Below are 115,343 nucleotides of genomic sequence, written 5' to 3' on the forward strand. Positions count from 1 at the left end.
AACAATCATGAAGACGACCTGCATTGCCTTCGCTCTATTTGCGACGGCTATCTCAGCCCACGCACAGGAATTGCCAACGACCGGCACGCTCGATTCCCGACTTGGGAAACTCGAGGTCGAGCGAGGGTTTCCGAGCCAAGACACCGTCAAAAAACTGTACGACGCCATCGACTTCCAGCGCGCTTGCCAGACCTATCTGTGGGCGCTTCCGTACACGTCGATGGGCGAGTGGCAGCGCGAACAAAGAGAAACCTTTGACGCTGGCAACCTCGATTTCGTCGATTACATCGACTACAAGGACAAACTCGGCCTGCTGACTGCCAATGCAACCACGCCGTATTCGATGGCTTTCCCCAACATCGAAAAGACTGGCCCGATCGTCGTCGAGGTGCCCGCTGGCGCCATGGCTGGTGGCATCCTCGATTTCTGGGAGCGTCCCCTGACCGACGTCGGCCAGACCGGACCGGAGAAAGGCGCTGGAGCCAAGTTCCTGATCCTCGGCCCCAACGACAAGGAAATCGTTCCCGCCCCGGAAGGCTATTACGTTTTCCGCTCCCAGACCAACAACGTCTGGGTTGCCATGCGCGGCCTCGATTCCGACCTGAACAAGGCTCGTGCTCTCTGTGAGAAGTTGACGATCTACCCTTACAGCGAACGCGAGAACCCGACGCACTCCGAACACATCCGCCCCGAGGGCAGGCCGTGGACCGGTGAACAACCTCGCGGAATCAAATACTGGGAAATGCTGGCCAAGCTCGTCAACGAAGAGCCCCCGATCGAGCGCGACCGCATCATGCTCGCGACCCTCGTGCCTCTGGGGATCCAGAAAGGCAAAGCGTTCCAGCCCGATGCCCGATTAAAAGAGATCCTCATCGACGCCGCCAACGTGGGCGAACTGATGGCCCGCTGCAACGGTTACGCCAAGCGTTTCCCGGGCTCGAAAGTCTGGCCCGACAAGAAGTGGGAATATTCGCTCTTCCTCAAAGCGGTCAACCAGGAGGTGCCCAACTATACCGAACTGGATGAACGCGCTAGTTGGCTCTACGAAGCCGTCGGCGTTTCCGAAGGCATGATGGGCAAGATCCACGGCGCCGGCCAGGTCTATCTCGAATCGCAAAAAGACGCAAATGGCGAGTGGCTCGATGGCGGCAAAAACTACACGCTTCATGTTCCCGCCGACGTCCCGGTAAAACAGTTCTGGTCGTTCACCGTCTACGACAATGAAAGCCGTTGCCTGATCGATAGCGGCAGCTACCCAGACCGTTCATCGCGAAACGACATCGTCACCAATAACGACGGCACCGTCGACCTCTACTTCGGCCCCGAGCCACCTGCGGGCAAACCGGAAAAGAACTGGATCAAAACGCTCCCGGGGAAAGGCTGGTTCACGTACTTCCGCCTCTACGCTCCCACCGAACCCTACTTCGACAAGAGCTGGGTGCTGCCAGATATCAAAGTGATGAAATAGTTCGATGGTCAATTGTCCAAAGTAGCGGCATGGCGTTGAGACAAACGGTTAACATCCGACTCTTTTTCCCCATCGACGCCATTGCCACTATCGAAAACCTAAATCGATTCGCTCCTCAACAGCCCACGAACAATAAAATGAAACGATCTAAACTAAACACGTTCATTCTCGGCATCCTTCTGATAACGTCGCTGGCGAGCTCCGGAGCGACTGCTCAGGAAGGTCGACCAGGCGTGACCGCGCCTCAACTGAGCCTGCCCTATGCCGAACAAAAATATCGAGGCAACGTCGGCACGACTTACTTGAATTCCGATGCGGCGCAATTTCCCAAGCAAGTGGCCGCCCCCGAAGACGCACCCAACGTGCTGGTGATCCTGCTTGATGACGTGGGGTTTGGTCAGTTCTCGGTCTCTGGCGGCGGCGTCCCGGCGCCAAACATGGAGTCGCTGGCAAAGCAGGGTGTTTTCTTCAATCGCTTTCATACCACAGCGGTCTGTTCCTCGACGCGTGCAGCCCTATTAACCGGTCGGAACCATCACGTCGCAGGCTCCGGCAACATCACCGAGGTGGCGACCGGCTTTGACGGCTATACCGGGATCATCCCCAAAGACACCGCGACCTTCGCCGAGATTATGCGGTTGAACGGTTACATCACTTCGTGGATTGGAAAAAACCACAATACCCCCACCTACGAAACCAGCGCGATGGGCCCGTTCGATCACTGGCCGAACAATCTGGGGTTCGATTACTTCTATGGCTTCATGGCGGGCGACAGCAACCAGATGAGACCGAATCTGTATGAGAACCAAACCCCGCTGCCACAGCAAACCGCCGACGATTATTACTTGAGCGTCGATTTGGCGGACCATTCGATCGAGTGGCTGCAACAGGCCGAGGCGATCCAACCGGACAAGCCATGGATGATGTATCTGGCGCCCGCAGCCACCCACGCACCTCACCAGGCGCCAAAGGAACTGATCGAGGAATTCAAAGGCAAATTCGATGGCGGTTGGGATAAGTATCGCGAAGACGTTCTCGCCCGCCAGATCGCCCAGGGGATTGTTCCCGAGGGGACCAAGCTGACCAAGCGCCACGACAGTCTACCCGCTTGGGATAGCCTTTCGGCAGATGAGAAAAAACTCTCGGCACGAATGATGGAGGTTTTTGCTGCCTATGGCAAACATGTCGACAAGGAGGTCGGGCGCGTGCTGGACTATGTAAAGACAATGCCCGATTCGGACAACACGCTGATCTTTTACATCATCGGTGACAACGGAGCCTCTTCCGAAGGTGGGATCCCCGGCACCTTGAACGAAAATGCCTTCTTCAACGGCGTGCAGATGCAAACCGAAGAAATGATGCCTTTCATCGACGAGATCGGCACCATGAAACATTTCAACCATTTCCCCGCTGCATGGGCACATGCCGTCTGCACACCGTTCCAGTGGGTCAAGCAGGTCGCAAGTCATCTTGGCGGCACCCGGAACGCGATGTTGGTGAGCTGGCCTGCCAAATATAAAAACGGTGGTGAAGTCCGCAGTCAGTTCACTCACGTGATCGACGTCGCCGCGACGATCCTCGACGCCGCTGGGATCGAGGAACCACGCAGCGTGAATGGCACCGCTCAGAAGCCAATCGAAGGACGCAGCTTCCTCAGTGTTCTCGAGGACGAGGATGCCGAAGAAATTCGCACCAGCCAGTACTTCGAAATGTTCGTTAACCGAGGCATCTACAAAGATGGCTGGTGGGCCGGATCGTTGTCCTTCGTGCCATGGAATCCCAACCGAGGCGAATTCGATCCGCTGAGCGCTCCGTGGGAACTATACAAGTTGGACGAAGACTTCTCACAATCGAATGACCTCGCCGACGAAAATCCGAAGCAACTCGATGAGATGGTGAAGCTCTGGTGGGCTACCGCCGCCAAACAACAGGTTCTTCCTCTCGACTGGCGCGGTTCGGAGCGATTTAGCGCGGAACTGATGGGCAAGCCCAATCTCGCTGCAGGTCGGTCAGAGTATGTCTATCCGGTTCCCGTCGTCGGTCTGCCCGAAGCATCAGCCCCCGACCTGAAAAGTAAATCTTTCACCATCACCGCCGAGGTTGAGATCGACGACGATGCCAACGGCATGATCTTTACTCAAGGTGGCAATACCGGCGGCTGGGGATTCTACTTACTCGACGGCAAATTCGTGGCGACTCATAACTTTCTTGATGTCGCTCGCTACTCCGTTTCTAGTGATGAAGCGATCGCCGCGGGCGAGCACACACTGAAGGTCGAGTTCGATTACGACGGAAAGAAGGGAGAGGTCGGCAAAGGAGGAAGCCTATCGCTATACGTCGACGGGCAAAAAGTTGGCGATGGCAAAGTCGATAAAACTTCGCCGATGAAATATTCGCTCTCCGAGAACCAGGACATCGGGACGGATACCGGCACGCCAGTGACCTACGACTACCGCGAGCCATTCGATTTCCAAGGCACTCTTGGCAAAGTTGTTGTGTCGTTGAAGCCGTAGGTTTCTTCGATCGACTTCAACCAAAGAAAACACGCATAGCGTTCAAGGTCTCTTGTCTCCCGACATGCCGCCAGCCGCGACGATCAATCCCCATGGGATATAAGAAGATAGCCGGAGGTCGTCCGCGCAGTGGCGCACCTCCGGAATGCGTCCCCCGGCGAGCGGTGCTCCCGGAGTGATCGCAGATCGATCTGCGCCCCGGTTTGGGACGCGGATTTGATGAGCATTGGCAACCGGTGGTGTTCGCTGCGCTCAAACCACCGGCTAGCTTCTATGATCCCTGTCTGGATCGATGCCGGAGTCGGCGGCATCGCGACTTGAACCGCGCGGCGTTGGCAGGGCGAGAGGGTTGCCGTACGCTGAACTTGGGATTCGGAAATACTGGCAACGCTAGAGGCTTCGAATACAAACCGTTGCTCTTGTGTTACTCCGCCGCGACTGGATCGATGCGTTACGCCGAACTTCACTGCAAATCGAACTTCTCCTTCCTCGAAGGAGCTTCGCATCCGGCGGAATTGGCCGAGCAGGCGCATCGACTGGGCTACCACGCGCTGGCGGTGACCGACCGCAATTCTTTGGCCGGAGTGGTCCGAGCGCACACGGCGGCCAAAGATGTCGGCCTGAAGCTGTTGATCGGTGCTGAACTTCATTTCACCGATGCGACGCCGGTTGTCGTCTGGGCCACCGATCGAGCGAGCTATGGGCGGCTGTGCCAGCTGTTGAGCGCCGGCCGCTTGCGGGCTGAAAAAGGTCAGTGCGAACTGCATTGGCAAGACCTTGTCGATCATCACCAGGGGCTGCTGGCCGGAGCAACTGTTCCGTCGCCGTCGGATCGCGCGACGGCAGAGGCCGGGCCGCCGCAAGAGGCCGACCTGCGACAGACGCTGGGCCGGTTTGCCGATCTATTTGGCGACCGCGGATATTTGTTGTGCTCGCTGCAGCGAGGCGTCGACGATCGCGAGCAGCTTGCCCGGACGATGCAGCTGGCCCAGCAAGCGTCGCTGCCGCTGGTCGCCGCCGGCGACGTTCACTATCACTCGACCCAGCGGATGTTGGTTCACGATCTCGTCACCGCAATCCGGCTGGGGACGACGATCGATTCGATTCAAGAGGCGCGGTTTGCCAACAGCCAACGCCATCTGCGATCGCTCGACGAAATCGCCGAGGTCTTCGGCGACCATGCGGAACTGTTCGAACGAAGTTGCGAAATCGCCGACCGCTGCAACTTTCGGCTCGACGAACTGCGTTATGAATACCCCAAAGAAGACCTCGCCCCCGACGGCGTTGCGGCGATCGACTACTTGAAACGCCTGGTCTGGCACGGCGCCAAACAGCGTTACCCCGACGGCGTTCCGCAGCGGTTGATCGAGATGCTGCGACACGAGACGCAATTGATCGAGGAACTTCATTACGAAGCCTACTTCTTGACCGTCTGGGATGCGGTCCGGTTCGCTCGCAGCCGCGGGATCCTCTGCCAAGGCCGAGGTTCGGCGGCCAACTCCGCTGTCTGTTATTGTCTGGGCGTGACGTCGATCAATCCGGCGGAAATGGATCTGTTGTTCGAGCGATTCATCAGCCGCGAGCGGGCCGAAGCTCCCGATATCGACATCGATTTCGAGCACCAACGCCGCGAGGAGGTGCTGCAGTATCTGTACGAAAAATACGGGCGTGATCGCTGCGGAATGACCGCGACGGTGACGTCGTATCGTACCAAGAGTGCGATTCGCGAAGTCGGCAAAGCGTTGGGCGTGTCGTTGGATTGCATCGATGCGTTGGCCAAAGTGGCCGAACGCTACGGACAAGACGACTTCCCCGACCTGGCGGAAAAAGCGGGCTTGCCGCTGGGCAGCGAGGTCGGCCAGCGGTTCCTGCATCTTGTCGAATCGCTGCGTGGGTTTCCGCGGCATCTGTCGCAGCACGTCGGTGGAATGGTGATGACACAGGGGTTGTTGTCGGAGCTGTGCCCGATCGAAAACGCGGCGATGGAAGGCCGCACGGTGATCCAATGGGACAAAGATGACCTGGACGAATTGGGGATCTTGAAAGTCGATTGCCTTTCGCTGGGGATGCTTTCGGCGATCCATCGATGCTTCGACATGGTTGAAAAACACTCTGGCCGCGCGCTCACTTTGGCAACGATCCCGCCGGATGATCGCGCGACGTATGACATGATCTGCGCCGCCGATACGGTCGGCGTTTTCCAGATCGAAAGTCGTGCTCAGATGAGCATGCTGCCGCGGCTGCGTCCGCGCTGTTATTACGATCTGGTGATCGAAGTTGCGATCGTCCGTCCGGGTCCGATCCAGGGGAACATGGTCCATCCCTATCTGCAAGCCAGGCAGAATCCGTCGCAGGTAAAATATCCCAGCGAAGCGATCCGAGGTGTGCTGGAGAAGACGCTGGGAGTGCCCATTTTTCAAGAGCAAGCGATGAAGCTGGCCGTTGTCGCGGCTGGGTTCACGCCGGGGGAAGCCGATCAATTGCGGCGTGCCATGGCAGCTTGGCGACGGCCGGGAGTGATCGATCAATTCCGCAAAAAGCTGCTCGAAGGGATGCAGGCCAACGGCTTCGGTGGCGAGTTTGCCGAGCACGTCTTCACGCAGATCCGTGGCTTCGGCGAATATGGCTTTCCCGAATCGCACGCCGCCAGTTTTGCTCTGCTCGTCTACGCGTCGGCTTATCTGAAGTGTCACTACCCAGCCGCCTATTGTGCTTCGCTGTTGAACAGCCAGCCGATGGGGTTCTATTCGGCGGCGCAGTTGGTCCGCGACGCGCAACAGCACGGCGTGCAAGTGCTTCCGCCCGATGTGAACGACAGCGACTGGGACTGCACGCTGCAGCCGATCGATCCAGCGGCCGGCGGCAGCAGCACGACGACACGTTCGCTCGCCGTGCGGCTTGGCTTGCGATTGGTTCGCGGTTTGGCGGAGTCGACGGCGCAACAGGTCGTCGACGCTCGCAACGCATCGGGGCGATTCACCGGACTGGCCGACCTGACGCGGCGCGCGGGGCTCAGCAGTGCGCAAACATCGCAACTGGCCGACGCCGACGCGCTGCGGTCGATGTCTCCCAACCGCCGAGCTGCGATCTGGGAATCGTTGGCTCAAGACGACCATCCCGAACGGACGCCGCTGTTCGCCGAAAACGAATCGGGAGACGACGACGAGGTTCCAACAAGCTTGGGATCACTATCGTCGATGCAAGAGGTGCATGCGGATTACAGCACGCTTGGGCTGAGTCTGCGAGCCCATCCGATCTCGTTTTACCGCGAGCATCTGAACGAACTGCAAGTCTCTCGAGCCGACCAGTTGCCACCGATGCGCGACGGCCAGCATGTCCGCGTCGCCGGGCTGGTCGTGCTGCGGCAGCGGCCGGGGACCGCCAAAGGAATCACCTTTGTCACGCTGGAGGATGAAACCGGAGCGATGAATCTGGTCCTGTTCCCGAAGGTTTGGCAGCAGTTCTTTACGATCGCACGGACCAGCAACTTCTGGCTGGTCCACGGTAAACTGGAGAATCGCAAAGGAGTGATCCACGTGATCGTCGGCCGACTGGAAGATCTGTCCGAACAATTCGACAGCGTCGACATCAAGTCCCGCGACTTCCACTGATGCTTCCATCGCCACGTCACATCAACCGCAACGAACATCACCCGACGATTTGTTCCGGCAAACGCCGTGATGAGTGCCGGACCGCTCGATCAGATGAACTCACCGATCAGGCGATGATCTCTTGGACGATGCGGCCGTGGACGTCGGTCAGGCGGTAGTCGCGGCCGGCGTAACGGTAGGTCAGCCGCTCGTGATCGAGTCCCAGCAGATGCAGAACGGTGGCGTGCATGTCGTGGACGTGCATCTTGTCTTGAACCGCCTTGAATCCAAAATCGTCGGTCTCGCCGTAGGTCATCCCGCCGCGGACGCCGCCGCCAGCCATCCACATCGTGAAGCCGTGGTGATTGTGATCGCGGCCGTTGCCGTTCTCGGACGTCGGTGTCCGGCCAAATTCGCCGCCCCAAATCACCAGCGTGTCCTCCAGCAAGCCGCGCTGCTTCAGATCGCCCAGCAGCGCCGCTGTCGGTTGGTCGATGTTCTTGGCCAGCTTTTTGACGCTCGTGTCGTGCTTGGAGTGCGTGTCCCAAGGCTGACCGTTGCCGTAATACAGTTGCACAAAACGGACGCCTCGTTCGACCAAGCGGCGAGCCAACAGGCAGCCGTTGGCAAAGTGACCGGAGCCATAGTTTTCGCGGGTCGTTTTTGATTCCTGGTTCAGATCGAAGGCGTCGTTGGCTTGAGTCTGCATCCGATACGCAGTCTCCATCGATTGCATCCGCGCATCCAAAGCCGGGTCGCTGCCACGCATCTCGCGATGGGCCGTGTTGAGCTTTTGCATCAGGTCCAACTGCCGCCGCTGCGCCTGCCGATCCCATTGCTCGTTCCGCAGATAGGGGACCATCTTGGCGGGATCGAGATTGGAGTGATTGATATAGGTTCCTTGGTGAGCCGATGGCAGGAAGGCGCTGTTCCAAAGGATCGAGAACCGCACCGGTCGCCCCGGACACAAGACGACGTACCCGGGCAGGTTTTGGTTCTCGGTCCCCAGACCGTACAGGAACCAAGCGCCCATGCTGGGGCGGGTCGGCAGAATCGTGCCGTTGTTCATCTGCAGCAGCGCTGGGCCGTGGTTCGGATTGTCGGCGTGCATCGATCGCAACACACAGATGTCGTCGATATGTTTGCTCAAATGCGGCAACAGGTCGCTGACCGGAACGCCACTGTTGCCCGCTGGCTTGAATTTGGCTGGCGATGCCAGCAGGTTGCCGGTCTTCCGCTCGGTAACCAGATCCGCCTCTGCCGGCCGCTGCCCCGCAAACTTGTTCAGCATCGGCTTGGGGTCGAACAGATCGCACTGAAACGGACCGCCGTTCATAAACAGATGGATCACCCGTTTCGCTTTGGGCGGATTGTGCAACACGCGGCCTGCGGAAGAAGTCGCCGCCGCGGCGGGCTGAGCGAGCATCGAGGCTGCGCCCAGCATGCCCATGCCGCCACCAAGCGTCTGCAACAGGTTGCGGCGATCGATCGAAGTGGCTTCGGAGTTCGATGGAGGTAGCATGTTGGTCAGTCCACAAAAAGGAATTCGTTACAACCTAAGACCGCATGGGCGTACTGTCGCCATGCGTCGCTGGTCGGATCGTCGGCTTGATCCGCAAGAAATTCAGTCGCCAATTCGACCTCGTCCGCTGTCGCCGGCCGACCGAACAGCAACCGATGCGTTCGATCGATCTGCTGCGTCAAGTCGCCTGGCGTCTCGCGGACGATCCGCTTTGCCAGCGTGTCGGCTTGCCCAGCCACAAACGAACTGTTCAACAAATACAGTCCCTGTAGCGCCGTCGTCGTGGCGATCCGCTGGGGGCTGTGCCCGTTGGGGTCGGGGAAGTCGTGCAACTGCAAGCCCTTGGACATATCGCGGCGGTGAACCGTCGAATAGAGGGTCCGGTAGTGGTTCTTGCTGTCGTCAAACGAAACCGATTCGCCGGGAGTGGTCGCGTCCAACTGGCCGCTGGCGGTCAGCATCGCATCGCGCCACGCTTCGATATCCAGCCGGCGGCGATTCATGCGGCCGAGCCAACGATTGTCGGGATCGATCTGTTCTTGTTCGGCCGATCGTTGGCTGGCTTGCCGATACGTTGCCGACATCACGATCTCGCGATGCAGCCACTTCAGCGACCATCCGTTGGCGACGAACCGAGCCGCCAGATCGTCCAGCAATTCGGGGTGCGTCGGTCGTTCGCCCAGCTGGCCAAAGTTGCTTGGGGTCGAGACCAGTCCGCTGCCGAAGTGGGCGAGCCAAATTCGGTTGACGATCACGCGAGCGGTCAGCGGGGCGGCCTGCCGCGTGATCGCATCGGCCAGTTCCAAGCGGCCGCTTCCCTGTTGGAACGGCGTCGGTTCGTCCGACGACAGCACGCTCAAGAAGCGACGCGGAACGACCGGTCCCAAGCGATTGGGATTGCCGCGGATGAACAGATTCAGATCTTGCGAGCCCGGTTTGTAATCCAGCCGCGTGCCATCGTGATTCGTTGGCCCCGCCGGGACGACATACAGCGATTCCTCGCTAACCGCGGTGGCTAGCGGATCGCTGTAGCCAGGCGTCGATGTGGCCAGTTTGTTTTTGGCGGCCGTGAGTTTGTCGATCTCCTCTTTCGGCAGCGGCTTCTTTTTCTTGAGCGCTTTGATCTCTTTGTTCAGCCGAGCGACCTCTGCTTTGGCCAGCCGGATCGGTTCGTATTCCTCGTCGGAAACGATCGGTCGGGCGGTCAGTCGGCTGCTGGCGACGACGCCGGCCAAGGCGTAATAGTCTTCGGTGGTGATCGGATCAAATTTGTGGTCGTGGCAGCGGGCGCAAGCGACGGTCAGTCCCAAGAAGGTCCGCGAGATCGCATCGATCCGCTCCTCCCACTCATCGGCAACGATCACCTTGATGATCTCGCAGGGAAGCTGCAGTTCTTTCCAATACGTCGGGCTGAGTCCCAAGAAGCCGAGCGCGGCGATATCCTCGGGCCCGGTCTCCGGCATCATGTCGGTCGCCAATTGTCGACGAACAAATTCGTCATACGGCATGTCGGCGTTCATCGCGCGGACAACCCAGTCACGATACAGATGCGCCTTCCCCTCTTGGTTCAACCACGACGCGGTCGCATCGGTGTAGCGAGCCAGGTCGAGCCAGACGCGGCCCCAACGTTCGCCGAAGGCGGGCGACTGCATCAAATCGGTGACAAGCCGTTCGTAAGCGTCGGGTTCGTTGTCGTTAACAAATTGTTCCTGCTGCGCGATCGTTGGCGGCAGGCCGGTCAGATCGAAGGCCAAGCGACGCAGCAATGTCCGCCGATCGGCTTCGTCCGCTGGATGCAAACCGGCCCGTTCTTGAGCGGCCAGCACAAACCAATCGATCCGTTGTTGGGGCCAAGCGGCGTTGGCGACCTCCGGCAACGGCGACTCTTGCAGCGGTTGGAACGACCAGAACTCGCGGCCTTGCTGGATGTCGATTCCCGCTGCGGCAACGGGATCGTCGCTGGCGGCGGCTGGAAAGGGAGCGCCGCGAGAAACCCAGTTGGTCAGTTCGGCGATGTCGCGATCGGACAGTTTGCCCTTGGGAGGCATTTCGTAGTCGTTGTAGTGGATCGACGAGATCAACAGACTCTCGTCCGGTTTGCCCGGCACGACGCTTGGTCCGCTGTCGCCCCCCTCCAAAATTCCGGATCGACTGTCGAGTCGCAGACCGGCGTGTAGCGTCTTCGAATCAGCCGAATGGCACTCGAAACAATGCTGGTGCAGCAGCGGACGGATCTTCCGCTCAAAGTATTCGATGTCGGCAGGAGACGGATCTCCGTGCGGCGGACTCGATTCGGCGGCGAGCGCCATGCCGGCATTGGTCGCAAAGATCAACAGCAGCGCAATTTTGAAAATTGAACGCGGTGATACGCACATCAGCGAAGCCCTCTGGGAAAGGTGAGGCATGGGGCGGGCGATAGTTGCAAGCGCGAAGACGCTCGGCGGGTGGGAGGGGGAAGGCTTATTGTAACATTAATATTCGGCTGTTGCCTTACGAAGAATCGATTTTTCCAGGGCAAGTCACTGTTTCAAACGGGAGCGTCTCGGGAAATGGCAACCCGACGCGTGAACGAGCAATTCACGCGGGGGCTCGGTTTACGCGCCGGATTACCAATGGTGCCTGACCTCAAACAGCGAATGGCCCTATCAATTTTTCCTCCCATCGCCTGCGGAGGACCCTATACTTAGTTGGCTCAATAGCTGAACAGTTCTTGCTGGCCAACTTGCACCCCAACTAGGACCTTGCCGCGTCGTGGCGTCGTCCGCTCATCCGACTTCTGAAGAGACCCTAAAATGAGATCGATGCATTGTTTCGCTTGGCTCCTTACCTCTGTATTGGCAATTCCAGGCGGTGTCGCGGTGGGAAGCGAAGAGGCGGTTCGGACTACGATCCAGGACTATGTCGTTGCTTTTAATGCCAAGGATTTCGATGCGGTTTCCAAAGCTTGGTCCGAGAATGCGACCCACCTGGATCACAACCTCGCGCAACGCACCGATGGCCGCGATCAGATCGTTGGCGATATCAAGACGCTGTTCGAAGAAGATGCACCGATCAAGATCTCCGGCACGGTTGAGCATGTGCGAATGATCACCGATAGCGTAGCGAGTGTCGACGGCCAGGTCGCCGTCTCCAACGGAGCCGACGCTCCGGTCTTCAACCATTTTTCAGCGATCCTGAAGAAGCAGGGGGACCAGTGGTTGATCGATTCGATGGAGGAGATGCCGATTCCAACGCCCGCGTCGGCAGCCGATGCGATTTCGCAGCTGGAATGGTTGGTCGGATCGTGGCAGGACGCTGACACCGAATCGCCCGTCCGCGCGACGGTTCGCCGATCGATCGGCGGGTCGTTTCTGATCCGATCCTTCCAAGCGACTACCGCCGATGGCAGCGTCGCGCAGAGCACTCAGATCATCGGATGGGATCCGATTCGGCAGCAATTGCGATCGTGGACGTTCGACGCCGATGGATCGTTCGGCGAAGGAATGTGGAGCCGCAACGGCGACGAATGGCTGATCAAAGCAACTCAGACACTGGCCGATGGCCGGACCGCTTCGGGAACTTACATCCTGACCCCAGAATCGAATGACGCGTTTGCTGTCCAACTGGTCGGCCGCGAAATCGAAGGCGAACTGCAGCCTTCCACCCCATCGGTCATGGTCCGGCGCGTCGAAGTAAGCGACGCGCCGGAAGCCACTGTCACAACCACGCAACAATAGAACAACGAAAGTTTGAATCCATGAAAAAGCGAATCATCCTTGTTTGCGCGTTGCTGGTGCTGCCCGTCTCCGATGGGAACATCACACTGGCAGGCGGATTCCGTGGCGGCGGCGGTGGTCACGGTGGCGGTGGACGAGCCGGCGGTGGCGGACGTGTTGGTGGCGGCGGCGGACGCCCTGCTAGCATGCCACATCTCGGCGGCGGCGGTGGGGGCGGTAGGCCCTCGATGCCGTCGCGTCCCTCCATGCCATCGACTCGGCCTTCGATGCCATCACGCCCCTCGATGCCCTCGACTCGACCTTCGACTCCATCACGTCCTTCGATGCCGTCGACGCGACCTTCCACGCCATCTCGGCCATCGACTGGCAACCGGCCCAGCTTGCCTTCGTCACGCCCGGGCGACTCGGGATTCGGCGGCGGCTTCAGCGGTGGACTGAAGCCTTCGAAGCCGGACTTCCCTGGAAATCTCGGCGGTGGCGGCGATCGCCCCGGGTCGAACCGACCCTCCAAACCGCCTGGCAGCTCGGGCGGCATTGGCGATCGTCCCAGCTTCCCTAATCTTGGCGGCCACGGACGCCCCTCGACGCTGCCCGGTCAAATCGATCGGCCCGGTTCTGGAAACCGACCCGGCGGCAACGACCGACCTGGCGCCGGCAACCGTCCTGGCGGCAACGACCGCCCCGGCGCTGGCAACCGTCCTGGTTCCGGCAACCGACCTGGCGACAACGATCGACCCGGCTTCGGCAACCGACCTGGTGGCAACGATCGACCTGGCTCGGGCAACCGGCCTGGCGGCAACGATCGACCCGGCTCGGGCAACCGCCCCGGCCATGGCGATCGACCTTCCGCTGGCGACTTGGGAGACTTCTTAGGTCTCGATGGCGGCGTGCGGCCAGGGCCTAAACCCGGGAATAAACCGGGACACAAGCCAGGACCTAAGCCTGGCGATTTGGGCGATCGCAATCCTAATCGCCCCGGCAACCGTCCCGGTGGCCCCGATCGGCCGGGCGATCACCGCCCCGGTCGACCTGGAGACCATCATCCCGATCGACGTCCTGGGCACATTCCGCCTGGAACCGCCGGCCGCCCGGGCTGGAACGATCGCCCGATCAACATCGGCAACATCGGAATCGGCAACACGGTGATCAACAACCGTCCGTCGTGGGTGAATATCGACAGGAACAACATCGTTTCTATCGAGAAGCGTTGGGACCGGCAGATGGGCGGCCTGCATGGCTGGGCCGGCCACCGACCTGGACGCGTCAATTATTGGCACGGCTGGGGCAACAACGTGCGAACGCGTTGGACCGGGTATCATCATCACCACAACTGGTTCCACGGCGACTGGTGGTACCGGCATCCCGGTGGCGTCTGTCGTTGGCACTACTACCATCGCTTCAACGATTATCCGTGGGGCTACTGGTGGCAGCGTCCGACCTGGAACGTCGCGTCTGCGTGGTTCAACTGGACCGCGCCGGCCACCGTTTGGTCCGAACCGATCTATTACGATTACGGCAGCGGTGGCAACGTGACCTACGAAGACAACCGCGTCTACATCGATGGTGAAGATGTTGCGTCAGCGGATGAATTCGCACAAAGCGCCGCCGTTTTGGCGACCGCTCAACCGCCCGAATCCGAAGAAGCGGCCGACGAAGCGGAATGGTTGCCGTTGGGAACCTTCGCGCTTTCGACAAGCGAAGAGGATGTCGAACCGACGCGGATTCTCCAATTGGCGGTCGACAAATCGGGAATCGTTTCGGGGACGTTGTACAACACCAAAACCGATGAATCGGCGGCGATCCAAGGTCGCGTCGATAAGAACACCCAACGGGTCGCGATGCGGATCGGAGAAAGCGACAAAGTGGTCGCCGAAACCGGACTCTACAACCTGACCCAAGACGAAGTCCCACTGTTGGTTCACTTCGGACCCGACCGCGTGGAGAACTACATCCTGGTCCGTTTGGACGAACCCGAAGAGGACAAGGATGCGGACGACGCAGACTCCGACGACAAGGATTCCGACGACGACGATTCGCTCGACAAGGGAATCTTCTAGGTCGAAGTTCGACGACTGACATCGACGAGAGATCTTTGCCAGCTCTCGTCGAACGCTCTCGCGATCCCGCTGAAAGATCGCTCCGCAATGCCGGAGCGATCGGAGCGTGGATCGCGAATTTGCTATCAAACGACTGCGGCGCCCGCTGGCCGCAGTCCCTCTGGAATCGGCGGCTTACCACCGCACCGTAGCCCTGCAAATCGCTGCGCGACCGGTTGTTGGGGCGGATGAATCGGCGACAATCAAGTTTGTCGTCTTTCACACCCATTAATCCAGTGAGCCGGTCGCTGTTACTGCGACGGGCCTCCCATCGACGGAAATTCAAGGTTGAATATCTACGCGCGGCTGTCCACGGTCCTGTTGATTCTTGTTGGTCTGCCTGTTGCACTTTCGAGTGCAGAGGAGTTGTCGCAGCAGCGAATGCAATCGCTCAAGGCGGGCGATCGCGAAGCGGCTGAGCGGATCGATCGCGACATCCGCTATTTCGCCAGCGAAGAACTCAAGGGGCGCGGCGTCGGGACTCCCGAAATCGCTCAAGCGGCGGAGTTCATCGCCGAGCGATTTGCTAGCCTCGGCCTGCGAACCGAATTGATCGATAGCCAGCCCTTTCAGTCGCTAGCCGTCGATTCGACGACCACGGTCGGCGACCCCGCAAAAAATCATGTGCAGATCGACCGTCAGGGAGCCACACCGCTGAACCTTCAACTGGGCAAGACCTTCAACCCGCTAGCGCTCGGCAGTTCGGGACAGGTTCAAGCTCCGTTGGCCTTCGTCGGTTATGGGATCACCGCGCTGCAAGCCGGCTACGACGACTACGCCGGTCTCGATGTGCAGGGCAAGATCGTGATCGTGCTCCGCAAAGAACCGCGTTTGGGCGATCCGAACAATCCGCTCGGCAAAACCAGTCCCACGCCGGCAGCCTACTTTTCGACCAAGATGAGTGCCGCGATCGCGCACGGCGCCGTCGGGGTGATCGTTGTCAACGACCACGCTTCGGCGATCGAATTGGGCAAGCAAGATGATAGCAATTCAGAGGACGCGCTCCTGGAGGTGACCGATGCGGGCAACGGCAGCGCCGACAAGAAACTGCCGACCGTCTGCGTCTCTCGGGCCGTGATCGACGGCTTGCTGCAGCAGTCGATGGGCCGCTCGCTGCTGGATATCGAACAGTCGATCGACCGCGACTTCCGTCCGATCAGCGGCTTGCTGCCGGGCGTGACCGCGTCGCTCCAAACCGATCTGCAAACCGACAAGGTGATGGCTCGCAACGTGATCGCGGAACTGCCCGGCAGCGGATCGCTGGCCGAGGAGACGGTGATCGTCGGTGCTCACTACGATCACGTCGGGATGGGAGGCATCGGTTCGCTGGCTCCCGGAACGATCGCGGTTCACAACGGCGCCGACGACAATGCTAGCGGGACCGCCGCGCTGCTGGAGATCGCGCGGCGGCTGAGCCAATCGCAAGAGCCACAGCGCCGCCGGATCGTCTTCATCGCCTTCACTGGCGAGGAACGAGGGCTGTTGGGGAGCGCTCATTATGTCCGCAATCCGCGGTTTGGATTGGAGCAGACGGTGGCGATGTTGAACCTCGACATGGTCGGGCGGCTGAAAGGAAACGTCCTCTCGATCTATGGAACCGGGACCGCCGAAAACTTTGACGCGATGGTTCGGCAACTGAACGAGCAGTTTCAATTTTCGTTAGACATCGATCCCAGCGGCTATGGCCCCAGCGATCACCAATCGTTTTACGAAAAGAGCATTCCCGTTCTGCATTTCTTTACCGGGCTGCACAACGACTATCACCGACCAAGTGATGATTTCGACAAAATCAATTTGATCGGACTGACCCGGATAACCGATATGGTTACCGAGGCGACACGTGAAATTGCGACCGAACCGCAGCGGCCCGTTTTTCAAACCACACGGCGAGGAAAGGGGATTCGCAAGCAAAAAGCCGCATATTTAGGTGTTCAGCTTCGCATGTCGGACGATCGGGTAACGATTGTCCAAGTGGTTCCCGATGGGCCTGCGGCACAGGCTGGCTTGATGATGGGCGACGCTCTGATTCAGGTGGGAGACCAGAAAATAACATCGATCCAAACGGTGTTGGACTATCTGGCGAGACATGCGGGAGGCGAGACGCTTGAGTTTCAAGTGCTTCGCCAAGGAGAGCCTCGCAGCGTGAAGGCGACTTTGGGCGAAAAGAAATGACCGTTTGGGTCATCTTTTGGTGAAATTAATCTTTACGCGAACTGGACAGGTCGGCAGAATAGCCGCCCCGTAGGTCGACTCATGGAATGTGTCGATCGCCGCAGGTTGAGACGCTCGGCCCGTGGCAAAACTACAACGCACCAGACAAGGAGAGCAGACGTGCGGATTACCAAGGCAACGACCATCATTCTCGGTACCCTGTTGAGCATCGCGATGGTGCCAGCACTGGCATCGGCCCAACAAGCTGCTGGCGGCAAGATCGCTGTGATCGACGTCGCGTACATCTTCAAGAATTCCGACGCCATCAAGTCCGAAGTCGCTCAAATCGAAAACTCGATGAAGGCGTACGAGCAAGAGATGGCGAACGTTCGCAAGTCGATGCAGAAGGAAGCTGAACTGCTGAAGACTTACAAGCCAGGTTCGCCCGAATACGCCGGCCAAGAAGAGAAGCTGGCTGGAATGGAATCCAAGGTCAAACTGGAAACCATCCGCAAGCGTAAAGAATTGGCGGACGCCGAAGCGCGTATCTACTTCGACAACTACCAAAAGATCCGCGCCGTCGTGAAGCAGGTTTCCGAATACAACGGAATCGACCTGGTTCTGCGTTACAACAGCGAAGAGATGGAACTGGAAAAGCAAGATTCGGTTCTGCGTGGCGTGATGAAGGGTGTGGTCTACCACAGCCCTAAGTTGGACCTGACCCAAATGGTCATGCAAGCCATGGGCACCAAAGTCGCCACTCGCTAGTTTTTGTTTTCGGTCGATATCGGAGTTCGTTCCTATGACTTGTCAGCGAGTCGAGCACACGATTGAAGCAGCTTGCCAAGTGACCGGCCGCGGTTACTGGTCGGGCCAGCAGGTCACGGTGCGTTTCCTGCCGGCTGACCCAGGCTCGGGGATCCGATTTGTCCGCACCGATCTGCCTGGGTGCCCAAGTGTCCCAGGCTTGGTCGGGTTTCGCCAAAGCATGTCGCTGCGAACTGTGTTGAGCAGCGACACCGGGGCTGTGGTCTCGATGGTCGAGCATTTGATGGCGGCGCTTTCGGCGCTGCAGATCGACAATTGCGAGATCCAAGTCGATGCCGAAGAGATGCCCGGAATGGATGGTTCGGCAGCGGCGTTTGTCGATGCCCTCAACTCCACAGCTCGCGTCGAACAAGCGACTACGATCCGGCCCTACCGGGTCGACCGTTTGTTGCGAATCGGTTCGGCGTCGAATTGGATCGAGGCTTCACCAAGCGATTCGGATAGCTTCGAAGTCGAATACCGGTTGGATTACGGCGACGATTGCCCGATCCGTCCGCAGACTGCGGCTTTCCAGGTGACTCCCGAATCGTTCGCCAAAGAACTGGCTCCCGCGAGAACTTTTGTGACCGCGGACCAGGCGAAACAGTTGCGAGCCAGCGGCGTTGCTGGACACGTAACGAATCAAGATCTGTTGATTTTCGACGACCATGGGTTAGTCGAAAACAGCTTGCACTTTGAGAATGAGTGCGCACGTCACAAAGCGATGGACTTGGTGGGCGACCTGGCACTGGCCGGCTTCCCGCTGATCGGACGTTTTGTATCCCACCGCGGTGGACACGAACTGAACGCTTCGATGGCAGCCGAATTGCAACAATTGAGCTGTCGGTCGATGAACGGTTCTCGTAAAACGGCCTGAGGCAGTTGCCGCAAGTCGGAATTGCCGTCGTTGGGCAAATGTTGATACGATCAAACGACGCAATGGATGCGTCATTAATTAACTAAACGGACCACCGTGGCCCAAGGAAGGGCTTTCCTCTATGAGCGTCACCATCGCGCACACCGCCGTCGTCGACCCTCGCGCTCAATTGGGCGACGATGTTCGCGTCGGCCACTTCTGCCTTATCGGCCCGCATGCTCGCATCGGCGCCGGAACGCAGATCGAAAACCACGTCACGATCATGGGCCACACCACGATCGGTGAAAACAATCACATCTTTCCCAACGTGGTGATCGGTGGTGAACCGCAGGACCTCAGCTACCAAGGTTCGCCAACGCAGGTCATCATCGGCGATGGGAATGTGATCCGCGAGGGTTGCACGATCAATCGCGCGACCGAAAAAGAAGATGGGATCACGTCGATCGGCGACCATTGTTATTTGATGGCTTACGCCCACGTCGCCCACGATTGTCGTCTGAGCGACCGGATCGTGATGGCTAACAACTGCATGTTGGGTGGACACGTTCACATCGATCACGATGCGATCCTGTCGGGCGGCGTCGCCGTCCACCACTACGCTTCGGTCGGCGCCTACTGCTTCATCAGTGGACTTTCACGCGTCAAGCAAGACGTGCCGCCATACATGCTGGCTGAAGGATCGCCCGCTCGACCGCGGACCGTCAACGTCGTCGGACTCAAACGCAACGACTTCAGCAACGATGAAATCCGCGTGATCACCGAGGCGTTTAAGCTGTACTATCGCCGCTCGGTTGGCGTCGCTGAAACGCGGCAGCGCCTGCTCAACAGCGGACCGATCCAACCGTCGCTGCTGCGACTGCTCGATTTCCTGGAACATCAAACCGGCGGCAAAAATGGCCGCGGACGCGATCGCCGCAAGGCTGCTTGATCGGGCGTCCACCGACGAATCTGCCACTTGGCCCAACGATAACGGAGTAGAGAGAAGATGACTCGATTGAAGCTTGGCGTAATCGGAGCGGGCCACTTGGGCAAGATCCACGCAAAACTGCTCAGCACGATCGACGACGTCCAACTGGTCGCCGTCAGCGATCCTTTCGCCGCCGCTCGGCAAGCGATCGAGGATCAGTTCAGCGTGCCAACGTTCGCCGACTATCGCGATCTGCTGGGACTTGTCGACGGCGTGATCCTAGCCGCCCCGACCGATCTGCACGCGGAGATCGGCAGCGATGTGCTTCGCGCCAAAAAGCATCTGTTCATCGAAAAACCGATCACCACGACCAGCGAAGATGCCGACCGTTTGGTCGCCTTGGCCAAACAGAACGGTTGCACGCTGCAAGTCGGCCACGTCGAGCGGTTTAATCCCGCTTGGTCGGCGGCCGAATCGATGCTCGAGCATCCCAAATACATCGAAGCGGTTCGCGCCAGCAGCTTTCCCGGCCGCTGCTTGGACGTCGGCGTTGTCATGGATTTGATGATCCACGACATCGACCTCGTCCTCTCGCTGACCTCCGCCCCGGTCCAACGGATCGACGCCAGCGGATTGTCGGTGATCAGCGATCACGAAGACGTTGCCGAAGCTCGGATCACGTTCGAATGCGGTCTAGTCGCCAACCTGAAGGCATCGCGAATCAGCCCCGCGGCAGCTCGAACGATGCAGGTCTACGGCCCGCGAGGCTACGCCAACATCGACTTCTCCGGTCCCTCGGCGACCTTGATCCAGCCCGAAGCTTCGATCGCCGAACGCTCGTTCGAATTGTCAGCCGCCGGACCTCTGGCCGACTTCCGCGAGCAATTGTTCAGCCATTGGTTGGCTTCGCAGTCGCCGGAGATTCAACCGAGAAACGCGATCTTGGACGAACAGCACGACTTTGTAATCAGCATCCAAAGCGGCAGCCAGCCGACGGTCAGCGGTGCCGATGGCGCTCGCGCTGTCGCCGTGGCTGAACAGGTTTTGGAAGCGATCGACTGCCGCCAATGGCTCGGCGACACAAGCGAACCCGAACAAGTGGGGGCGTATGCCACTCCGCCCGAATCGGTCGAAGCGGCCAGCCAACGGATCCATCAACAGCGCAAAGCTGCTTAGCATCTTGCAGCCGACCGCCGGCAAGCCTCATCATTCCGTGCTGCCACCGCTTGGCAGCGCGTCGCGGCGAGCGACGATCGCGTTCAAAAACAGACGCCGAATGGCGTCGTAGCCGCGATCGTTGGGATCTTCGATATTGCTGAAGAACCAATAGTGTGGATCGCTGCGGTCGTACGTCGACCGCCAAAACTGCCGGCAATGCGATCCGTGCCCCAAGAACGCTTCGTACATCGGCGCCAGCGTCACGTTTGACCGACGCTCTGCCGCGTCCTGGATGATCGTGTTATAGCGAGCATGGATTGCCAGCCCGTCGGGCCACGGCGGCAGAAAGATACTTGGCGCGTCGCCGACGCCGTCGGTCGGATCGTAGATGTTCGCCAAAAATATCTCGCAGCCGCCGGGAAAGCTTTCATCGATCCGGTCGAGCATCTGATCCAGCCGGGCTGCAAAGTTCTCGATCCACGGTTCGGCCTGATCCAAGGTCGCTCCGTACATAGCCCCTTCGCGAGCTGGCGAGCGGCCGTAGCTGTGGATCAGATCGTTCCCGCCCGTCGTCATCACAACAATTCCAAACGTCTCCACCGCGTGCGTTGGCAAACGTTGCACCCTCTCCCAGTGCATCGGCGATGTCGATCCAGAGACCGCCAAATTTTCGGCTTCGATGTTTGGCAGCACGCGAGACAGACAAATCCCCTGCATCCCCGCAAACTCATCCTCGGGATTCCGCAGCATCCGTTGAAAGTAAGAATGTGCAGGGCTCTTCGCTCCCAAGCCCGCCGTCACACTATCGCCAATCCCCAGCAACTTGAATTGCCGCGAAGACCACGGCTCGGTAAAAGCCTCCCGCGCAACCTCCGGCCCCGCTGGACCGCTGCCGATCGGTCGACGCAGCGTCAGTTCGATGTAAGCCAGCGCGACAATCGTCAAACAGCCGCCGACCAACAGCAAGCGTCGCAACCGCTTGCTCCGCCGCGGCCTCCCCACATCCGCGTGAGCATGTTCAGCAGCGCCGTCGGCCGAATTAGGATCATTCATTGGACTCTCCGCTCCAAGGCGATAAGATCGGTCGACACATTCAGCCGACGTGGCGCGGCTTGCGTCTCTCCATCTTAGCCGCAACCGAGAATTCAATGTGGTTAAACGTCTCTTGCCGAAAGGGTTGTTTAGGTGCATGAGCAAGGGCAGGGCAAATCACTGTTTCAAGTCAAGCATTCTTGGCACCCCGACGCCCAAGCGAGTCACCGCGTGAATTCCTCGCTTACGCTTCTGGGTACCATTTCCTCTGGCGTTACAATTTGAAACACGGAACTGCCCTGCGAGCATGGGCACCATTGATTGCCAAACGCGGTTAGTCGCACTATTCTGGGGCGTCCCGAATTTGGCTCGCGAATGCTTCGTCGCGGTGCGGTGACGATCGCCGCAACGCAGCAAAAACACCTGCGTCTCGCCTCCCGCTCGCTTCACGCTAGGCAATTAAAAATGCATCCCACCTCAACGCTTTCGATCGCCACGGCGATTGGCCTACTCTCGCTTCTTTCGTCCACCACTCTCGCTCAAAACGACACGCCCCCAATGCCATCGATTAAATATCCGCAAGCCGCTCGCGACGCGATCGTCGACGATTATCACGGTACCTCCGTCGCCGATCCCTATCGTTGGTTGGAGGATACCGAGAGCGAACAAACCGCGGCTTGGGTCGCTGCCGAAAATAAGATCACTCGCACCTTCTTGGACCAGATTCCCCAGCGGACCGCGATCCGCGATCGCTTGACCGAACTCTGGAACTACGAGCGTTTTACGCTGCCGCGGAGCCGCGAATCGAAGTACTTCTACACGCACAATTCGGGGCTGCAGAATCAGAGCCTGCTGTATGTTGCCGACGGTCTCGATGCGCCGCGGCGAGTTTTGATCGACCCGAATAAATTGAGCGAAGATGGCACGATGGCGCTCGCCGGTTGGTCGCCGACCGACGACGGCAGCCTGTTGGCCTACAGCATCGCCGATGGCGGCAGCGATTGGCGAACGTGGCGAGTGCGCGACGTCGCCAGCGGCGAAGACCGCGACGATGTCGTCCGCTGGGTCAAGTTCAGCGGGATCGCATGGATGCCCGACAACAGCGGTTTCTTCTACGGACGCTACGACGCACCTTCCGATGGCGAAGAACTGACCGGAACCAACTACAACCAAAAGCTCTACTTCCACGAACTGGGAACCGACCAGTCCGAAGATCGCTTGGTTTACGAACGCCCCGACAACAAGGAGTGGGGCTTTACGCCGGAGGTGACCGAAGATGGACGCTATCTGATCATCACCAACTGGAAGGGAAGCGAGCCACAGAATCAGATCTTCATCCAACCGCTGGGCGATCCCAAACTGCCGGTCACCGAATTGATCGGCGGCTTCGACGCGGAGTATTCGTTGATCGGCAACGATGAATCGATCCTCTATTTCCTGACCGACAACGACGCGCCGCGACGACGCGTGATCGCGGTCGACGCCGATGATCCCCGCCGCGACCAGTGGCGTGAAGTGATCCCGCAAAACGAGAACGTGATCGAGGACTGCAGTCTGCTGGGCGATGAATTTTTCACGACTTCGATGAAAGATGCCCTCAGCCAAGTCGACGTCTACAACAAGGAAGGCGAAGCGGTTAAGCAGATCGAACTACCGGGGCTTGGTTCGGCGAGCGGATTTCACGGCCATCGCGATGCAACCGAGACGTTCTACTCGTTCACCAATTACGTCACGCCGCCGAGCATCTTCCGATACGACTTGAAGACCGGCGAGAGCACGCTTTGGCGCGCACCGGAACTGAACTTCGACGCATCCCGCTTTGTGACCAAGCAGGTCTTTTACGAGAGCAAAGATGGCACGCGGGTGCCGATGATCATCACGCACCGCGCCGACCTGAAGCTGGACGGCAGCAACCCGACGCTGCTGTACGCTTACGGCGGATTCAACATCTCGCTGACGCCCGGCTTCTCCCCCGCGATGGCTGTCTGGATGGATCGTGGCGGCATTTATGCGGTTCCCAACCTGCGAGGCGGCGGCGAATACGGCCGCGCCTGGCACGAAGCGGGCATGCAGGAGAAGAAGCAAAACGTCTTCGACGACTTCATCGCCGCGGCGGAATATCTGATCCAGCAGAAGTACACGCACAGCGACAAGCTGGCGATCCGCGGTGGCAGCAACGGCGGCTTGCTGGTCGGTGCGGTGATGACGCAGCGTCCCGAACTGTTTGGTGCCTGCCTGCCCGCGGTTGGCGTGATGGACATGTTGCGGTTCCACAAGTTCACGATCGGTTGGGCGTGGGTGACCGAATTTGGCAGCAGCGACGATCCGGAACAGTTTAAGACGCTGTTGAATTATTCACCGCTGCATCAGATCAAACCAGGAACCTGTTATCCGCCGACGTTGATTACGACTGCCGACCGCGACGACCGAGTCGTTCCCGGACACAGCTTCAAGTTTGCCGCGGCGCTGCAAGCTGCACAAAGCTGCGACAACCCAACGCTGATCCGCATCGAAACCCGCGCCGGCCACGGGGCGGGAACTCCGGTCACCAAATACATCGACCAGTATGCCGATCTGTGGGCCTTCCTGACGCGCGTGCTGCAGTAGCGAAACCGACAGACGCGGGATATAGACAGCCCGTCGCTGCGATGAGACATTTTTCATTTGTTGGGTGAGCCGCGAAGGCCGCCCAGTGTCGCCTTTCGCTCCGCGAAAGTGCGTTCGCAGAATGTCGGTTCACTGCCGGACTTTCGCGGAGCGAAAGGCGACCATCGATTGCGCGAACCCATCGCGTGAATCAAAGTCTCTTCGCTGAGACTGAACTTCTTAATTAGCTAACGAAATAAAAGGACGCTATCGATATGAGCACCTTCATTGGAAACATGATTGCCGATTCTTTGGCCCGCGGCATCAGCTACGCCGACAGCCTGGTGAAGGATCTGCCAGCGGACCAATTCGCTCGATTCGCTCCCGGCAAAGAGGGCCCGATCGTTTCGAATCACCCCGCTTTCATCCTGGGGCACTTGAGCATCTACGCTCCACGCGTCGTCGAACAACTGGGGCAAGACGCTACCGCCTATCAACCGACCGAAGCCGAGAACGCCCTCTTTTCGCCGGCCGCCAAGTGCCAGGACGACCCCAACGGTCTGATCTATCCCGGGAAAGATCAGCTAGTCGACCGCTTCACCACGGTTTATCAAGCCGCGCTGACGACCCTGCGAAACGCCACCGACGATCAATTTATGGTTCCCAACCCCGGCGAAGGGCGACTCCGCGAACTCTTCCCAACGCTGGGCGGAATGCACGCCTTTTACACCGGCGGTCACTTTATGCTGCACATGGGGCAATTGAGCGCCTGGCGTCGCATGATGGGCATGGCGCCGGCATAGCTTGCCCGATGGGTGCCAGAAGTCACCTTAAGTGGCTTTCTGCGGTGCCAAGCAGCAAAAAAGCTTGGTTGGGGCAGCGATATCTGCTTCAATAGGGGGGCCCGCTTTACAGCCCGCCCCATCCTGTTGCCCCGCCAAATCACATGCTGATTCGCCTGACATGCATCGGATTGATCGCAATCGCCGCCACCGCTCAGGCCGATCCGCTCTCCAAGGCGGAATATTTTGAACAGCACATTCGCCCGGTGCTGATCAAACATTGCTACGAATGCCACGCGGAAAACTCCGAAGAACTCGGCGGCAGCCTGTTGTTGGATTCCGCCGACGGCTGGCGTGCCGGTGGCGATAGCGGTCCGGCAATCGTCCCCTCCAACGCTGCCGACAGCCTGCTGATCTCGGCGCTCGAGTTCGAATCGGTCGAGATGCCACCGAGCGGTCGCTTGCCCGATGAAGTGATCGACCACTTCCGCCACTGGATCGATCAAGGTGCATTCGATCCGCGCGAAGGAACCGGCACGCATCCTGCCTCCAAAGGGATCGACCTCGATGCGGGGCGCGACTTCTGGTCGTTCCAGAATCCTCAAGAGGTTTCGCCGCCGACGGTCCCCGGTTCCGACTGGGCGTGGTCGGACATCGATCGCTTCATCGAATCGCGTCGCCTGCAGGCGGAACTTCCCTATCCGGGAGACGCCGATCCGATCGTCAGCCTGCGACGCTTGACCTTCGACCTGACCGGTCTGCCACCATCGCCCGAACTGATTCAACAATTCAGCGACGACCCGTCGCCGGAGCACTGGCGTCGGATCGTCGATCGCCAACTCGCCTCGTTCGGATTCGCGGAACACTGGGGGCGGCATTGGTTGGACGTCGCCCGATACGCCGACTCCAACGGCGCCGACTTCAACGCGACCTTTCACGACGCTTGGCGTTACCGTCAGTTTGTCGTCGACGCGATGGCGACCGACAAACCGTTTGATGAGTTTGTCCGCCAACAGATCGCCGGCGACCTGATGCCCAGCGACTCCGACGCCGATCGGATCGAAAACCTCATCGCCACCGGGTTCTTGATGCTCGGATCGAAGATGCTCAGCGAACGCGACAAGGCGAAGCTGAAGATGGACATCGTCGACGATCAAATCGATACCGTCGGCCGCGCGTTCCTCGGGATGACGCTGGGATGTGCCCGTTGCCATGATCACAAGTTTGATCCGATCCCAACCAAAGACTATTACGCCTTGGCCGGAATCTTCTCCAGCACCAAGGTGTTGGATGGCGAATCGCAGCGGTACGTCAGCACCTGGGTCAAACGCGATCTGCCGACACGCAGCGAACATCGCGCGGCGGTCGAACAGCATGCGGCGGCGAAGAAGGAACTGACAACGAAACTGACCGCCACCAAGAAACAACTCGCCTCGCTCCGCAAAGCGGCTCCACGCAACTGGGGCGGAACGGTTGTCGACGATACCGAAGCCAAGCGAACGGGGCACTGGAAAGAGTCGCTGCTGACGCAACCGTTTTATGGTGCCGGCTACATTCACGACGACAACAAAAACAAGGGGGAGACGTCGGTCGCGTTCTCCACCAACCTGCCGGCGGGACGTTATGAGGTGCGGATCGCCTACACCGGATCGGGCAGCCGCGCCGCCAACGTACCGATCGAAATCCACACCGCGTCGGGGATTCAACAGGCAACGCTCAACCAATCCAAACCAGGTTCGATCGCTGGCTTGTGGGAATCGATCGGCGAATACGACTTTGCCGCCGACAAGCCGGCGACGGTGATCATGCGGAACACCGGGACACAAGGGTACGTGATCGCCGATGCGGTTCAGTTCCTCAAGCCGGGGGAAGAAGCTCAGCAACCAGCGGACAACAAGAAGCAGCAACAGATGATCGCGGCAGTCTCCGCCGAGATCAAATCGCTGGAAGCCGCGATCCGCGACCACGACAAGACCGCTCCGCCGCCACTGCCTCGAGCGATGGCGGTGGTCGATGAGAAACAAGTCGAAGACGCCTGCTTGTGCATCCGCGGCGAACCCCACAACAAGGGCCCGGTCGTACCGCGCGGCTTCCTGCAAGTCGTTTCCAGCGGTTCGTCGATCGCGATCCCCGAGGACCAAAGCGGTCGGCTGCAGCTGGCCGATTGGATCACCGACCCCGACAATCCGCTGACCGCTCGCGTGATCGTCAACCGCGTCTGGATGCACCTGATCGGGCAGGGGCTGGTCCGAACCGTCGACAACTTTGGCCAACTGGGCGATCGCCCCAGCCATCCCGAGCTGCTCGACACGCTGGCGATTCAGTTCGTTCGCGAGGGCTGGTCGATCAAAACGCTGGTCCGCAAGATCGTACTCAGCCGCGTCTATCGTCAGTCGTCGAACTACCATCGGGTCGCTTTCCAAGCCGATCCAGACAACCGCTTGTTGTGGCGTGGGCATCGCAAGCGTCTGCCAGCCGAAGCGCTGCGCGACACGATGCTGGTCGCCGCCGAGCGTTTGGACCGCGTGCCAACGGTACAACCGATGCAGAAGTTTGGCGTGTTGGTGAACAACAACACCGCCAGTTCGGGAGCGGCCACACTGGCCGAATCGAATCGCCGCAGCATGTACCTGCAAATCATCCGCGGCCAATTGCCGCCGATGCTGGCGACTTTCGACTTTGCCGATCCCGATATCCTTGTCGGTCGCCGCCCCGCGACCAACGTCCCCTCCCAAGCGTTGGTGATGTTGAACAGCGACACGGTGATCGACATGTCTCAACAGATCGCCGCCCAAATCGCTGAAACATCCGAACCTCTGGATGCGCAGATCGAAGCGGCCTACTTGCGCTGCCTGCAACGTTATCCGCAGAGCGACGAACGCGAACTCGCCGCAGAGTTTATCGGCGGCGATCCGCAGCGACTCGCGCAATTCATTCAGATCCTAATGGCCAGCACCGAATACCGATTCCTGGATTGATCGACCATGAAAAACGTAACCTCTCGACGACAGATGCTCTCCGCTTCGGCATGCGGCTTCGGTTCGCTGGCCCTCGCCGATCTCATGACACGCCAGGCGCAAGCGGCCACGCCCAGCAGTCCGCTGGCCCAACCGTCGACGCATCATCTGCCTCGCGCTCGCCGCGTGATCTTTCTGTTCATGCACGGTGGCCCCAGCCACGTCGACACGTTTGATTACAAACCGCGTCTGCAAGCCGACGATGGCAAGGACCTGCCGTACGATCTGCCGACGGCAGCGATCGACGCCAAGTTGAAGCTATTGGGCAGCCCGTGGAAATTCAAACAACATGGTCAGAGCGGACTGTGGTGCAGCGAATTGATGCCCCACACGGCGCGGCATCTGGATGAGATGTGCATCATCAAATCGCTGCACAGCCGCGGGCAATCGCATGGCCAAGCGGTCAGCATGCTGAACACCGGCAGCGACAACTTGGTCCGCCCGTCGGTCGGATCGTGGCTCAGTTACGGCCTGGGGACCGAAAACGAAGACCTGCCGTCGTTTGTCGCCCTCGCGCCGAGCACCGGTCACGGCGGCCCAAGGAACTACGGCACCGCGTTCCTTCCCGCGATCCACCAAGCGACGGCGATCGGTAGCAACGGCAAGCTGGGCGATGCGCAGGTCAAATACCTTAATCGCGGCGATCTTCCCCCGGCGGAACAGAACCGCCAGATGGACTTGTTGCAAACGCTCAACCGTCGCCACCTGGATCGCGCCGGCCAGGACCAACAGATCGAAGGAGCGATCGAAGCGTACGAGTTGGCGTTTCGAATGCAGCAGGCCGCGCCACAGGTTCTGTCGCTGGACGAGGAGCCTCAGCACATCTTGGATCTCTACGGCGTCGGACAAGAACCGACCGACAACTTTGGCCGCAGCTGTCTGCTCGCGCGACGGCTAGCCGAAGCGGGAGTGCGGTTCGTCCAAGTCTCCACCGGTAACGTCTGGGATCAACACAGCAACTTAAAGAGCGGACACGAGAAGAACTCTTTAAAAACCGACCAACCGGTCGCCGGCTTGATTCAAGATCTCAAGCAGCGGGGAATGTTGGAGGACACGCTGATCGTCTGGGGCGGCGAATTTGGCCGCACACCCGTCGTGCAGGGCGCCAACGGCCGCGATCACAATCCGCAAGGCTTCACGATGTGGATGGCCGGCGGCGGCGTGAAAGGTGGGACCAGCTATGGCGAGACCGACGAATTCGGTTATTATTCACAGCAGGATCGGGTTCACATGCACGACTTGCACGCTACCATTTTGCATTTAATGGGGCTCGATCATCAAAGGCTCACCTATCGATATGCCGGTCGCGACTTCCGCTTGACCGATGTCGCGGGCCGTGTTGTGACCGAGTTGTTTGCGTAAAAGAATGGCCAAAATATTGATCACGTCGGGGCCGACCCGACAGTACCTGGACCCTGTCCGCTATCTGACCAATGCATCGAGCGGACGGATGGGGGCTGCGTTGGCCCAAGCCGCACTCGATTTAGGCCACCAGGTCGTGGTCGTCAGTGGGCCCGTTAGCGTCACCTATCCGGCAGCAGCCGAAGTGATCGATGTCCTGACCACACAGGAGATGTTGGAAGTCGCTCACCGCGAATTCCAGCAGTGCGATGGTGCGATCGGCGCGGCGGCGCCTTGTGATTACCAGCCGCAGCAGGTGGAGACGGAGAAGATCTCCAAAACGGGCAAGCCGCTGCAATTGAACCTTGTCGAGACTCCCGATGTCGTCGCCACCCTCGGCGAACGCAAGCGGAGTGATCAATGGGTCGTGGGGTTTGCGTTAGAGACGCAGGATCGGCACTTCCGGGCGATCGTGAAACTGGAAAAGAAGCACTGTGACTTGATGGTCAGCAATGGCCCCGAAGCGATCGATTCGGCCGAAAACCAAGTCGACCTGATCGACGCCGAAGGTCAATTGCTCGAGCAGATTTCGGGCTCGAAGCTCGACGTCGCCCGCGGAATCTTGAAAGTGATCGACGCTCGCTTGATTCGCTGAAGCCGATTTCGCGTCGTTCCAACTCCCGGCGCGATGCACCGCACTAGTGCTTCATCCACATTTGAATTCAGGGTAGTGGACGAGGTCACGAGTCCTTTCGCGCCAGAGATTATGGGGACTCGTGACCTCCTGTTGATTACCCACAAGTCGCCGCAAAAACAGCTCGTTTTGGCACGGTATTTGCGCTTGTAGTATTTCATTTTGCACAATGAAATCTTAAGGTGAAAGCATGCAACCGACCAGTATCGCATACGAATTTCAAGATATTCAACTTGGAGACAAACGTCTCAACGATCGAGCCGAAGCGTTGCTCGCCTCGCTGGCGGCCAACCCTTCGGCCAGTATCAACGAAGCTTGCAGTGGCTGGGACGAAACCAAAGCCGCTTACCGTCTATTCGATAACCCCAACGTCGATCCCGAAGCCATTCTCGGGGCTCACGCTGAAAAGACACTCCAACGAATCAAAGCCCAAGACACCGTTTGCATCGCACAAGATACCACCGAACTGGACTACACCGCGCATCCGCCCGAAGGCGTCCGCAATCTCGATCGCTTAGGCCGCCGTGGACTTTACGATCATTCCCACATCGCCTTCACGCCGGAGAAACTTTGTCTCGGGGTGGTCGGTGTTAAGTTCTACGATCGCGACAAAGAAGCGCTCGGCACCAGCAAGAAGCGAGAAGGCCAACCCCTACACACCGGCGAAGGGCAACGATGGCTCGATGGTTATCGCAAGGCCTGCGAGATCGCCGGAAAATGTCCTGAAACTCAGATCGTTTCGCTGGCCGATCGCGAAGGAGACATCTACGACATTTTCGTCGAAGCCGATCAGCATGAAACACCGGCTCAGTTCGTCATTCGCTCGCAGCGAAAACGCTCGTTGCCGGAGAAAGACCCCGATGGCGGGCCTGCGGCTTATAAGAAAATGCGTGCCGAAATCGCATCCGCCCAGCCGGTCGCTTACCGCGAAGTCCAGCTTCCCCAAACGCCCGAGCGAACCAAAGGATCAGGAAACAAACAACACCCCGGCCGTGAAGCACGCACTGCGAAGTTAGAAATTCGAGCGAAGCGGATGACTCTTCGTGCGCCACACAACAAGCAGTCTTCGATGCCGCCGGTCGAGATCAGTGTCGTTTGGGTGAGCGAGATCGATGGCCCAGGCGACGGAACCGAAGTCGACTGGCTGTTACTGAGTTCTCTGCCGGTCGACACGATTGCCCAGACGCTGCGGATTGTGGATTTGTATGTGGCTCGTTGGCCAATCGAAGTATTCTTTCGAGTTTTCAAAACTGGCTGCCGGGTCGAAGAGATTCAACTCGAAGCGAGAGACCGACTGATCCGCGCGTTGATGTTTTACAAAGTGATCGCATGGCGGATCATGTTTGTGACCTTCTTAGGCCGCGAGTGTCCAGAGCTTCCCTGTGATGTCGTCTTCAGCGAAGCGGAATGGAAGTCGGTCTGGAAAGTGGTGGAAAAGACGGCTCCCCCAAAGCAAGCTCCTGAGCTGTCACAATTCATCCCGGTCCTTGCGACCCTTGGCGGCTACAATCACCGCGAAGGCGACGGTCCGCCGGGAGCCGAAGTGATCTGGCGAGGCACGCGGCGAATGCTCGACTTCGCCCTCTGCTGGCAAGCCTTCGGACCAGACCAATGACTTGTGGGTAATCGACAGCTCGTGACCTCGTCCACTACCATCAGGCCTAAAATCAAAGTTTGAAAAACCACTAGCCTTCGACAGGCATGTACGAACCGTGTTGGCGAGCCTGCGGTTCGCGGCGGTTGTAGCTTTCGCGGATTGCGATCATCCGCGGCATGGCATCGAAGAAGTGACCGATCAAGTCGGCATCCCACTGCGTTCCCGCACCGCTGCGAAGGATCTCTTCCGCCTTTTCCTGAGGCATCCCGCCGCGGTAAGGTCGGTCGCTGGTCATCGCGTCGTAGGCGTCGCTGATCGCCAAGATCCGTCCATCCAACGGGATCTCTTCGCCGACAAGCCCGTCGGGATAACCTTTGCCATCGATCCGTTCGTGATGGAACAGCACGCCGGGAAGAACTTCCGACAACTGATTGACCAACGGATACAAAATCCGCCAACCGACGTCGGGATGGGTTTCGATCACGCTTCGCTCTTCGGCGTTCAACAGCCCCGGTTTCTGGAGGACCGCGTCGGGGACGGCGATCTTACCAACATCGTGCAGCAGGCCGGTCAGGTAGATGCGATCGCAATCGGTCACCGTCAGCCCCGCCTGCTTCGCTAGCTCTTGAGCAAACAACGCAACCCGTTCGCTGTGACCGCACGTATAATCATCGCGAGCTTCGACCGCGTTGACCATCGCGCGGACGACATCGGTAAACAACTGTTCCTTCTGACGCAGCAACCGCGTGTTGTGCAATTGAGTCGCCAGGATCGATCCGGCGGTCAGGATCAGATTCGCTTCGATCGTCGTAAAGCCGTCGCGAACTCCGGGCAGACATCCTTCCGGCTTGACGTGATTGCACGCGATCAACCAACCGGCCAAACGATCGGCATGACGAATCTCGACAAGGATGATATCGCGGATTCGCGAATCGATCTGATCGGCGGCCAAGTCGTTGATCACGACCGGATCGACCTGAGCGTTTTCGCCGAAGGTGTCGATGATCTTCCGGCAGACCTCGTCTTCAACCAACGGATCACCGCTCCACAGCGTAGCCGCGTTACTCAAACTGGCTTGCTGATCCGCAAACATCTCCATGTTCGGAACCAACGCGACAGCCTGACACATCGTCGACAGCGGCAGCTTGGGCAAGAAGTCGAGCATCAGCGCTATCGGCTCTGGTGTCGAGTTCCGCAACTCCATCGAAACGGCCAACGACTGCAGCAACGCCAACTCTTCGAAATCGCGAGTGACCTGTTCGGTCAACGACTGAACCTCATGTTCCAGACTTTCGACTTGCTGAATCAGGGCGTCGGGATCGAAATGAGGATCGTCGATGCAACGGGTGCGCGAAGCGAGAGCGGGATCGGCCATGGCGTGACTTATCTCAAAAGAGCTTTAAATCGGATTCTCTAACAGTCGGCGGGGGCATCGCACGGAAAAGATTTCTCAACCGAAGTCTACAACGGGTTGCAACGCCGGGTCGCCAGCGTTCCGCGTCAAGTCGAGATTGCCCGGCTGCCTGGAGAATAAATTATGGAGTGCGCCGGACAGACCGATTGTGTCAAATCGATGCGTGGTAGCGAATTCGCAGATCGCGACGAGCAATGACTTGGACACAGCCGGCTCGTTAGTCGCCTTTCGCTCCGCGAAAGTGCGCCTTATCCGCACGCACTTTCGCGGAGCGAAAGGCGACCATCAAGACGTGCAGAGAACAGCCCACCAAACCCGAACGGCGATCAGGTGTTGAAGGTCCGCAAGATCTTTCGGCCCATGTAGATCTGCCAGACATCCTGAGCGGTCAGCGGACGCATCCGGCCCGACGTGGGATACCACACCAACTCAAGACCATCATAAACACAGACACCGATGGCATCGTCTTTGGAAGCCAAAGCGACCAACGCGTGTTCGCCGAGGAAGAAGCCCAGGAATTCGGGAGTGACCGCTTCGAATCCTTTCTCTTCGAGTTCTTTCACCGACACGTCGGCGGCCCGCCGCTGAGCTGCGTTCCAATGTTCGGTGCCGACGACGTAGATGTCTTCGTGTTCGGCTTGCCATCCGGCAAATGCGGCATACGCTTCTTCAATAGGCAAGTGCGTGATGTCGGCTGAAAAAGCGTGAACCATCGGCCCGACGATCCCTAGGTTGCTGAAGTCGCCTTGGGCGAAATGGTAGTCGAATCGGAACAGGAAGCAGTCGATCGGATCGTCGAATCCAGGCCAGAACTGCAACCGATGATCCAACAATTCGATGCGACTCGGTGGAACCGCCATCTGCCCAGGCTGAGCTAACCACAATGCGAGTTCCGATTCAGCGCGACTGGCAGCCGTTTGATACTGATCGTCGATTTTCTCTTCCAGCCCCAACTCTTCCGCATAAGCCAACACGCGCAGCCGCGCCGACGGTTCGGCTGCCAATTCGATCAGCCGGTCGATCCCTTCTTCTTGTTCCAGCCGAGCCAACGCGCCAGCCGCTTCGGTTTGGATTCGCCGATGCGACAACTCCATCGCCAGCTTCAATTGCGGAATCGCGCGATCGACTCCGATCAACGCCAACGCATCGCAGACCGAAACGATCAGCGCGATCGCTTCGCTGAGAACCTGATTGACCTGTTCGGGCGTGTCGCCAAACGCCTTAGGATTCTTTTCGACTTGTTCCAACTGAGCGACCAACGCTCCGAGCAACGGGATCAGATCATCGCTGCGATCGACGCACCGATGCCGCTTCGTTTGTCCCGACCGAAACAGATGGTTTGCTAGATCCAAGATCCCACCGGCGACGGCCAGATTTTGAATCGCGTCCAAAACGCGAGGGAACATCGAATCGACATCCCAGCCAGCGTGTTGGAACAGCGGGCTGAGGACCAGCCCCACTTGGATCCAGTTTTGCGGAGCGTCCTCGACCAGCAGTTCAGCCAACGCTTGCAGATGCTCGGGCCCGCGAGCGATCGCCAACGCGTGCAGCAACAAAAACCGAGTCCCCAATTCCTTGGGCAGGTTTTCGTACAAGGCGACGATCAAATCCGAATCGAGCGTCTCCGCCTCTTCGCTCGGCTGACGCAGCAGATTCGATTGCAACAACCGCAGCAGGCCATCGATCACGCCCGGTTTGTCGGCGACGATCGGTTCCAGATTGTTGATCAACGATCGCAGGATCATCTCGATCGATTCGACCGGCGCTTGGTGCAGCGATTGGATATACTGCGCCGACTCGGCAGGGTCGACGCCAGGGCCGATCAGAAATTCGATAAGTTCAGAGTTATCGGACACGGGGCAACGCCACAAGCTAGAAGGATCGGGGAACGTAGATGTCGCGCGGATCGCAGAGCCCAACCCCGTCGCATTATGTGCTCCAACGCACGTCGGGTTCGCCAGCAATCACGCAGGTCTAAGCATACCGCAGCCGATCCATTTCGTTTAGGACCCCTGCGGCGGCGGATCGCACGGGAAAATCCACGACAAACCGTTGCTGCGTGGTTCCGCGACCGCTTGTCTTTTCTAGCCCCTGCCGACGTACGGCATCGCCGATGCCATGACGGTCATGTTCAGGACATTGGCGTCCAGCGGAAGGCTGGCCATATAGAGGACCGCTCGGCCGATCTCGCGGACGTCCATCGTCGGTTCGGCCTTCAGGCTGCCATCGGCTTGCGGAACGCCATGCTCCATCCGGCGTGTCATCTCGGTCGCCGCGTTGCCGATATCGATCTGACCACATGCGATGTTGTGCGGCCGACCGTCGAGCGCCGTCGATTTGGTGATCCCCGTCACCGCATGTTTTGTCGCGGTGTAAGCGATCGATTGCGGGCGGGGAACGTGAGCCGAGATCGATCCGTTGTTGATGATCCGGCCTCCTCGAGGCGTCTGTTTTTTCATCACGCGAAACGCTTCACGAGTACACAAGAACACGCCTGTCAGATTCACGTCGACCACCTGCTGCCATTGATCGATCGTCAATTCATCCATCGGCACACTCGGAGCGTTGATCCCAGCGTTGTTGAACAACAGATCTAATCGCCCCAGTCGCTCGACTGTTTCGGCGAACAGATTGCCGACCGAATCGGCGTCGGACACATCGCACGGGATTACCGACGCAGATCCTTCGGGCCCCAAGCCGGCTGTCTCGTCGAGCGTCTCGCGATTGCGTCCCGCCAGAACGACGTGGTATCCGTTTTCCATCAACGCGATGGCGACGTGGCGTCCGATCCCCGAACCGGCTCCCGTCACGATCGCGATCTTTTTCTCTGTCATCCGTTTTCCTGTTTGCATCGGTTGCCGAGCTCTTCAGCGATCTTCGCCTTGCGGGCCTTCGCTATCACGCGTTTTCCAATTCGGGTGAATTGGCGGCGAAACGATCCAGAACCGGATCGAGTCCCAGCGATCGGTACATCGTCGCCAGGTGTTGATTGCGAGCGGCCAACGCGCTGCGATCTTCCACGCCGCGAGCTTGGACTATTTTCTGAGCTTTGCGAAAGAGGTTTGCGTTCATATTAGCAGACGCCGCCTGATCGGCGATCGCCGCAGCCTGGGCCGCTCCGAACGCAGCGTGCAGGATTTCGTCGTCGGCCGCCATGAATTGACGGTACGATCCAGGATCGCCACAGCGCCCGCTGCGCCCCGCCAATTGGCGATCGATCCGCGCGGACGCGTGCAATTCGGTCCCGATCACGTGCAGTCCACCCGCGTCGCGGACCGAATCGGCCAGCCGGATATCGGTTCCACGCCCCGCCATGTTCGTCGCCACGGTCACGCGTCCGGATTGCCCCGCCGCGGCGATGATCTCCGCTTCGCGTTCGGGATTTGTCGCGTTGAGCACTTCCGATTCGATCCCCTCGCGTCGCAGCCGATCGGCCAATCGCTGCGACTGCTCGACCGTTCGCGTTCCGATCAGCACCGCTCGGCCGGCTCGCAACATCTGCTGCGTCTCGCCGGCAACGGCGTCCCACTTCTCCGTTTGGTTGCGGCAAACGATCTCCGGCAACGTCTGGCGTTGCGAAGGAGAGTGCGAGGCAACTTGCGTGACCTGTAATCCATAGACTGTCTGGAACTCGCGACGCGATTCGATCGCCGTTCCCGTCATGCCACTCAGGTTGGGGAACCGCTGCACAAAGTCCTGAACCGTCACCTGCGCGATCGGCCGAGTCTCATTGGTCAGCGACAACTGCTCGCGAGCTTCGATCGCCTGCTGCACTCCGCCGCTCCAGGAACGTCCGTCCGCCGTTCGACCGGTGTATTCATCGACGATCACGATCTTTCCATCGCGGACCAGGTAGTGCTTGTCGCGGTGGAAGTGAACGTTTACATAAATCGCGCGTTCGATCGCATGCAAGACGTCGGTCATCGCTAGCGGATTCATCGCCGGCGGCATCGCTTGCCGATAGACTCGAGCGCGGCCTGCCGCTGTCAACGCAACCAATCCGGAGTCGGGCATCACGCAGTAATCGCGAGTCGCTTCGAAGACTGGAGATGCGTCGGCGGCCCAGCGGTAGGAAGCTTCAGTGGCTGGCCCCGCGCCGGCTTGCGAGCCACTGATGATCAGCGGCGACGTCGCTTCATCGATCAACAAGCTGTCCGCTTCATCGACCAGCAGCGTTTGCGGAGGCCGCTGCAGCAGATCGGTCGCGGGCTGCTGACGCTGCGTAAGACAGTCGCGGAGGTAGTCGAAGCCGAATTCGCGGATCGTGCCGTAGGTGATGTCGCATCGGTAGGCGGCGCGGCGATCGTCGCTGCTGACGCCCGCGGCGACGACGCCGCAGGAAAGGCCCAACCGCTGAAAAACGGGACTCAACAGATTCGCATCGCGCTGCGCCAGATAGTCGTTCGCCGTGCAGACCAGCACGCCATCGCTGTGCCTTGCCAGCAGCGAGATCGCCGGAACCGCAGCCACCGTCTTCCCCTCGCCGGTCGCCAGTTCGGTAATCGAACGGGCCAGCAGTTTTTCGCTGACCTGGAACTGGTTGGCTCGCAAACCAAAGCCCAACTCCGCCCGGATCGCCTCGTCCGCCCGACTCAGTTGGCGCTGCACTTCGCTGCGGTCGAGCGCGATCAACGGCTGAGCCAACGGAGAGAACACGATTTTTCAAGCCCGATCGAGATTGGGGAGGATCCAGAAACCTGCACCCTGTGCAGGTCGTCTCCATGATACCTGTCACAATTACAGGATGCAGATGGCTGAACCCTGCGCCGGCAACTCGGCAATCGATTGTGCCGGTTGATTGGGCTATGCGCAGAGAAGGGCGCGGGTGCTACCGACGCCAACGGCTTTCGCATTCCGCTACTTTTTCAGATGGCCGACGCTGGTCTGAAAGTATTTGCGGCGGCGGGTGGCGGTTTGCGTGGCGGCTTCGCGCTGCTGCCCTTGCAGGTCTTCGAGATTTGCTTCGCAATACCGGCAACCGATCCGTTGGACGTGGAAGCGGACATATTCCGCCGCCTGGTCGTCCATCACTCCCAGCAGGAACTGCCCCAGTTCCTCGCGACTGAGACAGGAGACGCGGTGCCGCCGCCAGATCGCTCCCAAACCGTGCATCCCCGCATCCTGTTGGCCGCGGAGTGTGGCGAGGCGTTGGTGCAAGTCGTTGTCGTCTCGCAGTTCGGCTTCGATTTCCGCCATCTGCGCCGCGGGGAGCGATTCATCGAGAAAGGCCTGCAAATCGGCATCGGTTCGTTCGGACATACGTATTCTGCGTGAGAGCGTTCAGACAAAGTGGGATCGATCGGGTAAATGGATAGGCTCGGTTTGAGATCGATCGGGGGCGCAAAAAATTGCCGTTTGGGCGTTCTTTATCGTACATCCCCCGCCGGGCTGCCGCTGGTCGGTTTGAATCGATCTCGGTAAAATCGCGTATCTTGGCCAGCTGGCAGCTCTTACAACCGTGGCGCATCGCATGCGATCTGGCTGGAGCATTGACGGCGGCAGTAGGTCAGTGAACATTCCCTCCCCCAATCAAGTCATTCCACACCAGGCAGCGGATAAATTATGAGTGAATATCGAGTCGAACGCGATTCCATGGGCGAAGTTCAGGTTCCTGCAGAGGCCTACTACGGCGCTCAAACCCAACGCGCCGTGGAAAACTTTCCGATCAGCGGTTGGCGTCTGCCCGGCCCGATGATTCAAGCGATGGGCCTGGTCAAATTCGCTGCCGCTCGCGCCAACTACGACCTCGGCAAACTGACCGGTTCGGGAATGAATCCACTGACCGAACACGATGTCGAGTGTCTGTCGAAGGCTTGCCGCGAAGTTGCCGATGGCGGGTTGGCCGACCAGTTTCCGATCGACGTCTTCCAGACTGGATCGGGAACCAGCAGCAACATGAACGTCAACGAAGTCATCTCCAACCGAGCGATCGAATTGGCGGGTGGCGACCGGTTCGCCGAAAAGAAGACGATCCATCCGAACGATCACGTCAACATGGGGCAGAGCACCAACGACACCTTCCCGACCGCGATCCACGTCGCCGTGGGGATCGAAATCAAAGAGCGTTTGATTCCGGCGTTGCAGCGGCTGCGCGACAGCTTGCAAGAAAAGGCGACAGCTTGGGACCAATTGATCAAGATCGGACGCACCCACTTGATGGACGCCACGCCACTGCGACTGGGACAAGAGATCGGTGGCTTTGTCCGCCAGATCGACCTCTCGATCGGCCGCGCCCAATCCGCGATCGCTGCGGTTTGCGAACTGCCAGTCGGCGGGACGGCTGTCGGCACCGGGATCAACACCCATCCCGAATTTGGCCGCCGCGTGTCGGAGATTCTGGCCAGCGAAACGAACATCGATTTCGTGGAAGCTGAAAACCACTTCGAAGCCAACGCCCAACGCGATGGTTTGGTCGAATGCCACGGACAACTGAAGTGCATCGCCCAGACGCTGTTCAACGTTTCGAATAACATCCGATGGTTGGGCAGCGGCCCTCGCTGCGGCTTCTTTGAATTGAAGCTGCCCAGTCGCCAACCCGGCAGCTCGATCATGCCAGGCAAAGTCAATCCGGTGATGTGCGAAAGCATGATGCAGTTGAACGCCCGCGTCGTCGGCAACGACGCCTGCATCACGATGTCGGGAGCGACCGGCGGCAATTTCCAGCTGAACATCATGATGCCCGTGATGGCTCAAACGACTCTCGAGTCGATCCATCTGCTGGCCGCCGGAACCGAAGCGTTTGTCGATTTCTGCGTCGCGGAATTGGAAGCCAATCCCGAAGCGTGCGAAGCTGCCGTCGAACAGAGCCTTTCGATGTGCACCAGCCTGAACCCATTGATCGGTTACGACATGGCGGCCAAGTTGGCCAAAGAGGCGTTTGCGACCGGCAAGACGATCCGCGAACTGTGCCGCGAAAAGGGGATCCTGCCCGAAGAGACGCTGACCGAAGCGTTGGATCCGATGAGCATGACCGAACCGCACGAATAATCGTTGCGGGACGCGTCGCTGGGACAGTCGGCTTCGCTTCGATCGAAGCGAAGCCCGACAACGCCCCCAGCGTTTTCGAATCAAGTGGTCGAACGGACGACCACGCGGGTGCCGTGCTTCTGAACGATCTTCACCCCTTTGCCCGCTTCGACAAATTCTCCTTCGGTGATCACGTCGACCAGTTCGTCGCCAAAGGCGGCTTTCCCCGCCGGACGCAGTGGTGAGGTGGCGATTCCCGCATCGCCGACGTCGACCTGTTCCCAGGCTGCCGGCCGATTCGAAGCGGAATAGGCAGTCCCCACGGCGACGGCAGCCGCTTGGTCGTCGACCTCTGGCGGCAGCAGGGCGATCCGGCGAAAGAGCGGAAAGTCCAGCAGATAACGGCTGCCGACCATCGCTAACACAACAAAGGCGATCATCGACGCACCGACTGTCGCCAGCGTCTTGTTCAGCTGCATCAGATCGCGGGTGCTTTCGGGCCAGACGACGTTTCGCGACGCCATCACAAGCGATCCGAGGACCAGCAGGAAGCCGGAGATCCCGGGGACACCAAATCCAGGGATCACGAAGATCTCACACGCGATGAAGATCAACCCAACGGCAAACAACGTCACCTCTAACCAGCCCGACGTTCCGCCCAGGAAGCGACTCCAGAAGAACAATCCAAAACAGAGCGTCGAGACCAGCCCGCCCATTCCCAAACCGGGGGCACTGAATTCGATGAAGATCGCCAACAGACCGATCACGAATAACAGGAACGTAATCAGCGGCAGGTTCAACACCCACACCAAGGTATCGATGGCGGTTTGGGCGAGCACCTTGGGCTCTTTGGCGATTCCCAGTTGTTCGTAGAGTTCGGTTTTGGAATCGGCCAGGCCGTTGGCGATCTGCAGTTCGACGGCTCGCTTGCCGGTGACGGTTAAAAACGTATTTTCGCGAGCCTCCATCACCGGCTTGCCCTGCTGCCAGTCCTCTGCATCGGGCAACGAATCCCATTCGGCTTTGGTGTAATACCAAACGCGGCCGTCCTGTTTGTGCGTCGCTTGGAAGACCTGGACATCCTTGTGCATCATCGCTTCGGCGAGCGCTGGCGGCCGGCCGCCGGCATCGGCGACTTCGCGAATGTCGGCGACCATTTTACTGAGGATCTTTTCGGGAGCGTATTTGAACGGGCCACCCAAGATCTCTTGAGCGATCACACCGGCGTCCCCCAACATCGCGCCGGGGCGCATGATGATTTCGTCGCATCCGAGCGCTGCGATCGCTGCTCCGCTGATCGCTTGGTTTTCGACATAGGCGACCGTCTTGGCCCACTTCAGATCGCGCAGCCGCCGGGCGATATCGAAGCTAACGTCGGCAAAACCGCCGGGGCTATCGATGTCGATAATCACCACATCAACTCCCATTTCGCGAGCCTCGTCCAGCTTGCGATCCAGAAACGCACCGGTCAGCGGCGTGATCTCGCCATGCAGCGGGATCACGACAGCGGTTGCCGCCGCAGGCTTTTCGGCCGCGGGCATTTCCTCTGCCGGTTCCTGAGCCAAGCCGCTCAGCGGCGAAGCCGCAAACAGTAAGATCAGCCCGAGGCTGCGAACGATATTCCCGAACATCAGAGTCTCGCTTCCATTAATCCGCCAGTGGCAACGCGTTGTGTTTCCATTATAGGAAATCCGCCCACCCGCGTTAAAGGCTTGTTACCGTGAGATCCGAGGCGCATTTTTTGCTAAGAACATGCCATAAAGCCGTTTATTGGCCCCTGCTTAGCAGCTTCGCGCCCCCCGGCCGCTCTAGCTCGATCCGACCGACCAACCCCCTTCTGCTGGTGTGGATTGTCGCTCTCGAGCGATGCCCACTGGCTTACCCCGAAAGAGGCATCCCCCGAACGCAGATCCGCCATGCTTTGAAACCTGCACAACGTGTCTACGCAACCGCATGAAAAAACATCGCCACAACAAAACGATTGATCGTCCTCGAGGCTCGCGATAGGATACGATTCGCGTCGACGTCTACTCTTCCGCGTCCAAAGGCGAACCATCATGGCGACTCCAAAACATCTTGCAGTTGGGATCGATCTGGGGACTACGTTTTCATCTCTCGCCTACTTGGACAGCGAAGGCCGGCCGCAGACGGTCCCCAATGCCGAGGGTGATCTGACAACCCCCAGCGCTGTCTTCTTCGACCGCACGCGACCGGTGGTGGGATGTGAAGCGATCGAGGCGGGGACGATCGAACCGGAGCGGTTGGCCTTGTTTGCCAAACGGGATGTTGGAGAGCAGGCTTATGAAAAGCAGATTCGCGGCGAATCGCTTCCGCCCGAAGTCGTTCAGGCGCTGGTCTTGAAAAAGTTGATCGACGACGCACAGCCGCGATTGGGGAAGATCACAAAAGCGGTAGTCACCGTTCCCGCCTTCTTCAACGAACCGTGCCGCAAGGCGACGCAAGATGCCGGCCGTTTGATCGGTTTAGAAATCCTGGACATCATCAACGAACCAACCGCCGCGGCGATCGCGTATGGCGTGCAGACTGGCTTCCTAGCCAGCGATGGGACCAGCGAACATCGCCGCCGCGTGCTGGTCTACGATCTCGGTGGCGGCACGTTTGACGTGACGGTGATGGAAATCGATGGGATGCGGTACCGGGCGTTGGCAACCGCGGGAGACGTCTATCTTGGCGGCATCGACTGGGACACTCGGATCGTCGACTACGCATGCGAGCAGTTCATGTTGGAACACGATTGCGATCCACGCGTCGATCCCGCGTTGGCTCAAGAGTTGACAAGAAAAGCGACGTTGGCAAAACACGCGTTATGTCAGCGCGATGAGTTCCCGATCGTCTTCACTCACGAAGGACATCGGTTTAAGCTGCCGCTGTCGCGGGAGAAGTTTGAGTTTTTGACATCGGACTTTGTCGATCGCACGATCCTGACGATGCAGATGGCAGTCCGCGATGCTCGGCTGTCGATGAGGGAACTGTCGCGGATCATCCTCGTCGGTGGATCGACTCGAATGCCGATGATCCAAACGGCTGTCGAAGCGGCGACGGGACAACAGGTCGACCGCACGCTCTCGCCCGACGAAGCGATCGGTCAGGGAGCGGCATTGTACGCGGGCTTGTTGCTGCGCAGCGGAGGGAGCAAGATCGTGGGGATGTCGGTTAGCAACGTCAACTCGCACGACCTCGGTGTCTTGGCGATCGAAAACGCGACCGGACGGCCGCGCCGGCAGATCATGATCCCTCGCAACAACGCGCTGCCAGCCAAGCGAACGGTTCGCTTTCGCACGCATCAGCCCGACCAAAGCAGCGTCAAAATCCAGGTCGTCGAAGGGGGAGACGACAGCGGCAACGACGCCACGCAGATCGGCAGCTGCGTAATCGACGAACTGCCCGATACGCTGCCGCAGGGGACTTCGGTCGATGTTCAGTTCCGCTACAGCGGTGATGGACGCTTGCGAGTGACGGCGACGATGCCCGATATCGACCGCCAGGTTCGCTTGACATTGAATCGCGATGCGGGCCTGACGCCCGACACCTTCGATTATTGGCAGCAGCGAATCGCCGACGGGATGCCTGACAGTTCGGTCGATTCCTTCCCGCGGTCGCAGGCGAGTGAACCTTCGAGGGGCCTGGACAGTCCTGATGATTCGAGCGACGATCAAGTAACGGGATTTGTCGTGCGAACCGATGCCAAACACGTTGGAAAGAAGAGCAAGACAGCCCGATCCCAAGAAGCTGTGGTCGCAACGCAGGATGCCGGAAAATCGTCTCCAGAACCAGCCTCTCCCACTCCCCCGATGCCCGATTTTTCGTCGCTGAAAAGCATGACGAAGAAGAAAAAATAGCCTGAGCCTACCCAATGCCCGAACGCCTCTCGACCGGTAATCCTGCACTCGATCAAATGCTCGGCGGCGGCTTGCTGCCAGGAACACTAACGGTTGTCGCGGGAGCGACCGGAATCGGCAAGACGCAGCTGGGGATCAGCTATCTATTTGCTGGCCGCCCGCAAAACGAACCGCTTGGGGCGATGTTGGACCTGAGTGCGCGAGGCGATTCGCAAAACCACGACGGCTATGCCCAGCGTCTGTTCGATGCCGATTGGCGCAGCGTCGCCCCCGACTCGATGCCCTCGGGATCGGGCAATGAGTGGGTGTTTGATTCGCAGGTGCGGATGCCCAACGGACTGAACATGCTGGGGTATTCCGGACGCCGCGTGGTCCGCGATCAAATGGATCCCGATCAATGGAACGAGTGGCAGCGGCAATTGAACCGCAGCCTGAACAAGATGATTGGATTTTTGTACGGTCATCTAGTTCGCGGCACGCGGCGGTTTGTGATCGATGGGATCGAACCGTCGGATCGTCCGGAGGATTCGCTACAGATGGAGTTGTTCGAATACGCTTACCACCGCGTAATGCGGCAGGAACACGACTGGGTCGCCCGCGATCTGCTGCGACAGGACTTCCGGCACTACGCCGATCAAGTGACCGCACACGCCTACAGCAACTCCGAAGCCGCCTGCCTGCTATTGTGCACAACTCCCGAATCGATGCTGGATCAATTGATCGATCGCCCGCTGGCCAACGGCGATCTGGGAGCGTTAGCAAACACATTGATCTACATGGGCAAGATTCGCGACGGGCTGCAGATGCGGCGAGGTCTGCACATCGCCAAGCATCGCGGCAGCCGGTGCGATGACAACGTGCGGTTGTTCGAGATCGATGATTCCGGACTGCAGCTATCGGCCGGCTAAGCAGGTCGTATTGTATTTTTTCGTTTAACCGCGAGCCCATCGGGCCGCGCGGCCTTGAAAAACGCGGGGCGATGCCCGCGCGGTTAAACTGGAAAACTCCCTGCTTGCTGCTTAGCGTCGCGGTGAACAAGCAATGCGGGCCAGCATCGCAATCGATTTCACCGCCTCGCTGAGACTCAGCTTTGAAGACCCCTGAACGCGGTTGACGAAGCAAATCGGAATTTCGACGATCTTCGCATCGCGATGGGTCAGCAGCCACAAGATCTCTTCCAGCATCGCGTACCCGCTGGCGCGAATTCGATTCAGGTCGACCTTATCGAGCGTGTCGACGCGATAACATCGATACGCTCCGCTGCAGTCGTGGGCTTGCAGCCCCAAGGCGATCCGAGCGACACGATTCAGCAGACCGCTGATCACCAATCGCGACATCGGCCAGCCTTCGATCGCTCCGCCGGGAACGTAGCGTGAACCGATCACGACGTCAGCCTTTTCGCGCTGGGCGACGTCGACAAGCTTCGGAATTTCGACCGGGTCGTGACTCATGTCGCCATCGAGATTGACCAGGAAGTCGTAACCCGCGTCGCTGGCGTGTCGCATCGCAGCGACGATCGCGCTGCCGAGGCCTAGCTTGCGACCGCGTTGGTTCAATGTGAACCAAGGATCGCGCCCCGCCTTATCGGCAGCCCATTCGCCGGTCCCATCGGGCGATCCATCATCGACGACCAGCACGTCGGCTGACGGCAGGGCGGCGCGGATGCCAGCGACCAATTCGGGCAAGCTGTCGAGTTCGTTATACGTGCAGACAGCCACTAACACACGCGCCACCGGCGCGCCGCCATGCTCGTCCTTGTCGGGCGAATCAATCACCGAATCTTTGCTCTCCGCCTACAGTCGTGGCTTGGGTGGTTTGACGGGTTGTTTCCAGTTGTCGGCACCGACTAACTGCGTTTTGCGACGATAGATCTTGTCCACATTGGCCACGTACAGCGTCTTGCGATCGAGACCGCCAAACGTCGCGTAGCTGGGACGTCGCGAACCTGGAGGCATTGGCAAAATCAGATGCGAGCGTCCCGGTTGGTCGCAGATCTGAACGCCCATCGCCGTTGTGGAAATCAGCCAACCATCTTGGGAGACACACATCCCATCCAACAACCCGCGAGGATCGGCGGCCGGGATCTCCAGGTGAAAATAGGGCTGCTTGTATTTCAGCGATCCATCGTCGGCGATCTGGAAGGCGTTGATGAACCGCCCGGGGAAGTGGCCTACAAACAGCTGAGTCTGATCGGCGCTGAGTCCAATCCCGTTGCAGTCTTTGAAATTGTCGACAGCCTTCCGCTCGCGCGTCTTCGCGTCGAGCGACCAGATCTTGCCGGCTGGCGGATCGGTGTAATAGATCGTTCCGTCGTGGCGAACGACGATGTCGTTGCTGGTCGTCCCCTCGGCGATGACTTCCATTTCAAGAGTCTTCAAATCCCAGGCGCGGATCTGGCGGGCACCGCTGGCGGCACCATACAGCCGGCCGTCGGGGCCCAAGGAGATCCCGTTCGTCTTTCCGGTATCGGAGACGATCAGGCTGACCTCGCCATCGGGCGTGACCTTATAGAGTTCGCTCGCCGGAACGTCGGTAAAGTAGAGCGTGCCATCGTCGGTCACCGCCAAGCCCTCGGCCCACTTGTGCCCTTCGCTAACCAGTTCCCAGCCTTCGCCATCGACCAGGAATTTGTTGGCTTCGCTGTTGGATCGGTCCAGATGTGTGCTAACCGGTTGGGTATCAAAGTCTTTCCACAACCAACGCATCACGTCGGGCATGATCGCTGTGCCATGCTTGCTACTGTGGAAGCCTTCGCCCCAGGTGTGCTCGACTTCATATCCGGCCCACTGCAACGCTCGCAACAGCGTTTGGTTGGCCATCCACCAATCGCCGGCGTAGATGTTCAGATCGTTCGATCCGTCCTGCAGGTAAATCCGCAGCGGCTTCGGTTCGGTCTTGCGGACCAGCGTCGCTAGTTCGTGTCCGCCGCGGAGTCCGACATAGGTTCCGACGGTCGTGAAGACGCGGCGGAAATGATCGGGCCGTTGCCAAGCGACGTTGTAGGCGCAGATGCCGCCGGAGCTGCTGCCGCAGATCGCGCGAAGATTGGGATCGTCGGTCAGTTGAACGTTGTGTTCCTTTTCGACAAACGGCAGCATCTCGTCGATCAGAAAGTTGGCGTAGCTATCGTCGACGCTGTCGTATTCATATGACCGATTGAATCGCGATTGCGCGTTGTCGTTGGGGGCGGGGACGACACCGGGATTGATGAAGACGGCGATCGTGACGGGCATCTCGCCCGCAGCGATCAGATTGTCGAATATATTGGGGACGCGATAACCGCCCTCGCGCCGAGCGTATCCACCGCCGTCTTGGAAGACCATCAATGCTGCGGGTTTGGATCCGTCGTATTGCTTGGGGACATAGACCCAATAATCGCGGACTGTTCCAGGATAGATCTGCGAAGCATTGAACACGCCCTTGGTGATCGTGCCGACGGGAACCCCTTCTTTGAGCAAAGCGTCGGGATGCTGCGGATAGCTTTCCGTCTGGCGGGTCTTCGGTTGCGCGGCGGCGAAGCTGGCGAGCAACAGCAGCGCGATGGCGGTTGTTAACGGGCGTGCTATGTTCATTGGAGGTGCCTGGAAGGAAGTGCGGCGCGAGTGGAACGCTTGAGCAGCAAACTCTGATCCGTCGCGCGGAGCCAATAACGAATCATCCCACTTTAAACAGCGAGATCGTGGAATCGAGCGTATTCTGGTCGATCAGGGCAACGATTACATCGCCCAGACGCAGCTGGTCTTTCGCCGTCGGAACACGGACAAAGCCGTCTCGCATGATCGCGGCGATCAGGCAGCGGCCCGACAGCGGCAATTGCATCAGCGGAGCCTTGGTGACCGGAACGTCTTCGTCGATTTCGATCTCGTATACGCCGATCGATCCCTCGGGCAATTGACTCTGCGAAATGATCGGGCCATCGTTCATGAAGCCCATCACCTGACGAGCGACCGCGTCGCGTTCGCTGACCGCCACATCGATGCCCAGTTTGGCGACGACGTTGGCATAGTCGGGACGGCCAACGACGGCCATCACCTTGTGCGCCCCGAGTTCTCGCGCTTCGACGCCCGCCATGATGTTGTTCTCATCGTTGCCGGTGCAGGCGACAAAATAGTCCGCCTTGCCGACTCCTTCGTCTTCCAAAACCGAGCGGCGATTGGCGTTGGCGGTGACCACGGTCGCCGATGGCAGCAGTGTGGCGAGGTGCTCGCAGCGTTGCGGATCTTCATCCAAGATCAAGATCCGGTACTCTGCCTTGTTAAGCGATTGAGCCAGATGATATCCGGTCTCGCCACCGCCGGCGATGATCACGTTGCGACGGGGGATGCGAGTCGATTCGGGAGCAAACTGAGCCCTGGCTTCGGCGACGTCTTTGGGGAATCCGATCAGGCTGATCGAATCGCCCGCGTGGATCTCGTCTTCACCACCGGCGATCCAACGACGCCCCTGACGCGAGATCGAACCGATCCGCACGCCGTGGCTGAGCTTCAATTCGCGAAGCGGTTTGCCGACGGCGGGAGCTTTGATCGCCACCGTCAATTCGTAGACTTCCAATTGCCCGCGAGCAAAGTGCTCCAACGGGATCGACCCCGGGTTGCGAATGCTGCGAGCCAGTTCGGTCGCCGAGAGCTGCTCGAGGCTCAACAGCCGATCGATGTTGAAGTGCTGTTGGTAATCGAAAGTGCTCATGTCGCGAAATGCGGGAGCGTAGACGCGAGCGATCGCCCGCCGCGCGCCAAGCGCCTTGGCCATGCTGGCCGCCACGATGTTGACTTCATCGTCGCCGGTCACCGCCAGACAGATATCGGCTCCGCAAATGTCGGCTTGGAACAAGACCGTGCTCTGCGATCCGCTGCCGTGGATCGCCCGGACATCCAGTTCGGCATTGATCCGGCGAACCTCTTCGGGATTGGTGTCGATCACCGTGACGCTGTGCCGGGCGCGACATAATAGATCGGCAATCCAAGTTCCCACCGTTCCGGCGCCGAGGATGATCGCTTGCATAAGTCGCTATCGAGCTCTTGAACTGAGGGAAAGGTTGTACTACCGCTGCCTCGCCGCAGCCTGATAAATCGATTGGAAGGGGAGGGTGCAAATCGCGAGCAGCCGCCACGGCGCTGGCCGCTGTTTTTCGGGAACCAACCGGCGATCTGCGACCTGTCGATCGCAAGGTTTATCCTCGACGAAGGCCGCCGGAAGTCAGCCGTGCAGCCCCGCCGAAGGCCGGGATTATTGTAGTCGATCGGATGTGATAACCGAAGCGGGACAGACCGGCAATGGCCGGCCCAGAGAGGCCAAACCTACCGTTCCAAGGGGTGCATCGGCTGGCCGCGCGAGCGACGATGCTAGCGGACCCCGCCTCTCCCTTGGCCGATTCCGTGGGGGTGCGCGGCCGCATATTGAGTGTTTTTTCAATTTATCGGGCAAACTTCTCGATCGAGACTGTAATCAGCCGCGCTCGGATTCCGATTGAGTGGATTAGGACGGGCGTCGTTTTTTCCTTCAAGCTGACGACGGTGCGAGACAAGAATCGGAGAATCGCGAGCGATGGATCCCAGCTACTACTTCACCAAAAACCCCGACTTGGCGGCCCTCCACGTGGCGGCCTTCTTCTTCGTGCTGGGCCTGGCTGTCGGCTGGGTCTTGTGGTCGGGCAACCGACGCCAGGTTCGCAACCTGGATCGCGAAAACGATGCGATCGCCAAACAGCTCGAAGCCGATTGCTTCCGGCAATCCCAACTGGAACGCGAGTCGTCGCTGTTGGGTTGAGTCCAACGGTCGATCTTCGCAGGTGAGCAGGCGAGGTTGCCCCCAGTTTCCGCGAGTCCCCAACGATTGAATTGCCATGTTTATTGCACGTCTTGATTATGCGATGACTCACCTGGGCTGGCTGGGTTTCCTAACAGCGATCTATTTCGCAGGGATCGGGATCTGGCTGGCTCAACTGTTGTGGCGGCGCAGCAAGGCGGCGATCTGGCAGGACCGCAGCGAGATCTTTTCCGAATACCGCGACTTGCACCTACGCGCGATCGAGAACCAAACCGAACTCCTGGAAGCCTGCGAGATCCACGAGACCAGCCTCTTGCAACGCGAGGCGCAAGTCGCCGACTTGCGCAAGCAAGCCGCCGCAAAAGAAGCTCAACTGGCGGAGACGCAAAAACAACTTGCGACCGCGGTAACCGCTCGCGAACAAGCCGAAGCGAACGGGCGATCTCATCGATCGGCGCTTGCCGGCAGCGAGACTCAACTGCAGCGACTGCAGGCGCAACTGGAAGCGGCTGAAGCAAAGCTCGTCGAACAGCAACTGGCCAACGACAAACTGGATGCTGGGCATCAGTGCATGGCGACCTCTTGGAGCCAACAGGTGGCCAAGCTGGATGCCGCGTTGGCGTTGACAGCCAACGATGCCAAAGAAGCTCAAGCGAAACTGGCTCAAGGCGAGCAAGAGCTGATTCGGTTGCGAAACGAAAACAAACGACTGGCCGAGGAATTGGCCGACGCGGAAAACGATCAGGTCTCGATGGACCAAGTCGATCAAGAGTACCGGCGTTTGCGGGCCCAATTGACTACGGTTCGCCAGCAGCTGGAAACGGCACAGACGAGTCTGGCCGAGCGCGATCAGCAATGCGAGCGTTTGACGGAAGAACTGCAAGCGACGCAGGAAGATCTGGAACTGCGTGGGATCTTGCTGGAAGATCTGCGCGTCGTGCAGACCGCAACGGTTGCGAAATTGAATGCTTGGCGACAGACCGACGACGAACTGACGGCACTGGAAACCGAACTGGCCGAACTGCAAGCCAAGCTGACTGCCGTTGAACAGCAACGCGACGGAGCGCTGCAACGCGAACACGCAGCGGAACAGAAGCGTCAGCAGATCCAACACCGACTGGAAACCAAGGCGGAGGAAAGGGAGGCGATGCGAGCGGAGGACCGCGCGGAAATCGAAACGCTCCGCCAGCGGCTGACCGACGCCGAAGATCGGCTCGACGCCGTCATCCAACGCCCCAGCGATGCCGACGATCTGACCGAGATCTTTGGCGTCAGCCGACGTCTGGAAGAACAACTGAACGCGGCCGGCGTATTCCGCTTCGAACAGATCGCCGGATGGACCAACCGGCAGAAATGCCAGATCGAACAGCAACTGGGTCTACCGGGACGGGTGCGTGACGAGAAATGGTGCGACCAAGCGAAAGAGCTGCTGGCCGCGGGTGACGAATCGGGCGAGCGAACGCCCGAACCGGTGAAGCCCAAGGCGACGTCTTACCTGCGAGCACTCCGGACCTACGGCAACGTCTCGGTCACCGTCGACGAATCGCTAGGCGTCGTCTTCAATCGCCGCCCCAGCTATGTCGACGATCTGACAGTTGTCCGCGGGATCGGGCAGGTCAACCAACGCTGCCTGCGGAAAGCGGGCGTCTACCGCCTGCAACAGATCGCCGACTGGAACGAATACAACGTCTGGGCGTTCAACGAATTGTTGAGCTTCAAGGGGCGGATCGAACGCGAGAATTGGGTCGGCCAAGCGCAAGACCTGCTGGCATCGCGCGGTAAACAAGACGCAGACGAGACGGTATCGATCAGCATCGACTCGGCGAACGATTCGAGCGACGGCGAATCGAGTCGCGCCGCGGCCTAATAAGGAACTCCGCCGTCTTTTCGCGAGCGTTTTCCGCCGCCAGCGACCACTCAAACTAAAACGGGAATGCGTCCGAAGATCGCATTCCCGTCATGAGTTATCAAACGTGAAGGACGTTGCTTAATTGCAACCCGCGGTACCGCAACCGCCGCTGCAGCCTGCCGCTCCACAACCGCTGCCGCAGTTGCCCGCTGGTGCACATCCGCCACCAACGCCGTTGCCTTGGCAACCGTAGCTAGCCGCGCCACCTTGCGAAACCTGACCGCATGGATAAACGGTCTCTTCGACAACCTTCGGCACCATCTTGCAGACCTGCACGGTCACTTCACGCATGCTGGTGAAAGGAACCTTGACGGTGTATTCCTCGACCGATTCTTCGGCAACGCGATCGTATCGCGTGGTCTCATACGCTTCGGTCAGGACCTCGGGAACGTTCACGGTGTAGGAGACTTCTTTGGTCTTCTGCACGGGGTGATACGAAACGACGGGGTAGGTTTCGGTTCGCACTTCTTCCTTGAACGACAGTTCGCGGCGAGTTCGCTCGCGTGTCTCTTCGGTGTACTCGACGACCTTGCGTGGACGCGTGCGCGTTTCATCGACGTAGTGAACGACCTTGCGAATCCCGGTGCGTTGTTCGGGTTGGTAGACCAGATAGGTGCACTCGTAAGGAATCTGTTGCTGCTGTTCTTCGTAGACGGTGTAGCTGACCTCGTGTTGCTGCGATTGCATTTCAACGACGGGGACTTCTTCGGTCTGCAAATTTGGAACCCAGACGCGGCGAGTTACCGTTTGAGTCGCTGGTGCAACGGCGACGCTGTGGCCGCCGATCACTTGTTCGCCACATCCGCTGCAGCCGCCGTTGGCAGCGCTTCCGCAATTAGCTGTCGCGGTATGCGAACCCGAGCAGCCACAACTGCGAGCTTGGCATGCGCTGCAACTGCCGCAGCGACGCGATGCACACGAGCTGGCATATCCGCCCGATCCACAACCGCCATACGAACCGCAACCGCCCATGTTGGAAGCGGTCTGATTGCCGCTGTAACATCCGCCCGCTGACGCAGGAACGGCCGCGGGGACGGGAGCCGCGATCACTTCGTCGACTCGTGTTTCCCAATGTCCGTAGTCTTTGGTGACGGTTTGCGTGCGGGTGACGGGAACGTCGATGTTGATCAACCGCCGCTTGACGACAGGGACTGCGTTGGTGACGGTTTGGATTTTTGTTTCGGTTTGCGGAACGGGAACGTTCACGGTGTAGGTGAACTCCTCGTCGGTCAGCTGGGGAACGCTGACGGTGTAGCTCTCTTCGCGCTCGACGATCTGAGGGACGCGGACGGTGTAGGTCTCGGGAACTTCGTTCCAAACCGGCACGGTGTGCGTCTGTTCGATCGTCTGCATGTCGGTTTGAGCGACAAGTTCGGTGTATTCGACCGTCTTGCTTTCGGTCTTGGCTTGCATCACGGTTCGCGTGCGGTATTTCGTTTCGGTAACCGGCACCGTGCGATAGGTCGTCTTGGTGCGATAGCGAACTTCGTCGCGATATTCGGTGGTCGGTTGAGCACGCGTTTCGGTGACGTAAGTCGGCACCATGATGACCTTGGCAATCGTCATCGGTCCGCACAGCGGCTGAGTCGCAGGAACGGCAGCGGGAGCGTAGCTGTTGATCGCGCAACCGGCATCCTGTTGGGGAGCCGCGTAGCCGATGCTGGGCTGAGTCGCGTAGCCGACGTTTGAACCGCAGCCGGGGACAACGGCACATCCACCGCCGGCACACGGATCGGTACATCCGCCACACGGGATACACGGCTGCCCGGCGGTCGCCGCCGAAACGAAGCTCAACAGCATGAGCATCGCGGCTGCCAACGAGAATCGAGAGTTCATTCTTTTTGTCTCCAAACGACTTGCGAACGCCGTAGCGTTCCTATTTTCGATTTCTGCGAATCAACGGGCGCGGCGGGACCGCGCAGCAGGAGATCCTTTAAATAAGACCGCGTGCCAGTATATTTAACCCGAATCTTCGTTAAAACAGAAAAGATAGGAATAAATGGCGATCTTTCCATTCTTTCCCCCTCCCACCCGAAACGGATGAATGCACATCCGTCGACGCCACAGCTTTTCGTTGCCTTCTCACGACGCCGCTCTGCTGCGAGAGGGCCCACTGGCGGGGGGCAACCAGATCTGACGCGACGCTCTGTTTGCGGAAGAGGAAGCGATTTTGTGACCTAACCTTTTTTGTGGATGCCCCGCGCCAGCGGTGCGCCTGGTTAAAAAACGCAAGATCGCAGCGCTTCCTGGAGCCCCTCACCCCGATGTCAAACCCAAAGTACCGCCTGGCCCGCACTCTCGCACTGCTTGCGACCAGCTTTTTCTTGGGCAGCTTGTTCGCCAGCCTCGTGATGGCTCAAGAGTCCTCCGAACCGGTCGTCGCTCGGGCCCAGATGCAGCTGCAAGTCGGCGAGAAGCTTGTCGATACGATCGAAAAGGGGGACCTGTTGACGGTCCTCGAAGATCGTGGCGACACCTACCTAATCGTGACCTACAACGGTCACCGCGGCGTGGTCGAAAAGGTGAACGCCGTCAAGATCATCGAATCGGCCGACATCTATACCGAATTGATTCAGAAGAACCCAACCGACGGCCGGCTGTTCACACTGCGAGCATCGGCTTGGTGGGCACTAAAGCAGCACCAAAAGGCGCTGGACGATTTCGATCGCGCGATCAAGCTCGGCTACGATGCACCACACGCCTACTCCAGCCGTGGCATGTTCCACGCCGCGATGGGAGATTTCGACGAAGCGATCCAAGACTACACAACCGCTTTGAAACGGGACAAGGAAAAAGAAGACTTCTCACCACTGTTGAATCGCGCGGCGGTCTACATGACGCTACAAAAGTTTCCCGATGCGATCGCCGACTACGACGAAGTCATTCAGCGTAAACCCGATCTCGCGAGCGCTTATCAACAGCGCGCCGTGGCGCACAAGTTGAGCGGCAACCTAGAGAAAGCCGTCGCTGATTTTGATAAAGCGATCGAACTGAGCCCCAAGAATGTATCGGCGTTGATGAGTCGCGGGTTTGTCCACTTTCAACAATCCGACCACAAGCGAGCAGTAGAAGATTTTGCCGCGGTGATCGAGATCGAACCCCGCGCGGCGGCCGCTTACAACAACCGCGGCTTCAATCTACAGAAGCTCGGCAAGACGACCGAAGCCTTGGCCGATTACAACAAAGCGATCGAACTGGCTCCCGATTACGCATTGGCTTATCAAAACAAAGCTTGGCTGTTGATCACCGCCAACGATCCACAACTGGGCAACGCAAGCGTCGCGATCCAGGCGGCGACCAAGGCGGGCGAGCTGAACAATTTTGCGATCATCAGCGACCTAGCTGCGATGGCGGCGGCGCTCGCGGCGGACGAACAGTTCGAAGAAGCGATCGGATGGCAGGAGAAAGTGCTCGAGATGGCTCCGGAAGATCGCAAGCCGTACGCCGAAAAAGTTCTCGCGTTGTATCAACAGCACGAGCCCTTTGATCCCAAGTTGGCAGAGGGGGATGCGAAGGCGACGGCAGCCGACAAGACGGAAGCGGATGCCAAGCCCGAACCACCGACCGCGGAAAAGCCTAGCGAATCGGAAGACGAATAGCTGTCGAGGGGACAGCGAACGCCAACGCGATGCGGCGACGCAGATTGTCGACAACGAAGATTACCCAACGAAAAACGGCTCGAGGATGGAAACATCACTCGAGCCGTTTTTTTGTTTTATCAAGCATTGGCAACCGCAAGCACGCTCGCCGATCCCGCTTCATCCGTTACCAAGGGCCACGAATATAGTGGACGCCAAACTGGTCGGTGTGGCTGGGCCAATGAGGCGTTGGTCGGAACTGACCATAAGGCACGCCCATCGGTTGTGGCATGTTGCGATTGAACTGATGGTGGATCGGATACGACAGATTCTGGCTGACGCCCCATGAATAATTCGTCTGCATGTGCGCCGTCGGCGGCACAATCATCGCGACCGGAGTGCCCCAGTTGGAATACTGGTAATGGCTGTGCCAAGGACGGGTCGCAGCGAAATTCATCGCTTGCACATTAGTCCGGCCATAGATGTCGACAGCTTCCGCAGTCGACGTTCCCAACACGATGCCGGCAAGCATCGTGAGGGCGATGGTGAAGTGTTTATTCATGGCGATTGATGCTCCAGTGTGCAACACCATCGTCGGTATTGCATGGGGTGGCGAGACTCAGATCACTGACAAACGATCTGCATATACCACGATACGTTCATCTAGCGTGCGATACGGAAAAAGTTATACATCGTTTGGGCATACTGCTTTGGGGCAACCCTATAAGACGCTTTGGTGCGGTTGGTTCCCCGGCCGTAATCATAATGATTGTGATAACGGTCTTGGTGTTGATACAGATAATTGTGAGGCATCAACGGTTGGTAGGGGACCCAAGTGTGGCCGACAAATGCGGGCACGGGGCCCGGTGCCAAATACATCTCCGCGTTGACCTGGTTTTGGCCGTTGGAGTAGTAGTTGTAGAACAGGTCGGGCTGAGCGTATTGCTTGGGGATGTAAGGTCCCTGCTGGCCTCCGCGAACCATCGAAGCGAGGTGTCCGTTGCCACGCAACGTACCGCCGCTGGCACCGTCCGCTTGGCAGTTGGTGCATTGGCCCGAAGCCGAAGCCTGGTGGGACTCACCCGTCTCCTCGCCGACCGCCACGTCCGAGATGATTTGAGAATCCACGATGTATTCGCCAGCGACCTGTTGGGCATTTGCCGTTGCGGTCGCCGAAGCTGCAATGGTGATCGCTGCGATGAATCGCGCCGTAAAACGCATGGTTCTTCCTCCCTGGAAGACGGATCTCAGAAGTGTTGCCCGAACGATGCTGGCGATCGCTGCGGACGTTGGATCGTTGTTAGAGCTCTTGCCTTTGACAGCATTGTGTCTCTTGTCCGGAAGAATCGCGTTCGTCCGGCTATTGGGGTCTTTTCGGTTCTATCTAGTTCCCCAAGCCAACGTTTTCTCTCCGGGGCTACGTGTCGCCCGCAATCGGCGCAGACTGCCCGGCCTGCGACTAGGACCAAATCTACGGAATCGCTACAATCGGCCACGATTCGTCGACGGCGGCGGTCGGTCGACAGACACCGATTGCCCCGGCACTTCCCCCCCGCAAGGGCGAATGTTGCGATTTGATCGGCCCGACACTCAGCAAAAGTGCTGAAGTGCAGCGTGGGGCTGCCGATAACCGATGTATCGATGACACGGATTCTGACAGTTGCCCGAGAAGGAAAAGATGGCGGCCGGAACAAGCACCCCCAAGACACGTCGAAGCACTGCCGAAGCGATGGCCAAAGGTCAACGCGATATTTCGGTCAGTGAGTTCTTTGCAAAAAACAAGCACCTGCTGGGCTTCGACAATCCGCGAAAGTCGCTGTTGACGACGGTCAAAGAGGCGGTCGACAACTCGCTCGATGCGTGCGAAGAGGCTGGCATTCTGCCGGTGATCTGGGTCCAACTGGAACCGACCCAATCGGGTCGCTACCGAGTTTCGATCCAAGACAACGGCCCCGGAATCGTCAAGAAACAGATCCCGTTGATCTTCGGCAAACTGCTGTACGGCAGCAAGTTCCACCGATTGCGGATGAGCCGCGGACAGCAGGGAATCGGGATCAGCGCCGCGGGCATGAACGGGATGCTGACCAGCGGGCAACCGGTCAAGATCGTCAGCAAGGTATCGGTCCGCAAACCGGCTCACTACTTTGAGCTGCAGATCGATACAAAGAAGAACCAGCCGGAAATTGTCAACGGCAAGGGGGATGGCATCGACATTCCCGCCGGGGAAAAAGGTCGCCAGTACATCGAGAAGGCGGGGATCGCATGGGAAACCGTGATCCCACACGAGGATGGGACCAGCGAAGACGTGACGCACGGAACGCGGGTCACGATCGAATTAGCAGCGATCTACAAAAAGGGGCGCGGCAGCGTCGATGAATACATCGAACAGACGGCGATCGCCAACCCGCACATCACCGTGCACTACGTCGACCCCGACGGGACCGCCCGATCCTACTGGCGCAGCACCACCGAATTGCCAGCCGAAGCCAAAGAGATCAAACCGCATCCCTACGGCGTCGAGCTGGGACACCTGATGGCGATGATGTCGGCTGACAACGTCAACACGATCAGCCAGTTTCTGCAGAGTTCGTTCTCATGCGTCACGCCAGCTGTCGCCCGCCGGATCTGCGAAGCGGCCGGAATCGGCAGCCGCATGACCACGAAAAAGATCGGCCGCGACGAAGCGGACAAAGTTTTCCGCGCGATGCAGGAAGCGAAGATTCGCCCGCCGGCGACCGATTGCGTCGTGCCGATCGGCCAGGGGCTGCTGCTGAAGGGAATCAGCACCGTCGTGCCGGGCGAGTTCTATGCGGCATCCAGCCGGCCGCCAGCGGTTTATCGCGGCAATCCGTTTATCATCGAAGTGGCGCTCGCATACGGTGGCGGCCCGCAAACGCATGCGATCACGCACGATGAACTAAACGAACTGATCGGACAGACCGACGCCCGGACGCTGCGTAAGTTCTTGATGGATACGTTCAGCGGCGTCGGTTCCGACGGCGCCGACAAGATCATGAAGCAGGCCGGTCTGAAGACCCGCAAGAGTCCGTCGAACCTCACGACCAAGGAGCGGTTGGCACTGCACGATGCCTTGCAAAACGTAAGCATCAACGAGGGGCAATCGATGCAGGTGATGCGGTTCGCCAACCGCGTGCCGCTGCAGTTCCAAGCCGGTGCGTGCGCGATCACGCAAGCGGTGATGGGAATGAATTGGCGCAGTTATGGACTGACTCAATCTCGCGGCAATTTGCCCAACGGTCCCGTGTCGGTGATGGTCCACGTCGCCAGCGTTTGGGTGCCGTTTACCAGCGAATCGAAAGAAGCGGTCGCCAATTATCCGGAGATCGAAAAGGAGCTGCGATTAGCCTTGCAGTTTGTCGGTCGCAAGCTGGGAATGTTCCTGCGGCGCCGGCAAAAAGTGAAGCAGGAAGGAGAGCGGCGAAGCGTCTTCCTGCGGTATCTGGGCGAGGTCGCGCAAGCCTTGCACGGCATGAACGGCTGCGACACTCAACAGGTCTACGACCACTTGTTAGAGGTTGCTAAGCGGAAGACAGCCGATGCGGATGTGGTTCTCGATGAACGGGGCAAAGTGATTCAAGATGAATCGGAACTCGATCTGGGCGACGGCGTGTTGATCGTCGACAACGCCGCCAAGACGGTCCCCACAGCCGACGCAGCGGTCAAACCGGCCGCTGCCGCAGAAGAGGCTTCGGCGGAGGACGATTCGGTCGAACAGGGTGAACTGTTCGACGCGTAAGCGATTGGGAAACTCAGGACAACGTTTGAGCGTCGTCTCCGGCACAGGCTGCGAACCGATCGCAGGCCGGAACGCTCGGTAACAAGTTTGGCCTTCGCCACCGCGGATCGGGGTGGAGGTTGCGATAACGATGGATCTCAAGAATCATGGCTAAGAAAAAACAAGCTCCTAAAAAGTTCGTCCCCGAAAAACCGAAGCCTGTTAAGCTGACGCCGATCGACAAATCGACGCTCACCAAACTCGAGGGGCTCGCGGACAAGGTCGTCAGCTCAGCGACGCGGGGCCGCGATCCGTTTCTGGATATCCCCACGCGAGCGCTTTCGAACGTGCGTTTCAATAAAACGAAACGCTATATCGAGATGGGGAAAAACACGAACCGCCGCGAGCTGTTCAACCTGAACCAAGCCCGATCCTACATGCAAACGCTGCTGGCTGGCAGCGGCTGCAAGAGCCTGATCGACGAAGGCAAAACGACAAGCATTCGTGGTCTCTACTATCGCATGAAGCACACGATCAAAGGTGCCAAAGAGGAGACGTTCAACAATCAGGGCGAATCCGATGCGGTGATCGAGGATCTGGAAGTCCTGGCGAATTCGCTGCGTGAAGAACTACATCTGTACGCCGACAAACGGGGCGAGATGGTTGGTCCGATCGTACTGGAAGATATGGGAGACGAGATCGATTGTGCGCGGATGGGCAGCGGTGGCTACGGGATTCCTTCGATCGTAGAACCCGACCGGATCAAATTCAAACGCTGCACCGCCGACTTTATCCTGCATGTCGAAAAAGGAACCGTCTGGCAACGATTCAACGAAGACAAGTTTTGGAAAAAGCACAACTGCCTGCTGACACATGGTGCCGGGCAACCGCCGCGAGGCGTCCGGCGATTGTTGCATCGGATGCACAACGAACTGGAACTGCCCGTCTACTGCGTGCTCGATAACGATCCCTGGGGATATTACATCTACAGCGTGATCAAGCAGGGGTCGATCAACCTGGCGTTTGAGTCGCAGCGGATGACGATCCCCGACGCAAAGTTCTTGGGGCTACGCAGCATCGACTTGGAACGCTGCGGGCTGGACATGAACGTAACGATCAAGATGAACGACACCGATCGCAAGCGAGCCAAACAGATCATGAAGTATCCGTGGTTCGAAGGCAAAAAGCGGTGGCAGAAAGAGATCGACAGGATGCTGCAAAACGACTTCAAGCTCGAGGTCGAGTCGTTGATCAATCTCGGCATCAGTTACGTCACCGAGACCTATGTCCCCGAGCGATTAGCCGACGGCGACTGGCTCGACTAGTTTGCTCCGCAACCGAGGCAGCGGTTGCCGCGAGAGAACACTGCCGCCAACCGAGCGATGGTTCGCGGCGGCGGATGCCAACGGCTACAGCTCGATCGTTGTGAACCGGCTGCGATACATCAACCGCTCCCACCAACTGGCGCGGCGCAGTCGTGGATCGTTTGCATCGATGGTGTGCTGTTTGCCGCGACGCGTTCGCAAAAGGATCTGTTGATTCTCGAGCACTGCTTCGACGACCCAGAACTTGTCGACGAGATAGTGGTAGGTATCACCACCTGGGGTCGGATGCACATCGGTAGCTCGGGCACCGGGCGAAGTACTGCTCTTCTGCTTGCGATAGATCACCCAATCGCCGCGTTTCAATTTGGATGCGTCCATGATTCTATTCACACACTCCGTTGGATGGATCGGTGGGAGACGACGATAAAACCCAGGTCGACTAAACTTTTTTTGGCAAACCTGCGCGAGCCGTAAAGCGGCGCAAACGAAGCGACCGCTTCGCCCATCGGGGATCGGCCGAGAGTTCAGCAGCAGGAGGAAACTGGCTGTTGCCGTTCGCATCACTGCCATTGTCGCCGAAGCAAAGCGACCGATTTGCCGGGAAGGTGCGGCGGCATTGGCGATGCCGCTGCATCAGAATCTATGGCGCAACGACGCGCTAGGCAAGTATGGCAACCGGGGTTACGTTGGGGATTGCCGATTTCGACTGCTGTTTCAGCACCAGTTCCATCGAAACCGGGCCCCAGGCGGTTTCAAATCGCAGGCAGGTGCCATGGTTCTCCGAACCAAACGCGATCTCGCATTGCCCCATGATCACCGAAGGGAGTGACATATTGGTCGCTTCGTTGCCCAACAGCACCCGGGCGCGGCCGGCGATCATATTCACGATCTCGCCGACGGCATCGACGACATCGGAATTCAGTTCGGCGGGCGTCTCGCCCAACAGTGCCCCGGTCGCTTTGTAGGCAAAGTCGCGGGAGACGCTGAGCGCGGCGGTGCCGCAGATCGCTCCCGAGATGCCGATGATCCCTTTGATCTCGTTGATTCGATCGGCGGCTGTCGAATCGCCGACCTCCTTCAGCTTGACCTCGCATCCAAGACAGCTGTTAAAAATTTCTTCGACTGCCTTTTGAAAGGCTTCGTTTTCGGTAGCCAGCATCTGATCTGCCCCTAGGTTTGGGTTTATTAGAACTCGGTCGTCGATCGCAAGCGTCGGCGTGGCAAGACGCAGCCAGCCGCGTTTGAAAGTTGCTTACGAAGCGATCGCGCTGAGGTGTTTAACAAGCTTTTCCTGCAACAGTTCGTTTTCGAACGGCTTCGGCAAGAAATCCGACACGCCCGCTTGGATCGCTTCGATCACGCGGCCGCGTTCGGATTCGGTGGTGATCATGATCACCGGGATCGTTGAACCCGCCTGACGAATGTTTTTCAAGAGATCCAAACCTGTCATCATCGGCATGTTCCAATCGGTCAGAACCATATCGAACTGAGTCGTTTGAAAAGCGGTCCACGCCTGGGCTCCATCGGCTGCTTCGACAACGTCGGTAACCCCGGCAGCATTTAACGCCCGCAGAATGATCTTACGCATGACGCCCGAGTCATCCGCTAAGAGAACCTTTTGGTCCATCGAATTGTTCCTTTTCACTGATGTGTTTCGAGATTGGATCGGCGCGAACCGATAGCGTGACCTATTATTTAGGTAGCAGCCCAATTCATATTTTGGGTTCCACGTCCCCCTGAGCACGCTTCACCCAGCAAACCTTAGCATGAAAAAGCAGACACAGTAGAAAAACAATAGAAAATTGCACGCGCCCATGGATCACCCTGTTGTGATCCGCCACGACGCCAGCCAATGACGTTTCTATAGAAGGAAGCGTTTACGGTGTCGATGGTCCTATTGTGTGCCACCACAATCGTTACTTCCGGCACTTCACGCTTGCCGGACTCTTTCGCGCAAGAAATCTTTGCCGCTTCTTCGGCTGCGCGCACCTCCGACGTTAATTTCACGGCTTATGTTTCGAGAGCCATGAATCAGGTTAGCCCGCTGCACTCGCGGGGAACTTATTTAATCTCCTCGGAGGCAACGTCGTGTCGAACGAAGACCAAGAAATACTCGATGAATTTGTCGTAGAATCGCTCGAACATCTAGCCGATGTCGAGAGCCAGTTGTTGTCGATCGAAGCCGCGGGAGCGGAGATCGACGTCGATCTGGTGAACACAGTCTTTCGAGCAATCCACTCGATCAAAGGGGCTGCCGGTTTCCTCGGCCTGCCGCGGATCAACGAGCTGGCCCACTGCTTGGAAAACGTATTAAATCTGATGCGTGAGGAGAAATTGGTCCCCACGTCGACGATTGTCGATGGGCTGCTGTCGGCTTCCGACACGCTGCAAGCGATGGTCGCTGATGTTGGCGCATCCAATGAAGTCGACATCTCCAATCACCTCGTCGAACTCGAAAACTGCATCAAGTCCGGACTGGCGGGTGGATCGTCCGAAGCGACGCCACCGGCCGAAGCGGCTGTTGCAGCTGCCGAGCCACCCGCGGCGCAGGAGGCTCCCGCGACACCAGTTCCTCCCGCGACTGCAGCAGCACCTGCGGCGGAGACGACACCGATCGAGGTGCACATCCGCGAAGATCTGCCGCTGGCCGAGGCTTTGGACCTGGCAGTTGCCGACGCCAAGCGGGCTCGCGAATTCGCCGAAGCCGAAGCGGCAGCCAAGAAGCCCGATCCACGCGAAGCGATACTCGCCGCGAGCAGCGAAGAGCCGCGCAGTTCGGGCGAAGCCAGCGACGGTCGCAAAACTTCCAATCTCAAGTCGACGTCGGGAAGCGAATCGAGCATTCGCGTCTCGGTCGAAACTGTCGACCATTTGATGAATCTCGCCGGCGAACTGGTGCTCAGCCGAAACCAATTGTTGCAAGCGTTGGCGGCCCGCGAAAACAACGGCTTCGAATCGGTGGCCGCGCGGATTAATCAAGTGACGACCGAGATGCAAGACGCGATCATGAAGACGCGGATGCAGCCGATCGGCAACGTGTTCAACAAGTTTTCACGCGTCGTCCGCGACCTGGCGGCCAAGCTGGACAAACGGATCAATCTGTCGATCGAAGGAAGTGAAGTCGAAGTCGACAAAACGATCATCGAAGCGATCAGCGATCCGTTGACCCATCTGATTCGCAACTCCGTCGACCACGGGATGGAAACGCCGGCTCAACGCGTGACCGCTGGGAAACCGGAATACGGCAACGTCTACCTGCGGGCTCAGCCCCAATCGGGCAAGGTCATCATCGAGATCCAGGACGACGGACGTGGGATCAACGCCGACGTGGTTCGCAGCAAAGCCCTGGACAAGGGTTTGATCACCGCCGAGCAGGCGCAACAGATGAGCGACCGCGAAGCGGCTCGGCTGATCTTCCTGCCCGGCTTCTCCACCGCCGAACAGATCAGCGATGTTAGCGGCCGAGGCGTCGGGATGGACGTCGTCCGCACCAACATCGAAAAGCTGGGGGGCAGCGTCGAGATCTTCACGACGCTCGGAACGGGAACCTGTATTCAAATCACGCTGCCGCTGACGCTGGCGATCATTCCCTCGTTGATCGTCCGTTCGGGAGCCGATCGTTTGGCGATCCCGCAGGTCAACATCAATGAACTGGTTCGGGTCCGCCCCGAGGATGCCAAACAGCGTTTCGCCAGGGTAAAAGACGCCGATGTGCTGCGACTTCGCGACACACTGCTCCCCGTCGTACGACTCAACGAAGTCTTCGGCAGCCAACCCACGGGGCGCACGATCGTACAAGATCTCGCTCAAGAAGGGGCGGCGGCTCAGAACGTGATCGTCGTCGAAACCGGGCAACAACGCTACGGAATCTTGGTCGACGGACTTTGCGATTCCGAAGAGATCGTCGTCAAACCGGTGGGAGCTCAATTAAACGATTGTCCTTGCCTCTCGGGAGCGACAATTCTAGGCGATGGCCGCGTGGCGTTGATCGTCGACGTATCGGGGATTGCGAACTACACCAATCTCCGCGCCGTGACCGAACGGGCCAACGCCGAAAACGATGATCAACACGGCGGCCAGAAGACGAGCAACGAGGTTCAATCGGTGCTATTGTTCAACAACCGCGACCATGAAAGCTTCGCGATTCCGATGGGCATGATCTCTCGCATCGAATCGATCGCGGCGAGCGAAATCGAAAGTGTTGGGCATCGCGAGATGCTGCATTCACGCGGTGTTGCGATGCCACTGATCCAATTGGACATGTGTGTCACCGCCGCTCCGGCCGATCGATCCGGACGATTGTTTGTGATTGTCTACAGCGTGGCCGGCCGCGAAGTTGGCATGTTGGCTTCACACATCGAAGACATTCGCGCCATCCCACTGGATGTCGATACCGACGTTCACAGCGAACGCGGCATCGCCGGATCGCTGGCGATCGAAGGGCGAACCGTCCGCGTCTTGAACCTGCACGACATCACGCATTCGGCGCTGCCAGATCTGAAGGGCGAACCGAAGCGAACCACCCAACCGGATCTCCATCTCTGCTTGGCCGAAGACTCCGCGTTCTTCCGCAAACAGGTCTCGAACTTCCTTCGCGACGCCGGCTTTAACGTGTCGGACTTCGAGGACGGGCAAGAGGCTTGGGAGACGTTGGTTCAAGACAAGTCAGCGTTCGACTTGGTCGTGACCGACATCGAAATGCCACGCATGAACGGGCTGGAATTCTGTCGCCGGATCAAAGCCGATCCAGAGCTCCGCCGCCTGCCAGTGATCGCATTGACCTCGCTGGCATCGGAAACCGATGTCAGCAACGGACGCCGCGCAGGCATCGACGACTACCAGGTCAAACTGGACCGCGAAAACCTGATCCGTGCGATTCGCGAACAGAGTGAAAAAGCATCCAACAACAAATCGGACAAAGAATCAAAAGAGGTCTTGGTATGAGTAAAACAGCTGAAAAAACAAACGTCGGAGTCCAACAGTTCGCGACCTTCTACGTGAGCGACATCCTCTTGGGAATCGCCATCGATCGGGTCCGAGAAATCAATCGCCTGTCGGAGATCACCTGTGTTCCGCACGCTCCCACGCATGTCCTGGGAGTTGTCAATCTACGGGGCGAGGTGGTGCCGTTGTTAGACCTCGGGCTGCTGCTGGGGCTTGCCAAAACACAGGTTTCATCGGACTCCAAAAACATGATCGTGCAAGCCGAGGGGCAATTGCTGGGACTGGTCGTCGACCGCGTCTCCGACATCCTGACGGTTTCACAAGACGACATGTCGTCACCGCCCGCCAACGTGAACTCGGTCGACGGGCGAATGATTCTAGGAATCCACACGCTCCCCGAGGACGTCGTGATCCTACTGGATATCGATCAAGCGCTGGCCAATTCTCAATAGACAAACGAGAGTTCATCCAGCGTTGGAACAACTCCATAACCAACAGCACGTTTAACGCAGCATCGCGTTTTAACATTCCACTTTCCGGTGGGTGTTACAGCGCGATCGTGCACAACAACCCAAAGATCAAAAATGCGCATTCGAACTCGCCTAACCACGACCATTTTATGCTGCGGAATGATTCCGATGCTGGTTGCCTGCGGCGCAATCTACAAATTGTCCAGTCAAAACCTGGCGAAGATGGAACAGATTGCCGTCGCCGACTTGAAACAAAAGTCATCGGAAAAGATGGTCGCGTTGCGCGAGATCAAAAAGCAACAGATCGTCGGATACTTCGATTCGATCCGCGACCAAGTCTTAAACTTCTCCGCGGACGAACTGGTTGTCGAAGCGATGCGCGACTTCCGCGAACCGTTCCGTCGCTACGCTGCCGATTGTGGTTATGATCTCGAAATAATCGATCAACTGCGCAACGAATTGGCGACCTATTACACGCGGGAGTTCGGCGAACAGTATCGGAAACGGAACGATGGCAAAGATCCTAACGTCGTCGCAAAGCTGAGCCAACTGAAACCGGCATCGATCGCTCTGCAATACAACTACCTGCATGCAAATCAACATCCGCTTGGAAACAAACATCTGTTGAATGAGGTCCATGACGGGACCGTCTATTCGGAACAGCATGCCAAGATCCATCCAATCATCCGCGGGTATCTGGAGAAATTTGGATACTACGACGTCTTCCTGTGCGACAGCGAATCGGGTGACATCGTCTACTCGGCCTACAAGGAACTCGATTTCTCGACATCCTTGATCGACGGCCCCTATGCGAAACAGAACATCGGGAAGGTGTTCCAAAAGGCCAACGCCTTGCAATCCGCCGACCAGTTTGCAGTCGTCGACTTTGAGAAATACAGTCCCTCTTACGAATCTCCCGCCAGCTTCATCGCGTCTCCGATTTTCGATGGCCAACAGAAGATCGGCGTTGCTATCTTCCAACTGCCGATCGATCGCATCAATCAATTGATGACGATGGGAACGGGCATGGAACCCTCTTGCGAAACCTACCTGGTCGGTCCGGAGAATCGCTTGCGAAGCGACACGCGTCGCGACTCGAAAGCGCACAACGTCGTATCGAGCTTCCGGAATCCGGAGCGGGGCGCGGTGAAGACCGCCGCCATCGCCGCGGCGTTGAACGGCAAAACGGACGTCGAAGAAGTCGATGGTTATTTGGGCGACCGCGTTCTTTCAGCCTACGGTCCGGTCGACGTGTTGGGCCTGCACTGGGCGATCGCGGCCGAGGTCGCTCGCGACGAAGCCTTTGCCGCCGCCGACGGGATGGCCGCTCACACCGCTGCCGCCAAAATGGAACTGTTCTCTTGGAGTGCTGCTCTGGCCGGAGTGGCTGCAATCGGTATCGCTGCGATCGCGCTGCTGCTGTCGCATCGGCTGGTCGCTCCGATCAACCGATCGGTAGCAATGTTGCGAGACATCGCCGAAGGGGAGGGCGATCTGACCAAACGACTCGACGCCACCCGCCGCGACGAACTGGGGGAATTGGCAAAGTGGTTCAACCTCTTCGCCGGCAAACTGCAGTCGATTATTGGCAGCGTGACACAAAACGCAACGACGCTAAACGAAGCTTCGGCGGAGCTGACGGCTACCTCGAACAACTTGTCCGAAGGAGCGACGCGAGCCACATCGCAATCGAGCACGGTCGCCGCGGCAGCGGAAGAACTCTCCGCCAACATGACTCACATGGCGCGGTCCACCGAAGAGGTCTCGGGGAACGTCCAGACGGTCTCGACAGCGGTCAACGAGATGAATCAAACGATCGTCGAAGTCGCTCAGAGCGCCGAGCGATCGGCGTCGATCGCCGGCCAAGCAGCTCACTTGGTCGAACACTCCAACGACAAGATCTCCGAACTGGGGCTCGCCGCGGATGAAATCGGCAAGGTGATCCAGGTGATCCAAGACATCGCCGAACAGACAAACCTATTGGCTCTCAACGCCACGATCGAAGCGGCGCGGGCCGGCGAAGCGGGCAAAGGGTTTGCCGTGGTCGCCACCGAAGTCAAAGAGCTCGCCAAGCAAACCGCGATCGCAACCGACGACATCCGGCATCGAATCGAAGGCATCCAAGGTTCGACTGGCGATGCGGTCAAAGCGATCCGCGAGATCAGCGACGTGATCAACAGCGTGAACGAAGCATCGATGACGATCGCATCGGCTGTCGAACAGCAGAGCATGGCGACCAAACAGATTTCCGACAACGTCTCTCAAACCGCTCAAACCGCTGCCGCCGTGGCGCGCAGCGTCCAGGAATCGGCGACCGCCAGCCGAGAGATTACCCAAAACATCACCAGCGTCGACAGCGTGCTGCGGCAAACGACCGACAGCGCCGACAACACGCGGCGTGCAGGTGACGAGTTCAGCAACCTGGCCCATCAGCTGTCTCAGCTGGTCGGCCAATTCAAGACGGGCGACGAATCGGATCGTCACGACCATTCCACGCTGGCCTGCTAAGCGGTCCACATTCCTCCTTTCCCGATAGGCTTCTAGTGTTCACAGCGCCAAGAAAAATATTGATTGTCGACGATTCACCTGTCTACCGTCGCTTTGTCCAACAGACCCTCGAAGGTCTGCAAGGGCATCGGATCGTTGGGCAAGCATCCGACGGAGTCACCGCATTACAAGCGATCGCGACGCTACGGCCCGACGTGATCACTTTGGATGTTGAGATGCCTGGCATGAGCGGCCTGGAGGTGCTCAAGCAGATCAAGCAGATCTCGCCCCAGACCGAAGTCATCATGCTCAGTTCGCTGACCTTACAGTCGGCGAGCCTAACGATCCAAGCGATCGAATCGGGAGCGTTCGACTTCGTTTTAAAGCCACAGGGGACCGACCTCGAATCGAACCGGCGCAAGCTGCATAAGGAGCTGTCGGAACGTTTCCAGGTGATCTCGCAAAACGTGACGCGGAACTCGGGCGGCGGCCAACCGCAGCCGAGCAGCAGTCGGCCGGCTTGGTCGCCCACACCGACACCCACGCGTGTCGCAGCGTCGCCGCCGGGCAACGTGCCGCGTCGCGCGATGGGATCGCCGCAGATCATCGTGATCGGAATATCGACCGGCGGGCCGCAAGCGCTACGCTCGGTCGTCTCCCAACTGCCCAGCGATTTTTCGGTTCCAATCGCCGTCGTGCAACATATGCCGCCGCTGTTTACGCGGTCGTTGGCGGAGGAGTTGGATCGAATCTCGCCGCTGCAGGTTTTCGAAGGGACCGCGGGCGATATCTTGCGAGCGGGGCAGATTGCCATCGCGCCGGGCGGGTTCCAAATGCGTCTGCAGCGTTCGGCCAACGGGATCGTGCTGCGAGTTAACGATGATCCACCCGAACGCAGCTGCCGCCCGTCGGTGAATGTGTTGTTCCGATCGGCGGCCGAACAATTTGGCGGCCGCGCGGTCGGAGTCGTGATGACAGGGATGGGAGACGACGGCACCGAAGGCTCGCGTGCAATGCGAGAACAAGGCGCTCATATCCTCGCTCAAGATGCACGCTCTTGTGTTGTCTACGGCATGCCATGTGCCGTTGCAGAAGCCGGTTTAGTAGATGAAGTCGTTGGATTAAATGACGTCGCATCCAAGTTGACAGCCCTCAGCAGACGCCCCGTACTAGCAGGAAGATCATGAAGACTCTTGAAGTAAGCAACGACATTATCGATATCATCGATGTGATTGAACAGTTATGTGGAATCCAGGTCGACGATCGCAAGCTATATTTGCTGGAACATCGATTTGGAGAATTGATGCGAGAGGCATCGTATTCCAATTATGCAGAACTTGCCCGTTGCGCCCGCGACGACCGTCAACTGCAACAACAGATTGTAGAACGGATCACAACGCGGGAGACCTTGTTTTTCCGCGATGGAAGCCCATTCCAAGCGTTGCAACACAAGTTGCTGCCAGAGATTATCGACGCCCGTGCCAGCAGCCGTTTTCCTAGACGATTACGGTTGTGGTCGGCTGCATGCAGTAGCGGGCAGGAACCCTACAGCCTAGCGATTATGCTGCGTGAACTACTTCCCGACGCCGACAACTGGGATGTCCAGATCTTAGCCAGCGATATTTCCTCGACTGCCATCACACAGGCAAAACAGGGCGTATACTCCGAACATGAGATCTCGCGTGGTCTCTCCCCAGCTCAACTGAACCGATACTTCCACAAAGAAGGGAATCTTTGGCGGGTGCAGGACAAGCTGAGGTCGATGATCCGATTTGAGGAACGCAACTTCCTGCAACCCTTCACAAACGTCGGCATGTTCGACGTTGTGTTTTGCCGGAACCTAGCGATCTATTTCTCGGACGGTAATCGAAAAGACCTGTTCAATCGAATCGCAAATCAGATGGTCGATGACGGCCTCCTGTTTATTGGCGCACAAGAATATCACTCCGATATGAGCCAACGCTTTACGATGGAACACCATTGCCGCGCGACAGTATATCGCCCCAAAAAACGTGTTCCTTAACTAAATCTGCGGTACCCCTCCGCAAGGATTCTAAATCGCCATGAATGCTGATGAAATTCAAGCGTTGCTCGATGCCGCTCCGCAAAACCTAGGCCCCGCCACCAGTGTCGCCGTCCTCAACGAGCCCGACGAAACTGAACAGCCCGACGCCCAGGCGGAAAGCAGCGAGAGCGATGATTCATCGTGGACGCCTGAATTTGGAGCCGAAGAAGAACCAGCGGCCGATTTATCGCAAGCGGGTGAAGATCCACCCGCTGCACCACCAACCGACACCGCAGCAGCGGCACCTGCAGCCATCGCACCCGAATCGATCGCCGCGGCAGCCCCTGCCGCCGATCCGACGCCCGTTGTCGCTCCGACAAAAACCACCCCCGACGAATCGCCAGCCCCCGTGGCTGCAGCGTCTTCGACACCAGCACCCGTTGTCGCCGCTACGCTCCCGATGTGGATCAAGCTGACGACCGGCGGCACCTTGGTCCTATCGATCGCCGCAACCAGTCTGGGCTTTATCAACCGCAGCGTGCTGGAATCCGAAGTCGATCGACTGGAGATTGCCAACGCGAGCTTGAACGACCGCTGCGATTTCCAACAGACGCTGTGCCAGCGGTTGATGGGCAACCCCGGCGATCGCGATCGTCCGTTCTGGGACGCGCGGCCCCACGTGTTGGATCTCGACCAAGCCTTCCTCGCCCAGATTCCAACTCAAGTCGGCGACGTGAATGTGATTCGCACCCGGCCGACCTCGTTGAACGATCGCGGCGAATTGAACTTCGAAATCACCAACCCCAACGCGCTGACATTGCACCGCGGGCAATTGATCATTCGCACATCCGACCAGCCTCACGACCCAAGTCGCGCGTATGATTACGACGCTTTGCGAGCCTGGCAAAAGACGGTTACCACCAAGACCTACGAACTGGGTGAACTGCCAGCAGGACAGACGCGGCAGGTACTAGCTTCCGTCCAACCGGTGGACGATTCCGACGAACTTCCTAAATACGTCGACTTTGAAATTGTCTTCGGCTACTATTCCACCACGGGCGATTCCTCACCACTTGCTACCTCTGCGAACTGACATCCTCATCCGGTCGCAACATCAATGCGAGACCAATCCCAATCTGGCTCGCGATGAACCGAGCGGATGATTCCTGCATGAGTCTGCTGGGCGCCAGCAGCTTTCCGGTCGTAGGCCGATTGCAGATTGAGTCACCGGTGCTTCTACACATCGGTGATCCGGAAACTGTGATTGCGATCAACACAGTAGGTTCCAGGATTCATAACAGACCGCTGCAGCGAAACGGCAACAGAAGCGATTCTTGGTAGCGGCGTTCAAAGAAGGCGGGACCTCGACTGTAGCCGCAGCTGACGCGCGGATCCAGTTTGTGTGTCGCATCGCGGATCGCCCCCCCCGAAACGTTTGCGGGATGATCACAAAAGAGACGCGTTGCCGGTTCTACGATTAAACGAAGCGAAGAGAGATTGGGATCGCCAAAGAGGATCGCGGGGGCCGAGGCGCATAAAAAAACGGCCCAGGTTTCATGCCCCGGTCAGCTGCGCCGTCTCAAGAGACTGCGCGATGACCTATTGAAACCTGAGCCGCTCTGGTGGGAAGAACGATCGCATACATCGCTTTTGCGAGCTCCACAAATGAATGTGGTGCCCCACTCGCAAAAACATACGATCCATTCAACGCCTGTCCACTGTAGAGGATATGGCTGGGTTGAGGAGAAACCTCTGGCTTCCGCATCGCTATCGATCGGTTGCCCGCCGACGTCTTTGATGTGCCCCATCATCGACGTCGGAAAGAGATTAGCCCCGGTGTTACGTTACGCGACGGGAGAGACAACAGGAAAAGAATCGATCCCACCGCGTTGAGTTAACAATAGAAACCTACAACGCGAAAGCCAATCAGGCGGGCAAATCATCGACGAATAGGCATATTATTATTGACCTAACGCCCACGACTTACCCCACTTGTAGGACCGATTCACTCAGCAGAAGTGTAATCATCGGCCAGCGAAACTTGAACCGCAGGCTCATCCTTAGAGACGTATTGCACGACGCTCATCGCAGCTCGCAATTCGTTTCCGTTGAAGAATGGCGTGTTGCCAGTGTAAGCCGATTCGCGGCGATTCTTGCTAGCCAGTTCTTGCCACGACATCTTGTCCATCAAGTGCCAGGCAGCCGCTTGAGCGGTGTTCTGCGGAACGCGTCCGTAGCCCAAGTGAGTGCACAATTCGATCACGCTTGGATCTTGAGTGAACTGTTCGATCGGAATGATGGTGTAAGGGATTTTTGGATTGGGATCGGGCTTGCCATGTTCCAGGCAGACCGTGGTCAGAGCGACTTTGTGACGCTTTTCCGCAGCGACTCGCATGAATCCACCGCCGCCGCCCATGCCGCCCATACCGCCGCCGCCCATGCCACCCATGCCGCCGCCGCCCATGCCGCCCATGCCGCCGCCCATACCTTGAGCCATGCCGCCGCCACCCATGCCCCCCATGCCGCCGCCACCCATGCCGCCCATGCCGCCACCGCCCATGCCGCCACCAAATTGGGCTTGAACGGGAACAGCGGCGAACGCGTCGGGGAGTTGGATGTGCAACGGTTTCTTGGTCTTGTTTTCAACCAACAGATTTGCACGCGCCGCATCGCGAGGCACAAACTTCACCTCAATGTCGCCGTTTTTCATCGCTTCAAACAACTCGACACGACGCACATCGTCTTGGCCAGCGTCGCGACGCTCGACGCCCATCGCCGGTTGGAAGCCACAGATCAGCAAACCGAAAGTTGCTGTCGAAACGATCGCTGAATGAAACACAGTTCGTACGCTCATTGAATTTCCTTGTTGTCTCATGTTCCTCACCTGGCGGAATCGCGGCGGGACAAGAACCCATTTAAAGTCACACACGCGACTACGGCTCAACCGCGATAACTGGGAGCCGGCACGTCGTGCCCTCGCATCCCAGATTAATCGCACCTCGCCTCTCGTTAAAGCAGAATCTGTGCCAATCCGTCAATCAAAGCCACTCCGGTCGCCCATTATCGACCTACGGGCGTGCCCAGCTTGCCCACGCCCGCCGAATTACCAAATTCCCAGCACGGCGGCTCGCCGCCCCAACGTTGCATAATTGAACAGCTGGGTTTGAATTGCACAGATTTCCTGGCGACGGCGGCACGTGTCACCAGCGATACCACAGCTCCACTTCCTGCACGTCGGCAGCGACCGGAACCAGGTACTCCTTGAACTCTTTCCACGATCGCAGCCGCCCCTTTTCTCGCAACGATTCGCCGACGAGAACCTCCAGGTCGGCATCGTTCACAAAACCGCCGTCCTTGGTTTTCGCCAACGTTTTACCTACATTTGCTCGCATCCACAGCGGCTCACGAGGCTCCGAATCGGTATCTTTCCCGGCGCCGGCCGAGAACCGAATCGTTCGTTTCAGACGCTGCGGTCCGTCGGGTTCGATGCGGTCCTCGACGCTGATCCCATTCAACTGGTACAGCATCGTGGGGACACCTTGGGAGTCCAATCGGTAGCCCCCAAAACGGAGCGTGCTCGGACCGCTCTCCTCTTTCGGCCATGGCTGTTTTAGATCTTCGAGTTCCGCAAACAACGGCCCCTCGGGCAGCGTCACCACCGCATCGCCCAACGGCGAGGCAGGGGGAGCGGATCGCGTGAACCAGGTCCCTTGAGCGTCGAGGAAACGCCCCCGCCAAGCGAGCGCCGGCCTGATTTTTTCAGCGTCAAACGCATAGTGCAGGGCATCGGGAAACCCGACAGCGATCGCGTGCTGGCCGGCTTGCTGCATGAACGTACGCAGCACGATCGGCCGCTCGCCCGGGACCAGTTCGAAATCCTGAGCCCTCGCTTCTTTGATCTTTTCGGGCAGTCCATGCTTGGGAACATTGCCCAAATAGGCCCAGATCGCGGCGATCTGACGCTCGGTATCGCCGTCCAAAATCTCCGTATTCGTGCTGATTCCCTCGGGAAAGAAGGTCGGCATCCGCGTCTGTTTCTTCAAACTGCCTGGATTTAGCAGGAAATCGTGGAACCACTGAGGACGAATCCGCCCGGCGATACCGTTGAGATCGATGCCGACGATCCCCGGCAGACTGTCGCCGGCAAACTGATGACACTGCACGCACCCGACGTCCATTAATCGACGCCCCGCCTCTGCCAAATCTTTTTCCGAAGCCTTTGCGTTTATTTTCCCAAATACCTGGTCGGCGCTGCGGGTGTTGTTTTCAGACGACGCGATGTCGACTTTTGTCAACAACGGAACCAGTGATTTCGCCACACCACTAGGAAACACTGGCATCCGAATTTCCATGTGCGGTCGCAGGTCAGCTCCCTTCCCCTCCAGCACCTTGGTCAGCCAACCCGTATGCAGTTTGCGCCCGACGTTGGATAGCGGCGGCGGCAACCGCCCCTCGTCTCCCAAGTCGACGTGCCCGACGGTCTCGAAATAGGCTTTGCGATAACGGCCGACGCCTCCCAGGTCATCGCGTTGGTGGCAGGCGTAGCAATTCATCTGCAGCATTTGTGTTTGCAAGCTGACCTGATCCGACAACGGTTGCCCGCTGCCCGACGCGGAGAGCGCCGCAACGATCGCTTCGGTCTGCTGGGCGTCGATTCCAAAACGAGGCGACCGAGAATCGTCAGCCGACAAACATCCTCGAGTCGATTGGCTAGCAAGCTCCGCCAGCGGGCGAGCGGCCACGGTTGGCTTCACGCCCTCGACGCTGTGACAGTTGGCACAGCCGAGCGAAACGAACAGCTCGCGGCCGCGATCGACCAACGCAGCGGAGCCGTCTGCCGCGGGCGATGGCTGGGACGTCGAATCCGCAGCGTCCGAATCGGATGGATCGGCCAACAGATACGCCGCGATATCGGCAGCTTCGACAACTAATAGTTTAAGGTTCGGCATCCGCCCCGAGGGTCGTACCTTTTCGGGATCCAACAAAAAGTGAGTAAGAGAGATCGGGGTGTACTTCGCCGCGATATCGCCGTGCGGGACCGAGGCGACCCGGCGGGCGGCTCCCGACAATCCAAGCTCCTCCAACTGTTCGGGATCCAATTGTTCCAGCATCGCGTCGAGCGGCGACGGTTGCATTTCAGCCGTTTCGAAATCGGGATCGGCTTGGTGACACGCGACGCAGCCGACTTTGTGGTACAGCAGCCGGCCGTTCTCCGGATCGCCATGCTCCCAGAATCGGTACGGGACCGGATTCGCTCCCGTCCCTCTGATCTCGGGAAACGCTTGCTGCAGCGAACCGAGATACGCGACCAGCGCGTCGATCGCGGCTGGCCGTTGGTTTTCCGGAACCGCCGACAACACGTTGGGCATCGTCGTCCCCGGCTTGATCGCTTGAGGATCGCTGAGGTAGCGAGCCAGATAATCGGACTGCAACCGCGAACCGACAGCGTCCAATCGCGGGCCTCCCTTGGCCGACCAATGCGATGCGTTGGTCGCGTGGCAAGCGCCGCAGCTCAGTTCACTGATCAGCAACCCGCCAGCCAGCTCCTCTTCGATCTCCTCGTGGACGCCGAAGCGTTCGAAGCCCGAAACGAAGGGGCGCGACGGCACATCGGGGACTGGATCCTGAGACAACAGCGCCGGTGCGGTGCCAAAGATCGACAGCAGCGGAAGGAAGAGACAACGGCGGAAGGAAAACGATCGTCGCATGGTTGGGCGGGGCGGATTCAGAGGGCGGGAAATGGGCAGCGAGCTGGACATTGTAGCGACTTCGCCGCCCCGCGGTTCGCCACCACATCGCCGCGGGCAGAGCAGTCAAACAAATTAGCCGGCACGCGTTACAGCCAGACTCGCTGCACCCGATTGTTGTTCGAATCGAGCACGTGCAGTCGGCCGCGCGAATCGCGGACAACACCCCAGGGCTGAAACAGTTCACCCTCCGCATGTCCCGACCGCCCCCAAACCTCCAGCGAACGCCCGTCGAGATCGAACTTTTGAATTCGATCGTTGCCGTATTCGCAGACGTAGATACAGTCGCTCTCTTCGCCAAGCGTTATGCCGTAGGGGTAATAGAGCTGACCGGGCTGATGGCCAAACTCGCCCCACGCGCGGACCAAAGTCGGCTCGGGCCCGCTGGTCTCAAAAACCTGGATCCGGTGATTGCACGAATCGGCGACCCAAAGATGATCGTGACGATCGATGGCCAGACTTTGCGGGCGGACGAACTGCCCGGGCTCCGATCCGGTCGATCCCCACTGCATTAGAAACTCCCCGGCCGGCGAGAACTTCTGGATCCGATCGATGTCGCTGTATTCCCCCGTGTAATAATTGCCCGCCGAATCGCGGACCGCATCGGTGATAAACGAGAACTCTCCCGGACCGGTCCCCTGCGTTCCGCCGAGAGTCTCCGATTCGATCAGGTCGCCGTCGAGAGAATAGGAGAGCAGTTGAAAGTAGTGGGTGTCGGCGACCAATAGACGCCGCGAGGCATCGTCGACTTGCAGCCCCGTGGGGCGGCCGTTGGTGACATCGGGTGTCTTCCAGCCTCTGAGATATTCCCCGTCGGCCGAAAAGACCTGAATGCGGCCGGTCGTGTCGACGATGTACAGCTGATCCTCGGCATCGATCGCGATCGCCCGCGGCTTTTGAAAACGCCCCTCGGATAATCCGCGACGCCCCCAAACAAGATCGACAGCTCCGCTGGCCCCCGGCGGATCGATGCACCCGGCGACCGGTAGCGCGACCGCAGCGGAGGCGATCGCGGCCAACTGGCCTACGAATTTACGGCGGCTTGGAAGCCCCAAACTGGCCGCACCCGCAGATTGGGGCGTCTGCGGCGGCGGGACGTACCGATTTGCTGCTGGGGTTTGCATGGTTTTGGCGATCGGCCCCGGACGCTCCGCAGGCAGGAAAAGGTGGATGATTCGCCGCACAATGCTCCGCAACGGGAGCGATATCCGAACGAACACCCCATTGCTGCGGTTGAAGCAAATTTATTCTTCAACATATAATAGGTGATTCCATTTCTCCATTGCCAATCACAGGAACGCCGCGAATTCATGCCAACGGTTATTGATTTGCAGCGTGCTGAAGATCCGCGTGACATCGTTTATTTAGCGGTCCAGGCACTCGCCGAGGGCAAGGTAATCGCTTTGCCCACCGAGACTGTCTATGGACTGGCGGCGAGCGTATTATGCGCCGACGCGGTCCAACGGATGACCGAACTCAAACGGAAACTGGAAGAACAAACGCCGACTGGCGGGAAGCCGCGGACCGAATATTCGCTGGCGATCGCAGTCAAAAGCGCCGACGAAGCGATCGATTACATGTGTCACGATTCGCCGCTGGCGATTCGATTTGCACGTCGCTGTTGGCCCGGCCCTGTTACATTAGTCGTCCCTTGCGACCCGACCCGATCGGCCGCTTCCTGTTTTCCTGAAGCGGTCCGCGAACTTGTCGTCAGCCAATCGGGACATATAGGAGTCCGCGTTGTAGCGCATCGGTTGTTCGAACAACTGCAAAAATATTGCGCCGGACCGATCGTGATCTGCAGCGCCAACCGCTGCGGATCCCCGTCGACCACCACCGGCGTTGCCGTCGTCGAACAATTCGGCGACGATGTGCCATTAGTTGTCGACGACGGACCCACCCGTTACGGTGGACCGTCGACGGTCGTTCGGGCCAATGGAAACCAATTCAAAATCATCCGGGAGGGCGTCGTGGAAACCGCAGCGATTCGCCAATACGCACGACCATCGATCGTACTCGTTTGCACCGGCAACACGTGTCGCAGCCCGATGGCCGAAGCACTGCTGAAAAAACGGATCGACGAGCGGTTTGGCAACAGCCCCAGCGGCGCGATCATCCCTAGCGTCAGTTCGGTCGGCCTGGCGGCGATGCCTGGCGACCAAGCGGCGACGCAAGCTGTCGACGTGATGCGCGAGCGTGGGCTCGACATCTCGGGACACGAGAGCCAACCTTTCGGGGAACAAACGATTCGTTCGGCCGACTTGATCCTGACGATGACCCGCTCGCATCGCAACGCGATTTTGCAGCGTTGGCCACACGCCCAGGACCGCGTCTTTACAGTCCGTCGCGACGGGGGCGATATCTCAGATCCTGTCGGTTCGCCAGTGCAGATCTACCAAGCCTGCGCCGATCAGATCGACCGCGAATTAGCACAGTGGGTCGAAAGCTTGGGGCCCGAGTGGCTTGCGATCTCCGAATCGGGCGAAGAGGGAGAAAATCAATGAAAGTTAGCATAGCGAGCGACCACCGCGGCGTGCACATCAAAGCGCGGATAGCCCAAGCGTTGGAATCCAACGGCCACACCGTCTTCGACGAAGGAGCCGACTGCGAAGACGCCAGCGACTACCCGGACTTCGCAAGCATCGTGGCTCAGAAGGTCAGCCAAGGAGAGTGCGATCGCGGGATCTTGATCTGCGGCACCGGAATTGGAATGGCGATCACCGCCAACAAATTCGCCGGTGTCCGTGCAGCTCCATGTTACGACGAAGTAATGGTTGAACTGTCCCGCCGGCACAACGATCTAAACGTCCTGTGCCTGGGAGGCGACCTGATCGGCGACCGCAACATCGACGACTTGATCCTGCTGTGGATGCGGACCGAATTCGAAGGGGGCCGACACGCCCGCCGCGTCGACAAGATCGTATCGATCGAAGAGGGCAACGCCGTTTAAAGCTGACGCGGGCGATTAACCTTCGGACAGCTCCAGCGTATCGACGGGCTGGCCAACCGCTGCGGCGGCTTCGATCAACTGCACCGCCGCATCCCCCGCCTGTTGCGACGCTTCCTGTTGTTTCTGCAGCACCGCGAAATCGACTCTGGTGTGCAGCTGTGCGTTTGCGATCGCGGTAGCGGTTTGTGCAATTCCGTTGACGCTCGACATCGATCTGAACTCCTCGTTCCCAAGTCAAAACAAAAGACTTGGCAAGTATCGAGCGAAAACGGTGTGCAAGCTGGGTGAATCTGAACAACTGCCGCCCCCCTTTCCGCCTCCAGCGATGATCCTTGCCGATTGTGCCGATTAGGCATCGCCCCACGAGAGTTGCCGCCGAACCTGACGCCAGCCCCCAGCGACGCTCTTTCGATTTCTCGTTATAATTCGCTGAACAGCCTTTAATGACCACTTAGGGCAAAATCGCTCCGCATCGCCGCGGCTTACCGATGTCTCGATCGCGATGCGACGCCGCACGCGGGGGAACAACAGCACGGTGAAAGCTGACGATTTACCGCCACCCGCCAAACGTGCCTTTCGAATCCTCACCACCGACTGGGCCGCGACCATGAACTCACAACAAACCGCCTCACAAGTGCTCGACCGACACTACCTGGAAGCTCGCGCGCGGATCCTCGAGATCGCCGCGATCTTCGATCGTATCGATCGAGCCCAGGGGAGCACCGGCGAAGATCCACGCGACGCCTTGCTGCGTCAAGGTATCGAGATATTGTCCGACAGTGCGGCGAACCGCGCTGAACAGGTTCAGAAATTATTCTCACGCGAATACAACGCCGACTGGCGAGACGAGATGGGGGTCTAAGCCATGGATTACATCGATCCACACATTCACATGGTGTCGCGAATCACCGACGACTACGCCACGCTTGCCCGAATGGGCTGCGTCGCGGTCAGCGAACCGGCGTTCTGGGCCGGCTTTGATCGCGGTTCGGTCGACGGATTCCGCGACTACTTCTGCCAACTTACCGAAGTCGAACCACGGCGGGCGGCTCAATATGGCATCCAGCATTTCACCTGGCTGTGCATCAACGCCAAAGAAGCCGAAAACGTCGAACTGTCGCGCGAGGTGATCGCGATGATCCCCGAGTTCCTCGACCGCCCCGGCGTGCTGGGAATCGGCGAGATTGGGCTGAACAAAAACACGCCCAACGAAGCGACAATTTTCATCGAGCACATGGAACTGGCGATCGCTCACGAGCAATCGATCCTGATCCACACGCCTCACTTGGAAGACAAGTACCAAGGGACGCGGATGATCTTGGATATGTTGTGCGGCGATTCGCGAGTCAATCGCGACCGCGTGCTGGTCGACCACGTCGAAGAGCATACCGTCGCCGAGGTCCTGGATCGCGGATTCTGGGCCGGAATGACCCTCTACCCAATCTCCAAGTGCACGCCCGATCGCGCCGTCGACATGATCGAGATGTACGGGGCAGAGCGTTTGTTAGTCAACTCCGCCGGCGACTGGGGACCCAGCAAACCGACGGCGGTCCCCGACCTGATCTTTGAGTGCCGCCAACGCGGGATTCCCGAAGCGACGATCCGCAAGGTCGTTTACGAAAACCCTGTCGCTTTCTTTTCGCAGAGCAAGAACTTCAACTTCCAACCGCGCGACGGGCAACAGGCACCCAGCTAATGAAGCCACGGCTGGCGATCACAACCGGCGACCCCGCGGGGGTTGGCCCCGAACTGGCATTAAAGATTCTCGGCGATCGCGAGATCACTGATCGCTGCGTCCCGATCCTGTTTGGCGACCTGGCGATCTTACAATCGGTCGGCCAGCGGTTGGCGCTGCCGCTGCCACAACAAATCGTTCCGCGGACCGCGGGACTGGCGGCGATCGCCAAGATCGACCAACCGGCGATCTTCGATTTCGCATCTCCGCTGGACGGCTTCCGCCCGGGGATTGTCGATCGAGCGACCGGAGCGGCTTCGTTTGCCTATGTCGTCGATGCGATCGATGCCGCGTTGGCAGGGCAGGTCGATGCAATCGTTACCGGGCCGATTCAGAAAGAAGCCTGGCACGCGGCGGGGATCGAATTCCCCGGGCACACCGAACTGCTGGCTCAGCGATCGCAGGCCGATCGATGCTGCATGATGCTGACCAGTCACGACGTCTCGTGCGCCCTGGTCACGGTGCATGTCGGACTGTGCGAGGTGCCGGAACTGCTGTCGACCGAAAAGATCTTGCAGACGATCCGGCTAGCCCACGCGGCGATCTCCCGACAACGCGGACGTCCCGCTCGCGTCGCCGTCTGCGGACTCAATCCGCACGCTGGCGAAGGGGGCATGTTCGGGCAACGGGAAGAGGAGCGATGGATCGTTCCAGCGATCGAAGCCGCCCGCAGCGAAGGGCTCTCCGTGACCGGCCCCTTGCCCGCCGACACCGCGTTTGTTCCGGCGATGCGACGGCAGTCCGACGTCTACGTTTGCATGTATCACGACCAGGGCCTGATCCCGCTGAAGACGCTGGCGTTTGACGAAGCTGTCAACGTGACGCTGGGACTGCCGATCGTTCGCACCAGCGTCGATCACGGCACCGCTCTGGACATTGCTTGGCAGGGGATCGCCAGCGACACGAGCATGAAGCAAGCTATCCGCATGGCAATCGATCTGGCGAAAAACGAAGCACCAGAAGAGCCAGCCAAGGCGAACACTTAGTCAACGCAAATACAGAGATTAGACTAGTCGCGCCGCGACGTGAGCATTCCTTACAATCGCTCGAACATCCCGCGGCTCCCGCAGACTTGTCCCGATTCTCCCTTTTCCTACAAGCTCCCCGCCCCTCCAGTTCGATCAGCCGCAGTGGACAACCTACTGCGTCTTCTTACACCTCAAGGGCAAACGATGGGGACACTGGCAGAAAGCGGCCATCAACTGAACGTCGGGGAACTGCTTCAAGAAGACATTCTCTCCAGCAGCGGCGATGTGCTGTATCGTGCAGGAGAACTGATCACCGCCGATATCGCGGCGACGATCCAACGCCACGGACTGCGCCGCGTGCTGCAAGATTCCGAACAGGCCTTCGACTCGTCGGCGACCTCCGGCATCCACCGGCAACAGCGGCTGACGATGGCCAACGAACCCTATTCGCAGGAGCGGGCCGCGGTCCTGCGTCGCTTGATCGACGAATCGACGTTCAAGATCCGCGAAATGACAGCGACGCTACACGGCCGCGGCCGCGTCGATTGGCAAGACCTCGCCGAAATCCCCTCGCGGTTTGCCAAGCAGAGCGAACAGGATATCGACCAGACGCTTTCGTCGACGCTGCATCAATCCGAATACCACGAACTCAGCTCGCACTGCCTGACCCTAAGCACTCTGGGAATGATGATCGCCCAAGAGATCCCGGGCTGCGATGTGGACGAGATCCTGGATGTCGGCATCGCCGGGTCGCTGCACGAAATGGGGCTCGGAGAACTGGAACTGGGGCCCGAAGCGCGGAGCCGCCGCAGCGAACTGTCGGCGTCGGACTTCGCGACCTACTCCCGACACCCGATCGTCGCCTACCAGTTGTGCGGATCGATCTCCGGCCTCAGCGACCGCGCCCGCATGGGCATCCAACACGTCCACGAACAGCTCGATGGAACGGGATTTCCGCACGGCGTCGGCGGATCGCAAGTGAACCGGATCGCCAGGATCCTAAATGTTGCCGATGCCTACCTCACGCTGCAAAACTCGCTCGACGGCCGGCCCGCGGTTAAACCGTACGACGCACTGGTCTGCCTGCTGCACCAGGTTCGCGCCGGACGCTGCGACGCCGAAGCGGTCCGCGGCCTACTGAACCTAGTCTCGCTGTTCCCAGTAGGCAGCTTCGTTCGACTCGACGACGCGAGGATCGCTCGCGTGATCCGCAGCAATTCTCCCTACTACACCAAGCCGACGGTCGTCACGCTCGACACCGACGAACTGATCAATCTTCGCGAGTCGGACCTGCAGATCGTGGCGATCGAAGCCAATCCGTCGTCGCAAGAGATCCGGCTGCAACAAGACGAACTGCAGCGGCCGATCTGGATCCCAAGCGTTCATCAACCGCAAGGAACAAGCGCCGTCTGATCGATCGCAGACAGCGAACCACCAACGCGTCGCCAAAACAACGCGTTAGGCATTAAAGCAGATTAGCGGCCGGCCAATGGCGTCTCTTGCCACAACGCTCGCAGCAAAAACTTTCCGTTCTGCCAGTACCGCCCCGCCAGACGCTGCGGCTCTTGCGCCATCCGGTAGCACCACTCGAGACCAGCTCGCTGGATCCATCGCGGAGCTCGCGCGACGCCGCCGGCGACGAAGTCGAACGAAGCACCGATCTGCACACAGACGGGAGCCCCGATCGCTCGATAGTTCTCCGCGATCCAGAGCTCACCCTTGGGTTGCCCCATCGCAACGTAGACGATGTCCGGTTTACTGCTGCGAATCTGATCGATCAGATCGGCATGCTCTTGATCGTCGAGCGGCCGGAACGGGGGAGAGTGAACGCCGGCAACGATCAGGCCGGGATATCTGGCCGACAACTTATCGGCAGCGGCTTGAGCCACGCCCGGTGCACCGCCAAGGAAATAGATCCGATGCCCTTTATGCGCGGACCATTTGGTGAGCGCATAGATCAGCTCTGAACCGGCAACGCGTTCGGGCAACGGGCTGTCGGTCCAACGCGAGCGCCAGACCATCGGCATCCCATCGCAAACGATAAACGCAGCATCGTCGTTCACCTGCCGCAACTCTGGATGCTGCGACGTGAGCATGTTGTAGTTCAGGTTCGCCGTGATGAAGTAGCCGGGTTGGCCCGCGGCGACCAAGCGGTCGACATGCTGCAGAGTCTGGCCGAGAGTGAGCCGCGAAAAGGGGACACCCCAGATCTCGACAGCCTCGGGCTTTGCTGGCGACCGGTCACCGTTCGAATCGGGTTCCGCCAGCGCCTCTTCGACACGCGCCTCCAACTGGACGATTTGAGCTTCCAGCTTGGAGAGCGCGCGATCGGCATGAACCGGTTTGCGGTCCAGAAACACCTGGGCCGCGGCATTCGTTTGGAAAGCGTTGGACATCGATTAGAGCTCGTAGGAGTGGACGACCAAATCGCCGGTGTAACGCTGCACGATGTTAATTTTCGTACCACAGGGCCAGCAGTATTGGAAGACGCAACGGCCCAGCAGATCGCGCGACTTGCTGACCTCGGGAGGGCAGGTGGTGCAGCACAAAGGAACGCACAACGCGACTTCGGTCGGGCAGCATCCGGTCGGCACCTGCACGACAACCTGTCCCGCCTGACCTGCTTTGCACTTGTGCATCAACATCGCCAAGATCGGATGGTTGCGATAGATAACTCGCGGTTGTTCGCAGCAATGACCGCCGCGGGAATACGCCGCTGGGGCGGGTGAATAGATCGGTGCGTAAGATTCGTAAGTCGATTCCATCACGGGCGGAGCCGTTTCGATCATCACCGAGTGATCCTCTTGGACCGGTGCATTGATAGCTTCGGGAACGGCGATCTCTTCGTATGCGACAGGGCTGACCAAGACGTCCAGCCAGCCGGCTGATGCGGGGACCGCGATCGCCGCGACAGCGGCAAACAGCGTGGTTCGGATGGATAATTTAGCGTTCATGGTCACGGGTATCTCGTTTGCGGTTCGGTTGGATACGAAACAGCACACCCCCTCGGCATGCCAATTCACTCAACCCTAGTGCGCAGCGGTGGCAATCCAAGCGAAGGACCTGAAGGAAGACTTGGGCAGCGACCAGGAACCGTTCCGCCTGAAATGACTGTTCCGAAGATCCGGATTACGACGCCCATCGCTCGACCGAACAGAAGCTCCCCCGTCCCTAAAAACGCTACCAAAAGGAACCCGTTTCGGTGCTGGCGTGTCTTAAAACTGGCAGCGGCTGGACTCTGGCTTGCGGCGAATTCAGCAAGCATTTCCAGGGCAAATAGGGAAAAGTAGTTTTAGATAATGAGGAGGAATCGAACAGATTTGCCCTTTTGCATTCGCAAACGCTTTGTCATATTGACCGAATAGATGGATTGGAACGGGCTAAAAGTCCGTAAAAAATGGCCTATGGCGATTGATTAGACGTTAAGTTCCGCTCTGAACGGCTTGATCGTCAAATCGCTTCCCTTGCCGCAACTGCGGACCGAGGTCGAAGAATCGAAAAAATCGTTACAGATTGCCTCGGTTCCCTGCCAGGTCAAGGGCCAGCCAAGCCGAAGTAAAGACTTGTAAAGATTTGTGTTTTCTATCGCTCGTGTTAGAGCGTCGCCCACTTGTATCAAGCGACTGCCGCGACCAGCACAAGATGTTCAGGTGACATCAATGAATTTGGAAAAAGTACGTAATATCGGTATCAGTGCCCACATCGATTCGGGCAAAACAACCCTCAGCGAACGCATCCTGTTCTACGCTGGTCGAATCCACAAGATCGAAGACGTTCGTGGCGGCGGTGACGGCGCAACGATGGATCACATGGACCTGGAAAAAGAGCGTGGTATCACGATCACCAGTGCTGCGACCTCGCTGAAGTGGAATCACTTGGGCGAAGAGTACAACGTCAACTTGATCGACACCCCCGGCCACGTCGACTTCACCGTCGAAGTGGAGCGCTCGCTGCGCGTTCTCGATGGTGCGGTTCTGGTTCTCTGCAGCGTCGGTGGCGTTCAAAGCCAATCGATCACTGTCGATCGCCAGATGAAGCGTTATAAGATTCCTCGCTTGGCGTTCATCAACAAGATGGACCGCACCGGTGCCGATCCGTTCCGCGGTTTGCGTGAACTGAAGGAAAAGCTGCAAGCGGACGCCTTCCTGATGCAGTTGCCGATCGGTCGCGAAGACAACTTCAAGGGCGTCGTCGATCTGATCGAACGCAAAGCCTATTACTTCGATGGCGACAACGGTGAAACTCTGCGTATCGAAGAGCCACCAGCGGAGATGGCCGACGAAATCGAAGAGACTCGCCTGGCGATGCTCGAAGCGCTGTCGATGTACAGCGACGACATGATGGAGAAGATGCTCAGCGAAGAAGAGATCAGCGTCGAACTGATCTACGAAGTCGCTCGCAAGGCAGTCCACGCCGGTGCAACTCCCGTCTACATGGGCAGTGCCTACAAGAACAAGGGCGTGCAACCGTTGTTGGACGCTGTGGCTCGTTACTTGACCAGCCCACTGGATCGCGAAATCCACGGTATCGATCCTAAGGACGAGACCAAGCAGATTCCGCTGACACCCGATCCCAACGAACCGTTTGTCGGCATGGCGTTTAAGATCGTCGACGATGAATACGGCCAACTGACCTACATGCGTATCTACCAAGGTACGTGCGAGAAGGGCGGATCGTATATCAACCAACGTACCGGCAAGAAGGAACGCTTCAGCCGCTTGGTGCGGATGCACAGTAACAAGCGTGAAGAAATCGATTCGGCTAGCGCCGGCGACATCATCGCAGTCATGGGCATCGACTGTGCCAGCGGTGACGCTTACGCCCCTGAGCGAAACTTCTGCACGCTCGAATCGATGTTCGTTCCCGAACCTGTCATCAAGATTTCGGTCACGCCGACAAGTCGTGCCGAAGCGGACAAGATGGGCAAGGCGCTGCAACGCTTCCGCAAGGAAGACCCGACCTTCCGCGTCGAGACCGACGAGGAGAGCGGTGAGGTTCTGATCAGCGGCATGGGTGAATTGCACCTTGACGTTTACGTCGAACGGATGCGTCGTGAATACGGCGTCAGCGTCGAAGTGGGTGCACCGAAGGTTAGCTACCGCGAAGCCCCAACCAAGCACGTCGACTTCGACCACAAGTTCAAGAAACAGACTGGTGGTTCGGGTCAGTTCGCGCATATCAAGGGTTCGATCGAACCGATCGAAAGCGATAGCGAAGACAGCTTCGAATTCGAAGACAAGGTCGTTCAGGGACGTATTCCTAAGCAATACATCCCAGCCGTCGAAAAGGGCTTCCGCGATTCGTTGATCAAAGGGCCTGTTGCTGAATTCCCCGTTGTGGGAACCCGCGTGACCTTGACCGACGGTGCGTACCACGACGTCGACTCGTCGGAAAAATCGTTCCACACATGTGCTCGCGAATGCTTCCGCGAATACTTCAAGAAGGCATCGCCTGTCTTGTTGGAACCGATCATGCAAGTCGAACTCGAATGCCCCGAATCGTTCCAAGGTGCGGTTGTGGGCGACGTGACCGGCCGTCGTGGAATGATCACCAACACCGACATCCGCGAAGGCGTCAGCTACATCAGCGCTGAAGTGCCTCTTGCAGAAACCTTCGGTTACGCGACCGACCTGCGTAGTATGACGCAGGGTCAGGGAACGTTCACGATGGAACTTTGCAAGTACGCGAAGGTCCCAGGCAATATCCAAGAAGATATCGTCAACGAGAAGAAGAACGCTCAACTGGTTGGCTCGAAGTAATCTACTTCGAACCTCCGTTGTCCATATAACGCAAAGGCCACGTCGATCGATCGACGTGGCCTTTGTTTTTTTAATGCCAGCGGACAAGCGGCCCGCCAGCGAATTCAAACCGCTGGCGGATCGCGTTACGCTTCGTCGCCCGATTCCAGAATCTCGCGAGCCCGATCCGCGTCGCGGTTTGCGACCAGGACGGGGATTCCCTTGCTGGGGTTCCCAACGCCCGACAGCATCACGCTGGCGTTGGCACCTTGAGTGAAGCTCTGGATCCCGGCGCCACCCAATTGCGCCTGGATGATGCTCGCTTCGGTCGCCGAGTCGGCCCGAGCGATTACGACCTGAACCAGATCGCCCGGCTGAGGTTCAAAATAGCGATCCTCTGTGACCGACAAACCTGGCTCGACTCGGTCGGCGGTTTCTTGAGCGTCCTGAGCCCAACCGGGATGAATCTCGACCATCGCACCTGCGGCAACGCTTGCTCCCGCGGCAGTCAACCATCCGCGATGCAGATCGCTGATCGCCTGTCGCGATGCGGTCGGCGTGTCGCTCGGGGCACCATCGGCATTCTTCACCGGTGCGAAGATCTCCGCGGCAACCCCTTCGACAACAAACGCGTTTTTCGCCATCGGCAGCAGGTCGAAGATGAACCGTTCGAACTTGATAGCGTTCGGATCAGCGGGCGAGACCGCGTTGCCGCTGCCGTCGAGATGGGGGACCTTTTTATAGGCGCGATTGAACGCCAGCTTGTCGTCGTGATCGGTCGCCATCTTCAGGAAAGACGTTTTGAAAACATGGATCGCGATATTGCCAGCCCACAGCCGCAGCGAACCATCAGCCTCGGTCTGCCGAGCCGCCGCTTCGGGCAGGTGAATGTATTCGATAATCTGCACCTTCCCGTCGACCAGCACGACATTGCCGACGCGTTCCAGAGGGTCGCGTTTGCGAACAACCTGAGTCGTCATGTCGCTGTCGGCGAGGATGTGATGCCCGATCAGGGCAGCGTCGCAGGGATTGGCTAGCGGATTGTCGACCTGAGCGTAGGCGAGGTGTTCGATGCCGCGCGAGATCGCATCCTTCAAGCAACCGCTGGCGGCAAGCGCCGAAACCGTGCCACCGTGCCCGTCGGGGCTGAGCGCCAATTCATGCTTCGACTGCAGCAGCACGCGACCTGTCGCCCGATCGACTGCCGGCATCGTTCCCTGACAAAAGACGTGCAACTGGTCGTCGTGTAGCCCCAGGTTGTCGGTCTCCGCAAAATATTCGATCGTCTCAGCATGGGTTGCCGGACTGGTCATCACGTACAGCGGGATCATCACCTGATAGCGTTCGCAGATCGCCGCTAAAAGATCGGCGTGCATCTGAAAGAGTGTTCGCTGCGAGACCGGGCCGATCGGAAACAGGCCCTTCGGTTTCTCAAACCCCAGTCGCGAGCCTTGGCCTCCGGCGACCAAGATCATCCCGACCTTGCCGGCCGCCAGCGCTTCGCTGCCCGCTTCGACAGCTTGATCGATACTCCAGGCGGCTCCCGATCCATCGGCGCGGACGGCGCGTGGCGGCTCGGCGCGACTAGCGATCGCCTCGAGATCGACCTCCGCATCGGCGGCGTCGATCAAGCGTTGCAGCCGCGCGAAATCGATCTGCTCGATCTGTTCCGTAAGCTGCTGCCGCTGCGTGGAATCGATGTGATCCCAGAATTGAAGCAGATGTTCCTGACCGAAGCTGGCGAGTTTTGATTGCAATGAAGTATTCATAGGTTCCTGGGTCGGTAGGGAGTTCTTACGGGAACGCATGCCGTGCAAATTTAATGCCGAAAATTCCATTCCGACTTACTGTAACGCGATTCTACTAACTGATGGACACGTTCTTGGGGCCATTGTTGCAGGTTCCCCTGAACTTCAAAGGCATCAGCCATCGCGTCGCGCAGCCGCTGTTCACCCAGCGGCAGGTTAATCACAAACTGATCGTGCGATCGTCCCTCGCGGTAGTCGGGCTGGCGGGGGGGAACGCGGAGCGTCTGCTGCACCAAATCGATGGGGAAATCGAACAACAGCGTTCCATGGTAGAGCAGATGGCGGCGGGCGACGCGCAAGCTGTTGCCGGAGAACTTACGATTCTGCCAGGTGAGATCGCAGGTCCCTTGGAATTCGATCCGCCCCAACAGCCGAGCGACCGCGTCGCAGATCGTCTGCATGACAAACTGATGGGCGCGATCGAGGTCCTTCAGTTCCGGACGGAGGTCGGTATTAAGGACCAGCGAATACAACAGGCAGCCCGGCCCCACGGTGACCGAGGTTCCGCCGCTGCAACGCCGCAGGATGGGGATCGAGACCGAATCGCAGAACTCGCGATTCACCTCGTCCTCGACTTTGGAGCCACGGCCGACGACCACCGTCGGACGATCGAACTTCCACAGCCGCAGCACCTCGCTATCAGATTGGCTGCCGGCCGCCTCGGCCGCCTCCAACAACGCCTCGTCGAGCGCTAGATTTCCCGCGGACTGGGGCAACGATAGATCGAGTAACTGCATAGATTTGGGTCGTCAAAGGTTCTCGGGACGCGAGCACCATCGCTCGGTGCTGCCATTCAAGCGGTGAATCGCTTCGGTTTCCATCCCCCCAGAAGCGCCCAGCCGCCGGGGGAGTCGACGTTGCGAAAATGCAACGCTTGTGCCGTCGGTGAAACAAGCTGGTGGAGATAGCGAAACATTGCCGAAAAGGCTGTCGACAGGGAGCGGCTGGGACTTTAATTTTTTTTGAAAAACGTAACTACTTACCCATTGCGGATTTGCCTCTGCGGCTCGGCAAGTAATGATTTGCATATTGGTTACCCGCTGGACACACTAAAGATGTCTATCGCACGCGATGTGCATAGAGGCCTTGGTCCAGTTGAAATCGCTATCAATCTTTTCAGCCCCGAATCGCATCGGTCGGATTTGTTATGACGCACAAAAAGAACATCATCGCCCTTGTTTCGCTCTGCACGGCAGTCTCCGTGCCGGCTGCGGTCGAAGCTCAAGATGAGTGCTGTTTCCGCCCAGCCTACCGAATGCAATGTGAAACCGTCTACGAAGAGCAGAAGGTCACAAACTACCGATTGGTTTATGAAACCAATTATGTCGAGCGGGAGATCACCGAAGAGAAGCCGGTTGTCGAGACCAAGATGGAACAGCGGACCTATCGAGTCGCTAAACCGATCGTCGAGACGACCTATCGCGAAGATCGCTACACGGTCATGAAGCCAGTGCTGGAGACCAGCTATCGCGAAGAGATGCGAGCCCAGACTCGGTACGTCACCGAAACCGCCGAACGCGAGGAACAGGTCACGACCTATCGCCCCGTGACGACCACGCAATATCAACAGCAACAACAGGTCGTTCAACGCCCGGTTGTCGAAACGCAATATCAAACCGAAAACGTCACGACCTTCCGTCCCGTCACAACGGTTCAACAGCAGGTCGTCGACCAAGGTGGCTACGTCGCCCAGCAATACGTTCAACCGGGAACCGTCGGCTACGCAGCTCAGTGGAATCCAGCCGCTTATTATCAGCCCGGCCCCTTCGGCGTCTTTGCCACTCGTCGCGGTGCGTACCAAGCGGTCCCCTACGCGACGCCAGCGACAGTTCAAACTCAGATGACCTATCGCCCGAACTACGTCACACAACAATACCAACAAACGACGATGGTCCCGCAGGTTGTTCAACAACAGCGTCCGATCCAAGTCACACGTATGCAAAGCGAAGTTGTCACGCAAAACATCCCCGTCCAGGTGACGACGATGCAACCGACGACCGAGGTTCGCAAGATCCCATATCAAGTCAGTCGTCCGGTTACCGAATACATCAAGCATCAGGTTCCCGTTCAGTCTTACAAGATGGTTCCCGAGGAACACGTCCGCCGCGTTCCCGTGCAAACCCAACGGATCACCTACGAAACGCGTGTAGAACAGGTCCCGGTCAAGGTCTACAAGACGCAGACGGTTGTTAAGAAGGTTCGCGTTCCGCAAACGACAGCTCGCTACGTTCCCTACACCACGACGCGATTGGTACCACGCCAAGTCATGCAACGCGTGCCGCTGACCTATTACGATCCCTACAGCGCTGCGATCGTCTCCAGCTCGCCCGTCGAGACATCGATGTCCATCACCCCCACGCCAGCTGAAGCCACGGAAGATAAACCAGGCGTCACATCGCACAAGGTAGAGACCGAACTGGAAGCAGTCGAAGAGGTTGAAGAAGTCGACAGCCCCGAACCAACAGCAGATCCAGCGACCGACGCACCTGCAAAAGACTCGACGATCGACAGCCCAAGCGACAAAGATCCGATCGATGCTCCAACGCTCAACGGTCCGGGCAACGGGGCAAACGATCGCCCATCGACGGAAGCTTAAGCAGTCCCCATCGGGTTGTAACGCTGCGGAACGTAAAAACCAGCTCTTTTGTGGTTGTTCCGTGCCTCATCGCCCAGCGGTTGATTAATCTAGAGACGAAATCCAACGTCCTCGATATTTAGAATCAATCCTGGGAGATATCCATGCGTCTGCTCTACTGCACCCTCGCCTTGTCGCTGCCGCTGCTGGTCGGATCGTCGGCCTTTGCTCAAGACGAATCGAGCGTCGTCCAAGAGCTCCCGGTGGCAACTCCCACCGGCGACGAAGATCTTCCGGTTGCCAAGCCGACAGCAAGTGGCGACGACCCCGTCGCGACAGCCGTTTCCTCGCCTGGCGCTCTCGCCACGCGGCCGCTGAGCGTTACGATCACGCTCGCTAATCAAAGCGTGATCCGCGGAACGCTGACCGACACGACCGAAGTACAGATGAAGACAGGGTTTGGCGAATTGATGATCCCGCTGTCGGAAGTCGCCGGGATTCGCTTTGCTTCACAGGAAGACACCTCGACCACGATCGTGATGCTCAATGGCGATTCGGTGACCGGTGCGACCGACGTCAAACGATTGACGATCGATACCGAATGGGGTGCCGCTCAAGTCAACGGCCCCAGCATCGCATCGATCCTTCTGGTCCCCAACCTGCAATGGAGTTCGATCGCTGGACTCAATGGCAAACGCTGGTACCTAACCGAATCGAACAACGTCCCCACCAACGCCAACAGCGGCGGCAACCGCTCCGCCTCGCCAACTCCCGTTCCCAGCAACAGCTTCCCGTCGAACAACGGAACGCTCTCGGCACCGCCAACCTTCCGCTCGCGTTAGAATGTCCAGCGGACAACTCCACCGGGAACAAATGCAGCATCAACACTAAAATTTAAGGTAGTGGACGAGGTCACGAGTCCTTCGGCGCCAGAGATGATGGGGACTCGTGACCTCCTGTCGATTACCCACAAGTCATTGGTCTGGTCCGAAGGCTTGCCAGCAGAGGGCGAAGTCGAGCATTCGCCGCGTGCCTCGCCAGATCACTTCGGCTCCCGGCGGACCGTCGCCTTGGCGGTGATTGTAGCCGCCAAGGGTCGCAAGGACCGGGATGAATTGTGACAGCTCAGGAGCTTGCTTTGGGGGAGCCGTCTTTTCCACCACTTTCCAGACCGACTTCCATTCCGCTTCGCTGAAGACGACATCACAGGGAAGCTCTGGACACTCGCGGCCTAAGAAGGTCACAAACATGATCCGCCATGCGATTACTTTGTAAAACATCAACGCGCGGATCAGTCGGTCTCTCGCTTCGAGTTGAATCTCTTCGACCCGGCAGCCAGTTTTGAAAACTCGAAAGAATACTTCGATTGGCCAACGAGCCACATACAAATCCACAATCCGCAGCGTCTGGGCAATCGTGTCGACCGGCAGAGAACTCAGTAACAGCCAGTCGACTTCGGTTCCGTCGCCTGGGCCATCGATCTCGCTCACCCAAACGACACTGATCTCGACCGGCGGCATCGAAGACTGCTTGTTGTGTGGCGCACGAAGAGTCATCCGCTTCGCTCGAATTTCTAACTTCGCAGTGCGTGCTTCACGGCCAGGGTGTTGTTTGTTTCCTGATCCTTTGGTTCGCTCGGGCGTTTGGGGAAGCTGGACTTCGCGGTAAGCGACCGGCTGGGCGGATGCGATTTCGGCACGCATTTTCTTATAAGCCGCAGGCCCGCCATCGGGGTCTTTCTCCGGCAACGAGCGTTTTCGCTGCGAGCGAATGACGAACTGAGCCGGTGTTTCATGCTGATCGGCTTCGACGAAAATGTCGTAGATGTCTCCTTCGCGATCGGCCAGCGAAACGATCTGAGTTTCAGGACATTTTCCGGCGATCTCGCAGGCCTTGCGATAACCATCGAGCCATCGTTGCCCTTCGCCGGTGTGTAGGGGTTGGCCTTCTCGCTTCTTGCTGGTGCCGAGCGCTTCTTTGTCGCGATCGTAGAACTTAACACCGACCACCCCGAGACAAAGTTTCTCCGGCGTGAAGGCGATGTGGGAATGATCGTAAAGTCCACGGCGGCCTAAGCGATCGAGATTGCGGACGCCTTCGGGCGGATGCGCGGTGTAGTCCAGTTCGGTGGTATCTTGTGCGATGCAAACGGTGTCTTGGGCTTTGATTCGTTGGAGTGTCTTTTCAGCGTGAGCCCCGAGAATGGCTTCGGGATCGACGTTGGGGTTATCGAATAGACGGTAAGCGGCTTTGGTTTCGTCCCAGCCACTGCAAGCTTCGTTGATACTGGCCGAAGGGTTGGCCGCCAGCGAGGCGAGCAACGCTTCGGCTCGATCGTTGAGACGTTTGTCTCCAAGTTGAATATCTTGAAATTCGTATGCGATACTGGTCGGTTGCATGCTTTCACCTTAAGATTTCATTGTGCAAAATGAAATACTACAAGCGCAAATACCGTGCCAAAACGAGCTGTTTTTGCGGCGACTTGTGGGTAATCAACAGCTCGTGACCTCGTCCACTACCATCAGGCCTAAAATCCAAGTTCGACCAACCGCTAGAAAGAATGAACAGCGATTGCGATCGAGGGCCGATCGCGATCGCGGGTTCACTACTCCGCTTGCCAAAGCCGACCCGATCGATCGACTCTGGCAACTGCTCGTCGGTTCACACCACTGCGATGCAGCGAGATAGTGCGCCGGAAGAGAGCGTGCCGGGAGATCTCTCCTCAACAGGCGAATAGAGATACGCACTGTTGTTGCCCACATTCCCGGACGCTCAATCGAAGAACTCTACTGTTCGCGGAGTTCTTTTGCGACGCGCTTCTGCTCAGCCGCCATCTCTTCAGCGTAGGCATCCTCATCGAACACCTCCGCTTCGCCAGCGGAATCTTCCGGACTCGATGTCGGCCCGCAGCCGACACTTGTGGTACCGGCGACCATCGCCAGCAGGACAAGCAGGGTGGAGGTCAACTTTGCAAAGCGGAACTCTTCGTAACGCATGGATCTCTCTTCTGTCAGGGGGAAGTTTCGCCGCTGCCCAACATTGGCGGCAGATAAACGGTGGCCGCAGCAAACATCGTGCTATCGACCTATCCTAACAGCGTAAGCGGAATGCAGCGCACAGGAAACATCCAGATCCTATTGGGGCTAAAAAACCCACCAGATTGATACTAAGAAATTCGTGTCGTTGCGTAAAATCAAACCCAAAACTAGAGTGCAAGGCTCCTTTGTCGAATCTTGTGTCGCCTACCCGCGACGCCCCCCCAGCAACGTTGCATGTGGGGCGGCCGATCTAATGGTTCGTTCGATTCGACAATCCATTTTTCCTTGGAGATACTTAGCTTGCAAAAATTCTCACGTCGAAACGGTTTTACATTAGTCGAATTGCTGGTGGTGATTGCGATCATCGGCATCTTGGTCGGTCTGCTGCTGCCAGCGGTTCAGGCGGCGCGCGAAGCAGCCCGCCGAATGCAGTGCAGCAACAACCTCAAGCAACTCGGCATCTCGCTGCACAACTACCACGACACTTACAAGTCGTTTGTTCCCCGCAAACAGGGAACCGGTACCTGCGGCTCTCCACGCGACAACTGCAATCGACTCAGCGGCTTCATCGGGCTGCTTCCTTTCATGGAACAGAAACCGATGTACGATCAGATCATGGCTGGCGATGGCACACGTCCACCTGGCGGCCCCGAAGGCTGGGCCAGTTGGTCGGTTTGGGACCAAGCTCCCGAAGGGCTTCGCTGCCCATCGGGCGCCTACTCGGGAACTCCCGACTCGACGAACAACTACATGTTCAGCGTCGGCGACCAGATCGATAACAACCGCGATCGCACCGACGTTCGCGGCGTGTTCGCCTATCGTCGCGGAGCGCGATTTGCCGACATCACCGACGGCACAAGCAACACGATTGCGATGAGCGAACATCAGCGAGGCAACTTCTCGCGCGGCACCAACAGCCAGCCACGCATCCAGATGTCGATCATCGGTAGCGTCGACCCGCGGACGAATCCAGGTGCTTGCCTGCAGACCCACACCAACGGGATCTACAACAACGTCGCCGAGGTCAAGTCGCGGTTTGGAACGCGTTGGACCGATGGTCAAACCGAACGTGTAGGTTTCACCACAGTGATTCCTCCCAACGGTCCATCGTGTCACGAAGGAACTGACGTCAACGCCGACGCCGCTCACTCGGTGATCTCGCCCAGCAGCTACCATCCCGGTGGCGTGATGTCGGTCTTCTGCGATGGTTCGGTCCGGTTCATCTCCGACACCATCGACACCGGCAGCCTGTCGTCGGTCGCGGCATGGCGCGGCACCGGATACGACAGCGGCACCAGCCCGTTTGGCGTCTGGGGCGCGATGGGATCCAAGAATGGTGGCGAGATCGTGACGCAATAGTCTCGCGATCGAACCGGCCTCTACACACTGGCCGATTCTATTGGCAAATCGAAGCGGGCCGCGTTTCTCCTACAGAGGAATGCGGCTCGTTTTTTTTCGGCAACAACAGAAACGCGAGGGCTCGGGGATTAGCAGCTTCCCAACACAGACGGCCCCGCAGCGAGACCGCTGGTTCTAATCGGGTGAATAGGCTTCGACGGAAGCCGCGACAAGCCTTCCGCCATCGCGCCGGCCGCGAATAAAGACAAGCAGCCCTTCGTCGATCTGGTCGCCGTCGACGCGAGCTCCATTTAACGTCACCTCGGTGGCGTCGAGCATCGCAACTTCGCTGCGTCCGGCGCGGAAGTCGCGCACGACCAGCATGCCCTCCCGTTTGGAATCGATCATTCCACGCAGCGTATGCTTGCCCGCCGGTTGCTTCTTCGATAGATCCGCGAAATCGTCGCGGCGATCGACAGTGCGATCATCGCGTTGCTGGGTCCGAACCGGCATGCGTTCGACACGCAACCGATTGTTCACTCGACTCACTCCCTCGACACCGGCAACCCTTCGACCGATTCGCATCCGATCGAGGAAGCTCGACACACCTCCCTGCAAAGTCACCTCCCCAGCAACCACACGCGCCTCGACGGCGGCCGGGATCCGATGGATCAGCGACCGCAGTTCTTCGTCGACGTCTCGCTGGATGATCTGGTCGGGAGGCCGAATCGGATACTCCGAATCGGCTTGCAGTTGCGATGCGGTAAACGCTGCGAACAGAAGAGCAGCGATTGTATTAATAGCTTTCATGGTAGCGTTCCTCGTTTGGATTACCTTGCGATCGATGTCTAAACGGATCGCTCCATCACCACGGCATCATCGATCGGTAATCCTTGCCTCCAGCGGATGCGTCGGGGATAAAAACGACCACGGGGTCTAACTCTTGCTCACTCCTTTCGCGTATAGACTTGCGGATACATAAAGGTCGGTTGCTTGTCGGGACACAGGTAAGTGAAGCGTTCGGAGATCTCTTTGCCGCCGTGCATCAACGTGATGCCGATCTCGACAGGTGATTCTTCGCTAGGCCGGAAAACCAGCTCGACCTCGCAATCGCCGGTCGCTGTCGTCTTCGCGGTTTTGGATATCAATTCACCGCGAACCAGCGACGTGTCGACGATCAGCGAATCGTCGCCGACTTGCCGCAAATCCTGTCGCATCGCATCGGGTGTGAAAGTTACTTTCAGAGCGATCCGATCCGCGTCCCGGGTTACAGAAAATCCGGTTGCCCGCGCCACGCCCGACTGCTCGGGAAGATCGCCGGGGAAGATGCGAATCGTATAATCCAGTTCCATCGGCTCGCCGAGCGTCGGCAGCTGGTCGGGAACCCAATACGCCCCGATGTTATCGATCCCCTCGTGAGCCCCCGGCAGCTCGATCAGCTCGATCGATCCCGCCGTCAGCTTCTGGCTCGGCTCGATCCAAAGGCTCGGCCGCTTGTGATACTGAGCGTTCGAATCGGCGAAGTGGTCGTAGTCGCAATTGCGTTGAATCACGCCGAACCCTGTCACCTGCTTGGCCGCGACCCTCGATACCGAAGGATACGATTGCCGCGAGAACGCCCGCCAAATCCAATCACCATTCCCATCGCGAACCAACAGTCCATCGGAATCGTGAACCGCAGGCCGCTGGTCCATCGGCGGCCCCTGCAAACCATCTCCCCAGATCCACATGCTTGTCAGCGGGGCGATCCCAACCTTCTCCGGGACCCGACGAAAAAAGAGAGAACAGCGGACATGGATCCGCGTCTCCAGCGCACCGGGCTGCAGTTCAAATTGGTAGGCTCCGCAGACGGTTTCGCTGTCCATCAGCGCTAAGACCGTTTGCCCTGTATCGGCCGCTTGAGGCAGGGGCAGCCAAAACGCTCTGAAAAACGGGAACTCTTCGTCGCGAGGCAGACCGATATCGACAGCCAGCCCGCGAGCCGAAGCGCCGTAGACGGTCGCTGCACTGCGACCGCGGAAGTAGCTGGATCCGAGGAACGTCAGGATCTCTTGAACATCGGGCGTCTCGGGAAAGCGACCGACAATTCGAATCCCAGCATGCCCCGCATCGGCTAACGTGTCGGGCTGGGCGATCGGAACGCCATAGTGGAAGTTGTCGGTCGAAAACGGGATCTCGCGCGATGCCCCCGCTTCGATAACAAACAACGAAACACGATCCCGCTGCACAAACCCGCGGTGAAAGGTTTCGATCCAGAACGGCGACCGCGTGTTTCTCCAAACCGCTTTCTCGTGTCGAAATTGAATCTCGCGGTACTGTTCGTAGTCCAGACTCTCGAGCGACTTTGGAATCGGAGCTCGCGGAACAAAGTCGCTTTTCGATAGATCGGCGACCAATTTCAGAAGCGTCTCAAACGAAGTGACCTTCGCTAGCTTCGAATCGACTTGCGGCGACTCGGCCCAACTGGGGATTGCACCGCTAGGCTGAAGAAGGAACAGAACCAAAAGAAGAGCTGAGAACCGCATCGTAAAACTCCAACGGGATCGAAGAGGACTTCGCGTAGGATTAGCAAGTCCTGTACCGCAGGAATCAATCGATCTGTTCGTCGCGAGAAAAACCGGCCAGCCGCAGGCCTCGGATCGCAGCGGGGTGACGCCCGAACCAATCCCAAACACTCCCGGAAATCAAGTTCTCCGCCATCAGCAGCGAGACCCCGGTATCGATCCCAATCACATCCGAATCGATCCATCCGGAGGCGGGATTGTGAGCGTTTACGAAGCCATATCGGCCGCAGATCGCATCTCCAAATTGCGATTCCTGATAGCGAAGCGTTTCCATCGCCTGGCGTGGAACAAAGGGCAGCCCGCCGGCGGCCGCGCTGGGGACAAGCGTGCCATCGATCCCGCGGTCCGGCTCGCACCGCCCGTCCTGATAGGGACCTCCCCAATCGCGATAGCCCGCGTCGCTGTCGCTGCTGGTCAGCCCCCAAAGCCGCGGCCCGTAGTGGCCAAGCTGATCGGGATATTTGCTCCCAAGGTCGGTCATGAATTGGATTTGAGCCAGGTGGGCGGTCACTGCGTTGTCGAAGTAGCTTCGCCCGCTGGGAGATCGAAAGCGGCGGAAATCAAAAAACGCAGCCGGGTATTGATGAACAAACAGCGGCGGGTAGCTGAGGAATGAAGTATCGCCAAACGTTAGGATCGGTCTCCGGTTCCAAGCCTGCCAACAACGCGGGGGAATCGGATTTTCCGGTGCTCCGATCGCCAACAGCACAAGAATCAACAGCTCGCTGAAGTGGTCCCATCGATGCGGAATCGTACCATCTTCGGGAGTCCAACCCATGTGCAAACAATCGTCGCTGCCCAGCATCCAAGTCCATTCGACGCGCCGATAGAGCGCGTCGGCCAATGCGACGATCGAACGCTCTTCGCTGAAGCAGCCAGCCGCCGTCATCGCCCCGGCAACGACCAATGCCGTGTCGATCGTCGACGCTTCGCTGTTCCAAGTCCGCCGCGCGTCGGCGCGGTTTAGAAAGTGATACAGAAACCCGCGTTCGTGATCGGCCCGTTCAACCAAAGTACGAAGCAACACCTCCACGCGCTCGGCGATCTCGCCGCGCGGCAGCCACTCCTGATCGGCGGCGATCGCATGAGCGGCGAGCCCAAATCCACAAGCAGCGATACTGGAGTGCTCGCTGGCCCGACTGCCATCGGCTGCCGATCGATCCGAAACCAACCCGGTCGCCGGGTGCGACGCCTCGAGAAAATAACGGTAACATCGCTGCTGCATGTCGCGCAAGAAAAGGCCATCGTCGCGTGCCACCACATCAGCGTTTGCTGCCTGCACCAGCGGTGGCAACGACAGCCCAGACACAAATAAAAAGCTTCTTCGCTTCATCGAGATCTACTTTCGAATGACATCTTTACGCCGCGCGATCCGCCGCTGGTCCGATTACGACCAGGTTGCTGGACAACGCTGCATGCGTTGGTTGACGGCGATTCACCCCGCCTCGCTCACGTTCGTTCCGCAGGGCAAAAAGCTTCAGTTAACGGTGTGGCCCGGCGATTCGCCGTGAATCGAATTAAACGGCGACCTTAGCTCCCTTAGCAAATGCTGTCCCAGTCTCGCAGACTTTCCCCCGGATCGTTCTTCGCCGACGGTTGGCAACTTGGCACACCGTTTGAACTGAAGGCCAGCGACCGAGCGAATGCAAGTTGCGATTCGCACGTCCTCCTCAAAGCGAAAGGTCGCGATTCCCATGGCTACTCAACAACTCATCACGCCCCACTTTTTGGATCCCTCGCTCGTCGATGGACCAGCGACTCCCAACGGCGAAACCGAAATTCAACAGCGCGTTCAACGGTACCTGATGCGAGCGGGGCTGGCCGAACCGCACGCTCGACAAGCTGCCGACCAAATCACATCCGATGTCTCCCGCCAACCTTGCGACGACGATCCCACAGTCCGGCAACGCCAGGCGATCTCGCTGGCGATCGCGCACGTGCAAGCTCAATCCGACGGCGACCAGCGCCTCCCCAATCGTTCGGTCCCGACGGAATCTTGGCAAGCGATGGTGAAAGCCAGCGATGCCCATCGCCGACGCCGCCACCGGCGAACACGGTTACTGATCTCGTTAGGTCAATCGCTGCTGCGACTTCCCAAGCCGAACCCGGCGGTGAGAACCTCGTAACCGGTGGGGCACTCGCCCGCTGACCTCACGTTTTGTGATTTACGTTCATTCGTTTAGGTCCGTTGCCAACTGCATCAAATGGCAAAGCCGCTTCGGCACAATCTCTTCTCCCTTTTCAACGAGCCTCTCCCATGGCACTTCCTCGGCGCGTCGTACCGCTTCGAAAAACCACCCGGTTCATCCGCGTGCTTGTCGCTTTGGCGACGCTGCTGATGACAGCGCTGGCAACCAGCAGCTATCTCGCTGTCGCCTCTGCGGGCAACGGGCTGAACCTTTTGGAACTGATCAGCGTTCCATTTTTTGCAGTCCTCTTCGGTTGGATATCCTTTTCGTTTTGGCTCGCTACGCTTGGCTTCTTGTTTGCGTTTCGAGAGCACTGGCAGTACCACGTCCGCAAACGCGATCTAAAACCAGCCGATCCGGCAGCTGCGAAAAAGCGAACCGCCGTTTTGATGCCGGTCTACAACGAATCGCCCCGACGCGTCTTTGCCGGTGTCAAAGCGATGATCTCCGAACTGCGACATCGCGAGGGAGACGATCGATTTGATTTTTACATCCTCAGCGATACGACCGATCCCGAGGTTTGGCTGGAGGAGGAGGCAGCTTGGTCGGAGTTGGTGGAGAGCCTTGGTGCCGGCGACTCGTTGTTCTACCGACACCGACCGAAGAACCGAGCTCGCAAAGCTGGCAACATCGCCGACTTTGTCGAACGATGGGGCGGCCGCCACGATTATATGATCGTGTTGGATGCCGACAGCCTGCTGGCGGCTTCGACGATGCAAGCGATGGTCCAACGGATGGATGAAAACGATCAACTGGGCATCCTGCAAATTCCACCGGTCCCGATCGGTCGCGTCTCCTTCTTCGCCAGGCTGCAACAGTTTGCTGCCAGCGTCTACGGCCCCAGTTTTGTCAAAGGGTTTTCGATCTGGGCCGGCGACGAAGGGAACTACTGGGGGCACAACGCGATCATTCGCGTCGAAGCGTTCCGCAGGCATTGCGACCTCCCCGTGCTGCCGGGCGAACCACCACTGGGCGGAGAAATTCTGAGCCACGATTTTGTCGAGGCAGCGTTAATGGTCCGCGCCGGTTGGAAGGTTCAGGTTGCGACCGACCTCGGCGGCAGCTATGAGGAATGCCCCACCACGTTGTCCGATTACGCTCAACGCGATCAACGATGGTGCCAGGGAAATCTGCAGCATGCAAAACTGTTGGTGAACGAAGAGTTCCGGACGTTGAGTCAACTGCACTTCAGCTGTGGCGTGATGTCGTATCTCGCCTCTCCGTTGTGGGTCGTCTTCACGATCCTATGTATCGCCGGAACAATCGTAGACATGCGTGGGGAAACGGTCACCACTCAGTCAGACAATCTTCCCGGGGCGATCATCATCTTCACCGCGGCGATGCTGTTGCTGCTGCTGCCGAAGTTGTGGGGCGTGTTGTTGGTATCGCAGCGTCGGATGCGAGTCGCGCGGCACGGTGGGTATCTGGCCCTGTGGGCAAGTGCTCTTCTGGAAACCGTCTGCTCCGTCTTGTTGTCTCCCATCATGGCTGTCTTCCACACGCGTTACGTGATCGCAGTCCTTACCGGAACGAACGTCCGCTGGTCTGCTCAGCAACGGGACGAACGCAGCGTCTCGTGGGGCGAAGCGACCCGACAATTCAGCGGTCTGACGATCGGTGGTCTGTTGGTGACAGCGTTGCTGGCGATCTTTGTTCCCTCGCTGCTCGCATGGTTCTCGCCGCTGCTGGTTGGCGTTGTGTTGTCGATACCGATCGCGGTGGTGCTGGGCAGCCAGCGCATCGGGCTCGCGTTGCGGCGACGCGGTCTGTTGTTGATCCCCGCGGAATCGGCTCCGCCAACGATCTGCGTCTACCATCGCTGGGCACTCGAACAGGCGGAGCGTGCGTCCGGGAAGTCCCAACCGGCGACAAGCTGGTTCGAAGCAGTCATCGCCGACCCCAAGGCGTTCTTGCGACATGCGCGAGTCCAATCGTCGACCGCATCAAACATGCCCCTCTCCGATTCGGAACGCGAAGCGATCGCAGCCGCCTTTGCCAGCGGAGGCGCCGGCGCGATCCCAGTCGAACTGCGATCGAAACTGCTGCTCGACGACAAGGCGTTGACCTCTCTTCACCTCGAATCTCAACTGGCCTGATCAGCTGAACTCGCCGGGCCTCCACGCCTCCTAAATCGCAGCTCCGCGCGCCGACGACGCGCCGCTGCGGATAGGGTGAACTGGATCGATTCTAACGATTCGCCCAATCGCGACAGCCGGCTGGAACCGCGACGCGACGCAGGCTCCATTTCCGCCGAGGATCGCGATTGCATTCGGCAACACGTGTATAGTAAAGAGAGGGCGAAAACAGGAGATTCATGAACGCGCGCGAGGCCACCGAAAGTCGATTCCTCGACACGCTGCGGCGCAGCCAGTTGCTGGCGGACGAAGAGATCGATCCGTTTGTGGAGCGGCGTGGACTGAGCGACGCAGAGGATTCGGCGATCGCTCGTGAGTTTCTCAACGCGCAACTGCTAACTCCCTTCCAAGCCAAGTATCTGATGCACGGCCGTTGGCGTGGGTTGGTGATCGGCAAGTACCGGATCTTTGAACCGGTGAGCGCTGGTGGGATGGGGGAGATCTATCTCGCACGGCAGTCCGAATCGGACACTCCCGTGGCGATTAAGATCCTCCGCAGCGAGCTCCGCGAATCGGTTCGCATGATCGAACGCTTCCGTCTGGAAGCCTTCGCCGTGATGACGCTCAAGCATCCCAATTTGATGCGTGGAATCGAATACGACGCGATCGAATCGATGCGCCGCGAGACCCACTATCTCGTCACCGAATTTGTCCCCGGCCCGAACCTCTACGAACTGACGGTGATCCGCCGCCAATTGCCCTGGCAACAAGCCTGCGATATCGTCCACCAGGCCGCGTTGGGTCTGCACTACGCCCACGAACACGGCTTCGTTCATCGCGACGTGAAGCCGGGAAATCTGATCGTCTCCTCCTCGGGGATCGTCAAAGTCGTCGATTTTGGTTTGGCCCAATACAAAGGCGAAGACGAATCGTTTGGTTTCTCGCTGCGTAAACGCCGTGGCACCGAGCGTTTTGCGGCTCCCGAACAATCGGTCACCGACTATCCGATCGATCCCCGCACCGATGTCTACTCGCTCGGCTGCACGCTCTTCTTCGCCCTCTGCGGGCGTCCGCCCAGCGACGATTCCCCCGACCTCTACCCAAGTTCCAAGACAGGCATCTCGCGACTGCTGTCGCACCGCGACGACTTGCCCGACAACCTGCTACCGATTATCAAGCGGATGTTACGACGCAAGCCGGAACAGCGGTTTGCAACGGCAGCGGAGGTTGCCGCGGAACTTGCTCCGTTCAGCAAGCGACTGTCGGTCGACATCAACTACCCGGCGTTGTTGCGAGCCCGCGAGAAATCGCGACGCTCCGGAGCCTCATGGAACACCGAGGCGAAAGTCGCTGCGACGACCGAAGAGACCGAACTGCCGCATACGCTCGAATCCCACCGCGCCGCGGTTTTAAACGCCTTCGCTGCCGATCACGATCTGCCGGCGGAACTGCGGCAAGCCGATCAAGCGCCGGACCAGGGGATCGATCGCTTTGCGGAGATCTATCGCCGCCATCGCCAACAGGTCGACCGGTTGAGCGAACGCATCGAAGCGCTCGAACAATCGCTCCGCGAAAGCCGGGCGACGGCAAGCGAACTGCGGACCCAACTGGGCGCCAAGGAGATCGAGAAACAGCAGGTGATCGCTGAGAACCGAGAGATCGTTGAACTGATGCGGCACGAAGCGATCGCCGTCAACAATGCGGAACACGATCAAGAAACCGCGCAGCAACGCCAGCAGATCGAACGCCTCGAACAATCTTTACATACCACCTCGCAACAACTGGACGATCTACAGACGCGGTTCGACCAAGAAATCGCTCAGCGAGATCGAACGCACGCCCGTGCCATCGACGACCTGGGGCAGCAGTTAGCCGCGACGCGTGAGATGTTCCAACGCGAGCGGGCCAAGCGGCAGCGAACCGCTCACCACATCCGCCAATTGCGAGCCCAAACGCATCGGATCAACGAACAACTGCACGACGCGAAACAACAGCAATCGCAATCCGCAGCGGCAGCGGAGACCGAGCACCAGGCTCGCAAACGCGCTGAAACGCTGCTCAGCCATTGCACCGATCGCTTAAACGAAGTCGTCCGCCGGGCGAACGCGCTTTCGACGCAAGTCACGGCGATGTTCAGCCAGTTGTCGAGCCATCAAGCCGAAGAGAACTTCTTTGAGAGCTATGAAAAGGCATGTGAATCGGACGACGATTCGCCTCACCGAACCCATCAAATGCTAGACGAATTCCTGGAAGACTCCTCGCCGCTCGACTCGCTGCCGAATCATTACTCCGACGACGAGTGAGCGATTGCGTCGGGATCGAACTCCGAGATCAAACGCTGGCCTGCATCGTGAGCCTCGGCTCGTGCTTGTTCGGTCTCGAAGCCGAGCGTCTGTTCGCTGTAGATCGTAACCGGATCAGCTTGCAGATCGCGGAAGCCGATGGTGCGAGGATCGATCCCCTGCAGATGCAGCAGCAGAGCCAAGGCGGTGTCGCGGACTTGGGTTTGGATCGCGCGGCGGCGTCGCGACGCGATCTGCCAAACCTGGCAGACGCGGTGATCCTGTAACGCATCGACCAAGCGAGGCCGCGCGGTCTGCGGATCATGCGCGACAAGAAAGAACAACGCGGTTTGCACCGACGCGGGGGAAGCATGTTCGCTGCTCAGCGTTGCGCTGGCCAACTGTTCGGCGATTTGATCGCACTGGTAAAGCATCGCGATCCGCAACGTCGACCGCGTCGCCGCCGTGCTCGCCTGACGCTGCAGCCAGCTGCGGACCAATCGCATCGTCGCAACACGGTTATTGCCACGCGTCAAACTGTGAATCGCGGGACTGCATTGCAGGCCACAGCGAATGTGGCTGCCCAATACCGGCACTTGGCAGATCTTTGCGTTGGTGCCGGCCAACAACAACATGCTCCAACTGACAAGGTCGCCCGAATTCAGTCGCTGGGTATCGGGAGAGAGATACCGCTGCTGATCCTCCAATTGATTCTCGATGTCGTAGCCGGGATCGTCGTACACGCGTTGCAGCCACGCCATGAAGGCGGCGTCGCGATCCAACAACCGCTTGAACAACCCGCGCGCCGAAGCGTCGTCGCCACAGGCCTCGACAAACGGTTGCCAGCCCGCCAACCGATAGCTCCGCTCTGGATCGTATTGCGTCAGCAGATGTTGCAATTCCCAAGCGGTTCGGCGTTCCCGAATCTCGATCAGCAACCGCTGACACTGCAAGCGAATCTCCGCGTCGTCGCTGTCCAGCCCCAAGCGGAGCGGTTCGATCGCCGCATCCCCGGCGGCGACTAAGGCTCGCGACGTTCGCTCGCGCATCCGATAGCTGGACGCTCCCAGACGATCGATCTGCAGATCCAGTCGCTGCTCCACCGGTTCGACCAAATCTTCCGCCGAGAGAGCGCGAGACGGATCGCACGTCAGCGATGCGATCGCGAACAGCCAGGCGCTCAGCGAGGTGGGAGAAGCGAATGTGTGCGTCATATGAAAAGAAGAGAGTTCGCGTTGAGTCGCTGTTTCTAACGAATTATGGTCCGCGATGTCGGGCCGGGTTGGGTTGACCAAAGCAATCTTGCTGCACGATACTTGCACTCCGGTCGCACAACCGTTGCAACCGGTACGTTTTGACGGCCGACACCACCGGTCGCTCTCCCCACGCTAGCGTTCGCCAGCCTGGGGTAACTCCATTCGTCGCGCTCTCAATTGGATTGAATTTGATGCGGATCTTGCTCTTCGAAGACAGTTCGACCGACCAACTGGCTCCAATCACCATCAGCCGCCCGGCGTATGCGATTACCTGCGCCAGCTATCGCTTGATCGATTGGGTCCGCCGCATGAACGCTTCGATCGCCGGCGAGGTTCGAGCGTATCAGCAACCGATCCAACAAGCCGACTTTGCCGACCTCCAGAGCCCCGCGGATTGGCAACAGGGAAGCGAACCGGTCCTGGCGATCAACGCGAGGTGTGTCCCTAGCATCGAGAACTTCCAAGCATTCCAGCGGATCGCCGCCCGCCAAAACTCAGGGATCGTGAAATCGGGACACGACGTCGCGGCGATCCTGTTGATGCCGCAAGATCTGATCCAATCGAAATCGATGCCCGGGACAAGCGTCAGCCAGCAGATGCTGGCGGTCGACGGGGTCGCACCGATCGACGAATCGGTGGCGATGTTCGACTGGCCTCACGAAGTCGTCCGCTGGCACATGCAATTGATGAATGCGTCGCTGGAAGACCGGATCGCCCAGGGCAATTACGAACAGCGCGAAGATGGCGTGTTCCTCGCCCCCGGTGCCAAGATCGGCGACTATGCGGTGATCGACACTTCCGAAGGCCCGATCCTGTTAGACGAAAACGTTACGGTCGGACCGTTTTGTTATCTCAGCGGCCCCGTCTACGCGGGACCGGGAACTCGCGTGATCGAACACGCGGCCCTTAAGGATGGCGTGTCGCTAGGTCATACGGTCAAGATCGGCGGTGAAGTCGAAGCGTCGGTGATCGAACCCTACACCAACAAACAGCATCACGGATTTCTGGGGCACAGCTACCTAGGCAGCTGGATCAACCTCGGTGCTGGAACCTGTAACAGCGATCTGAAGAACACCTACGGCCGGATCAACATCGAATACGACGACCGCAAGATGGCGACGGAGATGCAGTTCCTGGGCTGCATCGTCGGCGACTATTCCAAGTCGGCGATCAACACCGGCATCTTCACCGGCAAGGTGATCGGCGTCTGCAGCATGCTGTATGGGTTCGTGACGCAGAACGTCCCCAGCTTTATGAACTACGCTCAGATCTTTGGCCAAGTCGCCGAGATCCCCGCCGACGTGATGGTCGCGACCCAAGCGCGGATGTTCGCCCGCCGAAAGGTTCAACAGCGACAGTGCGACATCGACCTAATTCGGGCGATGTACGACCAGACCAGCAGCCAACGCGAACAGGGCGAACACGCCGAGATCTTTTAGGTTCCTCGGGGGGGCCAATGCTCAACGCGGCGAACCGCCGCTGGACGCACATCAGTCCGTCGACGGATGCGTCTGGATCTCGAGGTTCGTCGCGGTGTGATCGGTATAGGGAATGCCCAACCGCTCCAGCATCTTCAAGTACAGCATGTACAGGATCGGGACCATGAACAGCACCAGCACGGTGGCGGTCAACAATCCAAACGCCAAACTTGTCGCCATCGGGATCAGCAACTGAGCCTGGAAAGAGCGTTCCATCAACAGCGGCAACAGTCCCGCGATCGTGGTGAAACTGGTCAGAATCACAGGCCGGAAGCGACGCTGTCCCGATTCCATCAACGCCATCACCGGCGGCTCGCCGGCGCGGATCCGGGAGTTGATGAAGTCGACAAGGACGATCGAATCGTTCACCACAACACCCGCCAGCGCAACCAGCCCAAACATGCTGAACAACGACAGCGGCAAGCCCATCAACGCGTGCCCCCAGACGGCTCCGATCATGCCGAAGGGAATGATCGCCAGGATCAACAGCGGTTGGAAATAACTGCGGAACTGCAGCACCAGCAGGATGAACATGCAGAACATCGCCACCCCAAATCCGATCATCAAACTGCCGACCGATTCGCGACTCTGTTCCTGCTGCCCCTCCCAACGAATGCTTACGCCGGGGAAACTTTCCTGCAGCGTCGGTTCGAACTCTCGCTGCAAGTAGGCCACGATATCGGAACCGTTTGCCTTCGTTTCGTCGATGTCGGCAGTGATCGTGATCGATCGGCGTTGGTCGACGCGGTTGATCTCGGAAAATCCGCGACGGATATCGAGCTCGGCCAATTCGGTGATCGGCCGCTCCACCGACTCCATCTGATTCGGTGAGTCGGTGCGGACAAAGATCTCGTTGAAGTTGCCGAGCGTGCTCCGCTGCTCCTTGGGATACCGGACCATCAACTTGACTTCGTTGCGGCCCCTCTGCAGACGCATCACTTCCGCACCGTAATAGGCGTTCCGAACGGTTTCACCCAAATCGGTTGGCGTCACGCCGGTCGCCAACGCATCCTCTTTCACCTTGAACTGAAATTCCCACTTGCCCGGCGTGTTATCGTCGCGGATATCAAACACTCCCTCTTTGCTGGCCAATTGCGCCTTAGCCGCTTCGGTTGCCGATTCCAACGCGTCCATCTTGTCAGCCGGAGCCAACAGCTTGAATTCGATCGCCGCTCCGCCGGGGCCCATATCCTCGGTTCCAAAGACGACGCTCTCGGCACCTGGCAATTCGCCAACCGCATCGCGCCAGCGATTCAACAGATCGCTCGACTTAGTCGTTCGGACGTTGGTGTCGTACAATTCGACCAACACCTGCCCGGCGTGGCTGCCGCTGGTCGTCTGCTCCGCCGCGCCTCCTCCGGTTGTCATCGATCCAACTTGGCGAAACGTCAGCTTCACCGGGCCGGTCATATTCAGTGGGCTGTCGGGATACAGCTCCAACGGCGTTTTGTTTTCCGCTGCCGATCGCTCCGCCGCGATCTCGGCACTCACTTGCCGAATCGCTTGCTCCATCTTTTGCGTCGCCGCGTCGGTGATCGCCACCGGCGTTCCGTCGGGAAAGACAACCGTCGCTTTGACGTTGTTGCTATCGAGCTTGGGGAACAGATTTTTCTGCACGATCCCGCCGCGGACCATTCCCACCGTGACGATCAACATTCCGATCGCGATGCTGATCGGAATCGTTGGGAACTGCAACGCGTATTTGAAGACCGGCAGATAGACGTGTTCAGCGAACCACTCCAAACCGCGACTGCTGCGGCGACCGACCGCCGACAACAACATCCCAATCGGACGCAGCGGATACAACAGAACGTTTAGGAAACGGAAGAAGCCCGAGTGTTCGTGAGCCAGGTGAGCCGGCAGGACAAACAAACTTTCCAACAGCGAAATCACCAGCATCGCGATCACCGCAAACGGGATCACCGCCATGAACTTCCCCATCACGCCAGAGACAAAAAACATCGGCGAAAATGCGATCACAGTCGTCGAGACCGAAGCGGTGACGCTAGGCAAAACTTCCGCCGCGCCATCGATCGCCGCTCGCAATCGCTTCTTTCCCTGCTGGCGATGCGCGAAGATGTTCTCCCCCACGATGATCGCGTCGTCGACCACGATTCCCAGCGCGACCAGGAACGAAAACAGACTCAACATGTTCAGCGTCTTGTCGCCGTACCACAGGATACATCCGGCCCCGAGGATCGAGATCGGAATTCCAAGCGCCACCCAGAATGCGAGTCGCAGTTCAAGGAACAGGGCCAACACCAAAAAGACCAACGCCAACCCCGACGCACCGTTGCGGATCAACAGACTCAAGCGATCCTGCACGTCCTGGCTGGTGTCGCCCCAAACGACCAACTTGTATCCCGGTGGCAACCGCGGTGCCAATCCGCCAGCTTTTGGTTCGGCATCGGCCGCCTCCGCTTCCGGATCCTGATCGGCGTCGGAACTGCGGGTGAGCCACTTTTTCAGCCGCTGGAAACGGCTGACGCCGTGCGGTTCGGGAGGCAAAGCGCGATCGACATACTCGCGGACCTCGCGGACCATCGCCAGCAGATCTTCGCTTTTGGTCCGTTCGACGTTGACGACCATCGCCGGTTCGCCATTGATTTCGCTGATGCTGGTTAGATCTTCAAAGGCATCGCGAACGGTGCCGATATCGTTGACGGTCAGCACCGAACCGTTGGATTGCGTGATGATCGGAAGCCGCCCGATCTCATCGCCAAAGCGACCTTTGTTCTTCGCTCGCAGCAACACCTCCTGACCGTCGGACTTCAACTGCCCGCCAGGCAATTCGATGTTCCGCGCCCGCAGGATCGCAGCGATCTGTTTTAACGACAGCCCATATTTGCGCAACATCTCCTCGGAGACTTCGACATCGATCTGGAACGGTTTGGCCCCCATGATGCTGGTTGCCGAAACGGTTTTCAGCTGCAACAGATCGTCGCGCAGATCTTCGACCACGCTTCGCAGGCGCAGTTCGGAATCGGGGTCGTCGGTTCGCGGACCGACCACGGCAACGCGGATCGCCGGCGTCCGGAAAGTGATCTGTTGGACCGTCGGCTCTTCTGTCAGATCGGGAAAGCTGGGGATCCGAGCGACTTCGCGATCGATCTCGTTCAGCACCTTTTGCACATCGGCCACGTCGGCCTGCAATTCCATAATCACGCTGCCGCTGCCTTCCTGAGCGATCGAGGTGACCTTCTTGATCCCTTCGATCGACCGCACCGCCTCTTCGATCTTCTGGCAGATCCCGTCTTCGACATCCTCGGGCGTAGCACCGGGATAGGGAACCGTCACCACGACGATCTCCAATTCGAACTCCGGAAACACCTCGCGACGCATGCCGTAGAAACAGGCAGCGCCCAACAGCATCGTGGCCAGCATGATCACGTTCATGCCTGGCGAATTGGTGATCGCCCAACGAATGACACTTTTCATAGGACTCTTTAACGCTTTTCGTTTTTCGTTGTTTGTGTTTCGCGATTCGCTGCATCATCACAACTTGCGATGGCTGCGCCTTCGATGCGGCGGGAGCGACGCGGATCGTCGCACCGTCGCGGCAAGCCCCATGGGGATCTATTGAGCGACCGACCGCTCGCCCAACTTGGTGTCGACAACGCGAGCGACGCTGCCACCAGTCGACTTCGGCGCGGGAACTCGAATCAAATCGGTGCCGTCTCCCGCAACGCCTCCCAGCGGCGAAACGACGACAAAATTGCCCGGCTCCAGATCGCCGTTACGCGATTCACAAATCCAATACTTTTCGTCCTCGGCCCCCTTCGTCGGAAGCGTTACCGAAACGATCGGCGTGATTCGGTCCAACACCACCAACCGCCCCGCGGTCCACGCCTGGAGCTCGAACGGCGAAGCAGCCACTTCCGGCCCGGACGCCTGCGCCGACGTCGATTCGCCCGGCGATTCCACCGCCAATACGCTTGCGTCGGGCTGGAACTTCCAGATCCGATTGCCAGGCTGCAGCGCCAGATTGGGAACCAACGAAAGCGACGACTGCGGTTTCACGTGCAAGATGACTCGCACAAACATCCCCCGCACAAGCGCCTTGGGCCCCTGCATCCGCTGACTCAACGCTTCCCCTTCACCAGCCCTGTCGCCGGTCACATCAGCTGGCCGATCGACGACCAATCGAACCGGCACCATCCGGCTCTGCGCGTCGACTCCAATCCCATCGTATCGCTCCAACGTTCCCTCCCACGAATAGACCGAATCGCGTTGGTTGATGCGATATTCGATCGTCGCAGGGGTCGGCGGCAGGCTGTAACTGCGGCTGTCGAGCGACGAATCGGCAGCGTGCTGGTGATCCTGGTCCAACACCCAGTACAACTGGTCCATCCGCAGATTTGCAGCGACCTCCGCCTTGGATGTATCCTCCATCGTGACCATCACCGCACCGCGTTGGATGAACGAATTGACCTCGACATCTTCGCGGAAGATCACGCCATCGATCGGTGCTTCGATGCTGGTTCGCTCCAGGTTCTTGCGAGCCAGTTCCAGCTGAGTCTCCACACGCTGCTCCGCTGTCTCTTGGCGGATGCGACGCTTCCGCAGCAGCGCCAATTGGTTTTCGAATCCGATCCGAGTGTTCAACGCCTGCAGACGCGACTGCTGTGCTTGATCCAACTCGGTTTCACTAGCAAATCCCTTGGGCAACCGCGCCAACCGCGCGATCTCTTGGTCCCGCAACAGCTCATCGTCTTTGGCAACTTCGATCAACTTCTCGACGTTGGTAATCTCTTGATCGATCTCACGCAGCGATTCGTATTCCGATTTCTTCTCTTGTTCCAAGCGTTTCAATTCCAGTTCGTAATCGGTGGGATCGATCCGAAATAAGACGTCTCCCTTTTGAACATAATTGCCCGCTTCGACCGTCGGCGATTTGTAGACGATCGTCCCCGCCACCTCGGTCGCGACTTGAATTTCGCGATAGGGAACCACCTCTCCCTCCAACGCGATATCGATAACGCCATCCACCTTGTCCAACGACAGCACCGGCATCACCTCGGCGGGAGCCAGTCGCTGCATCTGAGCGGCGATCGAATTGCTAGGGTCGGGGCGTTCGGGGGGCGTCGTCACGCCGAGTTCGCGGAAGATGAGAATACAGGCGACCAGAGTTGCCGTCGGCAACACGACACCCGAGATCAATTTGTGGAACTTTGAATAGAGACGTTTCATAGTCGTTTTTCGATTAGTTTTGATAAGAACGCGTTAGCGAATCAATTCGCGAAGCCTTGCTTGATGCTTGACGAATCCTGCGTTGGCTGCCGCCGCCATCGCGACGCTGGTGATGTGGACCGCCAATTCATCGATATCCAGCTCCGCCGCCAATCCTCGCTGGATCAGCAACGCGTTGACCGCGTTTTCGCAAACGCCATAGTGGAAACACTGGCCGATCACCGTAAAACTAAGATGCATCAATGAACTCGGATCGATCGGTTCCCCCACCAGTTCCGCGAGGTTTTGATACAACTGATCCTGGATCGGCGCAAAGTGATCTTTGACGATATCTTCCATCGCTTCGGTAGGCTGCTGCAGTTCGCGTATCAACAACCGCACCTGCCATCCATCGTCTTCGTTGGTGTCGAACATCCGCTGCAACAGCGTCCGGACAAATGCAAACAATCGCTCCGTCGGATCGGTTTGCACAGCCGGGTCGGGGATCGGAAACCGACGCGACTCCTCATCGCGAATCAGCCGCACGACGGCCCGGTACAATCCCATCTTATCGCCAAAGTAATACGCGACGCTGGCGATGTTCACTCCCGCCGCGGCACAGATCTCGCGGACGGTTGCGTTTTGATAACCGCGAGCAGCAAATACCCGCCCCGCTGCGTTGAGCAAACGATTGCGAGTGTCCTCGTCGGGAACAGTCGTCGAACGAATGGCTTCACCTCGTTAATCTGCGATTTAAACACCTGTTTAAAACAATTGTTTAAGTTGCTCAAAAAGTCAAGCCGAATCGGTTCAAAGCTGGAAAAATTAACAGCCTCCCGCAAACCACCGCGTCGGTTCTCGGCGGCCCGCGACGCGAGGCGGCAAACGAGCTCAAAACCGCAGCTTTCGCTAGCTTTTACGAGAGAAAAGCCTACTCGGCCGGGTCCCGCAGATGCAGGATCGGGAAGGGCATCCCGGCGCTATCGAGCTCCGAACGCCCCTCCACGACAAACCCCAGCGACTGATAAAACGCTAGCGCCGCGGGGTTCTGTTCGTTGACATCGACTCGCAATCGCCCCTTCAGATCTCGAGCGTGATCGACCATCCGCCCCCCACCGCCGCGGCGACGATGTTCGGGGGCCAGAAACAGAGCTTCGAGCTTATCATCCGCTAGCCCCATGAAACCGATCGGCTCATCCGCAGCGTCGGCCAACACCCAAATCTCTAGATCGACCAACGCGTGATCGCGAACCAGCGGCAGGATCCGCTCGATGTCGTCTTCGCTCAGGAAATCGTGTGTCGCCCGAACCGAACGCAACCAGATATCGACAAGCGAATCACGCTCGGTTTCCAACGCCTCTCGAACCTTCATCCTGACTTCCGTCCTATATATAGTTCGCCAACCGACAAACAACGAACCGACAACAGGCACCCGAGTTGATCAGTGTTTGGGTTCCGCCGAATTGGCCAGCAAGTGTTTGCTTCCAACTGCTCAAGGGCACCGGACGCCAACGCTCAAACTGGAAGCCTGCTTGGCTTCTTGGTAACATGCTTTGCCCAGTCGATCGCGCCGCGCAGGCCCGATCGCAACCAGTGGGACTGAATTTCTGCACGACAACGAAACGATACCCAATGCTCCGATCGATTCTACCCTACGCCTTGCTGTTGCTTGTGATCAGTCCCGCCTGGGCGGGTGAGTTCAATCAGGTGTTGAGCATCGGCGACGCGGCCCCGATGTGGAACGATCTGCCGGGAATCGATGACGGCAAGCATGGCCTGGACGATTGGAAACAGGCGGAGGTGGTGGTCATCGCCTTCACTTGCAATTCCTGTCCCTACGCGACCGATGTCGAACAGCGATTGATCGCACTGACGAAGGACTACAAAGATCATGGCGTCGCGGTGGTCGCGATCAATTCCAACAAGGTTCCCGACGACGAACTGCCAGCGATGAAAGAGCGTGCGGCGACGGCGAAGTTCAATTTCGCTTATCTCTCCGACCCAACACAGCAGACAGCCAAGGCGTACGGGGCGATCACGACGCCCGAGTTTTATGTGCTCGATAAAGAGCGACGCGTCGTCTACATGGGTGCGATGGACGACAGCCCCGATGGCAAAC

General features: G+C 58.7%; 85 protein-coding genes (1 of these 85 only partly in view). 47 read left to right on the forward strand and 38 right to left on the reverse strand.

Annotation, left to right across the window (positions count from 1 at the left end):
- Positions 1 to 7 precede the first annotated feature (7 nt).
- From CA51_RS22980 to CA51_RS22990, 3 genes are all read left to right on the forward strand, one after another.
- Positions 8 to 1,468, forward strand: coding sequence for a DUF1254 domain-containing protein (locus CA51_RS22980; RefSeq protein WP_145123479.1), 1,461 nt, complete (start codon positions 8 to 10; stop codon positions 1,466 to 1,468).
- A gap of 137 nt (positions 1,469 to 1,605) precedes the next feature.
- Entirely contained in the window at positions 1,606 to 3,981 is a 2,376-nt protein-coding gene (locus CA51_RS22985; protein ID WP_145123480.1) for an arylsulfatase, read from the forward strand.
- A 446-nt stretch (positions 3,982 to 4,427) separates the two neighbouring features.
- The gene (locus CA51_RS22990; protein WP_145123481.1) at positions 4,428 to 7,592 is read left to right on the forward strand and encodes an error-prone DNA polymerase; all 3,165 of its coding nucleotides are present in this window, start codon (positions 4,428 to 4,430) and stop codon (positions 7,590 to 7,592) included.
- Positions 7,593 to 7,698: 106 nt separating this feature from the next.
- On the opposite strand, the gene CA51_RS22995 is transcribed toward CA51_RS22990, so the two are convergent.
- Both CA51_RS22995 and CA51_RS23000 read right to left on the reverse strand, forming a co-directional pair.
- On the reverse strand, positions 7,699 to 9,093 hold the full coding sequence (locus tag CA51_RS22995; RefSeq protein WP_145123482.1) for a DUF1501 domain-containing protein: 1,395 nt from the start codon (positions 9,091 to 9,093) through the stop codon (positions 7,699 to 7,701).
- 5 nt (positions 9,094 to 9,098) lie between these two features.
- A complete protein-coding gene (locus tag CA51_RS23000; protein ID WP_197451415.1) occupies positions 9,099 to 11,468 on the reverse strand; it encodes a PSD1 and planctomycete cytochrome C domain-containing protein in 2,370 nt (789 codons plus the stop codon).
- 459 nt (positions 11,469 to 11,927) lie between these two features.
- Here CA51_RS23000 and CA51_RS23005 point away from each other — a divergent pair, with 459 nt between their 5' ends.
- Complete coding sequence (locus CA51_RS23005; protein WP_231745847.1) at positions 11,928 to 12,809, forward strand: YybH family protein; 882 nt, start codon at positions 11,928 to 11,930, stop codon at positions 12,807 to 12,809.
- A gap of 118 nt (positions 12,810 to 12,927) precedes the next feature.
- Here CA51_RS23005 and CA51_RS26275 read toward each other — a convergent pair whose 3' ends face one another.
- Complete coding sequence (locus CA51_RS26275; protein ID WP_231745848.1) at positions 12,928 to 13,344, reverse strand: hypothetical protein; 417 nt, start codon at positions 13,342 to 13,344, stop codon at positions 12,928 to 12,930.
- Positions 13,345 to 13,370: 26 nt separating this feature from the next.
- Between CA51_RS26275 and CA51_RS26280 the strand changes: the two genes are divergently transcribed.
- The 7 genes from CA51_RS26280 to CA51_RS23035 all read left to right on the forward strand — a co-directional run bounded on the left by CA51_RS26280 (position 13,371) and on the right by CA51_RS23035 (position 20,823).
- On the forward strand, positions 13,371 to 13,682 hold the full coding sequence (locus CA51_RS26280) for a hypothetical protein (protein WP_231745849.1): 312 nt from the start codon (positions 13,371 to 13,373) through the stop codon (positions 13,680 to 13,682).
- Positions 13,683 to 13,759: 77 nt separating this feature from the next.
- Positions 13,760 to 14,866, forward strand: coding sequence for a hypothetical protein (locus tag CA51_RS26285; RefSeq protein ID WP_231745850.1), 1,107 nt, complete (start codon positions 13,760 to 13,762; stop codon positions 14,864 to 14,866).
- 327 nt (positions 14,867 to 15,193) lie between these two features.
- Positions 15,194 to 17,077, forward strand: a complete 1,884-nt coding sequence (locus CA51_RS23015; protein ID WP_145123485.1) for a M20/M25/M40 family metallo-hydrolase — start codon at positions 15,194 to 15,196, stop codon at positions 17,075 to 17,077.
- A 159-nt stretch (positions 17,078 to 17,236) separates the two neighbouring features.
- On the forward strand, positions 17,237 to 17,824 hold the full coding sequence (locus CA51_RS23020) for an OmpH/Skp family outer membrane protein (protein ID WP_231745851.1): 588 nt from the start codon (positions 17,237 to 17,239) through the stop codon (positions 17,822 to 17,824).
- A 34-nt stretch (positions 17,825 to 17,858) separates the two neighbouring features.
- Positions 17,859 to 18,740: a UDP-3-O-acyl-N-acetylglucosamine deacetylase gene (gene lpxC / locus CA51_RS23025; protein WP_145123486.1), complete on the forward strand. Its 882-nt coding sequence runs from the start codon at positions 17,859 to 17,861 to the stop codon at positions 18,738 to 18,740.
- A 121-nt stretch (positions 18,741 to 18,861) separates the two neighbouring features.
- Positions 18,862 to 19,668 carry an acyl-ACP--UDP-N-acetylglucosamine O-acyltransferase gene (lpxA, locus tag CA51_RS23030; protein WP_145123487.1) on the forward strand — a complete coding sequence of 269 codons (807 nt, stop codon included), beginning with the start codon at positions 18,862 to 18,864 and terminating at the stop codon, positions 19,666 to 19,668.
- A 57-nt stretch (positions 19,669 to 19,725) separates the two neighbouring features.
- Positions 19,726 to 20,823, forward strand: coding sequence for a Gfo/Idh/MocA family protein (locus tag CA51_RS23035; RefSeq protein WP_145123488.1), 1,098 nt, complete (start codon positions 19,726 to 19,728; stop codon positions 20,821 to 20,823).
- A gap of 30 nt (positions 20,824 to 20,853) precedes the next feature.
- Here CA51_RS23035 and CA51_RS23040 read toward each other — a convergent pair whose 3' ends face one another.
- Positions 20,854 to 21,858: an SGNH/GDSL hydrolase family protein gene (locus CA51_RS23040; protein ID WP_145123489.1), complete on the reverse strand. Its 1,005-nt coding sequence runs from the start codon at positions 21,856 to 21,858 to the stop codon at positions 20,854 to 20,856.
- A 444-nt stretch (positions 21,859 to 22,302) separates the two neighbouring features.
- Here CA51_RS23040 and CA51_RS23045 point away from each other — a divergent pair, with 444 nt between their 5' ends.
- The 6 genes from CA51_RS23045 (at position 22,303) to CA51_RS23070 (ending at position 31,872) form a co-directional block, all read left to right on the forward strand.
- The gene (locus CA51_RS23045; RefSeq protein ID WP_197451416.1) at positions 22,303 to 24,444 is read left to right on the forward strand and encodes a prolyl oligopeptidase family serine peptidase; all 2,142 of its coding nucleotides are present in this window, start codon (positions 22,303 to 22,305) and stop codon (positions 24,442 to 24,444) included.
- Between the two features lie 254 nt (positions 24,445 to 24,698).
- Positions 24,699 to 25,226, forward strand: coding sequence for a DinB family protein (locus tag CA51_RS23050; RefSeq protein ID WP_145123491.1), 528 nt, complete (start codon positions 24,699 to 24,701; stop codon positions 25,224 to 25,226).
- Positions 25,227 to 25,369: 143 nt separating this feature from the next.
- Positions 25,370 to 28,183 (forward strand): DUF1553 domain-containing protein, encoded by a 2,814-nt coding sequence (locus CA51_RS23055; RefSeq protein ID WP_145123492.1) that lies wholly within the window; start codon positions 25,370 to 25,372, stop codon positions 28,181 to 28,183.
- Between the two features lie 6 nt (positions 28,184 to 28,189).
- A complete protein-coding gene (locus tag CA51_RS23060; RefSeq protein ID WP_197451417.1) occupies positions 28,190 to 29,584 on the forward strand; it encodes a DUF1501 domain-containing protein in 1,395 nt (464 codons plus the stop codon).
- 4 nt (positions 29,585 to 29,588) lie between these two features.
- Positions 29,589 to 30,218 carry a phosphopantothenoylcysteine decarboxylase domain-containing protein gene (locus CA51_RS23065; protein ID WP_145123493.1) on the forward strand — a complete coding sequence of 210 codons (630 nt, stop codon included), beginning with the start codon at positions 29,589 to 29,591 and terminating at the stop codon, positions 30,216 to 30,218.
- 229 nt (positions 30,219 to 30,447) lie between these two features.
- Positions 30,448 to 31,872 carry an IS4 family transposase gene (locus CA51_RS23070; RefSeq protein ID WP_145121278.1) on the forward strand — a complete coding sequence of 475 codons (1,425 nt, stop codon included), beginning with the start codon at positions 30,448 to 30,450 and terminating at the stop codon, positions 31,870 to 31,872.
- A gap of 70 nt (positions 31,873 to 31,942) precedes the next feature.
- On the opposite strand, the gene CA51_RS23075 is transcribed toward CA51_RS23070, so the two are convergent.
- From CA51_RS23075 to CA51_RS23095, 5 genes are all read right to left on the reverse strand, one after another.
- Positions 31,943 to 33,229, reverse strand: coding sequence for an HD-GYP domain-containing protein (locus tag CA51_RS23075; RefSeq protein ID WP_145123494.1), 1,287 nt, complete (start codon positions 33,227 to 33,229; stop codon positions 31,943 to 31,945).
- Between the two features lie 365 nt (positions 33,230 to 33,594).
- On the reverse strand, positions 33,595 to 35,124 hold the full coding sequence (locus CA51_RS23080) for a HEAT repeat domain-containing protein (RefSeq protein WP_145123495.1): 1,530 nt from the start codon (positions 35,122 to 35,124) through the stop codon (positions 33,595 to 33,597).
- Between the two features lie 228 nt (positions 35,125 to 35,352).
- Positions 35,353 to 36,102, reverse strand: a complete 750-nt coding sequence (locus tag CA51_RS23085; protein ID WP_145123496.1) for an SDR family oxidoreductase — start codon at positions 36,100 to 36,102, stop codon at positions 35,353 to 35,355.
- Between the two features lie 64 nt (positions 36,103 to 36,166).
- Complete coding sequence (locus tag CA51_RS23090; RefSeq protein WP_145123497.1) at positions 36,167 to 37,924, reverse strand: preprotein translocase subunit SecA; 1,758 nt, start codon at positions 37,922 to 37,924, stop codon at positions 36,167 to 36,169.
- A gap of 201 nt (positions 37,925 to 38,125) precedes the next feature.
- Entirely contained in the window at positions 38,126 to 38,527 is a 402-nt protein-coding gene (locus CA51_RS23095; RefSeq protein ID WP_145123498.1) for an anti-sigma factor, read from the reverse strand.
- Between the two features lie 303 nt (positions 38,528 to 38,830).
- Between CA51_RS23095 and CA51_RS23100 the strand changes: the two genes are divergently transcribed.
- Positions 38,831 to 40,255: a class II fumarate hydratase gene (locus CA51_RS23100; protein WP_145123499.1), complete on the forward strand. Its 1,425-nt coding sequence runs from the start codon at positions 38,831 to 38,833 to the stop codon at positions 40,253 to 40,255.
- Between the two features lie 80 nt (positions 40,256 to 40,335).
- Here CA51_RS23100 and CA51_RS23105 read toward each other — a convergent pair whose 3' ends face one another.
- Complete coding sequence (locus CA51_RS23105) at positions 40,336 to 41,865, reverse strand: NfeD family protein (protein ID WP_145123500.1); 1,530 nt, start codon at positions 41,863 to 41,865, stop codon at positions 40,336 to 40,338.
- A 426-nt stretch (positions 41,866 to 42,291) separates the two neighbouring features.
- Here CA51_RS23105 and CA51_RS23110 point away from each other — a divergent pair, with 426 nt between their 5' ends.
- Together CA51_RS23110 and CA51_RS23115 are read left to right on the forward strand one after the other, a co-directional pair.
- Positions 42,292 to 44,094 carry an Hsp70 family protein gene (locus CA51_RS23110; RefSeq protein WP_145123501.1) on the forward strand — a complete coding sequence of 601 codons (1,803 nt, stop codon included), beginning with the start codon at positions 42,292 to 42,294 and terminating at the stop codon, positions 44,092 to 44,094.
- 14 nt (positions 44,095 to 44,108) lie between these two features.
- The gene (locus tag CA51_RS23115) at positions 44,109 to 45,002 is read left to right on the forward strand and encodes an RAD55 family ATPase (RefSeq protein WP_145123502.1); all 894 of its coding nucleotides are present in this window, start codon (positions 44,109 to 44,111) and stop codon (positions 45,000 to 45,002) included.
- Between the two features lie 111 nt (positions 45,003 to 45,113).
- On the opposite strand, the gene CA51_RS23120 is transcribed toward CA51_RS23115, so the two are convergent.
- The 3 genes from CA51_RS23120 to trkA form a co-directional block, all read right to left on the reverse strand.
- Positions 45,114 to 45,869: a polyprenol monophosphomannose synthase gene (locus tag CA51_RS23120; protein WP_231745852.1), complete on the reverse strand. Its 756-nt coding sequence runs from the start codon at positions 45,867 to 45,869 to the stop codon at positions 45,114 to 45,116.
- An 18-nt stretch (positions 45,870 to 45,887) separates the two neighbouring features.
- Positions 45,888 to 47,666, reverse strand: coding sequence for an SMP-30/gluconolactonase/LRE family protein (locus tag CA51_RS23125; RefSeq protein ID WP_145123503.1), 1,779 nt, complete (start codon positions 47,664 to 47,666; stop codon positions 45,888 to 45,890).
- 82 nt (positions 47,667 to 47,748) lie between these two features.
- Positions 47,749 to 49,095 (reverse strand): Trk system potassium transporter TrkA, encoded by a 1,347-nt coding sequence (gene trkA, locus CA51_RS23130; RefSeq protein ID WP_145123504.1) that lies wholly within the window; start codon positions 49,093 to 49,095, stop codon positions 47,749 to 47,751.
- A 543-nt stretch (positions 49,096 to 49,638) separates the two neighbouring features.
- Here trkA and CA51_RS23135 point away from each other — a divergent pair.
- Positions 49,639 to 49,860, forward strand: coding sequence for a hypothetical protein (locus CA51_RS23135; RefSeq protein ID WP_145123505.1), 222 nt, complete (start codon positions 49,639 to 49,641; stop codon positions 49,858 to 49,860).
- A 76-nt stretch (positions 49,861 to 49,936) separates the two neighbouring features.
- Complete coding sequence (locus CA51_RS23140) at positions 49,937 to 51,727, forward strand: hypothetical protein (protein WP_145123506.1); 1,791 nt, start codon at positions 49,937 to 49,939, stop codon at positions 51,725 to 51,727.
- 120 nt (positions 51,728 to 51,847) lie between these two features.
- On the opposite strand, the gene CA51_RS23145 is transcribed toward CA51_RS23140, so the two are convergent.
- Positions 51,848 to 53,605: a ferredoxin gene (locus tag CA51_RS23145; protein WP_145123507.1), complete on the reverse strand. Its 1,758-nt coding sequence runs from the start codon at positions 53,603 to 53,605 to the stop codon at positions 51,848 to 51,850.
- Between the two features lie 428 nt (positions 53,606 to 54,033).
- On the opposite strand from CA51_RS23145, the gene CA51_RS23150 reads away from it, so the two are divergent.
- The gene (locus CA51_RS23150; RefSeq protein ID WP_145123508.1) at positions 54,034 to 55,368 is read left to right on the forward strand and encodes a tetratricopeptide repeat protein; all 1,335 of its coding nucleotides are present in this window, start codon (positions 54,034 to 54,036) and stop codon (positions 55,366 to 55,368) included.
- 166 nt (positions 55,369 to 55,534) lie between these two features.
- Here CA51_RS23150 and CA51_RS23155 read toward each other — a convergent pair whose 3' ends face one another.
- Positions 55,535 to 55,909, reverse strand: a complete 375-nt coding sequence (locus tag CA51_RS23155) for a hypothetical protein (protein ID WP_145123509.1) — start codon at positions 55,907 to 55,909, stop codon at positions 55,535 to 55,537.
- 101 nt (positions 55,910 to 56,010) lie between these two features.
- On the reverse strand, positions 56,011 to 56,568 hold the full coding sequence (locus tag CA51_RS23160; RefSeq protein WP_145123510.1) for a hypothetical protein: 558 nt from the start codon (positions 56,566 to 56,568) through the stop codon (positions 56,011 to 56,013).
- A 439-nt stretch (positions 56,569 to 57,007) separates the two neighbouring features.
- Here CA51_RS23160 and CA51_RS23165 point away from each other — a divergent pair, with 439 nt between their 5' ends.
- Together CA51_RS23165 and CA51_RS23170 are read left to right on the forward strand one after the other, a co-directional pair.
- Positions 57,008 to 59,104, forward strand: coding sequence for a DNA topoisomerase VI subunit B (locus CA51_RS23165; protein WP_231745853.1), 2,097 nt, complete (start codon positions 57,008 to 57,010; stop codon positions 59,102 to 59,104).
- Between the two features lie 146 nt (positions 59,105 to 59,250).
- Positions 59,251 to 60,408: a DNA topoisomerase IV subunit A gene (locus CA51_RS23170; RefSeq protein ID WP_145123511.1), complete on the forward strand. Its 1,158-nt coding sequence runs from the start codon at positions 59,251 to 59,253 to the stop codon at positions 60,406 to 60,408.
- A gap of 84 nt (positions 60,409 to 60,492) precedes the next feature.
- Here the strand turns inward: CA51_RS23170 and CA51_RS23175 are convergent, their stop codons facing one another.
- From CA51_RS23175 to CA51_RS23190, 4 genes are all read right to left on the reverse strand, one after another.
- Positions 60,493 to 60,786: a hypothetical protein gene (locus CA51_RS23175; RefSeq protein ID WP_145123512.1), complete on the reverse strand. Its 294-nt coding sequence runs from the start codon at positions 60,784 to 60,786 to the stop codon at positions 60,493 to 60,495.
- A gap of 280 nt (positions 60,787 to 61,066) precedes the next feature.
- Complete coding sequence (locus CA51_RS23180) at positions 61,067 to 61,567, reverse strand: chemotaxis protein CheX (protein WP_145123513.1); 501 nt, start codon at positions 61,565 to 61,567, stop codon at positions 61,067 to 61,069.
- A 93-nt stretch (positions 61,568 to 61,660) separates the two neighbouring features.
- Positions 61,661 to 62,035 (reverse strand): response regulator, encoded by a 375-nt coding sequence (locus CA51_RS23185; protein ID WP_145123514.1) that lies wholly within the window; start codon positions 62,033 to 62,035, stop codon positions 61,661 to 61,663.
- 134 nt (positions 62,036 to 62,169) lie between these two features.
- Positions 62,170 to 62,415, reverse strand: a complete 246-nt coding sequence (locus CA51_RS23190) for a hypothetical protein (RefSeq protein ID WP_145123515.1) — start codon at positions 62,413 to 62,415, stop codon at positions 62,170 to 62,172.
- Positions 62,416 to 62,496: 81 nt separating this feature from the next.
- Between CA51_RS23190 and CA51_RS23195 the strand changes: the two genes are divergently transcribed.
- From CA51_RS23195 to CA51_RS23220, 6 genes are all read left to right on the forward strand, one after another.
- The gene (locus CA51_RS23195; protein ID WP_145123516.1) at positions 62,497 to 65,352 is read left to right on the forward strand and encodes a hybrid sensor histidine kinase/response regulator; all 2,856 of its coding nucleotides are present in this window, start codon (positions 62,497 to 62,499) and stop codon (positions 65,350 to 65,352) included.
- Entirely contained in the window at positions 65,349 to 65,804 is a 456-nt protein-coding gene (locus CA51_RS23200; RefSeq protein WP_145123517.1) for a chemotaxis protein CheW, read from the forward strand. The genes CA51_RS23195 and CA51_RS23200 overlap by 4 nt, the downstream gene beginning before the upstream one ends.
- Positions 65,805 to 65,990: 186 nt before the next feature.
- Positions 65,991 to 68,330, forward strand: coding sequence for a methyl-accepting chemotaxis protein (locus CA51_RS23205; RefSeq protein WP_197451418.1), 2,340 nt, complete (start codon positions 65,991 to 65,993; stop codon positions 68,328 to 68,330).
- Between the two features lie 59 nt (positions 68,331 to 68,389).
- Positions 68,390 to 69,496 carry a protein-glutamate methylesterase/protein-glutamine glutaminase gene (locus CA51_RS23210; RefSeq protein ID WP_197451419.1) on the forward strand — a complete coding sequence of 369 codons (1,107 nt, stop codon included), beginning with the start codon at positions 68,390 to 68,392 and terminating at the stop codon, positions 69,494 to 69,496.
- On the forward strand, positions 69,493 to 70,332 hold the full coding sequence (locus tag CA51_RS23215) for a CheR family methyltransferase (RefSeq protein WP_145123520.1): 840 nt from the start codon (positions 69,493 to 69,495) through the stop codon (positions 70,330 to 70,332). Before CA51_RS23210 ends, CA51_RS23215 begins: the two co-directional genes overlap by 4 nt.
- 40 nt (positions 70,333 to 70,372) lie before the next feature.
- Positions 70,373 to 71,407 (forward strand): hypothetical protein, encoded by a 1,035-nt coding sequence (locus tag CA51_RS23220; RefSeq protein WP_145123521.1) that lies wholly within the window; start codon positions 70,373 to 70,375, stop codon positions 71,405 to 71,407.
- A 912-nt stretch (positions 71,408 to 72,319) separates the two neighbouring features.
- Here the strand turns inward: CA51_RS23220 and CA51_RS26290 are convergent.
- From CA51_RS26290 to CA51_RS23240, 3 genes are all read right to left on the reverse strand, one after another.
- A complete protein-coding gene (locus tag CA51_RS26290) occupies positions 72,320 to 73,168 on the reverse strand; it encodes a hypothetical protein (RefSeq protein WP_231746241.1) in 849 nt (282 codons plus the stop codon).
- Positions 73,169 to 73,514: 346 nt separating this feature from the next.
- Positions 73,515 to 76,022, reverse strand: a complete 2,508-nt coding sequence (locus tag CA51_RS23235; RefSeq protein WP_197451420.1) for a c-type cytochrome — start codon at positions 76,020 to 76,022, stop codon at positions 73,515 to 73,517.
- A gap of 128 nt (positions 76,023 to 76,150) precedes the next feature.
- Positions 76,151 to 77,185 (reverse strand): NHL repeat-containing protein, encoded by a 1,035-nt coding sequence (locus CA51_RS23240; protein ID WP_145123524.1) that lies wholly within the window; start codon positions 77,183 to 77,185, stop codon positions 76,151 to 76,153.
- Positions 77,186 to 77,371: 186 nt separating this feature from the next.
- Between CA51_RS23240 and CA51_RS23245 the strand changes: the two genes are divergently transcribed.
- Together CA51_RS23245 and rpiB are read left to right on the forward strand one after the other, a co-directional pair.
- Complete coding sequence (locus CA51_RS23245) at positions 77,372 to 78,565, forward strand: Sua5/YciO/YrdC/YwlC family protein (RefSeq protein ID WP_145123525.1); 1,194 nt, start codon at positions 77,372 to 77,374, stop codon at positions 78,563 to 78,565.
- The gene (gene rpiB / locus CA51_RS23250) at positions 78,562 to 79,011 is read left to right on the forward strand and encodes a ribose 5-phosphate isomerase B (protein ID WP_145123526.1); all 450 of its coding nucleotides are present in this window, start codon (positions 78,562 to 78,564) and stop codon (positions 79,009 to 79,011) included. The genes CA51_RS23245 and rpiB overlap by 4 nt, the downstream gene beginning before the upstream one ends.
- Positions 79,012 to 79,026: 15 nt before the next feature.
- On the opposite strand, the gene CA51_RS23255 is transcribed toward rpiB, so the two are convergent.
- Entirely contained in the window at positions 79,027 to 79,221 is a 195-nt protein-coding gene (locus CA51_RS23255; protein ID WP_145123527.1) for a putative motility protein, read from the reverse strand.
- Between the two features lie 397 nt (positions 79,222 to 79,618).
- Between CA51_RS23255 and CA51_RS23260 the strand changes: the two genes are divergently transcribed.
- The 4 genes from CA51_RS23260 to CA51_RS23275 all read left to right on the forward strand — a co-directional run bounded on the left by CA51_RS23260 (position 79,619) and on the right by CA51_RS23275 (position 83,127).
- Positions 79,619 to 79,873: a hypothetical protein gene (locus CA51_RS23260; RefSeq protein ID WP_145123528.1), complete on the forward strand. Its 255-nt coding sequence runs from the start codon at positions 79,619 to 79,621 to the stop codon at positions 79,871 to 79,873.
- A 3-nt stretch (positions 79,874 to 79,876) separates the two neighbouring features.
- Complete coding sequence (locus CA51_RS23265) at positions 79,877 to 80,707, forward strand: TatD family hydrolase (RefSeq protein ID WP_145123529.1); 831 nt, start codon at positions 79,877 to 79,879, stop codon at positions 80,705 to 80,707.
- Entirely contained in the window at positions 80,707 to 81,732 is a 1,026-nt protein-coding gene (gene pdxA, locus CA51_RS23270; RefSeq protein WP_145123530.1) for a 4-hydroxythreonine-4-phosphate dehydrogenase PdxA, read from the forward strand. The genes CA51_RS23265 and pdxA overlap by 1 nt, the downstream gene beginning before the upstream one ends.
- Before the next feature lie 186 nt (positions 81,733 to 81,918).
- Positions 81,919 to 83,127 (forward strand): HD-GYP domain-containing protein, encoded by a 1,209-nt coding sequence (locus CA51_RS23275; RefSeq protein WP_145123531.1) that lies wholly within the window; start codon positions 81,919 to 81,921, stop codon positions 83,125 to 83,127.
- Between the two features lie 62 nt (positions 83,128 to 83,189).
- Here CA51_RS23275 and CA51_RS23280 read toward each other — a convergent pair whose 3' ends face one another.
- Together CA51_RS23280 and CA51_RS23285 are read right to left on the reverse strand one after the other, a co-directional pair.
- Positions 83,190 to 84,110, reverse strand: a complete 921-nt coding sequence (locus tag CA51_RS23280; RefSeq protein WP_145123532.1) for a WecB/TagA/CpsF family glycosyltransferase — start codon at positions 84,108 to 84,110, stop codon at positions 83,190 to 83,192.
- Positions 84,111 to 84,113: 3 nt separating this feature from the next.
- Entirely contained in the window at positions 84,114 to 84,668 is a 555-nt protein-coding gene (locus CA51_RS23285; protein ID WP_145123533.1) for a hypothetical protein, read from the reverse strand.
- 705 nt (positions 84,669 to 85,373) lie between these two features.
- Between CA51_RS23285 and fusA the strand changes: the two genes are divergently transcribed.
- Positions 85,374 to 87,473: an elongation factor G gene (gene fusA, locus CA51_RS23290; protein ID WP_145123534.1), complete on the forward strand. Its 2,100-nt coding sequence runs from the start codon at positions 85,374 to 85,376 to the stop codon at positions 87,471 to 87,473.
- Positions 87,474 to 87,598: 125 nt separating this feature from the next.
- On the opposite strand, the gene CA51_RS23295 is transcribed toward fusA, so the two are convergent.
- Entirely contained in the window at positions 87,599 to 89,221 is a 1,623-nt protein-coding gene (locus CA51_RS23295) for a UTP--glucose-1-phosphate uridylyltransferase (RefSeq protein WP_231745854.1), read from the reverse strand.
- A gap of 50 nt (positions 89,222 to 89,271) precedes the next feature.
- Positions 89,272 to 89,997: a lipoate--protein ligase family protein gene (locus CA51_RS23300; RefSeq protein ID WP_145123536.1), complete on the reverse strand. Its 726-nt coding sequence runs from the start codon at positions 89,995 to 89,997 to the stop codon at positions 89,272 to 89,274.
- A 410-nt stretch (positions 89,998 to 90,407) separates the two neighbouring features.
- On the opposite strand from CA51_RS23300, the gene CA51_RS23305 reads away from it, so the two are divergent.
- Positions 90,408 to 91,856: a hypothetical protein gene (locus CA51_RS23305; RefSeq protein WP_145123537.1), complete on the forward strand. Its 1,449-nt coding sequence runs from the start codon at positions 90,408 to 90,410 to the stop codon at positions 91,854 to 91,856.
- Positions 91,857 to 91,999: 143 nt separating this feature from the next.
- A complete protein-coding gene (locus CA51_RS23310) occupies positions 92,000 to 92,677 on the forward strand; it encodes a hypothetical protein (RefSeq protein ID WP_145123538.1) in 678 nt (225 codons plus the stop codon).
- Between the two features lie 132 nt (positions 92,678 to 92,809).
- Here CA51_RS23310 and CA51_RS23315 read toward each other — a convergent pair whose 3' ends face one another.
- Positions 92,810 to 94,234, reverse strand: coding sequence for an IS4 family transposase (locus CA51_RS23315; protein ID WP_145117415.1), 1,425 nt, complete (start codon positions 94,232 to 94,234; stop codon positions 92,810 to 92,812).
- A 387-nt stretch (positions 94,235 to 94,621) separates the two neighbouring features.
- Entirely contained in the window at positions 94,622 to 94,831 is a 210-nt protein-coding gene (locus CA51_RS23320; protein ID WP_145123539.1) for a hypothetical protein, read from the reverse strand.
- Positions 94,832 to 95,173: 342 nt separating this feature from the next.
- Between CA51_RS23320 and CA51_RS23325 the strand changes: the two genes are divergently transcribed.
- Positions 95,174 to 96,232 carry a DUF1559 domain-containing protein gene (locus tag CA51_RS23325; RefSeq protein WP_231745855.1) on the forward strand — a complete coding sequence of 353 codons (1,059 nt, stop codon included), beginning with the start codon at positions 95,174 to 95,176 and terminating at the stop codon, positions 96,230 to 96,232.
- A gap of 174 nt (positions 96,233 to 96,406) precedes the next feature.
- On the opposite strand, the gene CA51_RS23330 is transcribed toward CA51_RS23325, so the two are convergent.
- From CA51_RS23330 to CA51_RS23340, 3 genes are all read right to left on the reverse strand, one after another.
- On the reverse strand, positions 96,407 to 97,021 hold the full coding sequence (locus tag CA51_RS23330) for a BON domain-containing protein (protein WP_145123541.1): 615 nt from the start codon (positions 97,019 to 97,021) through the stop codon (positions 96,407 to 96,409).
- A 137-nt stretch (positions 97,022 to 97,158) separates the two neighbouring features.
- Entirely contained in the window at positions 97,159 to 98,736 is a 1,578-nt protein-coding gene (locus tag CA51_RS23335) for a glucan biosynthesis protein (protein ID WP_145123542.1), read from the reverse strand.
- Positions 98,737 to 98,800: 64 nt separating this feature from the next.
- Complete coding sequence (locus CA51_RS23340; RefSeq protein ID WP_145123543.1) at positions 98,801 to 100,108, reverse strand: glucoamylase family protein; 1,308 nt, start codon at positions 100,106 to 100,108, stop codon at positions 98,801 to 98,803.
- A gap of 16 nt (positions 100,109 to 100,124) precedes the next feature.
- On the opposite strand from CA51_RS23340, the gene CA51_RS25985 reads away from it, so the two are divergent.
- The 4 genes from CA51_RS25985 (at position 100,125) to CA51_RS23355 (ending at position 105,342) form a co-directional block, all read left to right on the forward strand.
- Entirely contained in the window at positions 100,125 to 100,286 is a 162-nt protein-coding gene (locus tag CA51_RS25985) for a hypothetical protein (protein ID WP_197451421.1), read from the forward strand.
- A gap of 183 nt (positions 100,287 to 100,469) precedes the next feature.
- Positions 100,470 to 100,901, forward strand: coding sequence for a hypothetical protein (locus tag CA51_RS23345; RefSeq protein WP_145123544.1), 432 nt, complete (start codon positions 100,470 to 100,472; stop codon positions 100,899 to 100,901).
- A 131-nt stretch (positions 100,902 to 101,032) separates the two neighbouring features.
- On the forward strand, positions 101,033 to 103,060 hold the full coding sequence (gene mdoH, locus CA51_RS23350) for a glucans biosynthesis glucosyltransferase MdoH (protein WP_145123545.1): 2,028 nt from the start codon (positions 101,033 to 101,035) through the stop codon (positions 103,058 to 103,060).
- Between the two features lie 218 nt (positions 103,061 to 103,278).
- Positions 103,279 to 105,342 carry a serine/threonine protein kinase gene (locus CA51_RS23355; protein WP_145123546.1) on the forward strand — a complete coding sequence of 688 codons (2,064 nt, stop codon included), beginning with the start codon at positions 103,279 to 103,281 and terminating at the stop codon, positions 105,340 to 105,342.
- On the opposite strand, the gene CA51_RS23360 is transcribed toward CA51_RS23355, so the two are convergent.
- On the reverse strand, positions 105,324 to 106,535 hold the full coding sequence (locus tag CA51_RS23360) for a hypothetical protein (protein WP_145123547.1): 1,212 nt from the start codon (positions 106,533 to 106,535) through the stop codon (positions 105,324 to 105,326). The two genes, CA51_RS23355 and CA51_RS23360, sit on opposite strands and share 19 nt — an antisense overlap.
- Before the next feature lie 233 nt (positions 106,536 to 106,768).
- Here CA51_RS23360 and CA51_RS23365 point away from each other — a divergent pair, with 233 nt between their 5' ends.
- Positions 106,769 to 108,016 carry a putative sugar nucleotidyl transferase gene (locus tag CA51_RS23365; RefSeq protein ID WP_145123548.1) on the forward strand — a complete coding sequence of 416 codons (1,248 nt, stop codon included), beginning with the start codon at positions 106,769 to 106,771 and terminating at the stop codon, positions 108,014 to 108,016.
- A 51-nt stretch (positions 108,017 to 108,067) separates the two neighbouring features.
- Here the strand turns inward: CA51_RS23365 and CA51_RS23370 are convergent, their stop codons facing one another.
- From CA51_RS23370 to CA51_RS23385, 4 genes are all read right to left on the reverse strand, one after another.
- Positions 108,068 to 111,493, reverse strand: a complete 3,426-nt coding sequence (locus CA51_RS23370; RefSeq protein ID WP_145123549.1) for an efflux RND transporter permease subunit — start codon at positions 111,491 to 111,493, stop codon at positions 108,068 to 108,070.
- 138 nt (positions 111,494 to 111,631) lie between these two features.
- Positions 111,632 to 113,245 carry an efflux RND transporter periplasmic adaptor subunit gene (locus CA51_RS23375; RefSeq protein ID WP_145123550.1) on the reverse strand — a complete coding sequence of 538 codons (1,614 nt, stop codon included), beginning with the start codon at positions 113,243 to 113,245 and terminating at the stop codon, positions 111,632 to 111,634.
- Positions 113,246 to 113,278: 33 nt separating this feature from the next.
- Positions 113,279 to 113,911: a CerR family C-terminal domain-containing protein gene (locus CA51_RS23380; RefSeq protein WP_145123551.1), complete on the reverse strand. Its 633-nt coding sequence runs from the start codon at positions 113,909 to 113,911 to the stop codon at positions 113,279 to 113,281.
- A 244-nt stretch (positions 113,912 to 114,155) separates the two neighbouring features.
- Complete coding sequence (locus tag CA51_RS23385) at positions 114,156 to 114,596, reverse strand: acetyltransferase (protein WP_145123552.1); 441 nt, start codon at positions 114,594 to 114,596, stop codon at positions 114,156 to 114,158.
- 260 nt (positions 114,597 to 114,856) lie between these two features.
- Here CA51_RS23385 and CA51_RS23390 point away from each other — a divergent pair, with 260 nt between their 5' ends.
- Positions 114,857 to 115,343 carry the 5' portion of a thioredoxin family protein gene (locus CA51_RS23390; protein ID WP_145123553.1) on the forward strand. Its footprint extends 125 nt past the window's final position, so only the first 487 of its 612 coding nucleotides appear in the window; its start codon is at positions 114,857 to 114,859; the stop codon falls past the right edge of the window.

This window comes from Rosistilla oblonga, from assembly GCF_007751715.1.
Taxonomy (GTDB): domain Bacteria; phylum Planctomycetota; class Planctomycetia; order Pirellulales; family Pirellulaceae; genus Rosistilla; species Rosistilla oblonga.

Coding starts and splice junctions, on each gene's coding strand:
- CA51_RS23375 (WP_145123550.1), bottom strand. CDS start 113,245: ATGAAACGTCTCTATTCAAAGTTCCACAAATTGATCTCGGGTGTCGTG.
- CA51_RS23115 (WP_145123502.1), top strand. CDS start 44,109: ATGCCCGAACGCCTCTCGACCGGTAATCCTGCACTCGATCAAATGCTC.
- CA51_RS23385 (WP_145123552.1), bottom strand. CDS start 114,596: ATGAAGGTTCGAGAGGCGTTGGAAACCGAGCGTGATTCGCTTGTCGAT.
- CA51_RS23215 (WP_145123520.1), top strand. CDS start 69,493: ATGAAGACTCTTGAAGTAAGCAACGACATTATCGATATCATCGATGTG.
- CA51_RS23305 (WP_145123537.1), top strand. CDS start 90,408: ATGACGCACAAAAAGAACATCATCGCCCTTGTTTCGCTCTGCACGGCA.
- CA51_RS23320 (WP_145123539.1), bottom strand. CDS start 94,831: ATGCGTTACGAAGAGTTCCGCTTTGCAAAGTTGACCTCCACCCTGCTT.
- CA51_RS23300 (WP_145123536.1), bottom strand. CDS start 89,997: ATGCAGTTACTCGATCTATCGTTGCCCCAGTCCGCGGGAAATCTAGCG.
- CA51_RS23070 (WP_145121278.1), top strand. CDS start 30,448: ATGCAACCGACCAGTATCGCATACGAATTTCAAGATATTCAACTTGGA.
- CA51_RS23315 (WP_145117415.1), bottom strand. CDS start 94,234: ATGCAACCGACCAGTATCGCATACGAATTTCAAGATATTCAACTTGGA.
- CA51_RS23265 (WP_145123529.1), top strand. CDS start 79,877: ATGGATTACATCGATCCACACATTCACATGGTGTCGCGAATCACCGAC.
- CA51_RS23175 (WP_145123512.1), bottom strand. CDS start 60,786: ATGGACGCATCCAAATTGAAACGCGGCGATTGGGTGATCTATCGCAAG.
- CA51_RS23220 (WP_145123521.1), top strand. CDS start 70,373: ATGAATGCTGATGAAATTCAAGCGTTGCTCGATGCCGCTCCGCAAAAC.
- CA51_RS23345 (WP_145123544.1), top strand. CDS start 100,470: ATGGCTACTCAACAACTCATCACGCCCCACTTTTTGGATCCCTCGCTC.
- pdxA (WP_145123530.1), top strand. CDS start 80,707: ATGAAGCCACGGCTGGCGATCACAACCGGCGACCCCGCGGGGGTTGGC.
- CA51_RS23255 (WP_145123527.1), bottom strand. CDS start 79,221: ATGTCGAGCGTCAACGGAATTGCACAAACCGCTACCGCGATCGCAAAC.
- CA51_RS23000 (WP_197451415.1), bottom strand. CDS start 11,468: ATGTGCGTATCACCGCGTTCAATTTTCAAAATTGCGCTGCTGTTGATC.
- CA51_RS23105 (WP_145123500.1), bottom strand. CDS start 41,865: ATGTTCGGGAATATCGTTCGCAGCCTCGGGCTGATCTTACTGTTTGCG.
- CA51_RS23150 (WP_145123508.1), top strand. CDS start 54,034: ATGTCAAACCCAAAGTACCGCCTGGCCCGCACTCTCGCACTGCTTGCG.
- CA51_RS22980 (WP_145123479.1), top strand. CDS start 8: ATGAAGACGACCTGCATTGCCTTCGCTCTATTTGCGACGGCTATCTCA.
- CA51_RS23055 (WP_145123492.1), top strand. CDS start 25,370: ATGCTGATTCGCCTGACATGCATCGGATTGATCGCAATCGCCGCCACC.
- CA51_RS23295 (WP_231745854.1), bottom strand. CDS start 89,221: ATGAATACTTCATTGCAATCAAAACTCGCCAGCTTCGGTCAGGAACAT.
- mdoH (WP_145123545.1), top strand. CDS start 101,033: ATGGCACTTCCTCGGCGCGTCGTACCGCTTCGAAAAACCACCCGGTTC.
- CA51_RS23355 (WP_145123546.1), top strand. CDS start 103,279: ATGAACGCGCGCGAGGCCACCGAAAGTCGATTCCTCGACACGCTGCGG.
- CA51_RS23145 (WP_145123507.1), bottom strand. CDS start 53,605: ATGAACTCTCGATTCTCGTTGGCAGCCGCGATGCTCATGCTGTTGAGC.
- CA51_RS23245 (WP_145123525.1), top strand. CDS start 77,372: ATGCCAACGGTTATTGATTTGCAGCGTGCTGAAGATCCGCGTGACATC.
- CA51_RS23075 (WP_145123494.1), bottom strand. CDS start 33,229: ATGGCCGATCCCGCTCTCGCTTCGCGCACCCGTTGCATCGACGATCCT.
- lpxA (WP_145123487.1), top strand. CDS start 18,862: ATGAGCGTCACCATCGCGCACACCGCCGTCGTCGACCCTCGCGCTCAA.
- trkA (WP_145123504.1), bottom strand. CDS start 49,095: ATGCAAGCGATCATCCTCGGCGCCGGAACGGTGGGAACTTGGATTGCC.
- CA51_RS23095 (WP_145123498.1), bottom strand. CDS start 38,527: ATGTCCGAACGAACCGATGCCGATTTGCAGGCCTTTCTCGATGAATCG.
- CA51_RS23185 (WP_145123514.1), bottom strand. CDS start 62,035: ATGGACCAAAAGGTTCTCTTAGCGGATGACTCGGGCGTCATGCGTAAG.
- CA51_RS23365 (WP_145123548.1), top strand. CDS start 106,769: ATGCGGATCTTGCTCTTCGAAGACAGTTCGACCGACCAACTGGCTCCA.
- CA51_RS23110 (WP_145123501.1), top strand. CDS start 42,292: ATGGCGACTCCAAAACATCTTGCAGTTGGGATCGATCTGGGGACTACG.
- CA51_RS23155 (WP_145123509.1), bottom strand. CDS start 55,909: ATGAATAAACACTTCACCATCGCCCTCACGATGCTTGCCGGCATCGTG.
- CA51_RS22985 (WP_145123480.1), top strand. CDS start 1,606: ATGAAACGATCTAAACTAAACACGTTCATTCTCGGCATCCTTCTGATA.
- CA51_RS23240 (WP_145123524.1), bottom strand. CDS start 77,185: ATGCAAACCCCAGCAGCAAATCGGTACGTCCCGCCGCCGCAGACGCCC.
- fusA (WP_145123534.1), top strand. CDS start 85,374: ATGAATTTGGAAAAAGTACGTAATATCGGTATCAGTGCCCACATCGAT.
- CA51_RS23275 (WP_145123531.1), top strand. CDS start 81,919: ATGGGGACACTGGCAGAAAGCGGCCATCAACTGAACGTCGGGGAACTG.
- CA51_RS23060 (WP_197451417.1), top strand. CDS start 28,190: ATGAAAAACGTAACCTCTCGACGACAGATGCTCTCCGCTTCGGCATGC.
- CA51_RS23285 (WP_145123533.1), bottom strand. CDS start 84,668: ATGAACGCTAAATTATCCATCCGAACCACGCTGTTTGCCGCTGTCGCG.
- CA51_RS23280 (WP_145123532.1), bottom strand. CDS start 84,110: ATGTCCAACGCTTTCCAAACGAATGCCGCGGCCCAGGTGTTTCTGGAC.
- CA51_RS23335 (WP_145123542.1), bottom strand. CDS start 98,736: ATGCGGTTCTCAGCTCTTCTTTTGGTTCTGTTCCTTCTTCAGCCTAGC.
- CA51_RS23260 (WP_145123528.1), top strand. CDS start 79,619: ATGAACTCACAACAAACCGCCTCACAAGTGCTCGACCGACACTACCTG.
- CA51_RS22990 (WP_145123481.1), top strand. CDS start 4,428: ATGCGTTACGCCGAACTTCACTGCAAATCGAACTTCTCCTTCCTCGAA.
- CA51_RS23125 (WP_145123503.1), bottom strand. CDS start 47,666: ATGAACATAGCACGCCCGTTAACAACCGCCATCGCGCTGCTGTTGCTC.
- CA51_RS23170 (WP_145123511.1), top strand. CDS start 59,251: ATGGCTAAGAAAAAACAAGCTCCTAAAAAGTTCGTCCCCGAAAAACCG.
- CA51_RS23235 (WP_197451420.1), bottom strand. CDS start 76,022: ATGCGACGATCGTTTTCCTTCCGCCGTTGTCTCTTCCTTCCGCTGCTG.
- CA51_RS23040 (WP_145123489.1), bottom strand. CDS start 21,858: ATGAATGATCCTAATTCGGCCGACGGCGCTGCTGAACATGCTCACGCG.
- CA51_RS26290 (WP_231746241.1), bottom strand. CDS start 73,168: ATGAGCGTACGAACTGTGTTTCATTCAGCGATCGTTTCGACAGCAACT.
- lpxC (WP_145123486.1), top strand. CDS start 17,859: ATGACTTGTCAGCGAGTCGAGCACACGATTGAAGCAGCTTGCCAAGTG.
- CA51_RS23100 (WP_145123499.1), top strand. CDS start 38,831: ATGAGTGAATATCGAGTCGAACGCGATTCCATGGGCGAAGTTCAGGTT.
- CA51_RS22995 (WP_145123482.1), bottom strand. CDS start 9,093: ATGCTACCTCCATCGAACTCCGAAGCCACTTCGATCGATCGCCGCAAC.
- CA51_RS23340 (WP_145123543.1), bottom strand. CDS start 100,108: ATGAAGCGAAGAAGCTTTTTATTTGTGTCTGGGCTGTCGTTGCCACCG.
- CA51_RS23085 (WP_145123496.1), bottom strand. CDS start 36,102: ATGACAGAGAAAAAGATCGCGATCGTGACGGGAGCCGGTTCGGGGATC.
- CA51_RS23065 (WP_145123493.1), top strand. CDS start 29,589: ATGGCCAAAATATTGATCACGTCGGGGCCGACCCGACAGTACCTGGAC.
- CA51_RS23205 (WP_197451418.1), top strand. CDS start 65,991: ATGCTGGTTGCCTGCGGCGCAATCTACAAATTGTCCAGTCAAAACCTG.
- CA51_RS25985 (WP_197451421.1), top strand. CDS start 100,125: ATGACATCTTTACGCCGCGCGATCCGCCGCTGGTCCGATTACGACCAG.
- CA51_RS23200 (WP_145123517.1), top strand. CDS start 65,349: ATGAGTAAAACAGCTGAAAAAACAAACGTCGGAGTCCAACAGTTCGCG.
- CA51_RS23160 (WP_145123510.1), bottom strand. CDS start 56,568: ATGCGTTTTACGGCGCGATTCATCGCAGCGATCACCATTGCAGCTTCG.
- CA51_RS23140 (WP_145123506.1), top strand. CDS start 49,937: ATGTTTATTGCACGTCTTGATTATGCGATGACTCACCTGGGCTGGCTG.
- CA51_RS23360 (WP_145123547.1), bottom strand. CDS start 106,535: ATGACGCACACATTCGCTTCTCCCACCTCGCTGAGCGCCTGGCTGTTC.
- rpiB (WP_145123526.1), top strand. CDS start 78,562: ATGAAAGTTAGCATAGCGAGCGACCACCGCGGCGTGCACATCAAAGCG.
- CA51_RS23310 (WP_145123538.1), top strand. CDS start 92,000: ATGCGTCTGCTCTACTGCACCCTCGCCTTGTCGCTGCCGCTGCTGGTC.
- CA51_RS23050 (WP_145123491.1), top strand. CDS start 24,699: ATGAGCACCTTCATTGGAAACATGATTGCCGATTCTTTGGCCCGCGGC.
- CA51_RS23045 (WP_197451416.1), top strand. CDS start 22,303: ATGCATCCCACCTCAACGCTTTCGATCGCCACGGCGATTGGCCTACTC.
- CA51_RS23330 (WP_145123541.1), bottom strand. CDS start 97,021: ATGAAAGCTATTAATACAATCGCTGCTCTTCTGTTCGCAGCGTTTACC.
- CA51_RS23035 (WP_145123488.1), top strand. CDS start 19,726: ATGACTCGATTGAAGCTTGGCGTAATCGGAGCGGGCCACTTGGGCAAG.
- CA51_RS23135 (WP_145123505.1), top strand. CDS start 49,639: ATGGATCCCAGCTACTACTTCACCAAAAACCCCGACTTGGCGGCCCTC.
- CA51_RS26275 (WP_231745848.1), bottom strand. CDS start 13,344: ATGCCGCCCGAGCTGCCAGGCGGTTTGGAGGGTCGGTTCGACCCGGGG.
- CA51_RS23370 (WP_145123549.1), bottom strand. CDS start 111,493: ATGAAAAGTGTCATTCGTTGGGCGATCACCAATTCGCCAGGCATGAAC.
- CA51_RS23180 (WP_145123513.1), bottom strand. CDS start 61,567: ATGCTGGCTACCGAAAACGAAGCCTTTCAAAAGGCAGTCGAAGAAATT.